Annotated in this window: 102 protein-coding genes and 1 pseudogene (1 of these 103 running past the window's edge); 46 read left to right on the top strand and 57 right to left on the bottom strand. The window is 59.3% G+C overall.

The window, feature by feature from the left end:
• The 3 genes in view from CO664_RS25305 to CO664_RS25295 are tightly spaced (at most 23 nt apart) and all read left to right on the top strand, a layout consistent with a single transcriptional unit that may run on beyond the window.
• Positions 1 to 762 carry the 3' portion of an ABC transporter permease gene (locus tag CO664_RS25305; protein WP_004129689.1) on the top strand. 213 nt of this gene lie to the left of the window's left edge, so 762 of the gene's 975 nt are visible here — the last part of the coding sequence; its start codon lies beyond the left edge, outside the window; its stop codon occupies positions 760 to 762.
• 12 nt (positions 763 to 774) lie between these two features.
• Positions 775 to 1,794 (top strand): ABC transporter permease, encoded by a 1,020-nt coding sequence (locus CO664_RS25300; RefSeq protein WP_004129685.1) that lies wholly within the window; start codon positions 775 to 777, stop codon positions 1,792 to 1,794.
• Positions 1,795 to 1,817: 23 nt separating this feature from the next.
• Positions 1,818 to 3,305, top strand: a complete 1,488-nt coding sequence (locus tag CO664_RS25295; RefSeq protein ID WP_004129672.1) for an NAD-dependent succinate-semialdehyde dehydrogenase — start codon at positions 1,818 to 1,820, stop codon at positions 3,303 to 3,305.
• 766 nt (positions 3,306 to 4,071) lie between these two features.
• Here CO664_RS25295 and CO664_RS25285 read toward each other — a convergent pair.
• Positions 4,072 to 5,178, bottom strand: coding sequence for an NAD(P)-dependent alcohol dehydrogenase (locus CO664_RS25285; RefSeq protein ID WP_097527161.1), 1,107 nt, complete (start codon positions 5,176 to 5,178; stop codon positions 4,072 to 4,074).
• A gap of 662 nt (positions 5,179 to 5,840) precedes the next feature.
• On the opposite strand from CO664_RS25285, the gene CO664_RS25280 reads away from it, so the two are divergent.
• The 11 genes from CO664_RS25280 (at position 5,841) to CO664_RS25230 (ending at position 18,695) form a co-directional block, all read left to right on the top strand.
• Positions 5,841 to 6,929, top strand: coding sequence for an ABC transporter substrate-binding protein (locus CO664_RS25280; RefSeq protein ID WP_004129668.1), 1,089 nt, complete (start codon positions 5,841 to 5,843; stop codon positions 6,927 to 6,929).
• A 56-nt stretch (positions 6,930 to 6,985) separates the two neighbouring features.
• Positions 6,986 to 8,512, top strand: coding sequence for a sugar ABC transporter ATP-binding protein (locus tag CO664_RS25275; RefSeq protein WP_028753489.1), 1,527 nt, complete (start codon positions 6,986 to 6,988; stop codon positions 8,510 to 8,512).
• A gap of 84 nt (positions 8,513 to 8,596) precedes the next feature.
• On the top strand, positions 8,597 to 9,463 hold the full coding sequence (locus CO664_RS25270; RefSeq protein ID WP_234819557.1) for an ABC transporter permease: 867 nt from the start codon (positions 8,597 to 8,599) through the stop codon (positions 9,461 to 9,463).
• A gap of 5 nt (positions 9,464 to 9,468) precedes the next feature.
• Positions 9,469 to 10,467 carry an ABC transporter permease gene (locus tag CO664_RS25265; protein ID WP_013984704.1) on the top strand — a complete coding sequence of 333 codons (999 nt, stop codon included), beginning with the start codon at positions 9,469 to 9,471 and terminating at the stop codon, positions 10,465 to 10,467.
• A 62-nt stretch (positions 10,468 to 10,529) separates the two neighbouring features.
• On the top strand, positions 10,530 to 11,681 hold the full coding sequence (locus tag CO664_RS25260) for an NAD(P)-dependent alcohol dehydrogenase (protein WP_013984705.1): 1,152 nt from the start codon (positions 10,530 to 10,532) through the stop codon (positions 11,679 to 11,681).
• Positions 11,641 to 11,952 carry a putative quinol monooxygenase gene (locus CO664_RS25255; RefSeq protein WP_013984706.1) on the top strand — a complete coding sequence of 104 codons (312 nt, stop codon included), beginning with the start codon at positions 11,641 to 11,643 and terminating at the stop codon, positions 11,950 to 11,952. Before CO664_RS25260 ends, CO664_RS25255 begins: the two co-directional genes overlap by 41 nt.
• Before the next feature lie 77 nt (positions 11,953 to 12,029).
• Entirely contained in the window at positions 12,030 to 13,292 is a 1,263-nt protein-coding gene (locus tag CO664_RS25250; RefSeq protein ID WP_013984707.1) for an NAD(P)/FAD-dependent oxidoreductase, read from the top strand.
• Between the two features lie 95 nt (positions 13,293 to 13,387).
• The gene (locus CO664_RS25245; RefSeq protein ID WP_013984708.1) at positions 13,388 to 13,573 is read left to right on the top strand and encodes a hypothetical protein; all 186 of its coding nucleotides are present in this window, start codon (positions 13,388 to 13,390) and stop codon (positions 13,571 to 13,573) included.
• 271 nt (positions 13,574 to 13,844) lie between these two features.
• Positions 13,845 to 14,606, top strand: a complete 762-nt coding sequence (locus CO664_RS25240) for an SDR family oxidoreductase (protein WP_013984709.1) — start codon at positions 13,845 to 13,847, stop codon at positions 14,604 to 14,606.
• A 183-nt stretch (positions 14,607 to 14,789) separates the two neighbouring features.
• Positions 14,790 to 17,306 carry a HAMP domain-containing methyl-accepting chemotaxis protein gene (locus CO664_RS25235; RefSeq protein WP_088395853.1) on the top strand — a complete coding sequence of 839 codons (2,517 nt, stop codon included), beginning with the start codon at positions 14,790 to 14,792 and terminating at the stop codon, positions 17,304 to 17,306.
• 270 nt (positions 17,307 to 17,576) lie between these two features.
• Positions 17,577 to 18,695: an ABC transporter substrate-binding protein gene (locus tag CO664_RS25230; protein WP_050577728.1), complete on the top strand. Its 1,119-nt coding sequence runs from the start codon at positions 17,577 to 17,579 to the stop codon at positions 18,693 to 18,695.
• Positions 18,696 to 19,158: 463 nt separating this feature from the next.
• On the opposite strand, the pseudogene CO664_RS31360 reads toward CO664_RS25230, so the two are convergent.
• The 16 genes and pseudogenes from CO664_RS31360 to CO664_RS25150 form a co-directional block, all read right to left on the bottom strand.
• Positions 19,159 to 19,470 (bottom strand): annotated as a pseudogene (locus tag CO664_RS31360) (IS6 family transposase); the annotation flags it as partial.
• Between the two features lie 43 nt (positions 19,471 to 19,513).
• Complete coding sequence (locus tag CO664_RS25220) at positions 19,514 to 22,228, bottom strand: bifunctional diguanylate cyclase/phosphodiesterase (RefSeq protein WP_013984713.1); 2,715 nt, start codon at positions 22,226 to 22,228, stop codon at positions 19,514 to 19,516.
• A 176-nt stretch (positions 22,229 to 22,404) separates the two neighbouring features.
• Positions 22,405 to 24,672 carry a methyl-accepting chemotaxis protein gene (locus CO664_RS25215; protein ID WP_013984714.1) on the bottom strand — a complete coding sequence of 756 codons (2,268 nt, stop codon included), beginning with the start codon at positions 24,670 to 24,672 and terminating at the stop codon, positions 22,405 to 22,407.
• Between the two features lie 271 nt (positions 24,673 to 24,943).
• Complete coding sequence (locus CO664_RS25210; RefSeq protein ID WP_176536668.1) at positions 24,944 to 25,975, bottom strand: helix-turn-helix domain-containing protein; 1,032 nt, start codon at positions 25,973 to 25,975, stop codon at positions 24,944 to 24,946.
• 327 nt (positions 25,976 to 26,302) lie between these two features.
• Positions 26,303 to 26,455 (bottom strand): hypothetical protein, encoded by a 153-nt coding sequence (locus CO664_RS31750; protein WP_317853151.1) that lies wholly within the window; start codon positions 26,453 to 26,455, stop codon positions 26,303 to 26,305.
• Positions 26,456 to 26,471: 16 nt separating this feature from the next.
• Positions 26,472 to 27,275 carry a 3,4-dihydroxy-2-butanone-4-phosphate synthase gene (gene ribB, locus CO664_RS25200; protein WP_013984717.1) on the bottom strand — a complete coding sequence of 268 codons (804 nt, stop codon included), beginning with the start codon at positions 27,273 to 27,275 and terminating at the stop codon, positions 26,472 to 26,474.
• 15 nt (positions 27,276 to 27,290) lie between these two features.
• Positions 27,291 to 27,800, bottom strand: coding sequence for an NADPH-dependent FMN reductase (locus CO664_RS25195; protein ID WP_013984718.1), 510 nt, complete (start codon positions 27,798 to 27,800; stop codon positions 27,291 to 27,293).
• A 16-nt stretch (positions 27,801 to 27,816) separates the two neighbouring features.
• On the bottom strand, positions 27,817 to 28,806 hold the full coding sequence (locus CO664_RS25190) for an ABC transporter permease (RefSeq protein WP_234705217.1): 990 nt from the start codon (positions 28,804 to 28,806) through the stop codon (positions 27,817 to 27,819).
• 39 nt (positions 28,807 to 28,845) lie between these two features.
• Positions 28,846 to 29,814 (bottom strand): ABC transporter permease, encoded by a 969-nt coding sequence (locus CO664_RS25185; protein ID WP_013984720.1) that lies wholly within the window; start codon positions 29,812 to 29,814, stop codon positions 28,846 to 28,848.
• The gene (locus tag CO664_RS25180) at positions 29,814 to 31,373 is read right to left on the bottom strand and encodes a sugar ABC transporter ATP-binding protein (RefSeq protein ID WP_013984721.1); all 1,560 of its coding nucleotides are present in this window, start codon (positions 31,371 to 31,373) and stop codon (positions 29,814 to 29,816) included. Before CO664_RS25180 ends, CO664_RS25185 begins: the two co-directional genes overlap by 1 nt.
• Before the next feature lie 538 nt (positions 31,374 to 31,911).
• The gene (locus CO664_RS25175) at positions 31,912 to 32,310 is read right to left on the bottom strand and encodes a GFA family protein (RefSeq protein WP_028003115.1); all 399 of its coding nucleotides are present in this window, start codon (positions 32,308 to 32,310) and stop codon (positions 31,912 to 31,914) included.
• Positions 32,311 to 32,312: 2 nt separating this feature from the next.
• Complete coding sequence (locus CO664_RS25170) at positions 32,313 to 33,539, bottom strand: LL-diaminopimelate aminotransferase (protein WP_176536670.1); 1,227 nt, start codon at positions 33,537 to 33,539, stop codon at positions 32,313 to 32,315.
• A gap of 67 nt (positions 33,540 to 33,606) precedes the next feature.
• Positions 33,607 to 34,776: an ABC transporter substrate-binding protein gene (locus tag CO664_RS25165; protein WP_013984725.1), complete on the bottom strand. Its 1,170-nt coding sequence runs from the start codon at positions 34,774 to 34,776 to the stop codon at positions 33,607 to 33,609.
• A 128-nt stretch (positions 34,777 to 34,904) separates the two neighbouring features.
• A complete protein-coding gene (locus CO664_RS25160; protein ID WP_013984726.1) occupies positions 34,905 to 36,029 on the bottom strand; it encodes an LLM class flavin-dependent oxidoreductase in 1,125 nt (374 codons plus the stop codon).
• A gap of 52 nt (positions 36,030 to 36,081) precedes the next feature.
• The gene (locus CO664_RS25155) at positions 36,082 to 36,483 is read right to left on the bottom strand and encodes a carboxymuconolactone decarboxylase family protein (protein ID WP_013984727.1); all 402 of its coding nucleotides are present in this window, start codon (positions 36,481 to 36,483) and stop codon (positions 36,082 to 36,084) included.
• An 89-nt stretch (positions 36,484 to 36,572) separates the two neighbouring features.
• The gene (locus CO664_RS25150; protein ID WP_013984728.1) at positions 36,573 to 37,082 is read right to left on the bottom strand and encodes a flavin reductase family protein; all 510 of its coding nucleotides are present in this window, start codon (positions 37,080 to 37,082) and stop codon (positions 36,573 to 36,575) included.
• A gap of 129 nt (positions 37,083 to 37,211) precedes the next feature.
• Between CO664_RS25150 and CO664_RS25145 the strand changes: the two genes are divergently transcribed.
• Positions 37,212 to 37,979 carry an SDR family oxidoreductase gene (locus CO664_RS25145; RefSeq protein ID WP_004130089.1) on the top strand — a complete coding sequence of 256 codons (768 nt, stop codon included), beginning with the start codon at positions 37,212 to 37,214 and terminating at the stop codon, positions 37,977 to 37,979.
• Between the two features lie 365 nt (positions 37,980 to 38,344).
• Here the strand turns inward: CO664_RS25145 and CO664_RS25140 are convergent, their stop codons facing one another.
• The 6 genes from CO664_RS25140 to CO664_RS25115 all read right to left on the bottom strand — a co-directional run bounded on the left by CO664_RS25140 (position 38,345) and on the right by CO664_RS25115 (position 45,956).
• Positions 38,345 to 39,577 carry an alpha/beta hydrolase gene (locus tag CO664_RS25140; protein ID WP_097527162.1) on the bottom strand — a complete coding sequence of 411 codons (1,233 nt, stop codon included), beginning with the start codon at positions 39,575 to 39,577 and terminating at the stop codon, positions 38,345 to 38,347.
• A gap of 108 nt (positions 39,578 to 39,685) precedes the next feature.
• Positions 39,686 to 40,375: a GntR family transcriptional regulator gene (locus CO664_RS25135; protein WP_088692725.1), complete on the bottom strand. Its 690-nt coding sequence runs from the start codon at positions 40,373 to 40,375 to the stop codon at positions 39,686 to 39,688.
• A 151-nt stretch (positions 40,376 to 40,526) separates the two neighbouring features.
• Entirely contained in the window at positions 40,527 to 41,303 is a 777-nt protein-coding gene (locus tag CO664_RS25130; protein ID WP_097527163.1) for an N-acyl homoserine lactonase family protein, read from the bottom strand.
• Between the two features lie 21 nt (positions 41,304 to 41,324).
• Positions 41,325 to 42,449, bottom strand: coding sequence for a zinc-dependent alcohol dehydrogenase family protein (locus CO664_RS25125; protein ID WP_013984731.1), 1,125 nt, complete (start codon positions 42,447 to 42,449; stop codon positions 41,325 to 41,327).
• Positions 42,450 to 42,461: 12 nt separating this feature from the next.
• Positions 42,462 to 43,355, bottom strand: coding sequence for an MBL fold metallo-hydrolase (locus tag CO664_RS25120; RefSeq protein WP_015341914.1), 894 nt, complete (start codon positions 43,353 to 43,355; stop codon positions 42,462 to 42,464).
• A gap of 84 nt (positions 43,356 to 43,439) precedes the next feature.
• The gene (locus tag CO664_RS25115; RefSeq protein WP_015341915.1) at positions 43,440 to 45,956 is read right to left on the bottom strand and encodes a HAMP domain-containing methyl-accepting chemotaxis protein; all 2,517 of its coding nucleotides are present in this window, start codon (positions 45,954 to 45,956) and stop codon (positions 43,440 to 43,442) included.
• A 460-nt stretch (positions 45,957 to 46,416) separates the two neighbouring features.
• Here CO664_RS25115 and CO664_RS25110 point away from each other — a divergent pair, with 460 nt between their 5' ends.
• Both CO664_RS25110 and CO664_RS25100 read left to right on the top strand, forming a co-directional pair.
• Positions 46,417 to 48,861 (top strand): glycoside hydrolase family 3 C-terminal domain-containing protein, encoded by a 2,445-nt coding sequence (locus CO664_RS25110; RefSeq protein ID WP_097527233.1) that lies wholly within the window; start codon positions 46,417 to 46,419, stop codon positions 48,859 to 48,861.
• 579 nt (positions 48,862 to 49,440) lie between these two features.
• A complete protein-coding gene (locus tag CO664_RS25100; RefSeq protein ID WP_041678048.1) occupies positions 49,441 to 49,698 on the top strand; it encodes a hypothetical protein in 258 nt (85 codons plus the stop codon).
• A gap of 177 nt (positions 49,699 to 49,875) precedes the next feature.
• On the opposite strand, the gene CO664_RS25095 is transcribed toward CO664_RS25100, so the two are convergent.
• The 3 genes from CO664_RS25095 to CO664_RS25080 all read right to left on the bottom strand — a co-directional run bounded on the left by CO664_RS25095 (position 49,876) and on the right by CO664_RS25080 (position 54,381).
• Complete coding sequence (locus CO664_RS25095) at positions 49,876 to 50,874, bottom strand: MBL fold metallo-hydrolase (protein ID WP_097527165.1); 999 nt, start codon at positions 50,872 to 50,874, stop codon at positions 49,876 to 49,878.
• Positions 50,875 to 51,489: 615 nt separating this feature from the next.
• Positions 51,490 to 53,355 carry a TRAP transporter large permease subunit gene (locus tag CO664_RS25085; RefSeq protein ID WP_097527167.1) on the bottom strand — a complete coding sequence of 622 codons (1,866 nt, stop codon included), beginning with the start codon at positions 53,353 to 53,355 and terminating at the stop codon, positions 51,490 to 51,492.
• A 9-nt stretch (positions 53,356 to 53,364) separates the two neighbouring features.
• On the bottom strand, positions 53,365 to 54,381 hold the full coding sequence (locus CO664_RS25080) for a TRAP transporter substrate-binding protein (protein WP_097527168.1): 1,017 nt from the start codon (positions 54,379 to 54,381) through the stop codon (positions 53,365 to 53,367).
• A 498-nt stretch (positions 54,382 to 54,879) separates the two neighbouring features.
• Here CO664_RS25080 and CO664_RS25075 point away from each other — a divergent pair, with 498 nt between their 5' ends.
• On the top strand, positions 54,880 to 55,740 hold the full coding sequence (locus CO664_RS25075) for an NAD(P)-dependent oxidoreductase (RefSeq protein ID WP_234819561.1): 861 nt from the start codon (positions 54,880 to 54,882) through the stop codon (positions 55,738 to 55,740).
• Entirely contained in the window at positions 55,737 to 56,585 is an 849-nt protein-coding gene (locus CO664_RS25070; protein ID WP_004130049.1) for an alpha/beta fold hydrolase, read from the top strand. Before CO664_RS25075 ends, CO664_RS25070 begins: the two co-directional genes overlap by 4 nt.
• Positions 56,586 to 56,656: 71 nt before the next feature.
• Here the strand turns inward: CO664_RS25070 and CO664_RS25065 are convergent, their stop codons facing one another.
• The gene (locus CO664_RS25065) at positions 56,657 to 57,586 is read right to left on the bottom strand and encodes a LysR substrate-binding domain-containing protein (RefSeq protein ID WP_004130046.1); all 930 of its coding nucleotides are present in this window, start codon (positions 57,584 to 57,586) and stop codon (positions 56,657 to 56,659) included.
• A gap of 229 nt (positions 57,587 to 57,815) precedes the next feature.
• Between CO664_RS25065 and CO664_RS25060 the strand changes: the two genes are divergently transcribed.
• The 14 genes from CO664_RS25060 to CO664_RS24990 all read left to right on the top strand — a co-directional run bounded on the left by CO664_RS25060 (position 57,816) and on the right by CO664_RS24990 (position 75,006).
• Positions 57,816 to 58,667, top strand: a complete 852-nt coding sequence (locus CO664_RS25060) for a sugar phosphate isomerase/epimerase family protein (RefSeq protein ID WP_097527169.1) — start codon at positions 57,816 to 57,818, stop codon at positions 58,665 to 58,667.
• Between the two features lie 21 nt (positions 58,668 to 58,688).
• Positions 58,689 to 59,681 carry a dihydroxyacetone kinase subunit DhaK gene (locus tag CO664_RS25055; protein WP_097527170.1) on the top strand — a complete coding sequence of 331 codons (993 nt, stop codon included), beginning with the start codon at positions 58,689 to 58,691 and terminating at the stop codon, positions 59,679 to 59,681.
• Between the two features lie 10 nt (positions 59,682 to 59,691).
• Positions 59,692 to 60,333 carry a dihydroxyacetone kinase subunit DhaL gene (gene dhaL, locus CO664_RS25050; RefSeq protein ID WP_097527171.1) on the top strand — a complete coding sequence of 214 codons (642 nt, stop codon included), beginning with the start codon at positions 59,692 to 59,694 and terminating at the stop codon, positions 60,331 to 60,333.
• Between the two features lie 640 nt (positions 60,334 to 60,973).
• Complete coding sequence (locus CO664_RS30860; protein ID WP_176536667.1) at positions 60,974 to 61,150, top strand: hypothetical protein; 177 nt, start codon at positions 60,974 to 60,976, stop codon at positions 61,148 to 61,150.
• A 199-nt stretch (positions 61,151 to 61,349) separates the two neighbouring features.
• On the top strand, positions 61,350 to 62,381 hold the full coding sequence (locus CO664_RS25045) for a DUF3991 and toprim domain-containing protein (protein WP_176536666.1): 1,032 nt from the start codon (positions 61,350 to 61,352) through the stop codon (positions 62,379 to 62,381).
• Positions 62,382 to 62,445: 64 nt separating this feature from the next.
• The gene (locus tag CO664_RS25040) at positions 62,446 to 63,051 is read left to right on the top strand and encodes a DUF1419 domain-containing protein (RefSeq protein ID WP_097527235.1); all 606 of its coding nucleotides are present in this window, start codon (positions 62,446 to 62,448) and stop codon (positions 63,049 to 63,051) included.
• Positions 63,052 to 63,190: 139 nt separating this feature from the next.
• Positions 63,191 to 68,290, top strand: a complete 5,100-nt coding sequence (locus CO664_RS25035; protein ID WP_097527236.1) for a DEAD/DEAH box helicase family protein — start codon at positions 63,191 to 63,193, stop codon at positions 68,288 to 68,290.
• A gap of 578 nt (positions 68,291 to 68,868) precedes the next feature.
• Positions 68,869 to 70,611: a ParB/RepB/Spo0J family partition protein gene (locus CO664_RS25025; protein WP_097527172.1), complete on the top strand. Its 1,743-nt coding sequence runs from the start codon at positions 68,869 to 68,871 to the stop codon at positions 70,609 to 70,611.
• A 95-nt stretch (positions 70,612 to 70,706) separates the two neighbouring features.
• Entirely contained in the window at positions 70,707 to 71,183 is a 477-nt protein-coding gene (locus CO664_RS25020) for a hypothetical protein (RefSeq protein ID WP_097527173.1), read from the top strand.
• Complete coding sequence (locus tag CO664_RS25015) at positions 71,180 to 72,064, top strand: hypothetical protein (protein ID WP_097527174.1); 885 nt, start codon at positions 71,180 to 71,182, stop codon at positions 72,062 to 72,064. The genes CO664_RS25020 and CO664_RS25015 overlap by 4 nt, the downstream gene beginning before the upstream one ends.
• Entirely contained in the window at positions 72,064 to 72,420 is a 357-nt protein-coding gene (locus tag CO664_RS25010; RefSeq protein WP_097527175.1) for a hypothetical protein, read from the top strand. The genes CO664_RS25015 and CO664_RS25010 overlap by 1 nt, the downstream gene beginning before the upstream one ends.
• Positions 72,417 to 72,824, top strand: a complete 408-nt coding sequence (locus tag CO664_RS25005) for a hypothetical protein (protein ID WP_097527176.1) — start codon at positions 72,417 to 72,419, stop codon at positions 72,822 to 72,824. Before CO664_RS25010 ends, CO664_RS25005 begins: the two co-directional genes overlap by 4 nt.
• A 366-nt stretch (positions 72,825 to 73,190) precedes the next feature.
• Positions 73,191 to 73,778: a hypothetical protein gene (locus CO664_RS24995; protein ID WP_097527178.1), complete on the top strand. Its 588-nt coding sequence runs from the start codon at positions 73,191 to 73,193 to the stop codon at positions 73,776 to 73,778.
• Positions 73,779 to 74,082: 304 nt separating this feature from the next.
• Positions 74,083 to 75,006: a zincin-like metallopeptidase domain-containing protein gene (locus CO664_RS24990; RefSeq protein ID WP_097527179.1), complete on the top strand. Its 924-nt coding sequence runs from the start codon at positions 74,083 to 74,085 to the stop codon at positions 75,004 to 75,006.
• Between the two features lie 6 nt (positions 75,007 to 75,012).
• Here the strand turns inward: CO664_RS24990 and CO664_RS30855 are convergent, their stop codons facing one another.
• Entirely contained in the window at positions 75,013 to 75,189 is a 177-nt protein-coding gene (locus CO664_RS30855; RefSeq protein ID WP_176536665.1) for a hypothetical protein, read from the bottom strand.
• 477 nt (positions 75,190 to 75,666) lie between these two features.
• On the opposite strand from CO664_RS30855, the gene CO664_RS24980 reads away from it, so the two are divergent.
• The 4 genes from CO664_RS24980 to CO664_RS30845 all read left to right on the top strand — a co-directional run bounded on the left by CO664_RS24980 (position 75,667) and on the right by CO664_RS30845 (position 77,783).
• Entirely contained in the window at positions 75,667 to 75,975 is a 309-nt protein-coding gene (locus CO664_RS24980) for a DUF736 domain-containing protein (RefSeq protein ID WP_011427400.1), read from the top strand.
• A gap of 322 nt (positions 75,976 to 76,297) precedes the next feature.
• Positions 76,298 to 76,462 carry a hypothetical protein gene (locus CO664_RS30850; protein ID WP_176536664.1) on the top strand — a complete coding sequence of 55 codons (165 nt, stop codon included), beginning with the start codon at positions 76,298 to 76,300 and terminating at the stop codon, positions 76,460 to 76,462.
• 328 nt (positions 76,463 to 76,790) lie between these two features.
• Complete coding sequence (locus tag CO664_RS24965; RefSeq protein ID WP_097527181.1) at positions 76,791 to 77,282, top strand: hypothetical protein; 492 nt, start codon at positions 76,791 to 76,793, stop codon at positions 77,280 to 77,282.
• A gap of 327 nt (positions 77,283 to 77,609) precedes the next feature.
• Positions 77,610 to 77,783: a hypothetical protein gene (locus CO664_RS30845; protein WP_176536663.1), complete on the top strand. Its 174-nt coding sequence runs from the start codon at positions 77,610 to 77,612 to the stop codon at positions 77,781 to 77,783.
• Positions 77,784 to 77,816: 33 nt separating this feature from the next.
• Here CO664_RS30845 and CO664_RS24955 read toward each other — a convergent pair whose 3' ends face one another.
• From CO664_RS24955 to traC, 5 genes are all read right to left on the bottom strand, one after another.
• Complete coding sequence (locus CO664_RS24955; protein ID WP_097527183.1) at positions 77,817 to 78,074, bottom strand: WGR domain-containing protein; 258 nt, start codon at positions 78,072 to 78,074, stop codon at positions 77,817 to 77,819.
• Between the two features lie 196 nt (positions 78,075 to 78,270).
• A complete protein-coding gene (locus tag CO664_RS24950) occupies positions 78,271 to 78,732 on the bottom strand; it encodes a thermonuclease family protein (RefSeq protein ID WP_234819559.1) in 462 nt (153 codons plus the stop codon).
• 348 nt (positions 78,733 to 79,080) lie between these two features.
• Positions 79,081 to 81,057, bottom strand: coding sequence for a Ti-type conjugative transfer system protein TraG (gene traG, locus CO664_RS24945; RefSeq protein ID WP_097527185.1), 1,977 nt, complete (start codon positions 81,055 to 81,057; stop codon positions 79,081 to 79,083).
• On the bottom strand, positions 81,050 to 81,265 hold the full coding sequence (locus CO664_RS24940; protein WP_097527186.1) for a type IV conjugative transfer system coupling protein TraD: 216 nt from the start codon (positions 81,263 to 81,265) through the stop codon (positions 81,050 to 81,052). Before CO664_RS24940 ends, traG begins: the two co-directional genes overlap by 8 nt.
• A 4-nt stretch (positions 81,266 to 81,269) precedes the next feature.
• Positions 81,270 to 81,566, bottom strand: coding sequence for a conjugal transfer protein TraC (gene traC, locus CO664_RS24935; protein WP_097527187.1), 297 nt, complete (start codon positions 81,564 to 81,566; stop codon positions 81,270 to 81,272).
• Between the two features lie 256 nt (positions 81,567 to 81,822).
• Here traC and traA point away from each other — a divergent pair, with 256 nt between their 5' ends.
• From traA to CO664_RS24915, 4 genes are read left to right on the top strand one after another with little or no spacing between them, the layout of a single operon-like run.
• Complete coding sequence (gene traA / locus CO664_RS24930) at positions 81,823 to 85,134, top strand: Ti-type conjugative transfer relaxase TraA (RefSeq protein WP_097527188.1); 3,312 nt, start codon at positions 81,823 to 81,825, stop codon at positions 85,132 to 85,134.
• The gene (gene traF, locus CO664_RS24925; protein WP_097527189.1) at positions 85,131 to 85,697 is read left to right on the top strand and encodes a conjugative transfer signal peptidase TraF; all 567 of its coding nucleotides are present in this window, start codon (positions 85,131 to 85,133) and stop codon (positions 85,695 to 85,697) included. Before traA ends, traF begins: the two co-directional genes overlap by 4 nt.
• Positions 85,687 to 86,850 (top strand): conjugal transfer protein TraB, encoded by a 1,164-nt coding sequence (locus CO664_RS24920; RefSeq protein WP_097527190.1) that lies wholly within the window; start codon positions 85,687 to 85,689, stop codon positions 86,848 to 86,850. The genes traF and CO664_RS24920 overlap by 11 nt, the downstream gene beginning before the upstream one ends.
• Before the next feature lie 16 nt (positions 86,851 to 86,866).
• Positions 86,867 to 87,481: a TraH family protein gene (locus CO664_RS24915; protein WP_097527191.1), complete on the top strand. Its 615-nt coding sequence runs from the start codon at positions 86,867 to 86,869 to the stop codon at positions 87,479 to 87,481.
• A 16-nt stretch (positions 87,482 to 87,497) separates the two neighbouring features.
• Here CO664_RS24915 and CO664_RS24910 read toward each other — a convergent pair whose 3' ends face one another.
• From CO664_RS24910 to CO664_RS24900, 3 genes are all read right to left on the bottom strand, one after another.
• A complete protein-coding gene (locus CO664_RS24910; RefSeq protein WP_097527192.1) occupies positions 87,498 to 87,875 on the bottom strand; it encodes a DUF5615 family PIN-like protein in 378 nt (125 codons plus the stop codon).
• Positions 87,872 to 88,504, bottom strand: coding sequence for a DUF433 domain-containing protein (locus CO664_RS24905; RefSeq protein WP_097527193.1), 633 nt, complete (start codon positions 88,502 to 88,504; stop codon positions 87,872 to 87,874). The genes CO664_RS24910 and CO664_RS24905 overlap by 4 nt, the downstream gene beginning before the upstream one ends.
• 161 nt (positions 88,505 to 88,665) lie before the next feature.
• Positions 88,666 to 88,878, bottom strand: a complete 213-nt coding sequence (locus tag CO664_RS24900; protein WP_097527194.1) for a helix-turn-helix transcriptional regulator — start codon at positions 88,876 to 88,878, stop codon at positions 88,666 to 88,668.
• 175 nt (positions 88,879 to 89,053) lie between these two features.
• On the opposite strand from CO664_RS24900, the gene CO664_RS24895 reads away from it, so the two are divergent.
• Entirely contained in the window at positions 89,054 to 89,392 is a 339-nt protein-coding gene (locus CO664_RS24895) for a transcriptional repressor TraM (RefSeq protein ID WP_097527195.1), read from the top strand.
• Here the strand turns inward: CO664_RS24895 and CO664_RS24890 are convergent.
• From CO664_RS24890 to CO664_RS24825, 14 genes are all read right to left on the bottom strand, one after another.
• Complete coding sequence (locus CO664_RS24890) at positions 89,385 to 90,098, bottom strand: autoinducer binding domain-containing protein (protein WP_176536662.1); 714 nt, start codon at positions 90,096 to 90,098, stop codon at positions 89,385 to 89,387. The two genes, CO664_RS24895 and CO664_RS24890, sit on opposite strands and share 8 nt — an antisense overlap.
• A gap of 386 nt (positions 90,099 to 90,484) precedes the next feature.
• Positions 90,485 to 90,706 (bottom strand): hypothetical protein, encoded by a 222-nt coding sequence (locus tag CO664_RS24885; protein WP_103452579.1) that lies wholly within the window; start codon positions 90,704 to 90,706, stop codon positions 90,485 to 90,487.
• Between the two features lie 98 nt (positions 90,707 to 90,804).
• The gene (trbI, locus tag CO664_RS24880; protein WP_097527197.1) at positions 90,805 to 92,106 is read right to left on the bottom strand and encodes an IncP-type conjugal transfer protein TrbI; all 1,302 of its coding nucleotides are present in this window, start codon (positions 92,104 to 92,106) and stop codon (positions 90,805 to 90,807) included.
• Between the two features lie 12 nt (positions 92,107 to 92,118).
• Positions 92,119 to 92,556 (bottom strand): conjugal transfer protein TrbH, encoded by a 438-nt coding sequence (gene trbH, locus CO664_RS24875; RefSeq protein ID WP_097527198.1) that lies wholly within the window; start codon positions 92,554 to 92,556, stop codon positions 92,119 to 92,121.
• A 4-nt stretch (positions 92,557 to 92,560) separates the two neighbouring features.
• Entirely contained in the window at positions 92,561 to 93,373 is an 813-nt protein-coding gene (gene trbG, locus CO664_RS24870; RefSeq protein ID WP_097527199.1) for a P-type conjugative transfer protein TrbG, read from the bottom strand.
• 16 nt (positions 93,374 to 93,389) lie between these two features.
• Positions 93,390 to 94,052 carry a conjugal transfer protein TrbF gene (locus tag CO664_RS24865; RefSeq protein ID WP_097527200.1) on the bottom strand — a complete coding sequence of 221 codons (663 nt, stop codon included), beginning with the start codon at positions 94,050 to 94,052 and terminating at the stop codon, positions 93,390 to 93,392.
• Positions 94,053 to 94,076: 24 nt separating this feature from the next.
• Entirely contained in the window at positions 94,077 to 95,252 is a 1,176-nt protein-coding gene (trbL, locus tag CO664_RS24860; protein ID WP_097527201.1) for a P-type conjugative transfer protein TrbL, read from the bottom strand.
• On the bottom strand, positions 95,246 to 95,446 hold the full coding sequence (gene trbK, locus CO664_RS24855; RefSeq protein WP_097527202.1) for an entry exclusion protein TrbK: 201 nt from the start codon (positions 95,444 to 95,446) through the stop codon (positions 95,246 to 95,248). The genes trbL and trbK overlap by 7 nt, the downstream gene beginning before the upstream one ends.
• Positions 95,443 to 96,246 carry a P-type conjugative transfer protein TrbJ gene (gene trbJ, locus CO664_RS24850; RefSeq protein ID WP_097527203.1) on the bottom strand — a complete coding sequence of 268 codons (804 nt, stop codon included), beginning with the start codon at positions 96,244 to 96,246 and terminating at the stop codon, positions 95,443 to 95,445. The genes trbK and trbJ overlap by 4 nt, the downstream gene beginning before the upstream one ends.
• Positions 96,218 to 98,674: a conjugal transfer protein TrbE gene (locus tag CO664_RS24845; protein WP_097527204.1), complete on the bottom strand. Its 2,457-nt coding sequence runs from the start codon at positions 98,672 to 98,674 to the stop codon at positions 96,218 to 96,220. The genes trbJ and CO664_RS24845 overlap by 29 nt, the downstream gene beginning before the upstream one ends.
• A 9-nt stretch (positions 98,675 to 98,683) precedes the next feature.
• Positions 98,684 to 98,983, bottom strand: coding sequence for a conjugal transfer protein TrbD (locus CO664_RS24840; RefSeq protein ID WP_097527205.1), 300 nt, complete (start codon positions 98,981 to 98,983; stop codon positions 98,684 to 98,686).
• Positions 98,976 to 99,359, bottom strand: a complete 384-nt coding sequence (locus tag CO664_RS24835; protein ID WP_097527206.1) for a TrbC/VirB2 family protein — start codon at positions 99,357 to 99,359, stop codon at positions 98,976 to 98,978. The genes CO664_RS24840 and CO664_RS24835 overlap by 8 nt, the downstream gene beginning before the upstream one ends.
• Entirely contained in the window at positions 99,349 to 100,326 is a 978-nt protein-coding gene (gene trbB / locus CO664_RS24830; RefSeq protein ID WP_097527207.1) for a P-type conjugative transfer ATPase TrbB, read from the bottom strand. The genes CO664_RS24835 and trbB overlap by 11 nt, the downstream gene beginning before the upstream one ends.
• A gap of 12 nt (positions 100,327 to 100,338) precedes the next feature.
• Entirely contained in the window at positions 100,339 to 100,962 is a 624-nt protein-coding gene (locus tag CO664_RS24825; protein ID WP_097527208.1) for an acyl-homoserine-lactone synthase, read from the bottom strand.
• A gap of 391 nt (positions 100,963 to 101,353) precedes the next feature.
• Here CO664_RS24825 and repA point away from each other — a divergent pair, with 391 nt between their 5' ends.
• From repA to repC, 3 genes are all read left to right on the top strand, one after another.
• On the top strand, positions 101,354 to 102,565 hold the full coding sequence (gene repA, locus CO664_RS24820; protein ID WP_097527209.1) for a plasmid partitioning protein RepA: 1,212 nt from the start codon (positions 101,354 to 101,356) through the stop codon (positions 102,563 to 102,565).
• A gap of 100 nt (positions 102,566 to 102,665) precedes the next feature.
• Entirely contained in the window at positions 102,666 to 103,673 is a 1,008-nt protein-coding gene (repB, locus tag CO664_RS24815) for a plasmid partitioning protein RepB (protein ID WP_097527210.1), read from the top strand.
• Positions 103,674 to 103,842: 169 nt separating this feature from the next.
• Positions 103,843 to 105,054, top strand: coding sequence for a plasmid replication protein RepC (gene repC, locus CO664_RS24810; protein WP_097527211.1), 1,212 nt, complete (start codon positions 103,843 to 103,845; stop codon positions 105,052 to 105,054).
• A gap of 450 nt (positions 105,055 to 105,504) precedes the next feature.
• On the opposite strand, the gene CO664_RS24800 is transcribed toward repC, so the two are convergent.
• The 4 genes from CO664_RS24800 to CO664_RS24785 are packed head-to-tail and all read right to left on the bottom strand — an operon-like array spanning position 105,505 to position 107,569.
• Complete coding sequence (locus CO664_RS24800; protein ID WP_097527213.1) at positions 105,505 to 106,647, bottom strand: site-specific integrase; 1,143 nt, start codon at positions 106,645 to 106,647, stop codon at positions 105,505 to 105,507.
• On the bottom strand, positions 106,644 to 106,844 hold the full coding sequence (locus tag CO664_RS24795; RefSeq protein WP_337441763.1) for a prevent-host-death family protein: 201 nt from the start codon (positions 106,842 to 106,844) through the stop codon (positions 106,644 to 106,646). Before CO664_RS24795 ends, CO664_RS24800 begins: the two co-directional genes overlap by 4 nt.
• A 60-nt stretch (positions 106,845 to 106,904) precedes the next feature.
• Positions 106,905 to 107,282, bottom strand: a complete 378-nt coding sequence (locus CO664_RS24790; protein WP_097527215.1) for a type II toxin-antitoxin system VapC family toxin — start codon at positions 107,280 to 107,282, stop codon at positions 106,905 to 106,907.
• On the bottom strand, positions 107,279 to 107,569 hold the full coding sequence (locus tag CO664_RS24785; protein ID WP_097527216.1) for a type II toxin-antitoxin system prevent-host-death family antitoxin: 291 nt from the start codon (positions 107,567 to 107,569) through the stop codon (positions 107,279 to 107,281). The genes CO664_RS24790 and CO664_RS24785 overlap by 4 nt, the downstream gene beginning before the upstream one ends.
• Positions 107,570 to 107,748: 179 nt before the next feature.
• Between CO664_RS24785 and CO664_RS24780 the strand changes: the two genes are divergently transcribed.
• Entirely contained in the window at positions 107,749 to 108,906 is a 1,158-nt protein-coding gene (locus CO664_RS24780) for an RHE_PE00001 family protein (protein ID WP_097527217.1), read from the top strand.
• 46 nt (positions 108,907 to 108,952) lie between these two features.
• Here CO664_RS24780 and CO664_RS24775 read toward each other — a convergent pair whose 3' ends face one another.
• From CO664_RS24775 to CO664_RS24765, 3 genes are read right to left on the bottom strand one after another with little or no spacing between them, the layout of a single operon-like run.
• Complete coding sequence (locus CO664_RS24775; RefSeq protein WP_097527218.1) at positions 108,953 to 112,096, bottom strand: helicase-related protein; 3,144 nt, start codon at positions 112,094 to 112,096, stop codon at positions 108,953 to 108,955.
• Positions 112,093 to 113,955 carry a phospholipase D family protein gene (locus CO664_RS24770; protein WP_097527219.1) on the bottom strand — a complete coding sequence of 621 codons (1,863 nt, stop codon included), beginning with the start codon at positions 113,953 to 113,955 and terminating at the stop codon, positions 112,093 to 112,095. The genes CO664_RS24775 and CO664_RS24770 overlap by 4 nt, the downstream gene beginning before the upstream one ends.
• Positions 113,945 to 115,111, bottom strand: coding sequence for a DUF6361 family protein (locus CO664_RS24765; protein WP_097527220.1), 1,167 nt, complete (start codon positions 115,109 to 115,111; stop codon positions 113,945 to 113,947). The genes CO664_RS24770 and CO664_RS24765 overlap by 11 nt, the downstream gene beginning before the upstream one ends.
• Positions 115,112 to 115,343: the final 232 nt, after the last annotated feature.

Genomic DNA, 115,343 nt, shown 5'->3' with positions numbered 1-115,343 from the left:
GACCTTTCCGTCGGACCGCTGATGGGCTTCATCAACGTCACGCTCATTACGTGGCTGGTCGGCAACGGCATCACGCACCCTGTCGCCATCATTGCCTGGGCGGTGGGATTGGGAGCGGCGTTCCAGTTGGTGCAAGCGCTCGTGATCATCTACGTGCGCGTCGCGCCCATCATCGTCACGCTCTCCGGTTTCCTCGTTCTGTCGGGCGTCAACCTGATGGTCATGTCGCGTCCCGGCGGTGTCGCTCCAGACTGGATGCTAAGCTGGGGCGCGGGAACGAGCGTATTTTCGCCTGTCCTGTTGCTTCTGCTCGGCGCTTTCGCAATCTGGGGCGTCCTGAGGGGCACGATGTTTTACCGCAACCTGCGGATGACAGGCGCTGACGAGCGGATGGCCTATACCAGCGGTGTGCAGGTCGACGTCGTGCGCATCATCGCCCATATGGTCGGCGGCGTTTTTGCCGGGCTCGCCGCATTGAGCTACACCGCGCTGATCTCATCCGGCGACCCGACCCAGGGCAGCACCTACACGCTGCAAGCAGTCACGGCGCTGGTCCTTGGTGGCGCCAGTCTCTCCGGGGGGCGCGGCGGTGCGCTCGGCTCGACGCTCGGCGCGATCAACATGTTCCTCATCTCGTATCTTCTGTCCACTTTCAACTTCGGTACGGTTTCGGGCTTCGTTACGCAAATGGCCTTTGGCCTGATCCTCGTTGGATCACTTCTCGTGAACGTCTTCGTCATCAGCCGCCGCACTGTCGCGTGAGGGAGTAAGGAAATGATCTCCACTGTCTTGAACACAGAAATCGGCGCGGCCCGTGGCGCCAGCCCTTTGCGCAAGCACAAGAGTATTTCGATCGGCTTTTGTCTCCTTGCATGTCTGCTCATTCTTGGAGCGCTGCTCGTGCCGGGCTTCGTGTCGCCGCAGAACGCGCGATCGATCCTCCTGCTCGCCGCCTTCCTGGGGCTGGCGTCTGTCGGGCAGACGCTCTGCGCGCTCGTTGGAGCGCTGGATCTTTCCATCCCATACATCATCGGTGGCGCCAATATCCTGCTTCCAAGCCTCATGGTGGCGGGTCTTCCGGCGCCCGTCGCCATGATCGTCGTGCTCGTCCTTGGCACTTTGGTCGGGGCTTGCAACGGCGCCCTCAGCTTCCGGCTGCAGGGTCAGGCGCTGATCATGTCGCTCGGCCTGGGTTTCGCGGCCGTCGGGGCGGTCCAGATCTACACCTCGCTCGGATCGCAGTTCGGCGGTACCGTCTTTGCGCCCGTCCCCGGATGGCTTCGCAACCTTTCGGCGTTCAACGGCAAGTTCTTCGGTCTGCCGTTTCCACCGGTTATCGTCATATGGGCTTTCATCGCCGTCGCCCTGGGCTGGATAATGCACAACACCTGGTTTGGCCGGAGCCTCTATGCTGTTGGCGGGAGCCGCACGGCCGCCGCCCGCCTCGGAATCTCGGAATTCAAGATCTGGACAGTGATCCACAGCGTCAGCGGGGCGATGTCGGCACTCACCGGAATGCTGCTCCTCGGTTTCTCCGGCGGCGGTTTCGTCGGGGTCGGTGATCCCTATCTGTTCACCACCGTGGCGGCGGTCGTTATCGGCGGAACATCTCTTCTAGGTGGTGCCGGCGGGTATGGAGCGACGGTCCTCGGCGTCCTCGTGCTTACTGTCCTGACCTCGCTTCTCGTCGGCCTGGGGCTCAGTTTCCCGGCACAACAGGCCGTCGTAGGGCTGCTGATCGTCCCCATGGTCGCGATCTACGCCCGCTCACCACACATCCGTAATCAGATTTGAACGTTGCATCGAAAGGAATATCAATGGCTATCTCCACCGCTCTACTGGATCGCCTGAAAGACCCCTCCCTGGTACGCGAGGAAATGCTGGTAGGAGGCGACTGGCGAAAAGAGGGCGCGAGCGGCAAGACGATCCAGGTCCACAATCCCTCGACTGGGGACGTGATTGCGAGCCTCCCGAGCGCAGGACTCCAGGACGTCCGCGAAGCCATCGACGTCGCCAAACTCGCCCAGAAAAAGTGGGCCGCACGATCGGGCAAGGAACGTGCCGGCGTCATGCGGAAGTTCTTCGACCTCGTCACGGCCAACACCGAGGACCTCGCGATCATCCTGACGTCCGAGATGGGCAAGCCTCTGGCCGAGGCACGCGGCGAGATCGCCTACGGCGCTTCCTACATTGAATGGTTCGGGGAAGAAGCCAAGCGTGTTTACGGGGACACCATTCCGGGGCATCAGGCCGACAAGCGCCTAGTAGTCATCAAACAGCCCGTCGGCGTGGTGGCGGCCATCGCGCCTTGGAACTTTCCTTCCGCCATGGTCTGCCGCAAGATCGCCCCGGCGCTGGCATCCGGCTGCGCCATCATCTTCAAGCCGGCCGCCGAAACCCCATTGTCGGCCCTTGCTCTTGCCATCCTCGCTGAGCGTGCGGGAATACCCGGCGGCCTGTTCAGCGTCCTGCCGACAGACAACGCCCGGATGTTCGGTGAAGAAGTCTGCTCGAACCCCGTCGTCAAGAAGCTGACCTTCACAGGGTCTACCGAGGTCGGGCGCATCCTGATGGCGCAGGGCGCACAAAAGATCATGAAGCTCAGCCTCGAACTCGGCGGCAACGCTCCCTTCATCGTCTTCGACGATGCCGACCTCGACGAGGCCGTGGAAGGAGCGATGCTGTCCAAGTTCCGCAATGCCGGCCAGACCTGCGTTTGCGCCAACCGTCTCTACGTCCAGAGCGGGGTTTACGACCGCTTCATAGAAAAACTGGCGGCGCGGGTTTCTGCGCTCAAGGTCCTTGACGGGTTCGAGGATGGAGCCACCATCGGTCCGCTGATCAACGAGGATGCAGTAGCGAAGCTCTACAGCCACATCGATGACGCTGTCGGTAAGGGTGCGAAGGTCGTTGTCGGCGGTGCAAGGGACGAGCGTGGTGGCACCTTCGTCCAGCCGACGCTTCTCTCGGAAGCCACAAAGGAAATGAAGGTCGCACGAGAGGAGACCTTTGCGCCGCTCGCCCCGGTCTTCAGGTTCGAAACGACAGACGAGGTCATTGAACTGGCCAACGACACCGAGTTCGGTCTCGCTGCCTACTTCTACGCCAACGACCTTCGAAATGTCTGGAAGGTTACGGAGGCCCTGGAGTACGGGATGGTCGGCGTCAACACCGGCCTGATCTCGACGGAGGTGGCACCGTTCGGCGGCGTCAAGCAGTCGGGGTTCGGCCGCGAGGGCTCAAAATACGGCATGGATGACTTCCTTTCGATGAAATACGTCTGCATGGGCGGCATACAGTCGTAGTCCAACGGTTGGTGGCGCGTCTTAAGGCTCGCCACCCGCAATGTTTTAGCTGGTCACGGAGGCCCGATGACACATTCTGCAGTAGGCGGGGAAACTCTTGGTCAAGACCGCGCCGACAGCCTTCAAAAAGAGGCGGTCGACCGCGAGCAGGACCCGGCCGATCACGCTGCCCAGGCGAACGTCGAGGGCAGAACGGCAATGGAACGTCGGAACGTGCGGAGAGAGGCAGGCGCTAGACTCACCTTTGTGCTGGGTCTGTCTGCTTAAGGCTCGCGTTGACGCAACGTCTGATGACCCATCTCGATAGTTTCGTAGGTATTTTTCGACGGGACGAGGACAGCGCGCCACCGGCCGCTCGCTGGCAAGATCATCACCGGTTGTCTGGCATTTTCCTGGTGGCACGTTGACGCAAGGCGCACGTGTCGGGACGCTCGTGCCTGCCCGCCCCAGTGCTCTTATGACTAAAGGGCAGCATCAGTTGAACCTCACTTCACATTTGCAGATTCTGCAATGGCTTGCGGCCGTCAACTGCCGCAAGGCCCTGATGCGGCGGTCACAGATCGCCGAGAAACTGCGCCGTCGCAGACTAATATTTTGACCTGGAAGAGCTCACTCTCGTTACCGCGACTTGGTCGCGTTGCAATGATGAAACGGTGTTGCGCCTCACACCTGCGTTCCAGAGTGTCCGGGCGAGACCGTGACGACCACGGCCCCGCCGGACGTTGCCTTGGGAGGCTGACTTCTGGACAATGTTCGTGACGAGAGCTTAGTGCTTCATGCGCAGGATCGGCTTGATGACCTTGCCGCTCTCGGAATCGGCCATTGCCTCGTTGATCTGGTTGAGATCGTAGAACTGGACGAGCTTGTCGAACGGGAACCGTCCCTGCTGCCAGTATTCGATGAGCTCGGGTATGAATTTGGAGGGAATGCTCTGGCCTTCGACCACACCGACGAGCGTACGGCCGAACAGAAAGTTGCCGATATCGACGATCCCTTCCGTTCCGAGTGCGGACGATCCGACCAGTCCACAGGTTCCTGGGGTGCCGAGGCAATCGACCGCTTGGCGAAACACCTTCGGCGAGCTCGTGCATTCGAGACTGAAGTCTGCGCCTTCGGGAATGATTTCCCTGATTGCCTTGACGCTATCCCCATTTCGGGCGTTTATGATGTGGGTTGCACCCAGTTCAATCGCCAGTTCGAGACGTTCATCGTTAAGGTCGATCACGATGATGGTCGAGCATCCGGCGATCTTCGCCGCCATTACGGCTGCCATGCCGACCGCACCCGCGCCGAACACTGCAATGGAAGATCCCGGTTGGGGCTTGAGGCAGTTGAGAACCGCTCCGGCGCCCGTTTGCAGCCCGCAGCCCAGCGGTCCCATGAGTTCGAGCGGAACATCTTTGGAAACCTTGACCGCATTGCGCTCGCTGGCGATGGCGTAGGTGGCGAAAGAAGACTGCTCGAAGAAGCACCCGCTGATCTGGGTACCGTGTGAATCATGTAGCGGGCAACTGCCATCCGGCCGGGTGCCACGGAAATTTCTGCCGAAAAAGTCTGCACAATAATAAGGCGTGCCCCCCCGGCACTTCTCGCATTTCCCGCAATATGCGTAGCTTAGAGCCACGTGGTCACCGGGCGAAAGCCCTTTTACATCGGCCCCGACCACTTCCACGACGCCGGAGCCTTCATGGCCGAGAACCACGGGCTGCGGTACGTCATATCCTTGGTCGCGAACAACCATGTCGGTGTGGCAGACACCGCTCGCCACGATCCGGACGAGGATTTCGTCGGGGCGAGGTTGATCGATCCCGATGCACTCCAGAACAAGAGGCTTTGCCTTTTCGCGCGAAATTGCAGCGTATGCTTCTTTCATAAAATGACTCCTTCAGTGTGCGCTCGGCCGGTGGGTGACACTTGTAGGAGTTAGCAGACAATCAGTCAATTATCTTTAGGGAACGAAATGCTCGCTGGGGCCATGCCAGCGCGCTACACGACACATAAAGAAACAAAGCAATGTAATATCAATTGCTTCCTCAGGGCAATGCGGCCGACTAGATCTTGGTCCGAATTGAGGGCTGTCTGAAAACTGGAATTCACCTGACAGATTGACTGAGTCTGACGTGACGTTCATCGAACGCTCCGGCTGACGGTGGTGCCCATATTTCCTGCCTCGCAGCCTCGTTTTCCGGGCAATGGTAGCGATCATGGCGCCAAACTTCCTTTTCATGAACCTCGCCGGCGAGGCGCGGTCTCCTCTGTTTCCTGTTGCGTGCTCTTGGGGTGAGGTGACGGACGGTTGCTTTGTCTTATTGCTATATCGAACCGAGCCGCAATAAAAGAATAACTAAATCAGCGTGATAACACAGACGACACGTCGAAAAGCCGAAATTCAAGATAGTTTATTGACAGATTGTCTGCTTATTCATAATGATGCGATCTGCCGTTTGGGGAGAATTCGGCGATGGCTGGAAGATAACGGCGCTCCAGGTCGCAGACAAAATGGCCGCGTTGGGTGGCAAGAGGAGGAGACTTCTGATGAAAAGACGTACATTCCTGCAGACGGGCAGTGCCTTGATTGCAGCGGGCGCGTTCGGAATACCGGGCATCCTGCGGGCAGACGATACGATCGCCCTGCTGCCCGACACTTGGCCGTCCGAAGGGGAAAACCCCGTCGTCGAAGCTGGTAAGTTCGCCAAGGCAGGTCCCTGGAAGATCGGTCACAGCCACTATGGCCTGGCCGGTTCAACGCACACCTATCAGACCGCGTTCGAAGCCGAATACGAGATTAGCAGGAACAAGGCCCGTGTCGCCGACTATCAATTCCGAAGCGCCGACCTCAACGCCTCAAAACAGGTCGCCGACATCGAAGATCTGATCGCACAAAAAGTCGATGCAATCATCATTGCGCCGCTTACAACAGGCTCGGCCGTGGAAGGCATCAGGAAGGCAAAGGCCGCCGGCATTCCGACGGTCGTCTATCTCGGTCGCGTCGACACCGAGGATTTCACGGTGCAGGTCCAAGGCGACGACTTCTATTTCGGTCGGGTGATGGCTCAGTTCCTGGTCGACAAACTAGGCAACAAGGGAAAAGTGTGGGTGCTGCGCGGCGTCGCCGGGCATCCGATCGATGCTGATCGTTACGCCGGGGCGATGGAAGTCTTCAGCAAGTCCGGTCTCCAAATCACCTCAACCCAGCACGGCAGCTGGTCCTACGAGGACTCAAAGAAGATCGCCGAAAGCCTCTATCTCTCTGATCCCGATGTCGCCGGGGTCTGGACTGACGGCGCAAATATGTCGCTCGGGGTCCTGGACGCGCTGCAGGAAGCCGGGGCTTCCACCATTCCACCGATCACGGGAGAAGCCCTGAACGGATGGATGCGTCGTTGGAATGATGAAAAGCTCTCTTCGATTGGGCCCATTTGCCCTCCGGCCCTTTCGACGGCAGCCCTGCGGGCGTCCTTCGCGCTTCTCGAAGGCAAGCCGATCCAGCGCAACTGGACCAACCGGCCCAAGCCGATCGTCGACGAAAATCTTGCACAGTTTTACCGCTCCGATCTCACGGACGCTTACTGGGCCCCGACAGAAATGCCGAATGAGAAGCTCCTCGAGTACTTCAAGGCCTGACGCATGGAGGGCGCGGACAAAGCGCGCCCTCTTCACCCTCGCAGATGGAAGTGTTCATGAGTATGCTTGTCGAGATGGTCAGCATCAACAAGTCCTTTGGTGCGACCAAAGTCCTGTCGAATGTTCAATTTTCGCTTGAACGCGGCTCCGTCCACGCGTTGATGGGCGAGAACGGGGCGGGAAAATCCACGCTGATGCGAATTCTGGCCGGCGTCTATCAACAGACCGCTGGACGCATCCGTCTGCGAGGAGAAGAGGTGACCTTCCGGTCCCCCAAGGAAGCGCGTCTCGCCGGGGTGTCGACAGTGTTTCAGGAGTTCACCCTGATCCCCAATCTCACGGTCGCCGAAAACATGTTTCTTGGACACGAACCGCGGCGTGCCGATGGGTCGATAGACACCGCCGAGGTCGTCGAGCGATCCCGCAAGCTGCTTGCCGACGTTTTCCCTCAACTGGACGCGACGGCGATTGTGGAAACGCTGACGGTTGCCCAGCAGCAGGCAGTGGAAATCGCCAAAGGCCTGACATCCAATGCCGATGTCTTCATTTTCGATGAACCGACCGCGGCACTAAACTCAACGGACGTCGCTCATCTCTTCAAGGTCATCCGCGATCTGAAGGCGCAAAACAAGGCTGTCGTCTACATCTCGCATCGGATGAACGAGGTGTTCGAACTGTGCGACACCATCACCGTCATGAAGGACGGGGCTTGGGTAAAGACAGCCAGGGCAGAAGACTTTAATCTCCAAACGCTCGTGGCAACCATGGTTGGACGCGAACTTCAGAGTTTCTTTCCGCCGAGGGCACAGGCCATTGGATCGCCGATGCTCGTCGTGGCAGGGCTTCGTCTCAATGACCATGGCCCGCCAGTCGGTTTTTCCGTACGCACGGGCGAGATCATCGGGCTCGCCGGGCTGGAGGGCCAGGGGCAGCGTGAAATCATGCGTGCGGTCGTCGGGGTCGAACCCGCCGCAGCTGCGAGCGTCCAGCGTCGCCGCGACGACAGCATGATCGATGTGAACGTATCCTCAGGCTTTTCGAGTGCCATCTCAGCGGGCATTGGTTTCATTCCTGAAGACCGCAAGCAGGAAGGCCTGTTTCTTCGGCTTCCGATCTACGACAACATCGCACTTGGCAAGCAGTTGAACCGGAACATGGCGAGCGTTGCATGGCGTTCCATCTCCAGGGTTCACGATGTCATAAAGTCGCTCCGTGTTGCGGCTGCCGACCCCGCCTCGCCCGTCGGCAAACTTTCGGGTGGAAACCAGCAAAAGGTGCTTCTGTGCCGCTGGCTGCTTTCGGGGGTCGATATCCTTGTCATCGAGGAGCCGACACGGGGCGTCGATGTCGGCGCGAAAGCGGAAATCTACAAGCTGCTTCGCGATTTTGCCGATCGTGGCGGTGCAGTGATCGTCTCGTCGCGCGAGCACGCCGAACTGATCGGGCTGTGTGACAACATCCTGGTCGTTCACGACAAAAAGATCGTCGGGCAGATGCCCGCGCTCGATGCCACAGAGGAAACCATCCTGGGAACCGCACTAGGTTCGAACTTCGCGCACGATCCGCGCGCCGCTGTTCATTGAGGAGGATACATGAATACCGTCGCAAAGTTCCTGAAGGCACCCTATAGGGCGGGTGCGATCCGGCTGTCGATCGGGACGCTATTCGTGCTGGTGGTCGCCTCGGTTATCCTGCTTCCACAATTTCTGGCGCCGGAGAATCTGTCGAACCTGCTGGCCCAATCCACTGTTCTTGTCATTTCTGCGCTAGGCCAGACCTTTGTGATCCTGACGGGCGGCCTAGACGTTTCCGTTGGTTCGATCATCAGCGTGACGACTACGATCATGACACTCGACATGCCCGAGGTTGTCCGTGTCATGCTTTGCATTGCGGTTGCGATCGCATTCGGATTGTCGAATGGCTACGGCGTAGCCAGGCTCAACGTCCATCCGATCATCATGACCCTGGCAACCATGGGTATCGGCCAGGGATTGGCGCTTATCATTCTTCCTATCCCCGGCGGGAAGGTGCCCGAATGGCTTTCGGCGTCAGTCGCGGGTTCCGTTGGGCCCGTGCCAAACTCGCTGCTCTGGCTGATCGTCGCCACGTTCGTTGCTGCCTGGTTGCTTTATCGCAGACCGTTTGGCCTTTACCTGTTCGCTTCGGGTGGTAACGACTTCAATGCCCGCATGAATGGCGTCCCGGTCGAGCGCACAGTCATCAAGGCCTACATCCTGTCGGCGCTATTTGCTTGCGCTGCCGGGATGTTCCTCGCAGGTCGCCTTGCCTCGGGCGATCCCAAGGGGGGCGCCACATTCGGAATTGAATCCGTTACCGCAGCAGCGCTCGGGGGTGTTCACCTGGCTGGCGGTATCGGCAGCATCCTCGGCACTGTAGCCGGCGCGGCTATCCTCGGCATCGTCAACAACGTGATGAACCTCGCTAACGTCTCGGCATTCCTCCAGTCGGTCGTGAAGGGCCTTCTGCTGCTAGCACTCGTCGTCTCACAGCGTCGCAAAACGATCGGACTTTGAAAGAGATGGACCTCTCGATGACCACAACGGATGCGAAAATTGAGACGCCATCGCGCACTCTCACCGCCAGGCGCATACTTTCCTGGGTGCTCGGTTTGCCCCCGGCATATTACGTGCTCGCAATCCTGATCGCTGTGGCCCCCGCTGTAAGCGCGACGCTGATCAATCCAAACTATTGGTTCGTGATCCTGAAACAGTCAGCGCCGCTTGGGATCGCGGTGCTGGCGCAATCTCTTGTCATGCGGGTGCGTTCTATTGATCTCTCGGTCAGTGGCGTGTTTGCTTTTTCGATCTATCTCGCCAGCTCCGGGCTCCTCAACAGTTACCCGCCCTTCGTCACGGTCCTGATGCCGATCGTCATCGGCCTTGCCGTCGGTCTGATCAACGGCGCCCTCGTGGCCTATGTCCGCGCCTCCGCGGTCATCGCGACGCTGAGCGTATCGGCGATCCTCATCGGGATCATCCAATTCATGAGTTCGGGCCGTGCACCGGGTTCGACACCAAGCTGGCTTCGCGTCCTGACGAGCGGGAACATCTACGGCCTGTCTTACTCCGTGATCGTCTGGATCGGGATTTCCGTTCTCGTCGCATTAGCGTTCCGCTTCTTGATCCTCGGGCGCTACTTCCGCGCTGTCGGCGACAATCCGAGGGCGGCGGAGATAACAGGCATACCTCTGGCCCGCACGATTTTTGTCTCCCATACACTTGCGGGCACGCTGACAGGCATCGCCGCCCTGGTTCAGGTGTCGGCTCTGGCCGTTGGCACGATCAAGCCCGGCTTCGACACCTTCATGAACGCTCTCGCCGCGACGATCCTCGGTGGGGTGACGTTCGGCGTCGACCGCGGTGGCGTCGCGGGGCCTTTCGTGGCGGTCGTCGCCTTCAGTTTCCTCTTCGCGATGTTGACGGTGTTCGGCATCCAGGAGCCCGGCAAGCTGATCGTCCAGGGCGGGATCATCGCGCTTGCTGCGATCATTTACGGAGCACGCGTCGGTCGCGTCTAGCCGCAAGGATCTGCCAAACAGGTCATTCCCGGTGTCAACGCGGGAGAATGCAGGAGATAAGAATGGTGAAGATAACGGCGGCCGTGGCCGCAAAACCGAAAGCTCCGCTTGAGTTTCGTGAACTTGAGCTGGCGGATCCAGAAGGCAATGAAATTCTCGTGCGGACGGTCGCCACGGGGATCTGCCATACCGACCTGTTGCTCCGTGATGGGATATTTGGACCTCCCGCCCCGGTCATACCAGGACATGAAGGTGTTGGTATCGTCGAGGCCATCGGGGCGGACGTCCAAGGTTTAAGGGTGGGCGACCACGTTGCGCTCAGCCAGAGTTCATGTGGCTTCTGCGGCGATTGCCGGCGCTCTCACCCGATGAACTGCCAGAACTACACCCAGTACAATCTGACGGGGCTTCGTCCGAACGGCAAGAAGGCCTTGCTGTGTGATGAAGTCGGCATCGGCAGCAACTTTGTCGGCCAGTCATCCTTCGCGACCCACATCCTGGCGACTGAAAACAACGCCGCGCAGCTTCCCAAGGATTTCGACCTGACGAATGCGGCCCCGCTCGGTTGCGGCATGGCAACGGGAGCAGGTACCGTCATCAACGCCATGAAGCCGGAGATCGGTCAAACCATTGCCGTGTTCGGCGCGGGAGCGGTCGGCATGGCTGCGGTGATGGCCGCCAAGGTCCGGCGGTGCAGCAAGATCATCATCATCGACCTGAACGAGCAGCGTTTGGCCATGGCTGAGACGTTGGGCGCGACCCACGCTATCAACGGCAGGGACCCAGACGTCGTGGAGCAGATCCACGCCTTGACGGGCGGCGGTGCCGATTTTGCGATCGACGCCGTGGGTATCGTTCCCGTCATCCTGAACACGATCAAATGCACGCGGGCAGGGGGTCATGTCGTCCTCCTCGGGCTCGACGCGCTCGGTAAGGATATTCCAATCCCGCTGGACCTCATGGTCTTCAACCGGAAAATTCAGGGTGCCATCCTCGGGGATCAGATCCCGCAGCTCTTCATCCCCCAACTGGTCGAACTAAACCAGGCCGGCCTGTTTCCGTTCCAGAAGCTGATCACAAAGTACCCGTTCGAGAAAATCAACGAGGCCATCGCCGATGCTGAAGCTGGCCGCGTGATCAAGCCCGTCATCGTCTTCAATAGGAGCTTCCCACATGCCATCGAGCAAGTCCGACGAACAGCATCTCATCGTTGAGTTTAAAACATCGACGCGTAACCGGGACCGTGTCAACACACTGCTCCAGGAGTTTGTCGGCCCTGCCCGCGAGGAAGAGGGCTGCCTTTACTACAATCTCTACCAGCGCTCCGACGAGCCGAATACGTTCTTCATTCTCGATGGTTGGGCAAACGAGGAGGCAGCCGCGCGTCACGGAGAATCTGCGAACGTCAAGCGTGTTCTCGAACCGCTGCTTCCGTTGCTGGTAAGCCCCCCTTCCATCATTGTGAGCAGTCGCATCAGCGACTGAGCTTGCGATCGTGCAACACCGAAGGACGCGCTTCGATCCGAGGCGGGTTTTTTTCCAAAGGCTCGCGGGAGGACTAAATGGAGCATCGAGTTGTCATCGTGGGAGGCGGTTTCGCCGGCCTCCAATTGGCCAAGGATCTCAAATGTCCAAACCTTTCGATCACGATCGTCGACAGACGCAATCATCACCTGTTCCAGCCGCTGCTCTATCAGGTCGCAACGACCGTCCTGGCAACCTCCGAGATTGCCTGGCCCATTCGCGCGGTCTTCCGTGGAAGGAAAGATGTCACAACGCTTCTTGGCGAGGTCGTGGGCGTCGATGTCGAGAAGCGGCTTGTCTCGCTCAAGGGCGGTCATGCCATTCCCTACGATACCCTTGTTCTCGCAACAGGGGCCCGTCACGCGTATTTCGGCCGGGATGAATGGGAGCCTTTCGCGCCCGGACTGAAGGCGTTGGAAGACGCCACCACCATCCGCCGTCGTCTTCTCCTGGCGTTCGAAAAGGCGGAGCTGGAAACCGATCCCCAAGCGCGGGCCGCAATGCTGACCTTCTCGATAATCGGCGCCGGACCGACAGGCGTCGAGATGGCCGGGATCATCGCCGAACTGGCTCAAAGGACGCTTGTCGAGGAATTCAGAAACATCGATACGACTTTGGCGCGTATTCTTCTTGTAGAGGCAGGACCGCGTGTTCTGCCTGTTTTCCACGAGGCGTTATCGCAATACGCCGAGCGATCCCTTGCGTCGATGGGCGTCGAGGTTCGCACGGGACGGCCGGTAACCGACTGCACCGAGGAAGGTATATCGATCGGGGACGAGTTCGTCCCGAGCCGTACGGTCATATGGGCGGCGGGCGTGCAGGCATCCAAGGCCGCCGTATGGGTCGGGGCGGAGACAGATCGAGCAGGGCGGGCTATCGTGCAGCCCGACCTCACGATCTCAGAACACCCGGAGATCTTCGTTGTCGGCGATACCGCGAGCGTTAAGACCGGCGAGGGAATGCCGGTTCCTGGTATCGCTCCTGCCGCAAAGCAGCAGGGAAAATACGTCGCCCAGGTGATCAAGGCCCGCCTTAAGCAGCGCTCAGCGCCGCCTCCCTTCAAGTACAGGCATCTTGGTAATCTTGCCACCATAGGGCCAAGCTCCGCGGTGATCGATTTCGGCAGGCTTCGGCTCAAGGGCTCCATCGCCTGGTGGATCTGGGGCTTTGCCCACATCTACTTTTTGATCGGAACACGGAGCCGCATGGCGGTCGCGCTGAGCTGGCTTTGGGCATTTACCTCCGGACACCACTCTGCCCGCCTTATTACCCAGAAGGAGACGCTGAAGGACGAGGTCTAGCAGGGATTTATCAGTGACGTGGCGGAAGCACGCCACGCTTTCGTGGGCATTGCGCGGAACGACCTTGTCACCTGCAGCTATTGAAGGAACGAAACATGAGCGAGTTTTTGAAAGACAGCATTATCATTCCACCGACCTCGACCGTGGAACGCGAGAATGGCGAGTGCCTATCTGAAGGCCAGTCTGCAATAGACGTTGACGCGCTCGACGATGCTGCGCGTGCAAGCGTTGAGGGCCAAACGAATGCCATACGCGTCAGAGAGCCGCGTGTGAAAGCGTAGGACTTTCCGGAAAGATGCCGTTCCCCAGAGACATCCATGGGCTGTTCCATGGAAGGTCCAACTGTGGCACGGCGAGACCAAACCGGCGCGCGCCAAAGACCTCGTGAAACCGGATCGATGGATTGTCCGTCGATCATCTTCCATGTCCTCTTGGCTTGGGGTCGGAGAGGCGGGAGACAACGTAATTTGGAGATAAGTGTGTGGTGGTCTCCCTGTTGAGATACGAACGAGTTGCTAGATCTCACGGTTTCACACATGGACCGTTTTCCGCGTGAAACCAGGATCTAAGACTCACAACGCTTGCCGGACACCGCCGACGGAAGGGTTTATCGAAGGAGGACAAACCGATGCCGGCTCTCATGCAGGCAAAGTATGCGTGTTGGTGGGCGCGTCAAACCCGGTCGGTTTCTGTCTTGCGCAGTCTTTCCTCGAAACTGGCTACCGTGTCGCCGTAGGTGACCTCGACCCTTCAGACTTCAGTTCATTAACCGCAGTCTCGGGGACGAATTTGTTTCCGGTTAAGGTCAATTTGAATAGGGACGTGTATGTCAATTCAATGGTCGATCAGGTCTACCTACGCTGGAGCCGGGTCGATATTCTGGTGAACATAGCCTTCCGTCGCCGTGAATGCGCCGAACCGCTTTCCGCTACGGATCTTGGGCTTGATGCCGTCTCCAACCTGATAAGGGTGACAAGTGCTTTCGGCTCCCGCCTCCAGGGAGAGGAACTCGCTGTTGTGAATATCGCCTGGTTCGACGAGAAGTCGCTGCTAGAGGCCGACCGCGAAGCTGTGCTCCAAGCGGCCTTACGAACTACGACGAGTGCGATGGCGAAGAAGTATTTCGACTCGGGGCTTCGGATAAACGCTGTTCATACCAGAAATGCGCGTTCTACATCTTACGTTCAAAGTGAGACGCTTAGGACACTTGTTCAAGCTGTCCAATTCCTCGCAAATCCAGAACTGTCTGGAAAGCTCACGGGGAACGTCCTGCACATCGACCTGAAACCTGACGATAGTCCTTTCCGACGATAATTCGAGAAGACATTAACCTGTCGTTAAGGTTGATAGTTTGAGCGTCAATTCGACGTGGAAATCCTAACAAGATGTAAAGCACTTTGCATTTCCGCAGTCGAACTTTCTTCCTCTTCGTTTAGGTCGAATAACTAAAACTCCAGAAATGGGTGGCAGTGCCCGCTTTAGTCATCTGGAGGTTTTATGTTCGTCGATCGCTTGCTATCCGCTTTCAGCATCAGAGCGAAAGTCTTATTAGTACTGGTGCCGCTGGTCATGATCCTGGCGGCCGTCGGTGTCGTGAGCCTACAGGCGACCGGATTGCTGCAATCTCGCCTTCGGCTATCGAGCGAAGTTCTCGAGACTTTGAGCGGATTTCGGGACGTCTCTGAGAGCATGAACCGGTTTTTGGCGCAGAGTTCTACGGAGAACCGTGATGAGGCCCTGGCAAGTCTAAGGGGGCAGGGCGCCACGATGCTGTCGCTTCAGGAAGTCGCCACTGACGTTGGTAGTGACACTCGTGCTCTTGAAAGCAGTGAGTCCGCGATGTCCGCGATTTCTGACAGCATGGACCGCATGTGGTCCCTGCACAACGATGAGCTGTCCATTCGTCGTGACGTTGCCGCAAGCTTGACCGAGATCAAGCAGGTCGCGGCCGACCTGAAGCTGGCCGCGGTTAAAGTCCGTGCGCAGGTCCGCAACCAGGAAAACTCTGGCAAAACGATGCTCAGAGAGGCTACCCGCTCAATCGACACGGCGGCAATTATGCAGCGGTTGTCGGAAAATTTGGTGAATCTGCCGGCCAGCGCGATGCAAACCCCCGAGGCACAGCAACAGGCGCTCATGATCAAAAAGGCGATGAAAACCGTCAAGCGCGTCGTTGCAACGGGCGATGGTGGACAAGCAGTCGCAAACTTGGAACAGGCAATCTCCAGCGTCGTCGCCAATTCCGGGCTGGATAGCGCTTTCCTTCACAGCCTAGGGATCGACCTTAGTGCGTTTGCCCCGCGACTGCGAGATGACGCCATACAGCATATGATCGAGGGAACCCACGCAGTTCGAGCCTTGGATAAGCCATTGGCGGAATCGGAGACGCTCATTGCGGCAGTGGCATCGGTAGGCCAGGATGCCGATTCGATAGAAATTGAGATAAACAACCTGTTGCGGGCGGCCAGCACTGAAAACCAGGAGCGACTCATTGAGCAGCTTACGAAACTGACTCGTGACACCGTAGCGGTTGGAGGCGTAGCCGGTTCATTGCCAGACTTCCCCAAAATGGAGGAGGTCCTCTACTTACAGGGGGATGCCATCGAACAGAATACCGAGAAGTTGGTCAAGATCGCGGAAGGGCGGCAGGCGCAATACGCAGAGGCGGATAAAACCGTCCAGTCGATATGGAAAAATCTCGTGTCGTTCGCGTCGACTCAGGAACATGACGCTCACCGGGAAAGTGATTTCGCCCGACTATTGTCCGCAGCTGCTACCGTCTCCGGTGTTTTGGTCGCCCTCTTGGCCGGAGCCGGCCTGATGGTGACATTGCGCGCTCCAATCGAACGGATCGCAAGGCGCATGCAGGGGCTAGCGACCGGTGATCTTCAATCAGACATCGTTGGCTGCCAGCGGAAAGACGAAATTGGCGATATGGCTCGCGCGCTTGAAGTTTTTCGCGGAAATGCGGTCTCGAAGCTCGAGGTTGAAGCCCGCGCGCAAGACGACCGTAAAACGGCTGATCAGGAGCGAACGGATCGTGAGTTTGAACGTGCTCAGCTTGAGAAAGAAGTGTCCAGCGCTGTACAAACACTCGGGGAGGCACTCTCTAGATTGGCGCGAGGAGACATCTCGCAGACCATCGACCGCCACTTCCATCCCAATCTCGAGCAACTGCGGCGTGACTTCAACCACTCACTGTGCGTCCTCAGGGAAACCGTGTCCCATATCGACGAAAACACCCAACAAATCAAATGGGGAACCGACGAACTTTTCAAAGCCTCTGATGATTTGTCACGACGGACTGAACGACAAGCTGCTTCTCTCGAAGAAACCGCAGCAGCCGTTGAGCAGGTGACTGCGACGGTGAGGAACTCCTCGGAGAATGCCTGCGAGACACAAGCGTTTGTTTCTGCAGTCAAGGAACATGCAGAGGGCGCGGCCATCATTGTAACTGATGCTATAAGCGCCATGGCACGAATTCAGGATGCATCCTACAAGATCGGTCAGATCATAGGATTGATCGATACGATTGCATTCCAGACGAACTTGCTTGCGCTGAATGCCGGCGTTGAAGCAGCTCGTGCCGGCGATGCTGGAAAAGGCTTCGCGGTCGTTGCACAAGAAGTACGCGAGCTTGCCCAAAGATCGTCAGCCGCAGCGCTCGAGATCCGGCAGTTGATTTCAGAATCTTCGTCAGAGGTGGCCGTCGGTTCGGATTACGTCGGCAGGACCGGGGAGGCTCTGCACAGTATAGCGGCATCAATCGTGCAGATTTCTGATCGCATCGACCAGATTGTGAGTTCCAGCCGCGAACAAGCGAGTTCGCTGGCTGAGATCAATAACAACGTCAATGTTCTTGATCAGGGGACGCAACAGAATGCAGCCATGGCTGAGCAGACAAACGCTGCAACGAAGACGCTTTCTGATCAGACTATCGAACTCAGCGAACGGCTTGCTGGGTTCAAGTTGACAGATGATAGGCCGGCTCATCGGGTAAGTCTCGCTGCATAAGGCAGCCGTAGTTAGATTCGAAGCATTCCGATGGCGCGCCATGCGGCCATCCAATCGAATGAAGGTCACATAACCGAGCGCACGATTTTGGTTCGATGCGCCGGTCTCTCTCCTGGTAGCTCTTTGTCGCTCTCCGTCGCGCAGGATTCAGTACGGCCGGGTCAACCTAAAGACAAAGAAGCTATCTTCCAGTGCTCAGACTTTGAAAGGTGTCTATCCGTGTGCGTACGTGAGTTGATTATTGGATTTTTTCTCGCCGCAACGCTGGCCATGCCGCTGACGGTGAAGGCTGGTGGGCTTAGTGAACTGCCACGGGAAGAGCGGAAGACCTACGAGTTATTGGACCCGCGGTTGCCCACGGGAGAATCTGTATTTCGGAATTTCAGAGCAAAGCGAGCGCCACCGTGGAAAATTGGTTACGCCTCGAGCTACGCTGACAACACATGGCGTGCGAACGTCCTTGATGAGTTTACAAATGAGCTTCTGCCGACTTTTAAGAAGGCTGGGCTGGTATCCGAGCTCGTCGTTACACAGTCCAATCTCGATGATAACGCCCAGATCAGCCAAATGCGGCAGATGGTAGATGATGGTGTCGACGCCATAATCATATGCTGCTCCAACCTTACAGCGCTCAACCCGACAATAGAGTACGCCTATTCGAAAGGCGTGCCTGTTATCTCATACTCCGGTTATGTGACGTCGCCGTTCGCAATCAATGCGACAGAGAATAACATGCAAGGCGGTTTTGAGGCGTCAAAGTGGTTGGCGGAAGAGATCGAAGGCAGCGGCAATGTGTTGCTTGTGTCCGGAATCACTGGCTTCGCCTCCTCAGACAGCTTCCAGGTCGGCGCCACAAAAGCCTTGGAGTACTATCCCGAGATCAACGTAGTCGGACAGGTTGACGGGAAATGGACAGACAGCGTCGCACAATCAGAATTGCAGAAATTTCTCGCCGCTAACCCTGGCCGAATTGACGGTATTATTGTTCAGTCGGGAGCTGAGTCTGGTGTGATCAACGCCGTCCGCCAGTCCGGGCGCGAGATAGTGCCGATCGTGCTTGGCGGAGAGGCTTCGGCATCATGCTTCTGGAGTAAGAATCCTGAATTTGTAAGCAGGAGCTTTCACTTCTGGCCGCCGCGCTCCGAGGCTCGTTTCGTATGGGACGTGATGATGCGCACTCTGGAGGGCCAAGGTCCGAAAATACAGACCATTCTGCGACCGGCAATTCCTTACACGATCGATGATGTAAAAGCGGATTTGCCAGCCGATTGCGATCTCAATAGTGAAGACTGGCTCGAACCGAAGGATGCAGCTTGGTGGACTGATGACGCTGCCGCTAAATATTTCGACAATCCAGCAGATCCGCTTTCTTGGAGGCCAACAAACTGATCTTGCACGCTGTATAGGCTGCGAAACGCTACCCCGCCCGGCCTGGGGCGGGGTTGACGACATGGGGGATGCCGCTGGTCGCGTCAGCAGGAATTCTAGAAACAATCCGGTTCCGAAGGAACGACGATGTGCCCGGCCTGGGCACTCTCGCCCCGGATGCTGGGCATATTCTACTGGGCTATCACTGATCCTGTTCCATAATGTTGATTACCTGATTTTCGCTAAGCCTCTAGAATCATTGTATAAAGGGCACTTTCATGCGCCCCCATTGGCGTGAAAATGACGGTCCGCCCTAGTCCCTCACATCGGAACATCAAATTCCGTGACGTTTATGCTTCGGCCTCGAGCGCATGCTTCACGCGCACAATCAGCAGCGCCACGGCAACAATCACGATTGGAATGGAAACAAGCATCAGCAGCAGGCTGATGTGCGGCCCCCATGGCCGACGGTATAGCGGTGGCTTTGTATGAGCACATCCAGAACAAATCCGTCCTGATCTAGGGTTCGCCAGAGCCAGTGCTTCTTGTCACGGAAACGGCCTCATCCAGATGCCACTTGTGGCCGAGCCGACCGGAACTGCGGCGGCGAATGTCGTTGGCGAAGGTACGACCAAATTTACCTGCCCGCAGGCGGATCGTCTGGTGCGAGACAATGATTCCACGAGCGGCCGGCATGTCCTCGACCATCCCAAGGCTCAAAAAGGGAAACGGAGATAAAGCCACACTGCGTGGGCAACAATTCAGCAGGAAAGCTGTGGCGGCGATAAGTGGTCACGGTCTGTCATGCTCAATCATCGCACAGCGAATCCCAAGGTCCGTTAACGTTTCAATGCCTCGGGGCGTGCGTTTGCGACGAGAAGTTCGGACTTCGGGACGGGCTTACTATAGTAGAACCCTTGTGCCACAGCGCAGCCGCTTTCAACCAAGAATTTTTCTTGATCGACCGTCTCCACGCCCTCAGCGACCACATTTTGCCCTAGGCAGCGCGCGATCGAGAGAATTGCCTTCACCAGTTCTCTACTTCGCTTGTCTGATCGATTGATGAATGACCGATCAATCTTGAGGGTATCAATGGGAAAGTTAGCCAAATAGCTCAGAGATGAGTAGCCGGTGCCGAAATCATCGATCGCTATGGAAATTCCGCTCGCATGCAATTGAGAGAGTGTCGTCGAAACGCCCTCGCAGTTGTGGAGCAGGAGACTCTCAGTTATTTCGACCTCGATCCACTCCGCACGACAACCGGTTTCCTGCAATACGTCCGCCACCGTTTGCGACAGATGCGGGCATTGAAACTGCTTAGGAGACAAATTTATCGCGATCTTGTGCGGGGGCAGTCCATCTGCATTCATGATGGCAGCCGTGCGACACGCCTCATGCAGCACCCATCGTCCGAGATCGATGATCAGTCCGGTTTCCTCGGCGACACCTATAAATTCTCCCGGAGGGATCATTCCCATCTTCGGATGATGCCATCGAAGCAGTGCTTCTGAACCGATCACCTTTCCGTTGTCTAATAGGACCTTTGGCTGATAATGGAGTTCAAGTTGCCCACGTTTCACAGCCAGGCGTAGGTCTGATTCTAGCGCCAGGCGCTTTTCAGCCCCAATCGTGAGATCCCTTGAGTAGAAGCGGAACTTGCTACGCCCCGAGCGCTTCGCTAAATACATCGCAGAATCTGCATATTTCACCAAATCGTCGGGAGCGTCACCGTCATTTGGGAATACCGATATCCCGATGCTGCAGGATACAAAGATCTCCCTGTCGGAAAGCATGAAGCGTTCGCCAAATGCGGCGAGCATTCTGCTGGCAATTTGAGCCAAATCGTCATTGTCCTGAACATTCGGCAGCAAGACTGCAAATTCATCGCCACCGAGTCTCGCCACGGTGTCGCTGGCGCGGACGCCTTCTTTCATGCGTGTCGCCACCTGCCGCAGCAACTCGTCACCGACGGGATGTCCCATAGTGTCATTGATCGCTTTGAAATGGTCCATGTCGATCAGCATCACCCCGGCTCGCTGGCCCGCCGAAGCCGCGTCCCTGATCATCTCGCGTAGCCGTTCATTGAAAAGTGTCCGGTTAGGCAGGCCGGTCAGAGAATCGTAGAATGCCATCTGATGGATTTTCTTACGGGACGTGTCCAGTTCGGTGATATCGCGGGCGACGCCGAGAATCCCCATCAGCTTTCCCCCCGTGAATACCGGAACCTTACGTGTTTCCAAAAGCGTTGATCGACCATCCTCGTGCGCGGTGAACCGTTCCTCATTGATGAGAATACGGCCGGCTTGCATGGCCTCCTCATCCTTGTCACGAAAAAACTGGGCGAGTTCGGGCGTAAACAGATCATAGTCCGTTTTCCCAACGATTTCCGCTTCTGCCTTGCCGACCAACCCTTCGAAGGCATGATTGCACAACAGATATTTGCCTGTTACGTCTTTCAGCCATACCATATCCGGAATGGTCTGCAGGACACTTAGGAGGCGAGCCCGAGCTTCAATAGTTGTGCCCTCGGCGTGCTTCCGTTCGGTAATATCGCGAGATAGCACCAGAAAAGTGATGGTTGAGTGGTCACTGCTTGGTCGCTTTGCCACCGACAGTTCAAACCAACGGGATTCGCCGTTTGGTAGGGCAATACGGACACAACGACCGTAGGAGGCGCCGGTTTCATCGGCTTCTTCAAGAGCCAGCATAGCGATGTCGGCCTGATCTGGAGGGAGCACATCGCGGACAAGCTTACCGAGCAGCACTTCTTCTCGCTGCGCCAGGAGCTCCTGATTCCTTGCCCAGACCTGCAGGTAGCGACCGTCGGCATCTACCTCGAACAGAACGTCAGGAATGGCGGCAATAATTCCCTCTGCGAATTCAAGAGCCTCTTTGAGATCATGCTCCGCACGTTTTCGCTCTGTGATGTCCAACATCGCGCCAACCAAGCCGATCCTGTTACCGGCGATATCAGTGATCGCTGTTTTGCTGAGTAAAAGATCAACGATACCACCATCTTCGGCGGTGGCCTTTGCTTCATATTGCTGAACACCGCCATTTGCAAAAAGCGCCTCGTCCAAGGCTGCATACGTCTCGGCTATGGGTGCGGGTACCAAATCGAAGACGGTTTTTCCGATGATATCTTCCTTTGAACGGCCGGAGAAGCTTTCGAAGGCCCTGTTGCAACCAAGGTGTATCCCATCTCTGTTTTTGAAGAAGACGGGTAACGGGATCGCGTCGAGTACGACGGCACTGGACATCTCTTCGGCGTTGAATGGCAAGTCGACGTTTGTCGTAGGATGCCGGGGATTCGCCCGAAAAGCCTTCTCAAACGGTTGCTTTAGACTTGCGACATCTGCGTTGTGACCGTGCGAGCGCCGGACGACGGAGGCTTCCGAAAATGGCGGTGCCGTGCCCGTGGCAAGCGGAGGGCTGGCATTGACCGCGTTGCGGAAGGGGCCACGCCCCTGGTTGATTTGAGCATCAGTCGCCATCTCGGCTTCCACAGGCTGTTCGGGGCGGGATGTGCGTTCCGATTGACGTACGTGTTTCATGTGCCTGTCCTGCTTTGTCACGTGGCTGAGCAATCATGCGTCAAGCCAGCTTTTTGTTAGGACCGCACAAGTCATTTGGCGGGAGTACCATACCGCTACCCCACCGGGATATCGCTCTCATTTAGAATCATCAAAGATGCGTATTTGACTGTCGTCGGCGACGCCGCCCATGCGATTTAGAACGCTTGCCAATCATCGTTCGAAGGCGCGAGTGCCAGGTTACCGCGGCGCATCGGATAGATTCCGCGGTCAACCCTTGTCTGACCGGCCGGGGACATTTTTCCAAGTTCGCCCGTCACCGTCTGTGGCTGGAAATCCGCGCTCTTTTCTTCGAAGTGGAAATGTCTCAACAACGCGGCGAGGCTTTGGCTCTCTTGGGCGAGATGTGATCCTGCAGAATTCATCTCCGCGACCATGTTCGCATTTTCTTGAGTGGCATGGTCCATATGATTAACCGCGCCGTTGATCTCGCGCAGGCCCGACGATTGTTCCTGGGAGGCTGTTGCGATTGCGTCCATATGAAGATTTACATCCTGCACAAGCTCTTCAATCGTTCTCAGGCCCGATCCGGTTTCGCTCACGAGCCTTACGCCCTCGTCGACGGCTAGAGCTGAATTGCCGATGAGATCCTTGATTTCTTTCGCCGCTGTCGCTGAGCGCTGTGCAAGCTCCCTGACCTCCTGGGCAACAACCGCAAAGCCTTTTCCCGCGTCGCCAGCACGCGCTGCTTCGACGCCGGCGTTCAGCGCCAGGAGGTTCGTTTGGAAGGCGATCGCGTCGATGACGCTAATGATCTGCGCAATCTGTTTAGAGGAGCTTTCAATGCGGTTCATGGCTCCGATAGCATTGCGCACAACGCGACCGGACATTTCCGCATGATCTCGCATCTGTCGGACGGCTCCGCGCGCCTCAGCCGTCCTCTTTGTCGTCGATACAACGTTGGCGGTTATTTCCTCCAGCGCGGCTGCAGTTTCCTCGAGCGAAGCCGCCTGCTGCTCCGTGCGTCTTGAAAGATTTTCAGATGCGGCCGAGACGCCCGAGCTGCCATTCGTGACCGTTTCGACTGAATGACCGACGGTAACAAGCGCGTCCCGGAGCTGACGAATGGAAGCGTTGAAATCCCTGCGCAAACTTTCAAACTGTGGCGCTAACGGCTCCTCAATCTCATAAATCAAGTCTCCATCCGCCATCCGCTTCAACCCGGTTGCCAATGCCGTCGTCGCTCGGACGAGGCGCTCTTCTGCTTCTTTTTCCGCCCTTACCTGAATATCCCGCTTCTCTTGGTCAGAACGAATGCGCTCAGCTTCCGCGGATGTCTCCAGGTTATTTTTCTGTATGGCCGCGCCGCGGAAAAACTCAAGGCAACGCGCCATGTCCCCGATCTCGTCGCGTCGGATCGTCAAGGGTACCGGCGCCGACGTATCGCCTTCTGCGAGTGCCTTCATTCGGCTTGTCAGAGTCCGAATGGAATTTGAAATTCTCCGAACGACCGAAATGCACAGAACGAGTACCGTAGACATGATCAGAAGTGTGGAGCCGGTGTAGCCGATAAAGGCATTGCGAAGATCGGCGTACCGCTGAAATGCCATCTCGTCCAGTTTGTCGCCGGTGCGCATTATGAGCTCGGTCAACAAAGCAGCCCGTTGTTGAGTAAATTCATTCCATCGATCCAACGTCTCGGGGGGGAAGGAAACGCCCGGCTGGTTCGCATACATCTGATCGCGAACGCCCGCGATGAACTTGCCTGCGGCGCTGGCCTCGAAGTCGTCATAAGATTTGACGAGATCGGCAGGGAGAAATTCGTGCATCGTAGGCACATAAAGCTGCTTTAGATTTTTTGATTGTAAGAGGGACGAAAATAGATCGAAGGACATCGCTGAATTTTTGATGAAGGCTCGGCCGGGCCTGATCTCCAGCAAACTAGCCTCCGTGATCTGCATCAGCGCGTGAAAACCAGTAATTTGGCGTGCCAAATCCAAATTATTGACAGTCGCCCCAGTGCGACGGACGAGCTCCAAACCCGCAACGGCAGCTGGGCGCAAGGCAACGGCTCCCTCCGCCTCGCCCGCCGTTCCGTCATCGATGCGCCGGCGGAAGCTATCGATATTGTCCCGCCTTTCACGAATGATCTGCACTGCCCGTTCTATGGCCGGATCGTCAAATGCCTTTTTCCAAGAGTCGTAAGCGGAAAAGACCGCTGTAAAAGCCCTGTCCGATGCGGCTCGCTTTGCCCGACGGACGTCGGCGCCTGCAAACGCTTCCGCCGCTATAGCCTGGGCGAGGAATCCGCCTTCCCGCCCAAGTTGCTGCGTTGTTTGTGCGCTTCGGAACATAGAATATTCGTGGTAATATCCCAGTGATGTTGATACTCCGATGAGTACGAACGCCGTCAACGGAATAATTGCCAAAATCATTAAAAGTAGGGATAGCGGCAGTCTGGACATACGTTCCTCATGGACTATAAATTACACCGGATTCCATTAGCGACGCGGTCAAGAACATTGTGAAATCGACCGCTACATATGAGATGAGCTCGGCAGACTTACCATATGATTAACCCCTGTACTGATTTGAAACTGCGTTGCGCAGATCGGAACATCGTTGCGTTCAGGGGATCATCTGCAAGACAGATCTTGGGCCGAGCCAGTCGGTTTGCTGGAGAGTTCTGTTGCTATCAAGCCTCGAAGACGGTCGAGCGCGCTGACTGATCGTAGATCAGTCGGCGCAATCCGCCTCCGATATACGCAATGTTTCAGAGGGATATACTCCATAGCGCTTGCGATAGTCCGCAGAAAATCTGCCTCTATGAATGAAGCCCCATTTCAGAGCGACCTGCTTGACCGAGATGCCAGGCTCACCTGTCATCAGTTCCTGATGCACTGATTCCAACCGTAGGTGCTGCAGAAATGCCAGAGGGGTCGTATTTCGGAAGTTGCGAAAACCGCTCTGAAGAGTGCGTCGGCTCACGCCACAAGCAGTTGCGATTTCCTCAAGAGATAGCGGCCGAGCAATATTGGCACGCATATAGTCGACCGCCCGCTTAACGGCCTTGGGTAAGGGTGGTTCAGCAACGCGGCATAACTCAGGTGAGTAGCGATGCTGCGCAGCTTCGATCAAAAGCTCTATCGTCGTTTCGGTGAGGTGATTAAGTGCTATCGGCGATTGAAGGAGGGTTCCGTCTCGTAATCCAGCATAAAGCACTGGTACCAGTTGCACCAAAAGGGAGCCGAACCCGACCGATAGGTCGATTTCTGGCGAAAAATCGAGGCTGCCTCTTATTGGCGTATTGAGCCGACGTGCTAAACGGCGCGTCAGCTCATCATGGGAGATCCTAAGACCCAAATGTTTCCTGGGCCCAATGAATTGGGTTGTACTCGCCGACATACTGTTCACGAAAACGCCACGCCTTCCCTCTGACAGGATTTGTCTGCCGTCCACGGTAACGACCGATCGCCCATATAGTGGAAGCATGATAATGTTTGCCTCCGCCGGTCCCTGGTGCTGGACCGTTAGGTCGCCCTCGTAATGCGCGGCAATAACTGCAATCGGGCCATTGGTAATCGCATGTATATCGTAGGCGATCGTCTTGTCGCCCTGTACATGCGCTGGAGATTGCGGGGAAAGCCTGGAAAGCGCTTCCGCGAGTTCCTCGCTGCAAGTGCCTTTGAGCGAGAAATGGTCAATCTTGGAGGGGACACTCTCAACTCTCCACATCATCACTTCCTTCCCGAAACGGTTTCCAAGCATGAGGTCGGCCTTTCGCCATCGACGGGCGAACAGGGCAATTGAGGGTTTGCAGCCGGTCCTTCGCCGTCACTTCGACGGGAATCTTAGACTTAAGGGCAAAGAGTCGAGCCCATGACGCCGGTCGATTTTGTCAGTGATGCGCGAGCAATTTGGGCCCATAGGTTCATCGCTTCTACTCCCAGTTCGCGACGATGGCTCGTGGTGAGGTCATGGGGTGGGGTGTGGAACAGGGTGGAGCCGAAGCGCTACATCCGGCATGAACTCTCGTTTTACAGCGTGGTAGGATCGAAGCTTGTTGTTGGCGGAGGTATGACCAAATTACTCTGCCTACAGGCGGATCGTCTGGTGCGAGACAATGATCCCAAGACCGGCCAGCATGGCCTCGATCACCCGCAGGCGCAAAAGCAAAGCGGAAAGAAAGCCACACCGCGTGCGCAATAATTTCAGCAGGAAAGCGGCGGGGGCGATAAAGCGGGTCACGGTTTGTCATGCCCAATCATCGCACAGCGAACCCAAGGTCCGTTCCCCCCGTTGGCACCTGGGAAACGCACTTTTCTTGTGCTGTATCAGAGACTGCGAACGCAGTAGTTCCGCTCTCCCGCTGGGGGCATGTAGTACGTCTGCTTGCCAGATACGAAACATTCGACAGCGCCGCCGCCGCGCCCGCGTCCTCTAAACGAGGGCCGCGTTCATCGATCTCGCGGCAATAATCGATCAGGGCTTCGATGGTCACCATGAGAAGGTTGTGGCGCGCGGCGAATTCGCTGAGTTCGGGAAGACGCGCCATAGTGCCGTCGTCGTTGGCGATTTCGCAGATAACACCCGCTGGCTCGAGCCCGGCGAGCCGAGCGAAATCCACCGCGGCTTCCGTATGGCCGGGGCGTCCGAGAACACCGGACGGGTTTGCCCGCAGGGGGAATATGTGGCCTGGCCGGGAGAGGTCCTCCGGCATCGTCGATGCGTCGGCAAGCGCCCTGATGGTCTTGGCGCGGTCTTCTGCGGAAATACCGGTTGATACGCCTTCTATCAGGTCCACCGAGACCGTGAACGCCGTCTGCATGGAATCCGAGTTGCGCTCCACCATGAGCGGGATATCCAGTTCGTCTAACCGGTCCCCGTTCATCGGCACGCAGATCAGGCCGCGCGCATAACGCATCATGAAAGCAACATGATCATTCGTCACCTTGTCCGCGGCAACGAGGATGTCGCCTTCGTTTTCCCGGTCTTCATCGTCCACGACGATGATCATCTCTCCGGCGGCGATTGCTTTAACCGCGCTCTCGATGGAAGCAAAATTCATGTTCTTCTCCTTGAACTAAACATGGCCCAGAGTGCGTGCGAGTTGGCGGTCGACGCGCTCCCGAAGTTCCGCAGACGGTGCCGAATCCGGGAAGTCGCTGTCAATCGCATAGATGAAGTCACCGCGAATCTCGGCTTTGAAGAAGCCCATCAATGAACGCAAGTGAGCCTCGACATGCTCGCCATGGGCCTCGGCCTTACCCGTTGCGAATATCGAAACGGGTTTCCCCTGCAGAGCTGTCATTTCGAAGAGGTCGAAAAGATGCTTGAGAAGACCGGTCATCGAGGACTTGAAGACCGGTGTCCCCACAACGAGGACGTCTGAAGACTGGATTGCGTCAAGAACGTTCGCAAGTTCAGCAGGAGCCTCCGAACGCCACAGGGTGGTTCCTAACACCGGGAGCACATCGACCAGGTCAAACAGATATCGGGCGTAGCCGGGAGGGGCGCTCGAGAGTGCATATTCCCCGAGCGCCCGCGTCTTGGAGGGGCGCGAGACATTGCCGGTTATCGCGACAATCTTCATTTTGCCGGCCCTCCGATCAGATCTGGTTGCGGATATGCGGGGTACGCGCATAGACGGCCACCATCGGCACGATCAGCAGACCCACGATCGCCTGTTGCGCGGCAAAGCTGAGGCCGAGCCCAACCAGCAGAGACGTCAATATCGTCAATACGAGTACCCCGAGAACGGTTGCCCCGTATCCGCCTGCGCCACCGAGCAGCGAGGTGCCGCCGATCACAACGGCCGCAACGGTGGTGAAGAGGTATGGATCTCCGACGCCAACGAAGCCGCCGCCGGAAAACCCGAGCAGCAATACGCCCGTCAGTGCCGACATCGACCCACTGATACCGTGAATGCTGGTCCAGACCTTGGTTTCGGAAATGCCAAGCCGTGCCGCTGCAGTCCTGCTGCCGCCGACGGCGTAGATGGAGCGGCCGAACCATGTGTTATACAGAGCCCAGATGGTGACGAGCGCCACGAGGAGCCACACCAGCACCACGGGCGGCAGGGGCAGCCCGAAGGTCTTCCCGTTGAACGCTGCGATATTCCGGAGCCAGTCCGGTACGGGGGCGAAAACCGTTCCGCCGTAGTCGGAACCGATGGAGGTGTAGAGTTGTACCGCGCCGACAAATGCGAAGCCGACCCCTAGGGACATGATGAGAGCCTGGCCCTGCAGCCTGAAGCTCAAAAAGCCGTTCGCAAGCCCGATTGCTGCTCCCAGGAGAACGACCACGATCACGGCCAGCCAGGCAGGCATCCCGGTGACCAACAGGCTTGGGAAGAGAATATTCGCTCCCCCGATGACATAGGGAATGGAGAGATCAAGCGCGCCGACCATGGCACATAGCGTCTGTCCCAACGATGCAAGCCCCAGGAAAGCGGCAAGCAGCAATATCGAACGCGCGTTACGGGGCGAGATAAACCCCGGAACAAGGATCGTACCCAGCACGAGAAGTGCGACAAGCAGACCAAAGCCAATTACGATACTGCGCTGCAGCTTTACCGATCGTCCTTTGATTTGGCTCATCGTCTGTTCCGTTGCGAGTGAAGTCATTACCAGTCCTTTCTAGAAAGCCGTGCGCCGGGCCGTCATGAATACGTTGACGAGGAGCGATGCCACGAGGATCAGGCCGAAAGCCATTTGCGTCACGAACCCCGTCACGCTTCCGAAGCTGAAGGCGGATAGCAGGTACGAGATGAGAAACATGTTCAGCGCACCAAGCGTGGACCCCAAAGCTCCCCCTCTCCCGCCAGCCAGGTTTGCGCCACCGAGCACCAGGGCGGTAACCGCCTGGAGCGTGTAGCTGCTTCCCTGAGTAGGATCGCCCGAAGAGATCAATGCCGTATAGCTGAGCGCGGCAAGGCCGACGAAGACGCCGCCGAGGAGATGGGCGCAGATGCGTACGGTGTCGACTTTCACCCCGCTCGTGTAGGCCATCCGTTCGTCAGCGCCTGTCATGCGGAGGTGAGAGTAAAAGGTGGTCCGGCGCATAACGGCCCAAAGAGCCAACGCCGCCAAGACGATGATCAGCACCGGAGATAAGATCGTCGTTCCTGCTCCCCACGTCATCATCCAGTCCGGCGCAACACCGCCCGGCCTTGACATGACCATGAGGTTCAAGCCTGAAAGGACGAGGAAGCTGGAGAGCGTGACGATGATGGGGGCGACCCGGACGTAGATGATGATGAGCGCCTGCAGCAACTGGTACAGTGCGCCGACTGCCACCACCCAGCAAATCACCGCGAGCGGAGACGTGTAACCACTTGCCGAGAGCCAGCCGATCAGGGTGACGTTCACGAAACCCATCAGCGGGCCAACGGAAAGGTCGACCGAACCGCGGCCTGCCATCACGATCGGTGTCAGGGCCAGCGTCGTGAGGATCAAAGGTGCTGCGACGATGATTGCTCCGCCCATTCCGGTTGCGGTGAACAGCCGCGGCGAGAGCACGGCTGCGGCGGCGAGCAACACTCCGAAAAGAACGAGCGGTACGGTCAGCGACCTGTCGAGCGCAGGAAATCCAAAACGTTGCGACATCAGTGTGCCTTTCTCTCTTTGGAGAATTCCATGGTGTCGGCAACCGAGCGACCGAACATTGCAGCGAGAATGGTTTCTTCGTTGATGTCAGGGCCGTCGAGGGAACGATGGATGCTCCCTTTGTGAAAGACATCAACGCGATCGGCGAAACCGAGAAACTCCTCGATCTCGCTCGAAAGGTAGATTACCGAGCCGCCACCTTCGGCAAACAGCCGAAGCTCGCGATACAGGTCGCGTTTGGTGTTGAGGTCCACGCCTCGAGCAGGGTCGTTAAGAACGATCACTCTGGGATCATTGGCGAAGGCACGACCGATCAGGACCTTCTGCTGGTTACCCCCCGAAAGAGACGTAATCCGGTTGTCCGGGTGTCCGATCTTGACGCGGAGCCGCTCGACCTCCCGGGCAAACGTCTGCTTCAGCTTTTTCCGCCTGATGACACCGAACGGCCCCAGGTTCTTTTGGTAGATACCGATGGCGAGGTTCTCGAAAATGCTCTGCTGCGGGAAAATTCCTTCCCGCTTCCGGTCTCCGGATACGTACACAATGCCCTTGTTCGCGGCGTCGTCGAGCGTGCTGACTTTGACGAGACCGGTGCTCTCCCGATCCAGGATCCGGACCTCCCCTCCGAACGGCGATATAATCCTCGCGACCAGTCGCACGAAGGCGTCCTGGCCCTGGCCGTCCAGTCCCGCAACGCCCACGATAGATCCCTGCGGGAGGACGAAGTCGAACGGTTGCGATGCCTCTTGGGGGCGCGCGCCATGCACGGAAAGAACCTCCCTGCGATCACCCAACAGGCCCGCTGCAGACGTTGAAGCGGCGGCGGAAATCTGGCGGTCTTGAGGGGTCATCATGCGGAGGAGGTTCGCCTCGGTGATCTCGGATTTCTCAAGGACACCGACGGTGAAACCGTCTCTCAGTATTGTCGCCCGGTCGGCGATACGGACGAGCTCAGCGATGCGGTGCGTGACGATGATTACCGCGCACCCCTCGGACCGGAGCCGATCGATCTCTTCGTGGAGCCGGACGGTCGCATCGAGATCGAGTGCAGCCGAGGACTCGTCCAGGATCAAGACCTTGGGTTTCCTCAGAACGGCCCGGGCGATCACGATCCATTGCTTGATGCTGAGCGGAAGATCACCGACGTTCTGCCTGAGATCGATATGCTTTCCGACCAGGCGGTCCAGAAGGCTTTGCGCAACGCTTTCACGTTCCCTGGAGGATTTCCGAAGCGAGAACAGGTCCTCGCTTCCCACGAAAAGGTTGTCGAGGACACTCGCCTCATCGGCGACAAGGACTTCCTGGAAGATCGTAGCGAGCCCAACCCCTTTGGCATCGACTGGTGAGGCGATGGGCTTGCCAAGGATCAGGACAGATCCTGCATCGGCAGCGATAACTCCGGACATGATCTTCGCCATGGTGCTCTTGCCGCTGCCATTCTCGCCAACGATCGCGTGCACCTCTCCAGCCCTGGCGACAAAATCGCATTTCTTCAAAGCCTTCGTTTCGCCAAACGATTTGGCAACGGCCGTCATGCTTACGGCGACGTCATTCGTCATGCCCATCCTCCCTTTAGGCAGCAGCAAATCGCGCCAGGGCATCCGATGCCCGGCCTCTTGCTGGATTGTGACTGCCGTCCTTGAATGCTCCGAGTACTCACCCGGCGAACAGCAGAATGACAGATTGTCTGCTAATCTGTCAATAGAGACGTCATGCCCTTGTCGGGATGTCGAGTTGGCTTCGATGAAATCACGATGATATGGTCGCTAGACGCCCCGATATTTGCGAAAGCGCGTTGCCACGCACCTGACGTCTGGTCAGTGGTTCTCAACCGGAACTCGTCCGCCAGATCGGAAGCGATCTGGCGGCCTTCGCTATCAAGCCAAGACCAAAGCGCTGTTGAAGGTGTCCGGTCATGGGAATTACCATCGCACCCACTCCGATGAAGGCGACCGTTTCAATTGGGGGATACGTCACAGCCCAACCTCCACGCTTCGAACGCGGCAAGTGCCACTCGATTTAGCCCCTTCTCGGGGGTGCCCGGGCAAACCGCACTCATTGTCGATCAGCCCATAGGGGTGCGCAACCGTGAAAGGATCACGGGAATTCTTCGAAGTTTTCCTTCGCGGGGTCTTGGGCAAGCCACGGCCTGGCGTGGGACAGCCAGACGTTGGACATAGGAACTGAACCAGGATCAGTGTCAAAAGTGCCTGCCCGCAGCACCTTCATCTCCGGGTTGGCAGGCCGTTCGGCATAAACGTGCGAACCACACCGTGAGCAGAACCACCTCAGTTTTCCAGGCGTCGACTCAAAGCTGTGAAGGACGTCCTCGCCGGAAATCAGCTTGAAGTTCTCACTCTTCACCTTGGCGGCAGTGTTATGATCGGCCGCATGGGACTTTCTGCACGTCTGGCAGAAGCAGTTCCACATCGGGCCGTCCAGTTCCGACACTTCATACTGTACCGCTTTACATTGGCAAGATCCGAGGATCGGCATCTTCAAAATCCTTTCATCGCTTTATCGAGTTGTGGCTGTCGCGCGCTTGCAGAAAGCCACCGCTTCAAGTTCCGTGCGGCCTGCCGGATCCTGTCTTCATTCTCCACGAAAGCCAGCCGTACGTATTCGTCACCCATCTCACCGAAACCGATACCCGGCGAAATCGCGACCTGTGCCTTCTCGAGCACGAGTTTCGAAAACTCCAGCGAGCCAAGGTGTCGGAAATGCGGGGGTATCTTCGCCCATGCGAACATCGTCGCCGCAGGAGCTGGAAGGTCGAAGCCGGCATCGGCAAAGGTCTTCACCAGTGTATCTCTGCGCGTCCTGTAGATGTCTCTTGCCCGCGCGGCGTCCTCCCCGTCCGAGTTTAGGGCATGAGCGGCGGCGACCTGTATCGGCGTAAATGCTCCGTAGTCCAGGTACGATTTCACGCGCGTCAACGCTCGGATGAGCCGTTCGTTACCCACCGCAAACCCAACGCGCCAACCGGGCATCGAGAATGTCTTCGACATCGAGGAGAATTCGACGGCCACGTCGATCGCGCCGGGGACTTCGAGAACAGACGGCGGCGGGGGACCGTCGAAGTAGATTTCAGCGTAGGCGATATCCGACAGAACGATGAGATCGTGCTTCTTCGCGAAGGCGATGACGTCCTTATAGAAATCGAGCGTCGCGACGCGAGCGGTGGGGTTTGACGGGTAGCTTATGATGAGCGCCAGAGGCTTCGGTACCGAATGCCGCACCGCCATTTCGAGAGCTTGGAAGAAGGTCTCATCCGGCTCGACCGGTACCGACCTTATCACGCCCCCTGCCATGAGAAATCCGAACGTATGAATCGGATAGGAAGGGTTCGGACAGAGAATGACATCCCCGGGGGCGGTTATGGCCTGTGCCATGTTCGCAAACCCCTCCTTGGACCCGAGCGTCGCAACAACCTGGGTATCCGGATCAAGCTTCACATTAAACCGGCGGGCGTAATACGCAGCCTTGGCGCGGCGAAGCCCGATAATGCCCTTGGAAGCCGAATAGCGGTGCGTGCGCGGATGCTGCACCGCTTCGCATAGCTTGTCCACAACCCAGCTTGGCGTGGGAAGATCGGGATTGCCCATTCCAAGATCGATGATGTCGACTCCGGCCGCGCGCGCGCTGGACTTGAGACGGTTCACCTGCTCGAAGACGTAAGGGGGCAAACGCTGTATCTTGTGGAATTCCAACTTCTGGTTCCTTATCGTGGGTCCTCCGCGCCGACGGATGAAGCCGGCGCGGAGGTCGCGGGACAACTTGGGAGGTCGTCGATTACTTCTTCGGCCGCCAGGCCAGCGGATCTTCCGGGCGCTCGAAGTACTGTGCTGCTACGTCCGCGGGCCACCATGCATCGCCCTTGGGCTCGATCCACGCCGTGGAGTTCGGATCGCAATCTTCCGGAATTGCTTCCTTCACATCGTCGATCGTGTAGGGAAGAGCCGGTCGCAGGATCGACTGGATCTTCGGCCCCTGGCCTTGGAGCGTCCTCATCATCACGTCCCACACCAGGCGGGCGTCAGCCCGCGGCGGCCAGAAATGGAAGCTCTGGCTGATGAAGTCGGGATTATTGCGCCAGTAGCACGCCGCCGACGCCTCGCCGCCGAGGACGATTGGCATCATGTCGCGCCCGGACTGCTGGACCGCGTTGACGACACCGTTTTCCGAGGCCGACTGGACGAGGATACCAGCGATTTCGGTAGGGTTGGTCGCGAGGAATTTCTGGACTTCGACCTGGGCGACCTGATCGGTCCACTTGCCGGCGACATCGCCCACGACGGTGATGTCCTTATACTCGTCGAACGCCTTCTTGGCACCGACATTGAAGCTGTCGGATGATGCGAAGCCCGGGATGCCCGAAACCGTCAGCACGTTGCCCTTGCCGCCGATTTCCTCGGCCAGCCATTTCGCGGCCGTATAACCGCCCTGGGTGTTGTTTTCGGTCGCATTGATCGCGTAGGGCGATGTCACGTAACCCGAGAACGAGAACACCGGAACGCCCTTGGAGTGCGCGTATTCGATGGTCTGGTTGATGGCCGTTACGTTCGAGCAGCAGATGATGATAGCATCGACGCCGTCGTCGACCATCTGGCGCATCTGCTGGATTTGCGTCGCGTCCTTCAGGTCGGACTGCGTGACGACAAGCTCAGATACCAGTCCAGCCTCCTTGTATTTCGGAAGCAGAACCTCGTTCAATTCAGTGAGGATCTGGGCACGCCACGTGTTGCCTGCATAAGTGGATGCGTAGCCGATTTTCCATGGCGGCGGCCGCTTCGCCACAAAATCCTTGAGCGGCGTACCACCGAGGGGAATTGCCGGGTCCACGAGCTCGTAAAGCTGCTTCTGGTCCGGTGGTAGCGAGTCTAAGCCGTCCGCGAATGCGGCGGTGGTCATCAGGCCTAGCCCGGTGATCACGCTCAATGCGGTGTAAACCTTCTTTAGCATGTGTAGGGTCTCCTCCCCTCTGTGCATCCGCTACAGCAGTTGACGCCGTTGGCGTCGAGCCACGGAATTGGTTAAAAGTGTTTCGATTTCGGATTGGTGGCGGGCGACTTGCGCCGCCCGCGGAACGGTCAGTTCCTGAGGCCAGCCTGTTTCAGCAGAGGCATGACGCGGTCGTTGAAGAACGGCAGCTCTTCGTTGTAGTCGACCATTGTGAGAAGCGCGCCGTCGACGCCCGTGTTGCTCAATGCGACGAGCTTGTCGGCGACCTGTTCCGGCGTTCCGACGATCGGGTAGCCGCCCCAGCCAGCGATGAAGCGCTCCTTGAACTTCTGGTACATCTCTGCCGAGTGGTTCTGTGACTGAACCTGAAGAACCTCGCAGATGTTTTCGCAGGCTTCCCAATCGCCCTTCTGGTTCACGTAGTAGTCGTAGTAATCCCGGGCTTCCTTTTCGGTCTCGCGAACGACGACCGGGCACGCGGTGAAGGTTCCGAGTTCGCGCTTGTATTCCTCGCGAGCCAGCTCCTTCACCTTCTTCACCCACGCTGCGCCCGATTCCATGTCCTGCATGAAGCCGAAGTTGAAGTCGCAGAACTTGGCCGTGAAGTGCAGGCCCTTGCCCGACGAACCGGCGCAGATGAGGACCGGGCGACCCGTCTCTTTGTTATAGGGCTTCGGCTCGCTGAACGCGTCTTTCACCTTGAGGAACTGGCCGTCAAAGGTGACGCCGTTCTTCGTCCACAGAGATTCGACGATTTCCATCCATTCCGTGGCATATTCGTAGCGGGTGTCGTGTTCCATCATCGGAACGCCGAACATCTCCATTTCCGGGGTAAACCAACCCGTCACCAGGTTCAGGCCGTATCGGCCCTTCGAAATGTTGTCGATCGTCGTCGCCATCTTCGTCGCGACGATCGGGTTCAGGGTCGGGATATGCGTCGTCGAGAAAAACTGCAGCTTCGTGGTCACGGCAGCCAGGGCCGCGGCCCACGTGAACGTGTCCATGTTCACGCCGTTGAAGTTCGTCGGCCCGCCGAAACCGCGCCACCGGGCGATCGGCACCATGCATTCCCAGCCGGCCGCTTCGAGCTTTTTGGCAATTTCGACATTGTGTTCGAAGGTCGGTTCGAACGTTGATTCCGCGGTGGTGATGGCGCAAGCGCTGGAACAATTCGTTCCGAATACGCCAAGCTTCAGCTTGTTGCCGTTAAACATCGGGTTTCCGGCGGCGCGGAAATCATCGCTGGTCGTCATATTGAAGTCTCCTCCACAGAGTTAGTCTGTTCCCGGCCCGAAAGCCGGGCGATTAGATACCCATCTCCTCGAAGACTTCCTGCGCGACGCGGAAGCTGTCGATCGCCGCGGGCACGCCGCAATAGATCGCGACCTGAAGGAAAACTTCGCGAAGCTCGTCCTTGCTGAGGCCGTTATTGATCGCGCCGCGAACGTGCAGCTTCAACTCGTGGGGGCGGTTAAGGGCGGAAATCATGCCAAGATTGAGAAGGCTGCGCGAACGGCGGTCGAGGCCGGGCCTGTTCCAGATCTCGTTCCAGCAATACTCGGTGACAAGCTCCTGCATCGGCCAGTTGAACTCGGTCGCCTTGTTTACCGAAGCGTCCACATATGCACCGCCGAGAACCTCCCGACGGGTCTGCAGACCCTTTTCGAACCGTTCACTGACGGGACGCCCATTCACTTGCGATTTCATATCGGTGGCAATAGTCACGGATCAAACTCCTCATTATCGGCCGAAAGGCATTTGGTGGATGTCATAGGCCGAATGCTCGGCCAAACGTTTCAGGCGGCAGCATCGATCAGCGCTGCCGATCTAACCAATTTCCCGTCCTCGTAGAGGAGCGGGGCAATATTCTCGATAAACCGGGCCTCGATGACTTCCCCGAGAACGACGTCATGGGTGCCAACGGAGACTGCGGAGTTGAGGCTGCAAACGAATGCGGCCTGGGCGTCGCCGAGGACGGGAACTCCGCCAGCCCCGATCCACTCACCGTGAGCGAACCTCTCCTCCCCCTTCAGTTTTCCACTGAACAGCGGAACCAAAGGCGCATGGCTAAGATGCAGCATGTTCACTGCGAATTTCCCCGCCAGCTTGAGCGGGCCGCTGATCGAAGCGGATTGGTTGATGCAAACCAGGAGGGTCGGAGGGTCAGCCGTCACTGACTGGACGGCGGTTGCAGCCATGCCGTAACGGGCACCTTCCCATTCCGTCGTGATCAGGCAAATTGTTGATGTGAACCGGCGTAAAGCAGTCTTGAACGCCGCTTGCGCTGCTATTTCAGCACCAGCCATCGTTACCTCCCCCAAGTCATTCGTGACCTAAGATAAGCAGATTGGCAGACAATCTGTCAACACGTTTTGTTGGTCATTGACAGATTGTCTGCGAAAATGTTTTCTTGGGCAGTGAAAGAGGAGACGATTATGGATCTAGAATCGAAAGTCTGTGTGGTGACCGGGGCTGGCAGCGGGATCGGGCGCGCAACAGCTGAACTGTTTGCGCGCCAGGGCGCTAAGGTTGGCGTCGTCGACGTCAACATCGATGCAGCACGAGACGTCGCCCGAGAAATTGGGACGGATGCGATCGCGTTAAAAGCCGATGTGTCTTCCTCCGCCGAAGTCGAGGCGTTGGTCAGGTCAGTTAAGGAAAAATGGGGGCGTATTGACGTTCTCGTCAACAACGCGGGGTTCGGAATGACGGGAAACGTCACCACCATCGCCGAATCCGACTGGGACCGGATCATGGCGGTGAACGTGAAGGGGATCTTCCTCTGCTCGAAATACGTGGTTCCGATTATGGCGGAACAGGGCAACGGATCGATTATTAACACGACCTCATACACCGCCGTGTCAGCCATCGCCAACCGCACGGCCTACGTAGCGTCGAAAGGCGCGATCTCGGCACTCACGAGAGCCATGGCACTGGACCACGCAAAAGACGGGATCCGCGTCAACGCTGTCGCCCCCGGGACGATCGACTCGCCCTATTTCACCAAGATTTTTGCGGAAGCGGCGGACCCACAAGCCCTGCGGGAAGACTTCAACGCCCGTGCAGCCTTGCACCGGATGGGCAACCCGGAAGAGATCGCCGAGGCGATGCTCTTTCTCGCTTCGGACCGCTCGCGGTTTGCGACCGGAAGCATTCTCACGGTCGACGGAGGATCGTCGATCGGGAACCACTTGGTGCGCTGAAGCACATAGGTGCTGGCGGGTGCCTCCTTCTTGACCACGGGAGGCATTTTTACTGTGGTACTACGTGTCGGAAACACAGAGACCCGCGGTGGGGAAAGATAGAGATCACGCGCAAAGCTGCGTGATCAAGACCCTGCGATGAGACGTCGCTACGGCGCTTTATAGGCGCATCGCCGCGCCTGATCCTTCCCCCAGATAGCGGGAATTTTCCCAATTCCACACCGGAACTTCTCGGGAGCGCGTGAGGGATGCCGCCTGCGATGCCGGCCCTGAGACGCCAATTGCAAAGCCTCGGTATGCGCCCGCCCGCTTTCGCATGCGATCGCCCGGCGGCTGCACCGGGCGACCAGAGTCAATCCAACCGCTTAGCGAGCGGCTTGCCGTACGAAATCGAGCCCATTGACAAGATAGCTCCGGAAGAAGTTCGGGTGTTCACACATTGGAAAGTGACCTAGTCCGCCCATAACGAGGTGGAGGCATCCCGGAATAAGTTCGGCGAGCTTGGCACCGTCGGCCGGCGTGGCTGAGTAGTCGTAGTCGCCCGAGAGCAGCGCCACCGGGGTGCGTGACGGGTCAATGCGGGGAGCTGTCACTGCTCCGTCGAACTCGTCGCTGTAGAAGGAAAGATCGCCTGGGTAAACTCCGGGTGCTCCCTGCGAATAGATCCAGCTTGACCTCCTGCGCTCCCCCGCGGGGCTCAGTGGGCTCATGATCCCTCTGACATATGCCGAGTTATGAAGTGAGCCGTGTACGTTTACGTTGTGCTGGTAGGGGTTCCGTCGTCCCTTGGAGCGGAAAGGTGGCTCGATCGCCACGATCCCGAGGATATGCTCCGGCCGTTCCGCCGCGAGAACCAGCGACATTGCCGCGCCCATGGACCCACCCGCGACAATCGCCTTTTCGCGAACCACCTGTTCGAGAATGGCCGTGCACCATTTCAGGTAGAGCGATGCCGTGAGCTTGTAGGGTGCTCCGTCCCACGTCAGCGGCGGCATGGACCGACCGTGGAATGGTAGGTCAACCGCGATCAGCCTGTAGCTTTTCGCAAGCTCGGTGTCCGCCAGCTGAGGCATGAATTGGCGGCTATCTGCTCCGGCGGTGTGAAGAAACAGGACCGGCACCCCCTCACCTGCTTCTTCGTAATATATTTCATGGGGGACGTCATCGATATTGACCACGGCATACTGCCCCCGAATTTGACGCAGGTCGCGTTGCGCACGCTCCGCTTTCATCTCGGGGGACGTGACGACGAGCTCGAACACCCGTTCGAGAGCCGGGCGTGCTTTCGCGAGGTCGAGCGGTGAGCCGGCGATCTCGAAGAGAGGGTTTGCAAGCTGCAACGCCGTGAAGGAGTGAAAGGTAGCCGGCGGCGGCGTCATCAGAACCTGATCCCAGGCGTCCGTGGTGGCCCTCACTGTCACCTGGGGGTCACTGCTTTCCCCCGAGATCTCCGCGCCGCCTTCAGCGAAATCGAGGGCGATCACCTGATCGCCGACGTAGAAGGCGATCTTTATCGTCAGGTCCGGAGTGAGCCGGGGCAATTCCTGATCCCCAAGAGCCTCCGACATGCGGGACCGCAATTCATTAAAAATGCCCAAAGCAACCTCCCTGTTCGAACGAGCGCCAGGCCGCACGCGTCGGCAGCGCCACGACTTCGAATAAGCAGATTATCAGACAATCTGTCAATACCGGCTAATGCCGCTTCTTCAATCGCCGTCGTTTTCAGAGGTTTTACGCAGGTAGTCCAACGCGACCTTGGCCGCCATATCGATGTGGTACTTGCAGGCTGCGGCGGCTTTCGGTCCGTTTCGGTCGGTAATGGCCGCAGCGATCTCCTTTATCTCTTCCACACTGTGGTTCAAGCGCCCCGGCTGCGTCATCGACGTCATGCGCAGGAGCGTCACCCGATTGTGGAGCGATGTCAGCATTTGCTTGACGAAGACGTTTCCGCTCCCTTGCATCAGGCAGTCGTAAAACGCGGTTTTCGCCTTGATGAGCCTGCTACCGCCGCCGTTTGCCGCGGCTTCCGCAAACTCAGCAACCGCCTCATTGAGTGTATGGATATCCTGGGCGGTTCCGTTTTCAGCGAATTCCTTTCCAGCATAGCTCTCGAGCAAAGCCCTGACGCTGTAAAGCTGAGCGGCTTCTTCGTAAGTGATAGTGCTGACGACGGGGCCGCGGTGCGGATAGCTGGTAATGAGGCCCTCGGCCTCGAGTTGTCGAAGCGCCTCGCGGATTGATGTTCGTCCGACACCGATCGACTCGCAGAGTTCTCGCTCAACGAGGCGCTGACCCGGCTTGAAACGGCCGCTGGATATCGCCTGCCGCAGTTTATCTTCTACCTGAGTGCGCAAAGTGGCACTCTGCCGTGCAATCTGTAAATCCATATCACCCATGGGATCCAAAAGTCCGTTTTACCAAGGCCGGAACCGGCCGCGCAAGTCATGGTACTATATGGTGGGTTATCCCGATGAGACAACCCGATTGTCTGACGAAAGCGAAGAACACCCTAGCCTGGCCTCTTACCGGACATTCCATGCGTCCCCATTACCGCAGAACCTTTGCAAATGCGAGATCCGGTGACAGCGATGGGAAACTCGTCAGGACTGCGGGATCGTGGCCTGGAACGAGTACTCCGGACGGTCCTGAAAGCTCACGGAGAGTTCGGTATCCCTCCAGTACGTCGGCGTAATCGGCGAAAAGCGGAAAGACGTCGTCATGCTCCAGATAGCGTTGAAAATGGAGTGCGTCCGATGCGATAACGACGACGTCATTGCCATCGTCCAGCCTCACGACCTGAAGGCCCCTAGAATGACCGCCGACGAGATGGATAGTGAGCCCCTCCATAATCTCGCCGTTCCCGTCGTGGAAGCACACCCTGCCGGAAAACGTCAGGCGGACCGCATCGACTACGGCGTCCACTGCAAAGGGACGCCGAAGACGATCATGGCACATGCATCGTCCTGTACCGTAGGCCATCTCCCGATCCTGCAAGTGGAACAGGGCTTCGGGGAAGTCCGCAAGGTTTCCCGCGTGATCATAGTGAAGATGCGTGATGACGACGTCGGTAATGGACGATGCGGAAATCCCGAGCTGGCGAAGCGCCTCGACCGGATGGATCAACATGGTCCTCCTGCGCCTTTCAGCCTCCTGCGGGCTAAACCCGGTGTCAACCAGGATCAGACGTTCACCATGGCGGATCAACCAAACGAAATACTCGATCCTGCCCGGGGCGTCGTGGGGATCTCCTGCTTCCAGGCCGAGTTCGCCAACGGGCCGAACCGCAGTGCCGTAATGTATCGCCAGGACTTTCCAGTCGGTCAAATTCTCGCTCCTTCCGCAGGCTCAAGGAACCAGCAGATGCCGGATCACCTCGCCACGGTCTAACCGGTCGAAGGCCTCGTTGATTTCCTCAAGCGGGCCAGTGCTGGACAACAGTCTCTCCACGGGCAACCTACCCTTGAGGAACAGGTCGATATAGCGGGGAACATCGCGCGAAGGTACGCAGGACCCCATGTAGCTGCCTTTGATGACGCGTTCTTCCCCGACAAGAGGAAGCGGCGAGATCTCGAATTTGGTGTTCACGTTCGCCAGACCCGCTGTGGCCGTCGTGCCGCCGCGCCGCGTAATGCCATACGCGGTTTCGAACGCTTTGCTCGACCCTGCCATCTCGATGGCGTAGTCCACTCCCCCGCGGGTCGCTTCCTTGACCTCGCCGATGACATCCGGCGTGGTTGCCAGGAAGGTACGCGTCGCGCCCAGCGCCTTAGCCAACTCAAGCTTCTCCGGCATCAAATCGATGGCGACGATCTCGCTTGCCCCGCTAGCCACCGCTCCGAGGACGGCCGACAACCCCACGCCTCCCAGGCCGATGACGGCGACCGACTGCCCCGGCTTCACGCCACATGTATTTACGACGGCACCGACGCCTGTCATCACGGCGCATCCGAACAAGGCCGCCATGGTGACGTCCACGTCTTTGGTGATCTTAACGACCGAGTGCGCCGACACGACCGCGTATTCCGAAAACGCCGATACACCGCTGTGATGGTTGATATCGTAGCCCCGAAGACGGATATGCTTGCTACCGTTCAACAATGTCCCGGCGGCGTTTGCGCGATAGCCCGGCTCACAGAGGCTTGCGCGTCCTCCCGCGCAGTAATCGCAGTGTCCGCAGATGGGCAGGAACGACATCACGACGTGATCGCCAACCTTCACTGTATCCACACCGGGTCCGATTTCTTCGACAATGCCGGACGCTTCATGCCCCAACGCGACAGGCAATGGACGGGGGCGGTCGCCATTTATCGCCGACAGGTCGGAGTGGCACACACCAGCGGCCTTGATTTTCACCAGGACCTCAAGATTGCCCGGAGGCGCCAGGTCGACGGTCTCGACACTGAGAGGCCGCGAACTTGCATACGGCTTGGGAAGCCCTGACTCTCGGAGAATGACTGATTTCATCTGCATTGTCGCGTATTCCTATCTCGAGAGCATCTGCATGGCGGCGGGTACGTAGCGGAAGCCTTCCCCCTCCCGGGCGACGTTGCCGAGCCCGGGCCACGCAAAGTGATAGGACATCACTGGTATGCGGTCTGTCGCGAGCATATCCAGCACCCGTGTGCGCGACCGCGCCGAGAGCTTGGGATCGGTGTCGTACTTGAACTCCATCCACGGGCGTTCCATCAGCAGGATATGATGATGGGTCAGATCGCCGAGGAAGCAGAGCCGATCGTTGCCCGACTGCATGAGGAAGCAGAAGTGGCCCAAGGTGTGGCCTGGAGCGTGCACTGCCTGCACGCCCGGCAGAAACTCCTGACCGTCCACGAAATGCGTTATCCGATCACGGTGTGGAAGAAGGTTCCTCCGGGCATTTTCCACCTGGGCCTTGAAACCGTCATCAAGCTTTCCTCCGTCGGTCCAGTCATCGAAGTCGCTTTCGCTTATGAAGATCTCCGCGTTGGGAAAATTAAGCTTGCCGTCCTGATCGCAAAGTCCGCCGGTGTGGTCGATGTGTGCGTGGGACAACACCACGGCATCGACTTCCAAAGTGTCGATCCCTGCCTCCTGCATGCTCTTCAGCAGGCGACCGGTCGTCGGCCCGAAAATCTTCGACGTCCCCATCCCGGTGTCGAACAGGATGGTCTTTCCGTTGATTTTGACCAGCGGGATGTTCTGCTCGAGGGTCACCGACGAACTGGACAGGAAGTTCCTGTCGAGCATTTCCGTCACCGTGGCTGCGTCGACCCCGAGGAAATTCTCCCGTGGGTCGCCCAATTCCAACGGTCCGTCCGAAAGTACCGTTATTTCGCCGCTTCCGAACTTGAACGGATAGAAATAGGGCAACTTAGTCTGATGCGCTTGGTCATTGAGCACGCCGCTTATCCTCCCAGATTGGCTGCACTATTTGACAGATTGTATGAAAATCTGTCAACACAATAGTGGTGATTGTCTACGAAGTCAGGAAACGATCGAAAGCACGTGACCCCTTGGCCTGCCGATGTTGAACTGTTCGATCTGCTGCATCAGCCGCTGGGTCTCTTTTGTGAGTTCCTGGGTGGCGGCGTGGGCTTGCTCGGCGATGGCAGCGTTTCGCTGGGTGCTGTCATCGATCTCGCCAACGGCCTGGTTCACTTCGATAAGCGAAGCCGCCTGGTCCCTGCTCGCCGCAGCGATAAGCTCAACCCTTTCGGAAATTCCGGCAACATTCGACGATATCGCAATCAGCACCTTGCCCGCCTCGTTCACCAATCGCGATCCCGAGGCGACTTCCTCGCTTGATCTTGCTATGAGTTCCTTGATTTCCTGGGCGGCTAGAGCCGACCGCTGGGCAAGTTCCCTGACTTCCTGGGCCACGACAGCGAAGCCCTGCCCCGCTTCTCCAGCTCTCGCGGCCTCGACACCGGCATTGAGTGCCAGGAGATTGGTCTGGAAGGCAATCTCGTCGATGACGCCGATGATTTGCGAAATGCGCCCGGAAGCCGCTTCTATTCGTCCCATAGCGTCAACCGCGTTCGTGACCACTGAAGCAGACGCATCCGCGGCCTGCTTGGTTTCTTTTACCAGCTGGGCTGCGGCTTGTGCCTGCTCTGTCGAGGAACGCACCGTCGCGGTGAGTTGATGAACAGCGGCCGCGGTCTCCTCCAACGACGCGGCTTGACGCTCGCTGCGGCGGGAGAGATCATCGGCGCCACTGCTGAGGTTGTCTGCATTTTGCCGAATGAGCACGATGTTGCCGCGAAGTTCCGACATCGTCGCCTGCAAACGCAGCAACGAATTGTTGAAGTCCCGTCGCAATTGTTCCAGCCGCCCGGAGAACGGTTGATCGATCGTGCTAGAAACATCACCGTTGGATAACCTCTCCAGCCCAGCGGCAAGACTGTCGACGGCGTCGCCGATCTGTTTGTCGATCTCGGCTTTCTCCGCCTCGTTGTGCCGACGTTCAGCTTCGGAAGCCGATCGTTGACGATCCGCGTCGTTCTCGATCTCGATCTTCCTCGCGGCATTCTCCCTGAAGACACAGAGCGCCCGGGCCATTTCTCCGAGCTCATCAGCGCGCTCAGAACCGCCGATCTCAATGTCAAGGTCCCCTTCCGCCAAACGCCGCATGTCGTCGGTCAACTGGACGACAGGTTTTTTGAAAGTCGCAATCATCCCGAAGCCAGCGAGAAGTGCGACGAGGACGCCAGCAAATGTCGTGATGAGGCCAATGCCATTCGCGTAAGCCGTCTCTTCAATGGCTCTTGCGCGCTGGGCGTCGGCAAACGTCGTGAGGTGGCCCCATATGGTGTTCAACTGGTCTGTCGTTTGCCTATATTGCGCACGCCTCACTTCCGAGATCTCGACGAGCTTCGCACTGTCCTGCGTCATACCCTCTACCGCCGGCGGCACCGTATTCTGGACTGCCTTGAAAAGGTCGAGGTCGGAAGCGGCACTCCAGATGTCCAATATCTCCTTCTTCGTTCTGTCAAAGTTCTGGACGAGCTGCGCACGGTTTTGTTCGGTAGGGTCGGCTATGAAGCGCGCAAGGTTTATCCTGATGAGATAGCTGGAGTCCGAAAGTCTTCGGCTGCCGTCCAAGGCGCTGCTGATCTTCGCCAAATGTTGGTCGAGACCTGCGAACTCGACGATTGCTTTCTTTGTTTGCTGGTTCGCTACCGCGTTAATCGCGACGGAGATTTCCTTGAACGCGGACATTGCGGTGTCGAGGCCTACGGTGTTGTCCGATGAAGCGCCCTGCGACAGAAGTTGTGTTACGCTTTTCACCGCGCCATCGACCGAGCTCGACAGTTTTGTGGCGTCCGATGGCAAGGAAGCCCGCAGATTTCGGGCGCTCCGACGCAACTCGCCCACTTTGCCGCCCAAATATTTGAGTTTCAGCTCGGTCGTTCCGGCGGATTGGTAGCCCGCGGCAAGATCAAGGAAGAAGGTTGCATAGCCTGTCACCCTGTCGGCATCGCGCAACATCGATTTGGCGGCGCCCTCGGACTGCTCGCCGGACTTCCTTAACTCGTCTGCTAGCCTGAGCATTTCATTCTGCGACCAAACCAGCGATTCAGAATGATTGGCGATCGAGCTTATCAGTTTCTCTTCGCTTTCATGGATGCTCCAGAGAGAACCAAAATTGTTCACCACGTCCAGCATAATCGCGTTTGCCGACTGGAGGCCTTCGCTTTCCGCCGTAGCTCCGGCATTCGTCACCAAAGCCTGCAGATGCGATTGCTGCGCGAGCAGGTCAGCCTTCACGCGATCGCGCCTTTCTTCCGACGCCTCGTCGAGAAACTCTCTCATCGAGGCGGAGACGTCACGGAAACCCGAGAGCACCTGCATCACCTGGCTTGAGGTTTCCAGGCGGCTTTGTAGGAGACCCGCGGCGTAGTGCCCCAAAAACCCCACCGCGCAAATACTGATTATGAAAGGCAGTACGAAAATGATTACTTTTGTCTGTAGCCGGAAACGGGACAACAGCCTGTCCATTGTGGTCCATCCTTGTCCATAGGCGGTGAAGAAGCTTCATCAATCGGGATCCGCCTCCGATGGAAGCATCGAATCATCAATGACGACACGAGGCTGCGCGACTGAGGATTGTCTGTCAACAGATTGTCTGATAAAGCATGTTCAGGTTTATCAGATTGTCTCGCGAACTTGCGGAGGAATAACTCCAGAACCGGCACTGCCGCAGCCGGCACAACTTTCACCGCTGACATCGATCAAACCGCGATGTCCTTGTTTTCAGTGGAAAGCGGTGACGGCATCTCGGCCATGTGAAGGCTGCGAACATGTCGTCGTCGTGGTGACGGCGCCTTGGGGAACAAACGGGTCCTTCTCATGGATGGACGGCTCCACGGATGACGGCGACCTCACCAGCTTTCCCAATATGCATAGCGAGATGCCCGATCTGGGAACGGTAAGTGTTGAGATTGAGGAAGCAGAGAAGATGACTGATACGAGAGCATTGCTCGATAATATGACCTTGGCCGAGCAGGTCTCGCTACTTTCCGGCGATACGTTCTGGTCTTTACCGCCCATCGACCGCCTAGGGATAGGGAGATTGCGCTTGACGGACGGCCCCAACGGCGCCCGCGGGGCGGGGTCTTTTGTCGGGGGTGTGACTGCAGCGGCTTTCCCGGTAGGCATTGCCATCGGAGCGAGTTGGAACCCGGACCTAGCCAGGGAAATCGGCAGTGCGCTAGGTGACGAGGTTCTTTCCAAAGGGGCCCATGTCTCGCTGGCGCCGACCGTTAACATCCAGCGCAGCGTCACAAACGGCCGAAACTTTGAGTGTTTCTCTGAGGATCCGATACTGACGGCGGAACTTGCCGTCGGCTATATCGAAGGTCTGCAGTCCAAGAAAGTGGGTGCCACGATAAAACATTTCGCTGGCAACGAGTCCGAGATCGAACGTACAACCATCTCTTCAGATATCGATGAACGCACTCTGCGCGAAGTCTACCTAATACCCTTTGAGGCGGCGGTGAAGCGGGCAAAGGTCTGGGCCGTGATGTCTTCATATAACAAACTAAACGGTACTTACACGGCGGAAAGCCATTGGCTGTTGAACGAGGTACTGCGCGGTGGCTGGGGTTTTAACGGCGTGGTGATGTCGGACTGGTTCGGCTCGCGTTCGACCGCACCCACCGTGAATGCTGGGCTGGATCTGGAGATGCCGGGCCCGACCCGCGACCGCGGCTCCAAGCTTCTGGCGGCGATCGACGCGGGCGAGGTAAGTGTCGAGACCGTCCGCGCCTGTGTGCACAATATCCTGACCCTGATGGAACGCACCGGCGCAATCAACGATCATCGCGAGTTTAAGGAGTACGCCATTAATCGGCCGGAACATAGGGCACTCATCAGGCGCGCGGGAGCGGAAAGCGCAGTTCTGCTACAGAATGACGGCATCCTGCCATTGGCTCAGCAAGGTACGGTCGCCATCATTGGACCCAATGCCAAGATCGCGCAGATTATGGGAGGCGGCTCGGCGCAGTTGAACCCCCACTATGTCGTCAGTCCGTGGCAGGGGCTGGCGGACGCCCTGGGTGAGGAGAACGTGTTCTACGCTCAGGGTTGCAGCAACTATCGGTTTCAGCCGCTGATCGAAAACCCGACAACCTTCGAATTTTTCCAAGGGAGGGAGCTTGCTGGCGAGCCCGTGAAGGTTATCGAGGAACCGTCGAGCCTCGGTGTATGGTTGCCCCCCGTGGCCGGGGGCACCGTCGATCCGCATCGCTTTTCCGCCCGAATGCGCACCGTCTTCACAGCCTCAGAAGCCGGCGTCTATCGCGTCGGCATGACCTCGGCGGGGCTTGGCCGTGTCTATGTGGACGGCAGGCTTGTTGTGGACGCCTGGGCTTCCTGGACACGTGGTACCACATTCTTTGAAGAAGGCTGCGAGGAGGTCGTGGGTGAAATCACGCTCGAAGCCGGCCGTAAATACGAGGTCGTCGCCGAGTACGCCCGGCACGATCACGTCAACCTCTATATCGCCGCAATTCGGGTAGGAATAGGCAGGTTTTCGGCCGAAGCGGAGATTGCCGAGGCGGCAGCCCTCGCCGCGAAGGCTGATCATGCGGTAGTCTTCGTGGGCAGAACGGGCGACTGGGATACCGAGGGCTCCGATCTCCGCGGCATTGCGCTTCCTGGTCTGCAGGACCAGCTTGTTGAGGCGGTAATTGCGGCCAATCCTAACACGATTGTCGTCCTACAAACTGGTGGACCGGTGGAAATGCCCTGGCTTTCCAGTGCTCGTGCAGTACTGCAATGCTGGTATCCCGGCCAGGAAGCTGGCAACGCGATCGCCGATGTGCTCCTCGGCAAGGCCGAGCCCTCGGGCCGACTGGCACAGACCTTCCCCGTGCGCTGGGCTGACAATCCCACACATACCGAGGATGACGCGGTCTATCCAGGCAAGAATGGCCATGTGCGATATGACGAAGGTGTGTTCGTTGGATATCGGCACTACGATCGCCAGGACATTAAGCCACTGTTCCCCTTCGGTCATGGTCTCGGTTATTCAAGCTTTGCGATGTCAGACCTGACGGTAGGGCTGCCGGATGCTGCCGGCGCGGTGACAGTGACACTGGGATTGACCAACGTCAGCGAGCGGCCAGGTTCGGCAGTGGTGCAAATCTATGTCGGCGATGTTGAAGCATCTGTACCCAGACCGGTCAAAGAACTGAAAGCCTTCTCGAAAATCGCCCTGGAACCCGGTGAGAAACGAAGGCTCAGTTTCATTCTTGACGCCCGAACATTTGCCTTCTTCGACACGACCGAGCGGTGCTGGCGGATAGAGACGGGGGAATTTGCAGTTATGGCTGGGTTCTCGGCCACCGACATCCGTTTGAGTGGAACTGTCATGCAAAAGGGCGCTGTCTTAGCGCTCTAATCGTGCAGAGAATCGTGGTGGTTGAGTCCTAAAAAGAGCGCAGTGGCGGTGAAGCTCGGTGAATGAGTGAAAGAATGGCTCAAGACGGGCGATATTGTCATCGACAGGAAGGATACCGACCTTCATAGGCGTCGGAAGCGTTGGCGGACACGTTCGCGACAGCGTCGGTCCTACAATTTTTTTTGATGCCTTTCGCAGTCTCTCGAACTGAGCTCACGCTTGTCGCGAGATCGGAATCGTCAATCGTATCGAGGGCTGCCACATTCTCGTGCAGTTCGGCTCGACCGATCTCCTTCAGGACGTATGTATCGAGCAGAAATTTCAAGCTTAGTCATCCAGCGCGCTGAGATCGGGAGCACCGATCGACACGAGCGATATCGTATCCACCGGTGCGAAGATTGCGGGCAGCAAAGTTGGAACTCGATGGCCCAACCCTGATCATTCCTGGCAATGCGAAATCTTGTTTTCGGACGCGGAGCCACGGACAGACGCCGTCGCTCTGTGCGGAAACTTGAGCCTGCAGCCCTTTCCAGGTATCTATCGGTCGAGAGCGCAAAATTACAGGCACAGGATGCGGCGATGCTGAAAACCGACACCCGCCAAGCAAATTGGCGCCGTGCTAATCCAGCGAAATATGATGCTCATCTTGCTGTACAGCGAGCCGTAAAGGCAGGCGAGCTGGAAAAGCAAACATGTGAGGTCTGCGGGATTGAAACGGTCGACGCCCATCATGATCAATACGACGACCCTTTAAAGGTGCGCTGGTTATGCCGACGGCATCACACAAGGCTTCACCACTACGGCGAGGATATGTTTCCGATCAGGAATGGCCTTTAGGTGCGGTCCGCCGATCGCTCTTGATTTCAGTTGGCGTTCCCGCGAGACTTGATGTCTAGCAACGCGATGAAGGCGCACACTGCTTGTTGCGTAACTTCCGCCATGTGATGATTTCGTTCGACTGCCCTCCGGATAGGATTGACGCGAAGGCATTGCCCTCGCGCCCTCCTCTACCACTCAGTCTAACAGGCTAAGATGTAGTGGCTCAGGAAAATACTCGAAGCCCTCTCCCGCTATGCCAACGTGCCCGTAGCCCGGCCATGGGAAGTGGTAGGACATGAAGGGTATTCTATTGGAGGCCAGCATTTTCAGAATGCGCACACGCGATTGAGCCGACAGTTTGGGATCGGTATCGAACGCAAATTCCATCAAAGGCTTTTCGAACAGAAGCACAGGATGATGAGTGAGGTCGCCGCCATAGCACATCGTCTTTCCTGCTGACTCAATCATAAAGCAGCTATGGCCGAGTGTGTGTCCAGGAGCGCTAATGGCATGAATACCAGGAAGAAACTCTTGTTCGTCCTGGAAAAAAACCATGCGGTCCCGCACGGGTTTGAGGTTGTGGATCGCGGCTTTAACAAGACCGTTGAGATCGCCTCCAAGTTTTTTCTCGTCGGTCCAGAAATCGTAGTCGGTTTGGCTGATGTACACGTGGGCGTTTGGAAACGTTGGTTTCCCGTCGTCGCCCCAGATTCCGCCGACGTGGTCCCAATGAGCATGCGAACAGACGACAGCGTCAATATCTTCCAGCGCAATATTCGCGGCGGCCAAGCAAGACTTGAGACGGCCAGTCGTCGGGCCAAATTGCTTAAGCGATCCCATCCCCGTGTCGAACAAAATCAGCTTGCCACCGATGTTTACGACAGGTGCGTTCTGAGCGAGAACGACCTCATCCGTGGGCAGGAAGCTGTGGTTTAGCATGGATCTTATCTCGTCGGCCGGGACGCCGAGAAAGCTTTGTGTCGGGTCGCCGAGCGGAAGTGGGCCGTCTGATACGATGGTTACCTGGGCGTCCCCAATGGCAAATCGATAAAAGTCCGGAGCTTGTGCCCCGGAAACCGGGCTCGCCCCAGCGTGAGCCGCTACACTGTTCGCACCGAAAACGGCTCCACTCAAAGCAGCTCCCCCTGCCAATAGTAAGTTGCGGCGGTCGATCTCGAAACTTTCATTTCCCATTTCACTCCTCCCCGTTTGTAAAAATGCGTCTGCAGACCGCGCTTGTCTTGCGACGGATTTCGGCTTTGTCTGCATCTGAAAGGTATCAAGTGGCAGGTCTAGGACAATTGAATTGCAAGTCCATTTCAATGAGCATCGCTCAACAAATGATCTTGCTCGGCCCTGCGATTCATCAATCGAAACAACCGGTTTCGGGGTACCGCGTTGCTCCGGCCATCAGATCTCGTTGGCTTTCGGTGAGTTCGAAAGAACTCTTGGCTCCCTGACTGCGGGACGCGGCTCGCATCCGAATATCGGCAAGATTATCGTGGATCGCCTTGGCTGCCTCATTGTCATGTGAGTGGCTCTGCGTCAGGCCGCCAACGGTGTTCATTAAGCGGTCGGAGGATAGATGTTACCTCTTCCCTCGAAGAGCGCACCGCTCCTTGAGGAAGAAGCCACGGAAAACCGCGAGGACGTCACGATCTTCCGGTGGGCGCTACATTTCTTCCCGGGCATATTGCGGAGCCAGCAGCATGCTTCTGAAGCACGTTGCCAGGCCGGCATTCCGCCTTATCCGACATGGTTACGACCGTAGAATGGCCGACTTCTCTACCGGCCGCCTACGGTCGCACGTCATAGGAAGCCGATCGAGATCCAGGGCACCGCTGCGACGATCGCAAGCCCGAGAAGCAGGGCGATCATGTACCCCCACAGCGGCTTTATCCCTTCCACCGGGTTCACACGGCCGATTGCACAGGCGGCATAATAACCGACGCCGAACGGCGGGAGGAACAAGCCCACTCCCATGGCGAGAATGACCACGATCGAATAGTGCACGTCGTGGATCCCTAATCCCTTGGCGATCGGAAATACCAGGGGTGCGAACAGAACCACCGCGGGAATGCCTTCCAGCACGCTACCGAGCACAATGAACGCGACGATCGACACGATCATAAAGATCGGCGCTCCTCCGGGTAGACCCGCCATCGTCTGAACCAGCCCACGCGAAAAACCCGATTGAGTCAGGCACCAGGCCACAGCCGTTGCCGCCGCGATGATGAAAAGGATGGCTCCGGACAAGACCGCCGTTTCCACCAGCATCGGACCCACCCGCTTCCAGTCGAACCGGCGGTAAACGAGGAGGCCCGCCAGCAGCGAGTAGGCAATGCCGATTGTCGAGACTTCCGTGGCGGTAGCAACGCCTTCGACAACCGCTGTACGGATGATAAAAGGCAGGGCCAAAGCCGGAAGCGCAATCAGGAATGTGCGGAAGATCTCCCTGGCTGGCGGCTTGCGAAAACCCGACATGTCCTCGTTGCGATAGCGCCACCAGACGACAACGCAAAGCATCAATCCGCAGACGAAAGCCGGCAGAAGACCGCCTATGAACAGGGCCGAAATCGATACGCTCGTAACCGATCCGATGGTGATCAATACGAGGCTCGGCGGGATCGTCTCCGTCTGCGCACCCGTAGCCGCAAGCAGGGCCACGAGATCGCCCGGTTTTGATCCTCTCGCTTTCATCTCCGGGAACAGTGCCGGGGCGACAGCAGCCATGTCGGCGGTCTTCGAACCCGATATCCCAGATACCAAGTACATTGCCGCTACGAGGACGTAACACAGGCCGCCTCTGACATGTCCGAGCAAGGACGCCAGGAAGTTCAGCATCGCTTTTGCCATGCCCGTAACCTCCATCAGCATACCCAGCAACACGAACAGCGGGACCGCCAGCAGGAGAAGATGCGACATTCCCTCATCAAGCCGACCCGCGATCACGCTTATCGGACGGCTCGTACCCAGGGCCACATAACTGATGGCAGCGAGAGCGAACACGAACGCGATTGGTACGCCGCTCAGCACACCTAGTGCGATGAAGGCTACGAAGAAAAGCACGAGGTTCCAGTTGCCCATCGCCATGATCAACGGTTTCGCCGCAATCGCCAACCCTATCAAGCACGCGGCTACAAGGACCCCGATCAGGAAATCGCTCAGCGTGATGCGCTGAAGGGCATTGGTCACGCCAAGGATAAGCATCAGGCCAAGTCCGATCGGAAGACCAAAAGAACGCCATGCGACCGAAACTTCCATCGCGGGAGTGACGACCGGAACTTCATGAAGAGCGTAGGCCGTGGCCTTGGGCAGAAGAAGCACGCAGACCGAAAGGCAAAAGACAAGTGCAGCCACCTCCAGTCTTGCCCTTACGACGGGCGGCATCGCGTCCGCGATAACGCCCATCCTCATGTGCTGTCCGCGGTGAAAAGCGAGGACCGCGCCCACGATCGAAAGCCAGAGGAACAACATGGAGGCGAGCTCGTCCGACCAGATGAGCGGCTCGCCCCATGCATAGCGGGCGAAGACGCCCGCCGACAGCACGAGTACCTCGACGACAACAAGTGCTGCGGCGATCAATTCAATCAGGCGCACCACGCCCGCTTCAGCTTTCGCCAGGACTGGCCACGCGCCGATCACCGGGGGGCTGACATTTTCAGAAGTAGCCATGTCAACGCCTCAGATCAATTTGCCCGAGGTAGACTCCAGCAACGCCCATGCTTCCTCGCCAAAACGCCCCTTCCAATCGGAGTAGAACGACGAAGCTTGCAGCGTCGCGCGGAACTTGGAAACATCGACGTCGATAAATTCAAGACCCTTGCTCGTCAGCTCTGCCTGGAGTTCGGAATTCAGCTTTTCGACATCAGCGCGTTGCACGAGAGCCGAGCGATTGATCTCGGTGACGACAATGTCACGCAAGTCCTCAGGCAACATCTCGAAGTTGTCCCGATTGGCGAGAATCCAGAAGCCGTCCCACATATGGTTGGTCCGGGAGAGATACTTTTGAACCTCGTACATCTTGGCAAAGTAAATGCCAGCGAGCGGGTTTTCGAGACCGTCGGCGACGTGGGTCTGGAGTGCGGAATAAGTTTCGCCCCATGGAATCGACGTCGGCGCGGCGCCGAGAGACTTGAAAAGCGATGTCCAGAGCGGCGCAGGAGGGACGCGGATCTTGAAGCCCTTGAGGTCCTCGGGCGACTTGATCGGTTTCCCGATCGAGGTCGTCTGCCGAAAGCCGTTGTCCCACATCTTCTCGAAGGCGATCAGGTTGACCTTCTCAAAAGCCGTCCGGATGCTCCGGCCGAGCTCACCATCCACCGACTTCCACACCTGCGCGTAGTCGGGGTAGGCAAATCCTACACCGGTGATGGCCGCCGGCGGGACGAGTGTCGCTGCGATGAGGCCTGTCTGCGCAAGAAGGTCCAGGCCACCTGATCGAAGCTGGCTGAGCATATCAGCATCGGTGCCGAGCTGGCTCGCGGGGAACACTTGAATGCTCACGCGGCCGTCTGTCTGCTGGCTGATCTTGTCGGAAGCCTCGGTCATCCGCGTGTTGAGCGGATGATCAACCGGCATGATGTTGGCGAATTTAAACGAGAATTCAGGCGAACTCGCACGCATGATGCGCGGTGCCGCAAGCGCGGCGGTCATCGCCACGGAACTCATAATAAGGGTACGGCGATTCATTGTGATCATTGGTTCCTCCTCTAACCGTGTTGATCCATGTCGATGTTTTTAGGAGCCTCCAGCGCAGGCGCTCTCCTCGTAAGCGTCCTCAGTTTCTTGCAGGTTGCTTAGACCTTGGACTGATGTCGCTGAAGCCGGAAGCCTCCCACTGTGCGGCTGGACGTAAATTAGGCGCTTGCGCCAAACGTCCGCAAATGAATTGCCTCCGGCCAATGGTGAGTTGAACTCAGGCGAGTTCGGCGTGACCCGCGATGGAGACAAAGTTTTTCTGCACGCGCCAGGCAACATGAATCCAGGTCACATGTTTTTTGCGCAAACTCTTTTGATGTGGAGGAAGCCGCCATGCTAACCGCTTTGCATGCGAGCATGGCACTCCGGTGGGATGTGCCGGCCTATGACGTGCCAGTATCGCGGAGGAGACCGGAATTGCACCAAGCTTTAGAAACAAAGCCGAGCCCGGCACGAGGACCGGGAAAACCGACAATCGGTTTTATCGGTCTCGGCTCGATGGGATTGCCGATGGCGTCGCATCTCCTAAAAAGCGGCTTCAGGGTCAAGGGGTTTGACATCTCGGAGAATGCTCTAAGAAGCTTCGCTGACAGTGGCGGGACTGCCTATCCAGACGCTACAGAAGCGGCCAGCGAGACCGACGTCTTGATGTTGATGGTAGTCAACATCGACCAGGCGCACCAAGCCCTCTTCGAACGGGGCGCCCTGGCAAATTCAGCCAAGGCCAGCGTGGTCATCTTGATGTCAACATGCCCTCCCGGCGAGGTTGAACAGCTCGCCGAGGCCGTTATTGCTCGCGGTCACCGGTTTCTGGATGCGCCTGTTTCCGGCGGCGTCGCCGGAGCGCGCGACGCGTCGCTCTCCATCATGGTGGCTGGCGACAGGCAAACCTATGAGATGAGCCGCAATCTTTTCGACGTGCTCGGCTCCAAGATCTATTATCTCGGAGAGCGGCCTGGCCAGGCATCGGTTGCCAAAGCAGTCAACCAGTTGCTGTGCGGCGTACACTTGGCGGCAGCGGCTGAGGCGCTGTCGCTCGCCGAAAGGGCTGGCCTCGACACCTCAACGGTACTCGAGATCGTGTCCGGCTCGGCGGCCGCCAGCTGGATGCTCAACGATCGTGGCCAGCGGATGCTTCTGGAAGACCCTGAGGTAACGAGCGCGGTAGACATCTTTGTGAAAGATCTCGGTATCGTGCTTGCCGCTGGCTCCTCTGCCAGGGCCGCCCTGCCGCTCGCCTCCGTTGCGCATCAGTTCTTCCTTGCCGCGTCTGGGCAGGGGTCAGGCTCGGCAGATGACAGTCAGGTCATTCGTGCGTATCGGGGAATGACCGCGGGCCAGAAGGAGGCAAAGAAGTGAGTGCCGAGATCAAAAGCAATTACGCGCGACTGTCCGGCATCACCATGCACTACCTGACCGCAGGATCCGGTGAGCCGCTGGTTCTCCTTCACGGGGTGCCGCAGAGTTCGCACGAATGGCGGCACGTGATCCCCTTCCTCGCGGACAAGTACGCGATCATCGCGCCGGACCTGCGGGGCCTCGGCGACACTTCCCGGCCCGCCGATGGGTACGACAAGAAAACGATTGCCGAGGACGTGTGGGAGCTTCTTTCTGAACATCTGAAGATCGATCGCTTCAATCTTGTGGGACACGACTGGGGCGGCCCGGTGGCGTTTGCCCTGGCCGCGCAGCACCGGGGGGCTGTTAGCAAGCTCGCGATCCTGGACGTTACCATTCCTGGCGATGGAGCGGACATGTCGCAAGGCGGCCGCCGTTGGCACCACCCTTTCTTCAGGACGCCGGATTTGCCGGAAGCGATGTTCGGCGGTCGCGAGCATATCTATCTGGAATGGTTGTTTGACAATTACGGCAGCCGGGCAAACGTGCTATCTCAGGAAGACAAGAATGAGTATTTCCGTACCTACCTGAAACCGGGTGGCCTGCGCACACTTCTCGCCTATTATCGGGGCTTTCCAACCGACGTCAAAGACAACGAGTTATTCCTCGAGAGGGATGGCAAGCTCGAAATGCCGGTCCTCGCCCTGGGCGGAGACAGTGGTTTTGGCCGCGGCATGGAGACGATGGAATCACTGCAGCGGGTGGCAAGTGACGTTCGAGGCGGATTGATCCCGGGCTCGGGTCACTGGGTTGCGGAAGAAGCTCCCGAATTCATAGCGAACGAACTCGGGAAATTCTTCGGCTAAACCACTGCCTGACGTCGGGGATGCGCGTCTGATCCACCAGTCGCGCATCACCGACCCTGATTGCGCATAACTCACCTCCCGCCGACGTCGATCTCACTCGCAGAAACCGCGTCGCCAGCCAGGGTCTCTTCGATCCAACGTTTGAACAGAGCGATCTTTGGCGTTCTTGCCCTGGACCGTAAGTACACGAGACTATGGCAATTGATGCTGGGGCCTTCCAGGCCAAACGGCGCAACGAGCCTCCCGCTTTTCAGATCTTGCCGGACGAGTATGAGGCTTTCCAGGCAAACGCCAAGTCCATCCGCGGCCGCATTGATGGACATGAAAGATCTATCGAAACGCAGCCCCCGATCCATGTTGAGCCTCACACCGTGGTCGTCGGCCCAATCCTGCCAGCGATAGAGGTTCACTTCGGAGTGGATGAGCGGAAATCTGGCGAGATCCTGCGGTGAGCGTATTCCGTTTGCGCCCTCGACCAACGATGGGGCGCACAGGACCACTATTGGCTCGGGCGGGAAGGGCTCGACGGCGATGCCAACCTCCACGGGCTGCGTTCCGTAGCGGATGTCTATATCGACGTTGCCGGTCCTGAGCTCGGCCGGGTCACCAGAAGCGTGCAGTCGAAGATCGATCTCCGGATAGCGGGCGCTAAACCGGGCGAGGCGAGGCATGAGCCACTGCGAAGCGAGACTGACAACCGAATGGATATTCAGAATGTCACTTTTGCCCTTCTTCGTGAAATTGCGCGTGGCGCTCTCGATCCTTCGAAAGGAGGCGCTGATCTCTTCAGCGTAAGCCCTTCCCGCGTCAGTCAGCATGATTGAACGCCCGGAGCGATGAAATAAAGCAATTCCGAGCTCCGAATCCAGCGCGGCCATTTGATGGCTCACGGCCGAGGGGCTGATGCTCAGTTCCTCGGCGGCTTTTCCAAAAGATCCAAGACGTGCGACAGCTTCCAACACCTGTAGCGATCGCAGCGAAGGAAACTCCAACGCGCTCATCACCCCTCCTCCCGTTTATGCGTGCCTCGCCACTTTTCCTACTTGAGACATTCAGTACGCTGGAGGACGCCCTTCCTCTATATTCCATGAGGAAATTTAACGCAAATGATGCAGCTGTTGAGATGCATTCATGCATTGACCGATGGAATTCGCTTGTCCGGATGAAGCGTTTTTAACACTTTGCCCTTCGGAACGGCCTTTGCGCCGTTCTTTGCTAAGGGAGGAATGCATGGCTGAACGGGTGATCTCCGTGTCCGGCGCGCCGTACGACGGGCATAGCAGAGAGGCCGCACTGGAGAGCGCGGCAACCCTCGGGTTCACGCATTTCGAGCCGGCCTTTATCGTTGGATATACAGAACCCTTCGATGAGACCGCCTTCACACCTTCCGAGATGACCAGTTGGCGCAGCGCGCTTAGGTCTTCGGGGCTCTTGTGTCATGCAATGTCGTCGCACATCGACCTCGGTTTGGAAGATTCGGTCGAAGTGTTCACGGGCCGCATGGCATTCGCCGCGGCGATTGGAGCCAAGGTTATTGCGACCAACGCGGCCGCCCGACAAAGAGAGGCAACATTCCGTCGCAACGTCGAAACCATACTGAGAAGAGCGGAAGCCTTTGATATCATCGTTGGCCTGGAAAACCCAGGAGACGGCAGCGATAGCCTGATCAACACCGCGCGGGACGGTATTTCTCTTGTTGAGGAATTCGGATCGCCCTTTCTAAAGCTAAATTACGACGCTGCAAACACGGCGTCCCATCGACCGGACATGGACGATCTCGCAGGTGATGGAATCCTGGCGCTGCCGGAATCGGCGCACGCCCATATCAAGGATGTCCGTGAAACCGACGAAGGTTGGTTTTTCTGCGATATCGGCGACGGCAAGGTCGGGTGCGAGCGCCTCCTGGCTGCAATCGCAAAGCTCGACAGCCTCCCGGTCAGTATTGAACTTCCCTTGAGACTGCATCGCAATCGGCAGGCGCAGCCCGTTCGCCGCCAAGATCCCGTGCCGCTGTCAACGATCGAGGACTCGCTGGCTCGGTCGCTCAAGGTCGTCCAGCGAGCGCTCAACCACAATCAATGACCGTGTCTGGAGGAGGACGCAGTGCAACGTTTTGTAAACAACCGCGATGAGGTCGTGGAAGATACCATCAAGGGCTTTGTGAAGGCACACCGAGACATCGTGCGCCTCGCCGAAAACCAACGCGTGGTGACGGCGATTGACCGGCCCGCGCAAGGAAAAGTGGGTGTCGTAACTGGAGGTGGCTCCGGACACGAGCCTGCCTTCATTGGCTATATAGGCCGCAACATGCTCGACGCGGTCGCGGTCGGCGAGCTGTTTTCGTCGCCAACGGCAAAGAGCTTTCATGATGCCATACGCGAAGCGAATGGTGGAAACGGCGTCGTTGTCCTCTACGGAAATTATGCCGGAGACAACATGAACGTGAAAATGGCGATGAAACTCGCCGCGAAGGACGGCATCGAGGTTGCCACGGTGGTTGCGAACGATGACGTGTGCTCCGCCTCCGCCGAGGAGCGGGAGAAGCGCCGAGGCGTTGCCGGAGAGATCTTCATGTGGAAGGTCGGCGGAGCGAAAGCGTCGATGGGCGCCAGCCTATCCGAGGTTCGTGACGCAGCGCAGAAGGCCATCGACAATTGCCGCTCGGTCGGTGTCGGATTGGGGCCGTGCACTCTTCCAGCGGTCGGACATCCGAACTTCCAGATCGAGCCTGGCACCATTGAAGTCGGTATCGGCCATCACGGCGAGCCGGGCGTGCGAGTAGAAGCGCTCAAGAGCGCATCAGAGGTCGCCAAGGATATGTGCCAGATCGTGCTGGATGATCATGATCTCGGCTCGGGGACAGAAGTGGCCGTACTGGTATCTGGCCTTGGCGCGACACCGCTGAACGAACTTTACATTCTCTTCGACACAGTCGAGGAGGAAATCTCCGGCCGCGGCCTCAGGATCCACAAAGCGTATGTTGGTAACTACTTCACGTCTCTTGAGATGGTTGGAGCGACTTTGACCGTCATGGCGCTCGATGAAGAGCTAAAGTCGCTACTGGAGGTCGAGGTTCGCTGCGCGGCGACACTTTAAGGAGGGAACAATGCAAAAAATGAATAACGCGGCAGCCGGAGAAATCGTAGTCTCCATGGCAAGAGCGATCATCGATAACCGCGCCTACCTCAGCGAGATCGACGGCAAGATTGGCGACGGCGATCACGGAATAAATATGGCGAAAGGTTTCGGTTTAGTGGCCGACCGGATACGCGGCAAGGAGCTATCGCTCGCAAAAGCGCTTGAGACCCTCGGAACAGTCCTGATGACCGAGATCGGCGGATCTATGGGTCCGCTTTACGGTGTGATGTTCACCGAGTTTGCCCAGCAGATCGATCAGGTCGACCAGATCGACAACAAGACGTTCAGCCGAATGCTGCATGCTGGCTTGACGGGTATTCAACAAATTGGTTCGGCCAAAGTCGGCGACAAGACATTGCTTGACACGTTGGTGCCTGCTGTTGAAGCTTTTGACAATGCGACATCAGAAGGAAAATCCTTCGACGAGGCATTGGAACTCCTCGTTGCGGCAGCCGAAAGTGGCCGCGATTCGACGGTGAACTTGATCGCGCGGATCGGCCGAGCCAGCAGGCTGGGCGAACGATCGCTCGGCGTGCTGGATGCTGGTGCGACGTCTTGCGCGCTGATCCTCAAGGAGTTGTCTGAGGGAACCCGTGATAGGCTTCAATAGTGTCATCGCTTCTGAGCGTGATCAAGTGATGCCGAGCTTAAGGGGAAGCCAATCCAGAGTGCCGCTCGGTTATTGATGTGAAACGCGCCGCGATAGAAATCCGGCAACAGTCCTCCGTGTGCCGCCCGAGGGTGGACACCCGCTTTCGCGGCCATCCGGGAATCAAATTTAGCGGACAGATTGGGTCGGCGGCGAACTATGCATTCGGTCTCCGGGCACCATCGCTCTCGCTTGCAGGGTCGGATTCCGCAAACCGCGAAAGGCACGACTCATCGCAACTTAGGCGGTGCCACGACTGAAGCTGACGCGACATTCGGTCACGCGGCGACGCAGAGTCCTTCGCTCAGCCAACACCTGACCCGCTAAATCGAAGACACGAGTAATCGGCCTGCGGGCAGCGACGACCTGGCACGAGCTCGAAAATCGTGCGTCAAACGGTGGCCCAAACGGAAGCAAGCCAATCCCGCTTGTCTGTGATGGCGTCCTGGCCCGGTTCCGGATCTTCCACGATCAACCCATAAAGGGTCCGCTAGCAAGCTGCGGCCGCGTCGGCTTCGCCTCGCGGTGATCGCGCCGGGACCCCGTGCCTTTTGAGGAGCCATCGAGCGGGAATTGGCCCGCTCCCGTAGGAGCCTCTCAAATGTCGCACGATCTCTCTCTCGCACAGTCCCACGCCCTCCAGCTTTCCCGTGACCTGATGGTCCCGGTCACCCTCTTCGAGGTCGACGGAGAATACGGCGTCCTTCCTTCTGACGAGATCGACGCCGACGACGATCTGGCGATCGTGCACGAGTACATGCCATGGCCGGCTCATTGAGCCGGCGCCGCGTGGGTGCCCCTTGCGAGCGGCAGGCCGCAAGGGGGGCTTCGCCGCGTCCGATGTCAGCTTGCATGATCCGACAATTGCCAGCCGCGCCCTTGCGGTCTTTGCTCTTCGGGGCCTGCCGAAAGGCGTCGGTGAACCGACGGGCAAGGAAGGATTATGGAGGCCGATCGCTGGGCGATCGGAATGAAAAATGAAGAGAAGAGAGATTGAAGCGCTGCGCGATCAGGTCAGTTGTGCGGCAGTGCTTGAGCATGCCGGTTTTGCAATAGACGCGAAGGAAAGCACGCGACGGGCAGTCAAGTTCCGCCGCGGCGGCGAGATCATTATCGTCACCTATGAAGGGCGTGGGTGGTTCGATCCCCTGTCCGACGCGAAAGGCGATGTGTTCCGGCTCGTCGAGCATCTCGATCGGGTCGGTTTTCCCGAAGGTGCAGAACGGGTCGCGGCTCTGGTCGGGTTTCAGATCACGGAGCCGGAGTGGCAGCCCGCAAGGGATGGCGAGAGATGCGACCTCTCTCTTACCGCTCGTTGGCAGCCCCGCCGCCGTCCCTGGCCGGGTTCCGCGTCATGGCGATATCTCAATGGCGAGCGCTGCGTTCCAGCGAACGTGCTGCGAGCGACCGTCAAGGGCGACCTTCTGCGCGAAGGTCCGCAAGGCAGCATGTGGGCGGCGCACCGGGATAAGGTCGGGGTTTTGACCGGCTGGGAAGCGCGCGGACCGCAATACCGAGGTTTTGCATCCGGGGGAACCAAGGTTCTTTTCCGCTTTGGTTCGGACAGCGCTTCGCGCCTGGCCGTCACGGAAGCCGCGATCGATGCCATGAGCCTCGCAGCGATCGAAGGTTTGCGAGAGGGCACGCTTTATCTCAGCACTGGCGGTGGATGGTCGCCGACCACGGAGGCAGCCTTGCGGGAGTTGGCTATGAAGCCTGGCGTCCAGTTGGTTGCGGCGACGGACGCCAATCCGCAGGGCGACATGTTTGCCGAACGGCTGCGGACGCTTGCCGATGATGTCGGCTGCGACTGGACGCGACTTCGGCCGCCCGAGGAGGATTGGAACGAGTCCTTGAAGATCAGGGAAAGGGAAAAGAGGGAAAGGACGGAAGGAGGAGGCGTGCCGCATGCGCGCGGTCCGCGTCAAGGGAGGCTTCGCCCGGCGGAGCCGGCCCTTGACCCTGACGGTCGCGATGCCGGCGGCAGCCAAGGGGTCATGAAGGACTGAAGAGGAAGGCAAGGTCGATAGGACAGTGCCGCGCTTCGGTCCAAAACCTCCGAAGGAGCTGCAGATGAACCCCTCTCCCGCAATCCGAAAAGTCTTCCAGGGCGTTGCAAGCCGACCGCAGATGTTCCGCATGTTCGACCGTCATCTCCAACGGCCCAACCGCTGGGAAGAGGACGCAATGCCGCTCTATGCCGGCGAATGGTTCGAGATCGGCGAGGCCGAGCACGACTACATGTTCGAAATCCTGCCGCCGCTCTGGATCAGCGGTTCGATGTTCGCAATGCACGAGTTCCTGACCGGCTCGGTGACGTCAGTGTTCTTCGCGCTTCGGATCGACGAGGCGATCCGCTATTTCCACGGCTATTGCGACCTTGCCGATCAGTCGTCCGTCGAGACCATGCGCCTTGCGATTATCGAGCGCGAGAGCCGCCCGGTCCGGCCCATGACGCGCGAGGAACGCCTCGAGCATGTCTGGAGCATTACGGCGGACGATTATCGCGGCTATGCGGGCGAGCGCTGGCCGGAGGCCTCGCGCGGCAAACGCACCGTGATGTTATACGACGGTAAAGGCGGCACGTTTCTGAAGCTGCTGGAAGGCCTCAGCGAGGACGAGATCGCCGCCAAGCTGCCAGTACAACTGCGCCACCTCCGCTCGCCGATTGCGGCTTGAGAGCTTCCGTTTGCATCTGGGCGCGAAGCGATCGCGCTCGGCCACGATCGCCGCGCAGCCCATGCAGGCGGCCACCCATTCGCGTTCTTCGACTGTCGCTTGCGGCGGATCGATGACGCTCGCTCACAAGGAGCTTTCGATGAGCACCGATCCCTTCACCCTCGATATGTTCGGCAGCAGCGCTCTGTCATCGGGACTTGGTCTTGGCGTCACAGCGTTCGGCGGTTTTGCCGCCAACGACGACGAGCCCGACCCGACCCCGCCCTCTCCTGCGCCGGCGCGGGCTCTGCCGGTGACCAACCGGCCGGTCCCGCGAAAGCAAGGGCAGCGCGCCAACTTCTATCTCGACGATGGCGACCGCGAGCTCGCCGCGACCTGGAAGGAGCGGGCACGCATCAACGTTGCGGCGATCCTCACCGCCAACGAAATCGAGAAGATGAACCTGCCGGCGACCCCCGCCGCGCAGGCAAGGCTGATCCGCTTCACTGGTTTCGGCGCCAGCGAGCTTGCGAATGGCATGTTCCGGCGGCCGGGGGAAACCGACTTCCGCACAGGCTGGGACGATCTCGGCAACTCGCTGGAAACAGCGGTCAGCGAGGGCGAATACGCTTCGCTCGCCCGTTGCACCCAATATGCCCATTTCACCCCCGAATTGGTCATTCGAGCAATCTGGATGGGCATTCAACGTCTCGGCTGGCGCGGCGGCCGGGTGTTGGAGCCCGGTATCGGAACAGGCCTGTTTCCGGCGCTGATGCCAAAACAGTATCGCGAACTAAGCTACGTCACCGGCATCGAGCTCGATCCCGTCACGGTCCGCATCGCGCGACTACTGCAGCCGAAGGCGCGCATCATCAACGGGGATTTCGCGCGCACGGACCTCAATGCGATCTACGATCTTGCCATCGGCAATCCGCCCTTCTCCGATCGCACGGTTCGTTCCGACCGGCAATATCGTTCGCTAGGCCTTCGGCTGCACGATTACTTCATCGCCCGATCGATCGATCTCCTGAAACCGGGCGCCCTGGCCGCTTTCGTCACCAGCGCCGGCACCATGGACAAGGCCGATCGTACTGCCCGCGAACACATTGCCAAGTCCGCAGACCTGATCGCCGCGATCCGATTGCCCGAAGGCAGTTTTCGGCGCGACGCCGGTACCGACGTCGTGGTCGACATTCTTTTCTTCCGCAAGCGCAAAGCAGGCGAGCCGGAAGGCGACGTTTCGTGGCTCGACCTGGAGGACGTCCGGCCGGCTGTCGAGGACGAGGGGGTGATCCGCGTGAACCATTGGTTCGCGCAGCATCCAGAGTTCGTGCTCGGCGATCATGCCCTGACCTCCGGTCCCTTCGGGGAGACCTATACGTGCTGGCCACGCGCCGGCGAGGAGCTCGAAGCGGCGCTGACGGCAGCCGTCGCGCTTCTTCCGGAAGGCATTTATGACGGCGAGCCGACCGCCATCGACATCGATCTGGAGGACGAACTTGCCGAGATCGTCAATCTCCGCCCCGACAACGCCAAAGTGCGCGAAGGCAGCTATTTTGTCGATGTCAGGCACGGCCTCATGCAGGTCGTCGATGGCGAGCCCGTCGCGGTGCAGGTGCGCAAGGCACGCAGCACTGAGGGAATTTCGGAAAAGCATGTCCGGATCATTCGCAAACTGATCCCGATACGCGACGCCCTGCGTGAGGTCCTGAAAGCCCAGGAACTGGACGGGCCGTGGCGCGACTGCCAAGTTCGGCTGCGCATCGCCTGGTCGAACTTCGTGCGCGATTTCGGTCCGATCAACCACACCACCGTCTCGATCATCGAGGACGAGACGACGGGTGAGGTTCGTGAAACCCATCGCCAGCCGAACCTTATGCCCTTCCGCGATGACCCCGATTGCTGGCTGGTCGCCTCGATCGAGGATTATAACCTCGAAACCGACACCGCCAGGCCCGGGCCGATTTTCTCGGAACGAGTCATCGCGCCCCCTTCCCCGCCGGTCATCACCTCCGCCGCCGATGCCTTGGCCGTCGTCCTCAACGAGCGCGGGCGCATCGACCTCGATCATATCGCCGAGCTTTTACATTGCGACACCGACGCGGTTCTCGATGCGCTCGGTGACGCAATCTTTCGCGATCCGGCCGATGGTTCCTGGCTAACCTCGGACGCCTATCTCTCCGGCGCCGTGCGCACAAAACTTGCTGCCGCGGCAGCTGCGACCGAGCTCGATCGCGCGTATGAGCGCAATGTCCGCGCGCTTCAGGCGGTGCAGCCCGCCGACCTTCGCCCGTCGGATATCACCGCCCGGCTGGGTGCACCCTGGATCCCGGCTGCTGATATCGTCGACTTCGCGCACGAGACGATGGGTGCGGAGATCAGGATCCATCACATGCCGGAACTCGGCTCATGGACCGTCGAGGCGCGACAGCTTGGATGGACGGCTGCCGGCACATCCGAATGGGGCACCGACCGACGCCACGCCGGCGAGCTGCTCGCCGATGCGCTGAACAGCCGGGTGCCGCAGATCTTCGACGTCTTCAAGGATGCAGACGGCGAGCGGCGCGTGCTGAATGCCGTCGATACCGAAGCCGCTCGCGACAAGCTGCAGAAGATCAAGACGGCCTTCCAGAATTGGGTGTGGACCGACCCTGATCGTACCGACCGTCTGGCGCGGGTCTATAACGATCGCTTCAACAATATCGCGCCTCGAAAGTTCGATGGCTCGCATCTCAATCTTCCTGGCGCCTCTGGCGCCTTTGTTCTTTATGGGCACCAGAAGCGCGGCATCTGGCGTATCATCTCGTCGGGATCGACCTATCTCGCGCACGCCGTCGGTGCGGGCAAGACAATGACGATGGCGGCGGCGATCATGGAACAGCGCCGGCTCGGGCTGATTGCCAAGGCGATGCTGGTGGTTCCGGGCCATTGCCTGGCGCAGGCGGCGCGTGAGTTTCTCGCGCTCTACCCGAACGCTCGCATTCTCGTCGCCGACGAGACCAACTTCACCAAGGACAAGCGCGCTCGTTTCCTGTCGCGCGCGGCAACGGCGACTTGGGATGCAATCATCATCACCCACTCGGCATTCCGGTTCATCGCCGTGCCATCGGCGTTTGAACAGCAGATGATCCAGAACGAGTTGGAGCTCTTCGAGGAATTGCTCACCAAGGTCGACAGCGAGGACCGTGTCTCGCGCAAGCGGCTCGAGCGGCTCAAGGAAGGCCTGAAGGAACGCTTGGAGGCGCTTTCCACCCGCAAGGATGATCTGCTGACGATCTCGGAAATCGGCGTCGACCAGATTGTCGTCGATGAGGCGCAGGAATTCCGCAAGCTTTCCTTCGCCACCAACATGTCGACCCTGAAAGGCATCGATCCGAACGGTTCGCAGCGCGCCTGGGACCTCTACGTCAAGTCCCGTTTTATCGAGACGAAGAACCCTGGCCGGGCTTTGGTTCTCGCCTCCGGCACGCCGATCACCAATACGCTTGGCGAGATGTTCTCGGTCCAACGCCTGCTCGGCCACGCCGCACTGGCTGAACGCGGCCTGCATGAATTCGACGCCTGGGCCTCGACCTTTGGTGACACGACGACGGAACTGGAGATCCAGCCGTCAGGCAAATACAAGCCGGTCAGCCGCTTTGCTTCCTTCGTCAACGTGCCGGAATTGATCGCCATGTTCCGCTCCTTCGCCGACGTGGTGATGCCCGAGGACCTCCGCGGATACGTCAAGGTGCCTGCAATCTCCACCGGCCGCCGGCAGATCCTGACGGCCAAGCCGACCCAGGCCTTCAAGAATTACCAGACGGTCCTAGACGCCCGTATCAAGGCGATCGAGATGCGCGAGGGGCCGGCGCAGCCCGGCGACGATATCCTGCTTTCCGTCATCACCGACGGGCGCCATGCCGCCATCGATCTCCGCCTGGTCGACGCGGACAATGACAACGAGCCGGACAACAAGCTCAATCTGCTGGTCCAGAACGCCTTCCGCATCTGGCAAGAGACCTCGCAAGGCACCTATCTGCGCCCCGACGGCAAGCCCTTCGAGCTCCCGGGTGCGGCGCAGATGATCTTCTCCGATCTCGGCACCATCAATGTCGAGAAGAGCAGAGGTTTTTCCGCCTACCGCTGGATCAGGGACGAACTCGTGCGCATGGGTGTTCCGGCATCCGAAATCGCCTTCATGCAGGACTTCAAGAAGACCGAGGCCAAGCAGCGCCTGTTCGCCGACGTCCGCGCCGGCAAGGTTCGCTTCCTGATCGGCTCGTCCGAAACAATGGGGACCGGCGTCAACGCCCAGCTTCGCCTCAAGGCGCTGCATCACCTCGACGTCCCGTGGCTGCCCTCGCAGATCGAACAGCGCGAGGGCCGGATCGTGCGTCAGGGCAACCAGCATGACGAAGTCGATATTTTCGCCTACGCCACCCAGGGCTCGCTCGACGCCTCGATGTGGCAGAACAACGAACGCAAGGCCCGCTTCATCGCCGCGGCACTCTCTGGCGATACTTCGATCCGCCGGCTGGAAGATCTCGGCGAAGGGGCAGCCAATCAGTTCGCCATGGCCAAGGCCATAGCCAGCGGTGACGAGCGCCTGATGCAGAAGGCGGGGCTCGAGGCAGACATTGCTCGTCTCGAACGGCTGCGCGCCGCCCATGACGACGATCAATATGCCGTGCGCCGGCAGATCCGCGACGCCGAACGCGATATCGAGATCTCGGAGCGGCGGATTTCGGAAATCGGCAAGGATATCGAGCGCCTCGTTCCGACTGCGACCGACGCCTTTGCCATGACCGTCGTCGGCGAGGCTTTTAACGAACGGAAAGCCGCCGGTCGCGCCTTGATGAAGGAAATCCTCACTCTCGTTCAGCTCCAGCAGGAAGACGAGGGCGTCCTCGCCTCGATCGGGGGCTTTGATCTCGTCTATTCGGGCGAGCGGTTCGGCAGGGGCGATGGATATCGCTACACAACCCTCCTCCAGCGCACCGGTGCCGATTACGAGATCGATCTGGCGGTGACCGTGACGCCTCTCGGCGCCATCTCCCGCCTCGAGCACGCGCTCGACGGTTTTGACGAGGAGCGGGAACGCTATCGCCATCGTCTTCATGACGCTCAGCGGCGTCTCGTCTCCTACCGCTCGCGCGAGGGCGGCCTGTTTGCGTTTTCCGAAGAACTCGCCGACAAGCGCCGGCAGCTACGGGACGTCGATGAGGCATTGGCAGCCGTGGCACGCGAGAAGAGCTTATCCGCCTCGGAAGCGGCCTGAGCCCCGATGCCATGCCGGACCTCCGTCCGCTCTGGTTTTGGAAGCACTGCAGCATCCACATAGCTGCAGTGCACAAAAAGTGTTTTCCAAGTGGTCAAGAATCGAGCATAGTGCACGCAGCTGATGCACATGGCGGCTTTCCTCCCAGTTCCGCCGCAGCAGCTGTTCCCCTCTGGAGGTTTTTTGACCTTCACACTTCATGGGCCGCGGTTTCCGCTGGCCCATTTTTTTGTCTCCCATCTCATCCCGATCGACATCCAGTCGCTTGCAAGCCGATGCGTTTTGCAGGCTGGCGCGTCAGCCGCCGACATGAGAGGCAAGTAAAAGAGAAAAAAGAAGGAAGATGAACCGGTCGCAGAGCAGTCCGCCGGTCGCCGCTGACGCTCAACTGCCGCCTCCTCATCCCGACCACTCGTCCTTCGCAGGGCTGTCAGCCCCGCTCGTCCTTCGCGGCAGCGATGCTCGGCCGCAGTTGCACCCGGCCGCCCGCTCCGCGGTCCGGGAAGTGTCTTCGGAAAGATGAAGACGCGAGAAGGACCGGCAGCGGGCCGTGTCCAATCCCCGAGAAGGAGCATCCCATGCAACTGATGAAGGTCGATCCGCGTGCGCTGAAGGACAACCCCGACAACACGCGCCAGTCAAAGTCGACGCCGCAGGCCGACGCCCTGCTATTGGCGACGATCAAGGCCGTCGGCGTGATCCAGCCGCCGGTCATTTTCCCGGAAGCCGGCGGCAACGGTTACATCATCGAAGCCGGTCACCGGCGCACCCGCATGGCTATCGCCGCCGGTTTCGAGGAAATCGACGTGATCGTCGTTGAGGCGGCCAATGACAACGGCGCCATGCGCTCGATGGTCGAGAACATCGCGCGCGAGCCGCTCAATCCCATCGATCAATGGAGAGGCATCGAGCGGCTGGTCGCGCTTGGCTGGACCGAGGAGGCGATCGCCGTGGCGCTTGCCCTTCCCGTCCGCCAGATCCGCAAGCTCCGTCTGCTTGCCAACGTGCTGCCTTCCATGCTCGACCAGATGGCGAAGGGGGACATGCCGAACGAGCAGCAGCTGAGGACGATCGCGGCGGCACCGTCCGAGGAGCAGAAAGAGGTCTGGAAAGCCCACAAGCCGAAGAAGGGCGATACGGCAGCCTGGTGGCAGATCGCCAACGGCCTCTCGAAAACCCGCCTGTTTGCCCGCGACGCGAGTTTTGGCGACGATCTCCGTCAAGCCTATGGCATCGAGTGGGCCGAGGACCTGTTCGGCCCGGCCGATCAGGACAATCGCTACACCACCAATGTCGAAGCCTTTCTCGGCGCCCAGCAGGAGTGGATGGCGAGCAACCTTCCGAAGAAGGGCGCCATCGTCGAGGTCAACAATTGGGGCCAGCCGGACCTGCCGAAGAAGGCCGAACGCGTGTACGGCAAGCCGGCCAAGGGCGATTGCACCGCGATGTATCTCGATCGCGACGGCAAGGTGCAGAGCGTCCACTATCGGATGCCGGAGCCCAGGAAAACCGATGGGCGATCCGGTCCCGCCGGTGGCGCTTCGACGCAGGCCGACGACGACACTGATGCCATCGGGAAGACCAGGCCCGAGGTCACCCAAAAGGGCCAGGACATGATCGGTGATTTCCGTACCGATGCGCTGCATGAGGCGCTCGCCCGCGCGCCGATCGAGGACGACATGCTGATGGCGCTCCTGGTCATGGCCTTTGCTGGCACCAATGTTCGGGTCGATTCCGGCGCCAACGACCCCGTCTTCGGGTCGAAGCGTTTCCAGCGTCATGTCGCGCGCCTCTATTCCGCAGAGGGACGCTTGTCGTTCGACATGGACAGCGTGCGTGTCGCCGCCCGCTCCGTTCTCATCGACGTGCTCTCATGCCGGCGCGGCATGTCGAACAGTGGCGTCGTCTCGCGCATCGCCGGTGAGGCAGTCGGCGCGGACGGTTTCCTTCCAAACATGGGGACCGAGGATTTCCTCTTGTGCCTGTCGCGTCAGGCGCTGGAAGCCGCCGCCAAGTCGGTCAATCTCGTCCCGCGGGCACGGGTCCGCGAAACCCGTGCAGCACTCGTCGATCACTTCGCGGCCGATGCTGCCTTCGTCCTTCCGGCGGCGCTGTTTGCGCCTGACCCGAAGGACATCGCAGATCTCATGAAGCACGCCGACGATCTCGCCGGCGACGACAGTGACGGTGCTGAGGGCGAGAGCTTCGATGTCGACGAGCGCGATCCAACGGAGACGGGGCATGACGATCCCGCCGCCGACCCGGTGATTGATGCCGCCTCCGACGAGGAGGAAACCGCCTACGGCATCGCGGCGGAATAGCCGCCGCCCCATCCTTCTCCGCGTGATCTTCCGCCGCCGGTTCTGCCGGCGGCGGTTTCGTTTCCACCACCCGCAAAAACTTGAAGGAGGATGCGATGTCCGCGTCTCTGATTTATGACCTCGCCTCGATCGGCTCCATCGTCGCCTGGTCGGATGGTAGCCCACGACCGCCCGAGCGCCACAGGAAGAAACTGTCCGCTTGGCACACACGCAATAGCCAGGGCCGGCTGATCCGCAAGGAAGGAAAGCGCGGCGTCGGCAACACCAGCCTGTCACCGTGTTTCACGCTGCATGAAGGCGATCTCGGCGCAAATGGCATCATCACCGTCCGTATCCACCGGACCTTTTCGCTCGACAGCGGCCTGACATTCAAAGTCGTCGAGCGTCCCGCCCTTGGATCCGTTCGCGTCTTCGATCGCCCCGGCGCCAATGCAGAACTCGTCCAACTGGCGGACAATCGGCAGGCGGCCGCGGAATGGCTCACCCGGCATGGATATCCGCATGCCGTTCTCGAGGAGGTGACTGCCGACGAGGTCGCCGCCGATCATATCGAGGGGAGGACTGCGGCATGACTGTACTTCCCTCGCAATCCTCCGAAGTCTCCGCCCCTGACGCGTCAGGGGTGGAGTTCGGCAGAAGCGCCGACGGCATGGCTGTCGCGCGCGTGGGCGATCTCGTCTTCGCGTTGGTTCCCGCCCGGGATGGGCAGTATTTTCTTGCCAGCGCCTGGCGCGTGTCCCGGCCGCTTGCTGAACTGAAGCGCGATGATTTCTATTCGCACCACGGCTCTGTCGAGAGCGAAGCCGCTTTCCGCAACCGCATGATCGAACAGGCCGGGCACAGCCGCGAACTGCGGCTCCTATCCCGCGAGACCGTCCGGGTGACCTGCAGCACGCCATGGGGTCCGTCGCAGGTCGCCACCGTCTACGCAGACGGAATTGTCTGCCATACGACGGCGGGGCATGGCGGCTTCAGGCTTTCCGACGCCCGCAATGCCAAAGTCCACCCGATGCTCAGGACAGATGGCGGCTGGTATGAAGAGGATGCCGCCTGGGCAATCGTTGCGCTGACCTTTCCCGACCTGTTCACGACCTATGAGCGCAAGTGCGCCGACAAGACGATCCGCGACAGCTGGCCGGATGCCTGGGAAACGATCTTCGGTCGATCGCTCGCTCCGGCCGAGTCTTACGAGAGGGACGCCCAGGCGTTCGCACGGGAGCATGCCGGCGATTGGATCGTCACCGCGGCACTTCGTTCGGACCATCACCCTGGTATGACCGAAATGATCGCCACCATCGGCGGCAGGCGAGGCGAGTATGCGCATGAGCGCCGCTTTCTGGTGCCGAGCGACGAGTATGCGGTCGGCCGCTTCGGCTTCGTCATCGATCAGACGCGGCATGCCATATATGAGGGTCTCTCGGGTTTCGCCGCTTGGCGCGGGAGGGCGGCGTAATGTCCAATTCCGAGCAACGCGCCGCACAGTTTACCAGAATGGAATCGGCGCGACGGCAGACCCAGCACCAGCTCGATTTGATCGACCGGCAGATCACGCGGCGCATGACCGCGATCATTCCCCAGCTTGGTCGCCGTCACTCCGGATATCGTCGCGGCAAGGCGCCGGAGCCAGGCGCCTTCCTCGAACGCTACCGGGCCAATCTGGCAGCGGTCACCGCCGAGCGCCAGCCGGAAATCGATGCGCTTTCGAGAAAACTTGCCCGACAGGATGCGGCAATCGCGGCACTGCGGGCGCGAGCCGGTTCCGATGGCAAAGTCGTCGCAAACACCGGTCGTGGAGGCAGGAAGCCATGAGCACGATCGGAGACCTGGAGCGAAGAGCAGGCATCGGTGCATCACCTGAGGAGCGAACCGCTTTCTGGCGGCAGTACCATCACCTCGAAGGCGAAGCCTGCCTCAATGCCGGTGTCGCGGAACTCAGGCGGCTGATCGCTCTAAGGGAAGCACGGACGGATCCCAGACCAAAAATGCGCGCCGTTCGTCTCGCGCGCGAAGCCCTGCCGCCTTTGACGCCGGAACAGGAAGCAGCACTTCAGGCCCATGCCGCCAGGCATGGACGGCGCTGGAAATCGACCCTCAACAACGCCTGGATGGGCGGGCCGCCGCATGATGACGGCAGTCTGCTTCGCAGACTTCGCAACTCGCACGGTCCGACCTGGCTGCAATCCTACCGGTTACCCAAGCCGGCCAAGCGATAGGCGAGCGTTCGACGTCAGCGAGCCGGAAGAGCTCAGATAGGCGGCAACGCCTGTCGTTTCGTTCGAGGCCGTCATGATTCCTCCCCTGCCGGATCGCCCTTCGGTTTTGCTGCGGTCTGAACCGGCGGCCATGCGCTTCAAGGCCGCTGTCGCGCCGCGGGGCGGCCGGACCCCGCCGTCCTTCACGGAGCAGGCTCGCGTGCTCTTCGAGGGCAGTTTGCCCTCCTCGCCCGCAAACCGGCTCCGCTCGTCCAGGCAGGGCCGGACCCTGAAGCGCCCGTCTTCCGCCGGTTCGGGATGACCGCACCGAAGAGCAAGCCGGCATGGGGCCGGAGCCCGTTCGGACGACCTCGAAAGGAACTGATCATGGCCAAGCCCGCACCCTCCTCTCGCCAACCCGCCCGCGTCGTGCAACTGCGCAAGGGCGCCACCGTCGAAATGGTCCGGCTGACATGCCCGGACGCCAGCCAGGCGCTGAAGATCGCCGAGAGTTTCGGCACGGCGGTCATCGACAGCGACGGCATCCGCGACCTGCATGAACGGTTCGTCATCGAGACCGCCGATGCACTCGGCGACGGACTTGGCGACAAGGCCATGCAGATCCACCTGCAGCGCATCGTCGGCGCCTTCGTCGGCTCGGCCCACGGCGCCGGGCAGTTCTACAGCCGCGCTGTCACCGAGGCGCGCGATGCCACCGCAAAGGCCGCCAACGATGCTCGCGACGAGGACCTCGACGGCCCCGTCGGCTATGACAGCGCCGCCCAGCGCAAGCGCGAATTCGCCGCCGACATGGGCATACAGGCCCATTCGCTCAGAATGGCGGCCGAAGGCGCCGTCGCAGCCTATGCCGAGGTGATCGGTGAGACCTGGAAGCCTTTCGACCGGCCGGTCGAGCAGCCGGGTCACTCGCTGGGCCGCAAGGCTGCCGAAGCGCAGATATCGGCCTTCGACTAGGCCGTGCCGGCGGGGCTTCGGCCCCGCCCTTCCACAAACGCGAAAACGGCCGGTTCCCTGACGGAGCCGGCCAGTTTTCGTGTCGCTGACGCGGTCACCAGGGAAACGGAAATCAGGACAGATGCACGCCCGTCGCGGCCCGTTCCGTTCGTCGGGTCTGCAGGAGCTGCCGGCAGATACAACGGCTCCGCCGTCCTCCACTGAAGTTCCGGCCGTTCCGGTGCATCCGCCGGCTGATCGGCTCCTGCCTTCTGCCCTCCGCAACGGGCCGCGACGGGCGCGGCCTCAAAACGGAGGCTTGAAGATGAGCAATACGGAGAAACAACGGGTTGATCTTTATACCCGCATCACTGACAGAATTCTTGAGGATCTGGCGAAGGGCGTGCGGCCGTGGATGAAGCCATGGAACGCCGAGAACACGACCGGCCGTATTACCCGGCCGCTGCGTCATAACGGGCAGCCATATTCGGGCGTCAACGTGCTGCTTCTCTGGGCGGAGGGCAGCGCCCGGGGATATACGTCATCCACGTGGATGACGTTCAAGCAGGCCCTCGAACTGGGTGCTGCCGTCCGCAAGGGCGAGACGGGTGCCACGGTCGTCTTCGCCAGCCGTTTCACCAAGTCAGAAACCGACGGAAACGGCGGCGAGGTGGAGCGGGAAATCCCCTTCCTGAAGGCCTACAGTGTCTTCAACGTCGAACAGATCGACGGACTTCCCGACCAGTATCGTCACCAGCCGGCTCCGGTTCTCGATCCCGTCGAGCGCATCGAGCATGCCGACCGGTTCTTTCGCAACACCGGTGCTGTGATCCGCCACGGTGGGAACCAGGCCTTCTATGCGCCGGCCGCCGACATCATCCAGATGCCGCCGTTTGAGAGCTTCAAGGATGCGGCAAGCTACTATGCGATCTTGAGTCACGAGGTCACGCACTTCACGGCGCCGGCGTATCGCCTCGGCCGCGATCTCAGCCGCTATGCCAAGGACAAAACCGAGCGAGCGCGAGAGGAACTGATTGCCGAACTCGGCAGCTGCTTTCTTTGCGCCGATCTCGGCATTGCTCCCGAGCTCGAGCCCCGCCCCGATCACGCCTCGTACCTTGGCTCCTGGCTCAAGGTCCTGACCGACGACAGACGGGCGATCTTCCAGGCGGCGGCGCATGCGCAGCGGGCCGTAAGTTTCCTGCATGGCCTGCAGCCCGAAACCGCTGGCGAGCGGCTCGCTGCCTGAGGACCATCAGCGTCGGTCGTTGGTCTCGCCAGCGGCCGGCACCTGTTCAGGCTTCAACGCGGAGAGCGTGTCAGGATCAGCCGTAAGGTCCAGTTTGCCCCAGATCGAAGTTTTCCGGTCGGTCGGCTTGAGCTTCCGGGACGGCTTGATTTCGACGATAAACGGCTTTGGCTGCTGACGCATAGATCCTCCAGGCGACGATTCGCGAGACGACGATAGCCCGAAGAACGGCCAACGCAACGCCCTTGTTCGGGTGTTCCCGGCGTTTGATTTTGACATGTGGCAAGGCGACAGTCCCGCCGTTGCACGACCCGGCAGGCAGTCGGGGGCGCAGTTGCCATCGCCATATACCTTCCGCCACTGAGCCAGGCCACGTCCTTCGCGGGCTCGATGAGGCATGTCTGATCGAAAACCGGCTTCGCCTCGATCGTCCTCCCGCAACGGCCTTCCGAAACTTTCTTCCCCTGAGCGCGGTGCGCCCATTCCTCGCGGAACAACAAAGCTTCTCCTGGCCGCCCTCCATTCCATTCCGGCCCTACGAGCCACCCCATTGCGCAGGCGCAACGGGGACCCCGGGGGTGCGGTCCGATCGTCCCCGATCCTTGCGACAGCCATCGAGGCCGCGATAGGCGCGGCCCGAAACAGCAAAGGAATAGGACAATGGCAACCATCGGCACCTTCACCACCTCCGAAACCGGCTTCAACGGCTCGATCCGCACGCTCGCCCTCAACGTCAAGGCCCGCATCGCCCGCGTCGAAAACCCCTCCGACAAGGGCCCGCACTTCCGCATCTACGCGGGCAATGTCGAACTGGGTGCCGCCTGGCAGAAGCGCTCCGAGCAGGACCGCGACTACCTCTCGGTCAAGCTCGACGACCCGAGCTTCCCCGCTCCGATCTACGCAACGCTCACCGAGGTCGAGGGCGAGGACGGCTACCAGTTGATCTGGTCCCGGCCCAACCGGGACTGAGGCCCGGACAGGCCCCGCCGCCGAGGCGGGGCCAACCGGCCACAAAGACAAGCCGGCTGCAGGCATTGAGCCTGCCGCCGGCTTTTTCGGTGCGATACGGAACCGGAATATGTCTGCTCAGTGGATGCTATCGTGCCGGGAGGAAATGCCGGGCTCGAGGACGAGCGGTTTCCCCCAATTTTGCCTCCGCTACGGTTCCCTGCGCTCCAACAAAATCGGCTCCCCCACTCGCCGGCTCCGCCGGTCGCTTGCGCGCTCCTTGACCCCGTCACTTCTTCCCGCCCCGCCGTCTCGTCTTTCACGAACTCAAGGAGATGAGACGATGACCATCGAACAGCACATCGAGGAGCTGCGCCGCGAATTGAGGAACGCCTGCGACGCCGTCGAGCGGCGCCAGGTCGAAGCGGAGCTTCAGCTCGCCCAGGCTGATCTGGCCGTGGCGCTTGCCGAACAAGGCGGCATCATCGAAGCCGAGCCGCCTTTCTGAGGCGGCTCCCATTCTGCTGGAACATGAGCCTGTCGGCCGGATCCACCGGCCTCCCGGCTGTAAGGGGTTTCACCCCTCGACACTCCTGCCGGCTCGCGCCGGATACGGTCACGCCCCCTGCGCGGCCGTGGGTCTCTTCTCTCTCTGACGTCCCAGTTTACTCCAGCAAATCCGGCGTCAAGGACGGCGCGGTCTCCCCCAATTTTTCCGCCGCTGTCGCTTCCCGAAAAAATCGGTTCCCCCGCTTGCGAGCCGCGTGCCGCGGTCCTTGACCCCTCTTTGCCACGGAGTGGCCGATCTCCGTCATCAAGATGAAGGAGATCACACAATGACATCTGACCAGAACCTTGCGCTCTATACCAAGCTTTGCGGTTTCCGGCTCGTCATCCTGGCGAACCGCTTCGGCTGCGACAGCGAATTCTCGCGAACTCTCCTCGATCGCCTGCTCGAGGGACTGGAGGCGGCGGCCGGTCGCATCCGGACCATCATGGCATTGGAGCGGAGCGTTCTTGCCGGCGACGACGAATATGCCGCGTACCGGCTGGACGGTGAAACCGAGATCTTCGGACGCTTTACCATCAACTTGATGGACGATCTCGACATCGATTTCGACACGCACGAATACCGCATCAACGGCGGCGATTGGTCCAGCGCTTTGACGGCGGACTATACCGGCGTCGACATCGACTATCCAGAACTGATTGCGCTCACCGATGACGAACTCGGCTCACTCGCGCCGATCATCAAGGATATCACACGGGAAACCGGTATCGCGGTAAGTGCCTTCCGTGTCAGCTACATCAGGTGCGGAGGATCATAACCGATCCTGCGGCGGGCTCGACCATCCGGAGGGCGGCGAGCGGCCCTTCGTTGAGATGCCGATGAGACCATCGCGATGATGGCGAGTACGACCAGCTGAGCTCTTTCTTTCGACCTGCCGTCATTTGTCATCGGGGATGTTGCAGCCCGTTCGTCGGGACGCAACCTGGCGCCGCCAGAATTTTCCCCGCCGCGCTGCGGCTCCTCGCCGATCAACATTCAGCCGCCGCCAGGTCCTCCACATCCGTTTCGGCCTTGCTAGGTGCATCCCTCCTTTCCGGTCTGCGCTCTCACCCCGCGATGACCGCAATTCGAAGGGAGATCCATCATGCAACAACTCGCCCAATTCCTCGCCGCCACCGGCCGCCGGCTCCGGACTCTCGGCAAGGTGATCAGCCACTTCTTCCGCAAGGGCAAGCTCGGCCTGAAGCTTGGCCTCAAGATCCCGTTCTTCGTCGAGATTGAACTATCCTTCGAGACCGATTGGAACCGGCGCCGATGAGGCGCCCTTACGGCCCGCTTCGGTGGGCCTTTCTCAACTCGCCATGGAGGCACGGGGGCGGTAACCGCGTTTTCGCTTTTGTCGGAGCACATCGAGAAACAGTTCGACGGCTTGTTCTTCCCGTCCGAAATGATGGACCATCACCTGCCCTTTGGTTCCAATCCGGCCCCACTTTCGAAGCAGGCAGATATCCCCGAACAGGTTCGGTTCGATCGACATGGCGTAATAGCGGGCCATGTTCTTGGAGGCGTCCGAGCGTTCGACATAGAGGTGATAGGGCTGCGCGATCATGAGGTCAGAATCCCTGATCTCGGGAATCCCGTCCAACGACACTTATGAATCGGTCGGTATGGATTGATTCAGATCTGTGATGAAACGCGAGTGACAGGCTTGGGCGAGACGCCTTCGGCGCACGGCTCTACTCGCTTACGCTCCCCGAACCCGCCGGGTGGTTTCGGCCATCCGGCAACGATCCTCTCGCGGGTCCTCAGCCGCACCATCCGTGTCTTGCACCGTCCCAGCGCCTGGCAAGGCCCTCGTTGATGAGAGTGTCTCCGAGCGAGCGGCCTGATCGCGTTACGGTCCGGAGCTTGCGGCCATACTTGTCTTCGTCACGCAAGCCCGCCGAAAGCGAAAACGCGCCGGCATTGAGGAGCGCCAGCAGGCGTGCTTTCGCCGCCTCTCCTTTGACCCGTTCCGCTTCGCAGCGAGGCGGGCTGAGCTCAGGTGTATCGATATCCGCAATGCGGATTTTTTCGCCTTGGAACCAGAATGTATCACCGTCGACGACGCAATTCACATGACGGCCGTCGCTGCAGATTGAAAACGCGGCCGACGATGAGTCCGCTACCGGTGTCTTGGCCACAGCCGGCAGTCCGGGGAGGTTGCCGGCGCCGCCGAAGGCAAGCCAGCCTGCCGCAGCAACGACGATAGCTGAGATGACTGCCATCAGTGATTTGCGCGGACCGTTCTGTCCCGTTCGAGGTTTTCCCTGCGGGCTACGGCGATCGATCTTGCCGCCGGATTTCCGCGGCCTCCTGAACGGAACCACATTCGATTTCGCCACTTGCCCGCTCCTCTCCTGCCTTCCTCAACCTATCTCGGACTCGGTTTCATCTGCGTTTACGGACAAGGTGCCTCCATGCGGTGTGCGAGGCGCGGGGCGCAGTCGGTCCCGCCTCCCCTGCGGCCACTATGTTGAGGCTCCTGCGGCTGCGCAGTTTCCCGCTCTCGCACGACGAGAATTCCCGAAATCCCGCCCGTTGGGACGTCGCTATGCTGATTTCTCCGATACTCTTCATTGTCGCGGATCGGCCTTGCTCGTTGCACTTCGCGCCGGCTCGATCGGCTGGGTTTCAGCCGTGTCGTCGAGCCTGTGAAACCTGTTCGTTCCGACGCAGGCCTTCATGTCGTCGCGCCGGAACCAGATTGCGCGGCCGCATCTGAGCGGCGCGTTGCCAGCGGTGAACACGATCTGCTCGTCAGCTCGCATGCGAAGAACTTCATGAGGCTGGATCAGCGCCCGCGCTGCCAGCTGTTTCGATCGCGTGCGCGAGGATCCCTTCGCCTGAAAACTGCGGCTGACCTGGTCGATCTCGACCGTCGTCATGCCGCAGCGGCGCGAGATGTAGTCTGCGGTTTCGGGATCGTTGATGGCCGCGAAACTGATCCAACTCGCGCTCTCGAACCATTTGCTGGCGGCGTCGCGCCCGCCATAGGTTTCCCGCATCTGCCCGATGGACTGGTAGATCATGACAAGGGTGATGCCATACTTGCGGCCGGCATCTCTCGCAGTTTCCAGGATCCGCATAAAGCCGAGCCGCGCCACCTCATCGAGAAGGAAAAGAGTCCTGCCCTTCATCGAGCCGTCACGATTGTAAATGCCGTTGAGAAACGAGCCGATGATGACGCGTGCGAGCCCCGCATGCGTCTCCAGAGTTTTGAGATCGATGTTAATAAAAATGTCGGTGTTTCCGTCGGCTAGATCGTTCGTCGAAAACGTCTTGCCCGAAACCAGCGCGGCATAGTTCGGATAGGACAGCCAGTGCGTTTCCTTGATCGCATTGGCGTAGACGCCGGAGAAGGTTTCGGGCGTCATGTTCACGAAGGCTGCGACATTCTCCTTCACGAAATCCGACTCCGAATTGTCGTAGATCTCCTGCAGGCGTTGGCGCAACTGCGGTTCCGGCTCGGAGAGATTGGCGCGAACCTGGCGAAGCGTCTGGCTTTCCTTCTCCGTATGACCGGAGAGACAAACGTCGGCAATCATCGCCGTCAACAATTGCAATGCCGAAGCCCGGAAGAAATCATCGCGCACACCGCGTGTGCCGCCGCTATCGCTCATGATCCATGAGGCGACGGAGGCGATATCCTCTTCCTTGGTGCCACCGAATTGCCCGATCCAGTCAAGCGCGTTGAAGCCGGTTTCCGGGTTCTTGGGGTCGAGGACAAACAGATCCCGGTGCGCGCTCGTCCGGTGGGCCGAGACCATCGGCGCTACTTCGTTCGATGGGTCGAGAACGATCAGCGAGCCGGCCCATTTCAAGGCGGTGGGTATCGTCACCGATGTCGTCTTGAAACCGCCGGAACCGGCGAACACGATGCCATGCGACGAACCGAAGGATCCGTCGAAGCAGAGCAGCGGCGACTTGCCGCCGGCGCCCCATGTGTCCGGGTCGTCGGCCCGAAACGAGCGCGCTGCGGTGCTGTCCTTGTCGACACGATATCGCTCGCCGACCACGATGCCGCCGGCGTCAGAAAACAGGTTCGCCGCCTCCTGCATCTTCATCCAGTCGGCCTCGCCATGGAGAGCGCGCTTGCCGCGTATGCGTTTGGGCTCAGCGCTGGCGAAGGTCGCGTTGCCGACGAGCGCGACACGTAGGGCAAAGCAGGCAGACATCGTTGCCGCCCCCGCTCCGATCAGCGTCGCAGGATCGACATAGGAGAGGATCGACCTGCCGGCCGGAATCTGTTCTGGGAACGCCGACAACCTGATTGCTTCGCGAACGATGGCGACGATGATCGTCGCTATACCGCCGGCAACGACGCCCCATCCTGCCGTCTTGATCCTGATCGCGCCGGCGCTCGCGAACAGGAAGACAATGCCGATGAGCGCCGCGGCCACATAGGGCAGCGCGATACCGGCACGGCCGAGCGTCTGACGAGCAGCTTCCGTCTTTCCAAAGCCGGACAGCCAGTGTTCGATTCCGGTCAATCCGATCGTGGCCAGGACCATCAGCGCGACAGGCGCGATGAGAAGAACAAGCCTATTCATCGCTCTTGCCAAACGCCTCGGCGCCAATCGCCATCAGCCGTGAGCGTTCTGTGTCGTCACTTTTCAAGCGCTCGCTCAAATCGATCAGCGCCCCCAACAGAAGTGCCCGCTTCTCGTAGCGAAGACCCGCTTTGACGATCAGGCCGCCAAGCTCGATTTTCTCCCGCGTGTCTTTCTTGCGGGCGTCGGATGTTGTCGTGCGCGCCATCCGCTCAAGCCTCAAGAGTCCCGCCCGCAGCCGCGCCAGCCGCGTCCTGCGTGGACGATGCGCTGCTTTCGCCGGCGTTGCCTCCCTTCTTCCCTCCGGTCGTAGCTGCCTTTCCTCCGCGAAACCGTTTGGCCAGATCCTCGAAGGCCGCCTGCAGCTCCGCCTCGTCGACCTCGATCTCGCCAAGACCTGCCTTGAGGGCGATCCGGCCGATACGCTCTGCCTCACGGGTCTCGGCGGCCTTAAGCTGCTCCTGGAGCTTGGCGATTTCGTCGCGGATTTTCGAGGATGGCTTCTTCATTCCGGTTGTCTCCCTTGGGTTAGAAAGCGTGTCTTTTGAACCCAGTTTTAGGGAGGTGAGTGCGGAACGCACTACTGTGAATCCTACAATCGCCAAAGCGCGAGCTTTGGTGAATGATCCCGGCCGTTCCGAAGGAGCGGATCCGAAGGGCGCAATTATACGTCGCTAACGCGACGCCCTTGCTTGAGGCCCCTGGCGGGGCTGCCGCTCTCGACGAACCCATTGATTTCGTTCGCAACCGGGAAAGAGTTCCGCCGTGGCCGTCCCCCATTTCTCCGTCAGCGTCGTCGCCCGCGGCTCAGGCCGCAGCGCCGTCCTGTCGGCGGCCTACCGCCACTGCGCCAAGATGGACTACGAGCGTGAGGCGCGCACGATCGACTACACCCGCAAGCAAGGCCTGCTCCACGAAGAGTTCGTTGTTCCCGCCGATGCGCCGGAATGGCTGCGCGCGATGATCGCGGACCGCTCGGTCTCAGGTGCCTCCGAAGCCTTCTGGAACAAGGTCGAGGCCTTCGAGAAACGCTCGGACGCGCAGCTTGCCAAGGACGTTACGATCACCTTGCCGATCGAGCTAACCGCCGAGCAGAACATTGCCCTGATGCGGGATTTCGTCGAGCATCACATCACGGCGAAGGGCATGGTGGCCGACTGGGTCTACCATGATGCGCCCGGCAATCCGCATGTTCATCTGATGACGACCTTGCGCCCGCTGACCGCGGATGGTTTTGGCGCCAAGAAGGTCCCGGTAACAGGACCAGACGGCAATCCGATCCGCAACGATGCCGGCAAGATCGTCTATGAGCTCTGGGCCGGAAGCATCGACGATTTCAACGCGTTTCGCGACGGCTGGTTTGCCTGCCAGAACCGGCATCTGGCGCTTGCCGGGCTCGACATTCGCGTCGATGGCCGCTCCTTCGAGAAGCAAGGGATCGATCTCGAGCCGACCATCCATCTCGGCGTCGGCACCAAGGCGATCGAGCGGAAAGCCGATGGCGCTTCAAAGCCGCTGGAGCTCGAACGTCTGGAATTGCAGGAGGCGAGGCGGAGCGAAAACGCCAAGCGCATCGACCGGAATCCTGAACTCGTCCTCGCTTTGATCATGCGCGAGAAGAGCGTGTTTGACGAGCGCGACGTGGCGAAGATCCTGCACCGCTACGTCGACGACGCGGTGCTGTTCCAAAACCTCATGGTTCGGATCTTGCTCTGCCCCGAAACCTTCCGCATCGAGCGCGAGCGGATCGACCTTGCCAGCGGTATCCGGGAGCCGGCGAAGTACACGACGCGCGACATGATCCGCCTCGAGGCAGAGATGGCCAATCGCGCCATCTGGCTGTCTCAGCGCTCTTCGCATGGCGTTCGCGAGGCCGTGCTGGCGGCGACATTTGCGCGTCATGAGCGTTTGTCGGACGAGCAGAAAACGGCGATCGATCATGTGGCGGGACCTGAGCGGATCGCCGCCGTGATCGGTCGAGCCGGCGCCGGCAAGACGACGATGATGAAGGCGGCGCGAGAGGCCTGGGAAGCGGCCGGCTATCGGGTGGTCGGCGCGGCACTTGCCGGCAAGGCGGCCGAGGGCCTGGAAAAGGAAGCCGGCATCATCTCTCGCACACTTGCGTCGTGGGAGCTTCGTTGGAACCAAGGCCGAGATCAGCTCGATGGCAAGACGGTGTTCGTTCTCGACGAGGCCGGCATGGTGTCGTCGCGGCAGATGGCGCTGTTCGTCGAAGCGGTGACGAAGGCCGGCGCCAAGCTCGTTCTCGTCGGCGATCCCGAGCAGCTCCAACCGATCGAGGCAGGTGCCGCCTTCCGCGCGATTGCCGATCGCATCGGCTATGCAGAACTCGAGACCATCTATCGCCAGCGCCAGCAATGGATGCGCGATGCCTCGCTCGATCTGGCGCGCGGCAAAGTCGGCCAGGCGGTCGATGCCTACCGCGCCCACGGCAAGGTGATAGGCTCGGACCTGAAGGCAGACGCGGTCGACAACCTGATCGCTGCCTGGGACCGCGACTATGATCCGGCAAAGACGTCGCTGATCCTGGCTCATCTGCGCCGGGACGTGCGCATGCTGAACCAGATGGCGCGCATCAAACTCATCGAACGCGGGATCCTCGATCAGGGAACCATCTTCAAGACCGCCGACGGTGAACGCAACTTCGCCGTCGGCGACCAGATCGTGTTCCTGAAGAACGAGGGATCGCTCGGCGTCAAGAACGGCATGCTGGCGAAGGTCGTGGAAGTGGGACCGGGGCGCATCACCGCGCTGATCGGCGATGGGGAGAATGCCCGCCACGTGCTGGTAGAACAGCGCTTCTACAACAACCTCGACCACGGCTATGCCACGACCATCCATAAGAGCCAGGGCGCGACGGTTGACAAGGTCAAGGTGCTCGCTTCCCTTTCGCTCGATCGCCATCTCACCTATGTCGCCATGACCCGTCATCGTGAGGACCTGGCCGTCTATTACGGCCGCAGATCCTTCGCGAAGAATGGCGGGTTGATCCCGATCCTGTCGCGAAGGAACGCGAAGGAAACGACTCTCGATTACGAGAGAAGCGCCTTCTACCGCGAGGCGCTTCGCTTTGCCGAAGCCCGCGGTCTGCATCTCGTCAACGTCGCGCGCACCCTGGTTCGCGACCGGCTGGAATGGCTCGTCGGTCAGAAGCAAAAACTTGCCAACCTCGGTGTCCGCCTTGCCGCCGTTGCCGGCAGGCTCGGGCTTGTCCGCGGCGCCGCGCAGTCCCCAACCCAAAACAGCACCAAGGAGGCAAAGCCGATGGTCTCGGGCATCACAACCTTCGCCAAATCGGTCGATCAGGCGATCGAGGACAAGGTCGCCGCCGATCCAGGATTGAAGAAGCAATGGGAGGAGGTCTCGACCCGCTTCCACCTCGTTTACGCCCAGCCGGAAAGCGCGTTCAAGGCAGTCAATGTCGATGGAATGCTGAAGGACGAGAGCGTCGCGAAATCCACGTTGGCCAAGCTCGGATCGGAGCCAGAACACTTCGGCGCGCTCAAGGGCAAGACCGGGATCCTTACCAGCCGCACCGACAGGCAGGAGCGCGAAAAGGCACTGACCAATGCCCCGGCGTTGGCCCGCAACTTGGAGCGCTATCTCCGTCAGCGGGCTGAAGCGGAACGCAAATACGAGCTCGAGGAACGTGCTGTCCGCTTGAAGGTCTCGATCGACATTCCGGCGCTGTCGCCCAATGCAAAACAAACATTGGAACGCGTTCGCGATGCGATCGACCGGAACGACCTGCCGGCCGGCCTCGAATATGCGCTTGCCGACAAAATGGTGAAGGCGGAACTGGAAGGTTTCGCCAAGGCGGTATCGGAGCGTTTCGGCGAGCGGACCTTCCTGCCTCTCGCAGCAAAAGAAGCCAACGGACAGACCTTCAACACCGTCACCGCGGGGATGACGCCCGGGCAGAAGGCCGAGGTGCAGTCCGCATGGAATTTAATGCGGACCGCGCAGCAGCTGGCTGCGCATGAGCGCACGACCGAGGCGTTGAAACAGGCGGAGACCCTGCGCCAGACGAAGAGCCAGGGGCTCTCGCTCAAATGAAGATAACCGTGTTTGCGTTCGGGAGGCGACGCGCCCAAAGGGCGCATGCAGTCGTGCTGGTGGCCTTGGCGGCATCCATCGTTGGCGGCATTGCTGCTGTCGCGGCTATCGGCGGCTACCGCATCAACCTGACACCGAGTGAACCGCTCGGCCTCTGGCGCATCGTGGCGCTCGATCGCCCGGCTGCTGCCGGAGACCTTGTCTTCATTTGCGTTCCGCAAACGGTAGCAATGATGGAGGCGAGAGAGCGTGGTTATCTCCATTCCGGAACTTGCCCAGGCGGCGCCGCGCCGCTCATCAAAACGGTCATTGCCATCGCCGGCCAGAGTGTCGAAATCGGCGCCCATGTGACGGTCGACGGGCGAAAGATTCCCTTTTCCAGGCTGGCACAGTGGGATGGCAAGGGTCGGCCGATGAAGCCCTATCCCGGCGGCGTCGTACCTGACGAAAGCGTGTTTCTCCACTCACCGTTCAGGAGCTCCTATGACTCCCGCTATTTCGGCCCCCTGCCCGCGTCCGGTATCCTCGGTCTGGCGCAATCGGTGCTCACCTATGCGCCGTGAGCAGCTCCAGCCAACCGCATTGATTGCAGTCTCAACCGTCGCTGGGACGGTGGGATGGAGTGGCCACGTCCTGCTTCTTCCGTTCGCGCTCGCGTTTCCGGCGCTCTGGGCGCTTGCGCGAACGAGGCGGACGGCCGCGGTTGTCTCGGCCGGCTATTTCCTGGCTGCGTCTCGGGGGTTACCGCAGGGCGTTGCGACCTTCTATTCCTCGGACCTCTGGCCGGGATTATTGCTTTGGCTCTGTGCGTCCACTGGCTTCGTTATCGTGCATATTGTCCTCTGGACGAAAAAGGCGAGAGCTCGTCCGTTTCACTATCTCCTGGCGGCGGCTCTGATGGCCATTCCGCCATTCGGCATCACCGGTTGGGCTCATCCGATCACTGCCGCGGGCGTGCTGTTTCCAGGATGGGGATGGTGGGGGCTGATTGCCGCGACAGCCGGCCTCATGGGCCTCGTAACCCACATGTGGCCAGCTGTCGCGCTCGTCCTGGCAGGCTTTTGGATTTGGTCCGCCGCAACCTGGAACGAGCCGACGCTACCCGAAGGTTGGCAAGGGGTCGATCTCGAAATGGGCGCATCGTTGGGGCGTGACACCAGCTTGCAGCGTTACCGTGATCTGATTGCCACGGTGACGGATCGGGCATCGGGCGGCGCCCGCTCGATTGTTCTTCCCGAAAGCTCTCTGGGTTTCTGGACACCGACCGTCGAACGGCTCTGGGTAAAATCTCTGCAGGGCACTGACATTTCCGTTATCGCCGGCGCGGCAGTTGTCGATGCGGGTGGATACGACAATGTACTGATCGCGATATCCGGCGACGGAGCTTGGCTCCTTTATCGCGAGCGCATGCCGGTGCCAGGCTCGATGTGGCAACCGTGGCGTCCCTTGCTTGGTGAGAGCGGCGGCGCACGGGCGCACTTCTTCGCCAACCCCGTCGTGACCGTTGCCGACAGTCGGGCGGCACCCCTGATCTGCTACGAGCAGCTGATCGTCTGGCCCATTCTCCACTCCATGCTCCACGATCCGGACGTTGTCATTGCCGTCGGCAACGGCTGGTGGACCAAGGGGACGTCTATCGTGGCCATCCAGCACGCGAGCACACAAGCCTGGGCGCGGCTGTTCGACAAACCCGTCATTCTTTCCCTCAACATATGAGTGCAAAGGAGCCCTTATGCTCGATGCCGCCCTGATCCAACAATGCGCCGACCCCTCTTTGAAGCCCGCGATCGTCGAGCAGTTCGTGACTGCTGCGGGCGCGAATGATCCACTTGCCGTCACTGTTAAATCGGGTGGCCGGTTGATCCTCGTTCCGAAGGCGACGTCGCCGGATGAAGCAATGGCAATCATCCGGCAGTATGTCGGTCAGACCGTCGTGCGTGTCGGCCTGACGCAGTTTCCGGCTGGCGTTGGTGTGAAGGACGCGGCTGATCTGAAGCCCGATCTCGTCGACCCCTGCGAAAACCTTCGCAAGGGAACGTCCATGTTTGCCCAGGTCTTGCGGATTGTCGCCAAGTGGTACGGCAATCCGAAGAGCGACGATGTCTTCCCGCAGATCTTCGACGATGCGGTCTATGCCTGGAAGACCGGAGAGTTCGAGGGGGTGAGCGTTTTCCAGGCGGAAGATCCTGGGAAAAGCGTCACGATCGACAACGTGTTGCCTGCACACCAGGACAAGGCCACCGTCGACGTACCGCCTCCGGATACAGACGCTGAAAGCATCGAGAAAGGCGAAAGCGTCGGGTCAGCGGAAATGCGGATCGACCTGTCGAGGATTGGGGGCAAATGATGCCAAATGAAGGTTGCTAAGCCTCCGGAAGCGAATAGCGCGTGAGAACCGCTTCCTCTCCATCGAGGGTCACTTCGATGACTTCGTTGACCATATCCCGTGCCTCGGCCAAATCCTGCAGGATGAGGGCAAACAGTTCTCGCTGCAGCGCAGGAAGCACCTGCGGGACGATGATCACCAGGCCCGCATGCAATTCCTCTTTTGCGTAGAGCTTCCGAAAATCTCGGGCATTGTTCGTTACGAACGTGAAATCCTCCTCGACGATCCGAGGCATCAGATCCCAGTCGGTTTCGCCGCTCAGTCCCAACCAATTCACATGGAAACAGTCGTGGCCGTGCGCTTGCGCCACGGCCACGAGGGACGTGTGAAGGCATTCATCGATAAGAAACTTCACGAGGTCGAGCCAGAGGGTTTGGAGACGTTCTCGTTCCGAAGTCGCAGGCGCTTCACGGATTTCACCTTCAGGCCCTGCTCCGAAAGCTTCCGTGGACGTCCCCTGGCGGGATGGGCTGCAGCCCAGATCTCGGCAAGTTCCACCATGCGCTCGGTGACCGCAGGATAGCCCTCGACGATTTCCCCTGTACTTGCGCCTTGGCTCTTCATCGCGGCAATGGTTCGCACGGGAACACGGGTTCGCTTGAAAACCGGCTCGCCACCCACGACCCCTTTCACGCTTTCAATCATTCGTTCGGCTTCTCGAAGCGCCTCGGCCCGCGCGGCCAGTTGTTCTCGTGCCCGCGCAACGTCGATAATAAGATAGTCGTCTGCTCTCACGGTTTCGGCATCAGGGTTCTGGTCGATCGTATCGAATAGGCGTTTGCGGCGCTCGGCAGACAAGATCGATCCGACGCCGTACCAGAGCTTCAACCGAAGCAGATCCTCATCGGTGAGCGCTCGACCCCTGCTACCAACGAGATGAGTCTCGATGATGCGCTTGTCAATCGCATTGTGCACCGACTTCACAGCGATCTCGCTGACAGCCGCCGCCTCGGCGGGCGTGTATGCGTGTGATGTGCTGGTCATAATCATTCTCCTTGAGGAGAATATATAATGCGGCCGGACGCTCATGTAAAGCTTTGACCAGTGATCTCAGTGGTCAAGCTGCCCAACTGGTCGATACGCGTTCCTTCGAATCGGAAACCGCCTTCAAACCCTAAAATTCCAGTCGGCGCGCACTTTGCAGATCAGTTCGATTTGGTCACAAGCTCGGCAGGCTCGACACCCAGCGCGTCGGAAATCTGGCCGAGGACAGTAAGGGTTGCCGACATCTCGGCGCGCTCGATGGCACTGATATGGCGCGTACTCAGGCCCGTGCGATGCGCCAGTTCCTCCTGCGTCAGTTTCTTGCCATGACGTATTCGACGCAAGTTGACCGCCATGACCTCGTTGAGATCCATGACGTGAGCGGAACCTGAATCGGAACTATTGTTCTAGGAACTATAGTTCCGATTCGACATGACCTATGATATTGACGGCAATCGTTCTTCGACTGACTTTCAATGTTGGTCGTATGATAGTGTGTAGCGCGGGCCGCCTGATGCGGCACCAAAGCATCGTTCGAGTGGTGAAGGAATGAGTTTCGAGGAAAAACGGACGAACGATGCAGAGTCCTCTAGGACCGAAAGGAGCGAGCGGGATCCGCAGTTCTCTTCGATGCCGAAGGAAGCGTTGGAGGAATTGGCGGTGTCGGCAATACACGAACACCGCCGGCTGCTCGCCGCGGATGAGGCTGTCTACGAGGAGTGGACTCGTGCGAGCGGCGATCCCTCGGTTTCCAGCGACGTGCTGGCAACCCTGCAGGACGAATACATTGCCCGTCAGAAGAAATCCGAGGCGCAGCAGGAAGAGCTGTCCCAGATCATCGACGCCCTTGGCTACATCCCCGACGTGCCATCGGACGATGCTAATTAGAGCTTAGCAACCCGCGATCCTTCGCGATTCCCACAAGCTGCGGCACTGATTCAGCACCCAGTTTGGCACGGGCCTTATCAAGATAGTGCTGCACCGTTCTCGAATTGATGCCAGTCACAGCGGCAGTTTCGAGTGTGTTTTTTCCTTTCATCGCCCATGTCAGGCATTGCATCTCGCGTGGCGACAGCGCCTGGTTTGGATTGATGGCGGGTTTGGCAGCAATCATCTTCAATCGATAATGGACCATCATCACCAATTGGATTGCTCTCCTCGCGTCGAAGGCGGCCGGGACGTCCACTTCTCTTTCGGAGGACGCAAAGGTCAGCATCATCGACGAACCGTAACCCCCTTCCACGGGGATTGTCATTCCGCAGCGGATCCCGTGGTCGATCGCCTCGTCGCGAAACTTTCTGAGCGGTGAAAAACCGCGGGCCGGCCAATCCTCCGCGGTCCAGAAGAAAACGTCCCGTTTGCGCTTCGCTTCCGTCACCACGGGATCGATGCTGGAATAATCGGCCGAGAGGTAAACACCCTCCCATGGTTTGGGATAGGAGTTGAATGTCCTGATCTGGGCGCCTTCTTTTTCGAAGTAGGCAAATCGTTCGTATCCGCAGGAACGCGTGAACTGCCTGAGGGCTCCCTTGATCATGGCCTCGTCTTGCGCGACTTCCAGCATATCAACGAGCGAGCGAAATTCTCCGTCCACGAACGCTTCTCCTATGTTATTGACCCGTAACGCGGTCCTTTATTTGCCAGCCGAGACGCTGGATGATGGGCATCGCAGTTTGGCACCGGAAAGGCCCGGTGATTGCCAACTGCCGATAGCGACGCAACCGAGAGTGCTGGGTTGATGCAAAGCAATCCCTCGTGCCGTGTACGATAGCACTACCCATAAAGGGGAAGCTTTCAAGGCTCACTGCCTGAAAAAGATGACAAATCAAGAAAAGTTTTTGCGGGCCAAGGAACGATTGGCCATGGAAACCCTGTTCTGACGCGAGCGCTATTTACCGAAAGGAACGCGACAAAAGGCCTGGCCCGGTTGCACACGCGGAGCCCCAAATCCTAACCGCGAGCGCCTTTCAAGGTGCAAGATCACCTGGCGTCGATACGCGCCCGCTCGGATCTGACGGCTTTGATGATACGCCAGTTTATTCCCGGTTCGCGTAGCATCTGGATATCGTCCATGTCGTCGAAATCCGAAAGCCGGGTGAAAAACGCCTTTCGAAGGCGCGAGACGAACTGCTTCGGCAAGGCGGTGTTTTCGAGAAGGTCCGGGTCGTCATCCGGCAAATCGCCAAAATCCATTTCTGTCATTGTCTATCCTTATCTGGCGTTGAGCAGGACCATCAGGCCCCATTTCTTCAACCATCGCAACTCGCAGATTTGCACCTCCTGCGGACTTGGCGTTTCCTTTAGTTTTTGCGGTAAGCCGACGGAAAAATGATGTCCTGGTCGACGAGCACATTGAACTTGTAGCCGGGGCGGATCTGGATTGTCGGCTGCACATTCAGGTTCTTCGAGATCGTCTCCTCGGCGACGCGGCCGAAGCTTTCCGCGAAATTCCGTCTGGCCGCATCGGACGCCGTGTCCTGCGTCGCAAGCGTCGAACTCTCCGGCATCGACATGTCGATGCCGGTTCCGATCAGCGCGACGAGCGCCGCCGAACTCCAGGTGCGCCAGAGATGGCGATCGACCTTGTCCTTGAAACCGCCATAGCCTTCGGCATCCGTGCCGGCCATGCCGCCGATCTGCAGGGTCGATCCGTTCGGAAAGATGAGGTCGGTCCAGACGACGAGGACGCGCTCTTGGCCGAACGACACCTTGGAGTCGTAGCGGCCAAACAGCTTTGAGCCCTGCGGGATCAGCAACCGATAGCCGGTGGCGCTGTCATAGACGTTCTGGCTGACTTGCGCGGTGATCCGTCCCGGAAGGTCGGAATTGAGACCGGTGATCAACGTGGCCGGTATGACCGAGCCGCGCTTCAGCTCGTAGGGCGACATCTGCGGCACGACCTTGTTCGGTAGATAGCCGAGGTCCTTGATGTCCTGGTTGAAGAAGTCCTCCTTCGAGGTCTGGGCGTTGGGATCGACGTTCTGCCCCATGAGGCCTGATTTCATGGCGGCGGCGTAGAGGTCCGACGCATTGTTGGCTGCCGCAGTCGTCGTCTGCCGGCCCGCGTCCGTGGAGTTGTTGTCGGCTTTCTCGACATCGGAAATATCCACCTTCAACGGCGAGTCCAAAGCCGTGGCGCGCGCCTGCAGCCGGGCCATACGCTGGCGTTGGGCCTCGCGGATATATTGCTCATCCTGCTCCCGCTTCAGGCGGGCCTTCCATTCCTCTTCCGATTCGAGCCGCGGCCGCCGTTCTTCCCTTTCGGTCGGCCGGCGGTCGACAACAGGAGTTTCCTTCTCGACCTTCTGTTCGACGGCAGGCGTCGGCTGAAACGCTTCGCGCTCAACCGGCTCGCCGATAATGCCGTCGGTGACGCCGCGCTTGAGCTGGTCACCGAAATTGGTTGCCGGTGTATTCGAAGCACTATCGATGTCATTGCCGCGATTGAACGGCAGCCCGCGCCACGACAGTCCGATCACGACCACGCCGACGAACAGCGCGATGATGACGATGGCGATGATGATCGGCAACCGATTGAGACGGCGCATGCCCTTCTGATCGTCGGCCTGGTTGGAGGCGCCGAGCTGGAGAGATTGGACCATACCCGCTTCCCCTCAGTTGCGCTGCATGATCGAGAGCGGGCTTGCCGGCGTGGCGCCGGCGGAGGTCGCGGTGTAGGCCCGGCCAAGGGCGATCGACGGCGTCGAAAGCCGTGCGAGCACCTGCCCGTCGGCGGCATCGATCGAGTAAGCGAGCTCGACCGGTTTGATGTCCTTGCCAACCTTGCCGTCGGTAATGACCGTATAGCCCCAACCCCTCAGCGCCGCCTCGAGTGCGGTTCCAAATTCGGACGCATCCTTTTCCATTTTGAGCGTCGTCGTGCCTGCCGGACCGATCTGCTCGGCGAGCCGGCTCGCCATGTCGCCGGCAATGGCGCTTGCGGCGGGGCCGGTGACGGCGACCGGGGTGGAACTGGTGGTCAATCCGTCCTCGGCCGTTTGGCAGCCTGAAAGCAGCGTGGCGGTGATGATGATAACGAGAAGCTTGCTCATTGGTTCAGCCTCCCCGCCGGATGGTGATTTTCTGCTGGCGCCATCCGACACCGGAGACGAGGATCGCCTTGTCGACCGCATAGTCGACGATCATCATGTCGTTCTTCATCCGGTAATTGACGATGCGGTTCTGGCCGCCAGAGACGACGAAGAGCACCGGCGCATCCTGGCTCGAGACTGATTTCGAGAATTGAATGTATGTTTTCACACCGTCGGAATAGACACGCTTCGGCTTCCACGACGCGCTCCCGCTCACCGAGTAGGAGAAGTTCAGTTTGTCAGGTGCCGTCCCGGGAATGCCGCCGGTTTCCAGCCGGGAGTTGATATCAGCGAGTTTGGTCGAGACGTCCTCCGGATATTCGAAGCCGACGCGGGCCATATACTGGCTCGGATGTGACTTGAGCTGGATGTGATAGGTGCGGCGCGATGTCGTGACCACCATCGAGGTGACGAGCCCGGGTTCCGAGGGCTTGACGATGAGGTGGATCGCCTGCCCGCCGGTGGCGCCCGAGGTCGCCGGTTCCACCTTCCAACGTACCGTGTCACCGACAAGCACATCGCGGACAATCTCGCCGCCTTGCAATTCGATATCGCAGACCTGCAGGGGCGAGCAGACGACGGACGGCTGCGTTTCGCCAAAGAGGAAGATGACCTTGCCATCGGGGCCGGTCGTCACCAGTCCTGACGTCCCACGCCACTTCCTGGAGATGTTCGTCCCTTTCACCTCGTTGTTCGTCATGCTTTGCGCCTCAGCGCCGCCGACAAAGACGAGTCCGGCCAGGCAGCCGGCCGCTGCGATCAATCCTGTTCTGTGCATTGAAAATCCCCTGCCCTTAAAGCTGTGCCGTCCAGTCGAAATCCCGGACGTAGAGACCGATCGGATTGAGGCGGATGGTCGCCTCGTCCTGCGGCGCGGTGAGTGTCACCGTCGCGATCCCGCGGAAGCGGCGGGTGCCGGTTTCCTTGCCCTTCCGGTCCCGTTCGTATTCAGTCCAGTCGATCTGATAGGTCTGGTTCGACAGCGCCACGATGTTGTTGACCTCGATGGCGACCGTCGACGATTTCGCCTTCTCGAAGGGGGAATTGCCGCGGAACCAGGCGTTGATCTTCTCGGTCGACGGATCGGATGTTCGAAGGAGTGCGTAGGTCCGGTCGATATATTGCTTCTGCACCACGGCATCCGGTGTGATCGAACGGAAGCTGGTGACGAAGTTGCCGAGTGTGGCACGCACCACCCGGACATCCGCATATTCGATTTGTTCGGGGAAGCCCGCGGTCACCGCCGTGCCCAGCTTATCGACCTGGACGATATAGGGCACCAGCTTGACCTGAGTGCTGAGATACATCGAATAGCCAAAGCCGATGACGGCCATGGTCAGACCGAGAATGCCGACGATACGCCATGCGGCGGCTGCCTGGACATAGGAGCCATATCGCTCGCTCCATTCCTGGCGCGCGGCAAGATACGGGTTTTCGGGGGCGCGGTTCGCTGCCATCGATCGATCACTTTCTGATTGCTGTTAGTCTTTGCGTTCAGGAGGCGGCTTTGGTCCGCTGTGCCCGCTGCGCGCCTGATCGAGCTTGGAATTGGCAAGACCGAGGATTGACCCGGCATAGGCGCCGGGAGAGCCGATGGCCTTCTCCTTGGCGGCCGAGCCTGCGGCGATCCCGGCAGACCCGATCCCAACACCGAAACCTCGAAGCATGGCACCTGCAACGGATGACCCTGCGGCCCGCGCGCTTTGACCAGCCGTGAACCCTGCGCCCGCCGCACCGGCTGCAAGGAAACCCGCGCCGGTCGCGAAGGATGCCGCCTGCCCACCGTGACGGATTGCTTCCATGCCGCCTGAGACGGAAGCGCCCTGAACGACACCCTGAATGATGTTCGGCACGTACATGGCGATGATGAAGACCACGACCGAGATCCCGGCGATGGCGAGCGTCGTCACGAACTGGTCCGAGGAGGCGGTTGGCGCATTTGCCAGACCCATGAGGACCTCGGATCCGATCTTCGCGATCATGACCAACGCCATCAGCTTCATGCCGACGCCGAAAGCGTAGACGAGGTAGCGGACAGCGAAGTCCTTCGTGAAGGAGGAGCCACCGAGCCCGAGCATGATCATCCCCGCGAGCAGACCGACATACATCTCCACCATGACCGACACGAAAATTGCTGCGACGAGCGAGAAGCAGATGACGACGACACCCATCGCCAGCACGGCCGCGATCGCCAGCGCATTATCCTCGAATACGCCGAATTGCGCTTGCTGCGACATTTGCGAGGCCACCCGAATGCCGGCGTCGAACACTTCGGCAGGCGACGCCGACCCGCCGCCGGCGCCAATCTGAAAGAGGCTGTCGACGACCGCTCGGGCAAAGGTCGGCCCTTGAGTAAGAACGAAGGCGAAAAAGCCAATGAACATGATCCGCCGGACAAGCTCCGCGAACCAGCTATCAAGCGATGCGGCCTGAAGCGCCAGCCAGACGGCTGCAATGCCCACCTCAATGGTCGCCAGGATCCAGAAAAGAGATTTTGCGGCATCCATGATGGTGGTTTCCCACCCCTTCGCTGCCGTCGAGACCTGATTTTCCAGTTCGGTCAGGACTTGTCCCTGTTGAGCGAAGGCCGGAGCTGCAAAGACGAGGCAAAGGAAGCCCGCGATCAGAAATGATCGTTCAAGATTAGATTTCACCATCTTGGACGCATCTCCTGGCCATCCTTGATCGGCGGCAACTCCTTGTCGGAGCCAAAAAACTTTTCGCGAACGGCACGCTGCTCCTCAGTGAGCGTAGGTTTGCCATTTTCTCTGATGTTGATGACCAGCACCGTTGCAGCAGACGAGAGACCGGCAACAAGTACGAGCAAGGCAATGACGACTGCGCGATTCACCAGCGGGGCTCCATCTTCTGACCTTCCGGAATGCTCTTGACCTCGGCGTTGAAGAATTTCTCCCGCCGCGCCTGCGCCAGGTCCTTGTCGGTCTGCTCGGTCTGCAGCCAGGTTCCCATCATCGTCATCTGCTGCGAGACAAGGCCGCGAAGCTTCTGCATCTGCGCGACTTGTTGCGCGGCGATCTCGTGTCCGACCTGCAGAGCTTTCATCTGCCCGTCGGCGGTCTCGGACATCGACCGCAGTGAGGACATCGTGCCCTCCTCGCTATCGAACTGCTCGGAGGTCAGGCTCGCCGCCTTGAGTGTGCTGGCGATCGTGTCCCGGTTGGTGTCCGACCAGGACTGATATGTCGTCGAAAAAGAAGCATTGTCTGGCAGGTTGGTTTTGAGGCTTGAGTAGCTTTGGAAGCGCTGCTGCAGCACGTCATCGGCATTGCCCATGGAAAACGAGATGCTCTGGCCCTGGTCAACGATGCTGCGCAGCTGATTAAGGTCGCTCTCAACCTGCCCCCACATGTGCGAGGGAAGGGTAGCGGTGTTCTGCAGCAGGTTCTGGTAGATGTTCAGCTGCGTTTCGATCTGTTGCGCGAGCTGGCTGATCTGGGTGAGTTGGTTCTGGATTTGCTCGCCGGATTGGCCAACAAGCGATACGAGCTCGCCATTGTTGAGGACCTGTGTCCATTCGGTCGCAGCACCTGTGGCCGTGCCGGCGTCCGCAGGCATGACAGCGCCGATCGTCATGACGACCGCCGCCATACCAGCGACCAATCTATTCGAAGTTGAGCAGCGATGCGGCATCGTGAACTCCTCTCGTTTGAAGCCAGTGGATCGGCCAGTCGCGGCCGTGTTCGGAACTGAGCGTGCGGATACGCTTCAAATCTTCCTTGCCGGAGGCGCCGACGAAGCTGAGCGCCACGGGGCCGAGTGCCATATCGAACAGCCTCCGGCCCTCAGGCGTGACGACGTAATATTCCCGCTTGGGGATTGCATTCGAAACAATCTCGATCTGCCGCTCGTTGAAGCCGATCCGCTGGTAGAACTCCCGGGTCCCCGGCTCGCGAGCGGCGCCGTTGGGGAGGCAAATCTTGGTGGGGCAGGACTCCTTCAGGACATCGATGATGCCCGAGCGCTCCGCGTCCGATATCGACTGTGTCGCGAGAACGACCGCGCAATTCGCCTTGCGTAAGACCTTCAGCCATTCTCTGATTTTGTTTCGGAAAACCGGATGGCCCAGCATCAGCCAAGCTTCGTCGAGGACGATCAGGCTCGGTGAGCCATCAAGCCTCTTCTCGATCCGCCTGAACAGATAGGTCAGCACGGGCACGAGATTGCGCTCGCCCATGTTCATCAGGTGCTCGATCTCGAAGGTCTGGAGCGCACCGAGTGAAAGGCCGTCCTGTTCCGCGTCGAGAAGCTGACCCATCGGGCCGTCGACCGTGTAGTGATGAAGCGCGTCCTTGATCTCGCGCATTTGCACGCCACTGACGAAGTCCGACAGCGACCGTCCGGCTGCGCTGGCCATCAATCCGATCTGGCGCGAGATCGCGTTGCGATGATCGGGGGTGATGGTAACACCCTGCAGGACGACCAGCATTTCGATCCATTCGGTTGCCCATGCGCGATCTGCATCGCTCGCAAGGTCCGATAGCGGGCAGAAGGCCAGCACCTTTGCCTCGTCTTGAGCGTCGCCACCGATCTCATAGTGATCGCCGCGGGCGGCGAGCGTCAGGGGAAGGAGCGAGTTCCCCTTGTCGAAGGCGAAGATCTGGGCGCGTTCGTAGCGCCGGAATTGCGCTGCAATCAGCGCCAGCAGCGTCGACTTGCCCGAACCGGTTGGGCCGAAAATCAGCGTATGGCCAACATCGTCGACATGGAGGTTCAGTCGGAATGGCGTCGAGCCGCTCGCCACCTGCATCAGTGGTGGCGAGTTCGGCGGGTAGAACGGGCACGGCGCCACCGGGCTCCCTGACCATACGGAATTCAAAGGGACGAGATCGGCAAGATTGCTGGTGTTGATCAGCGGTTCGCGGATATTGCAGTACCAGTTACCCGGAAGGCTGCCGAGATAGGCATCGGTGGCGTTGAGCGTTTCAATCCGCGCTCCGAAACCTTCCGCCTGGATCAGCCGGCGGATGGCCTCTGCCTTCTCCTGCAGTGCCTCCCGGTCATGATCAAACAGGACGATGACCGGGGTATAGTAACCGTATGCGACAAGTTGCGAGGAGGCTTGCGCAATGGCGTCTTCGGTCTCGGCGACCATGGTCATGGCATCCTGGTCGACCGACCGACTCTGCGTCTGGAACAATTGATCGAAGAACGGGCGCACCTTTTGCTGCCACTTCTTTCGGGTGCGTTCGAGTTTCTGTCGCGCCTCTTCCGCATCGAGAAAGATGAAGCGCGAAGACCAACGATAGGTGAGTGGCATCAGGTCCAGGCTGTTGAGGATCCCCGGCCAGCTCTCTGCCGGTAATCCATCGATCGCCACAACAGCGAGAAAGCGGTTCTCGACCTTCGGCGTCAGCCCGTGCTCGAGTTCGGCCGTGGCGATCCAGTCGAGATACATCGGCGCATCCGGCATCCGGATCGGGTGGTTCTCGCCGGTGATGCAGAAGCGGACGAACTGCAGCAGCTCGTCATAGCGGGCGACCCGCTCCCCTCCCCTCTCGGCGACCTCGCGCGTCTCCATGCGCCGGATCGAAAGGGTGTTGGCAAAATACTGCTCGATCTCGCGCACAGCGTTTGTGAAGATGAAGAGGACCGTGTCGGCATAGGTCTTCTTGCGGCTCTCCTCGTCCGAGTAAATGTATTTGCTGAGAGCGGTTTTCTTGGACTCGAGCGGCCGATAGCTGAGGACGAGCGCGTGTTTGCTCTCGAAGTGTCCCTGCTCGCGCGCGAAATGCGCGCGCCGCTCGGCATCGATCGCGCGTGTGACGGGATCAGGGAAGTGGCAGCGATCATCGGTCGGGTAATCGAATGTCGGGATACGAACCGCCTCGACCTGGATCATCCAGCCGGATCCAAGCCGCGACAGGATCGTATTGATCTGCCGCGACAGGTCGTTGCGCTCCAGGTCGGTAGCGCTTTCGGAGTCCGGGCCGGCAAAATACCAGCCGGCCATCAAGCTTCCGTCTTTCAACAGGAGCACGCCATTGTCGACGAGGCCGGCATAGGGGACGAGATCCGCAAAGGATGGGCCGGTGGCCCGGAAGCGTTTGAGAGCGACCATGCCTGCCCCTCAATACCGGCGCCACGGCGAGGAGGTCGCCTTGTAGTAATGCTTGTAGGAGATATGGCGGATATAGACCTGTCGCATCAGGGGGTCCGCCTTTGCCATCATTCTCAGAAGCCCGACGATGACGATCCAGACGGCCACGCCGAAGAGCGCTGAATAGATCGTGAGAACGACGAAGATGAGGATGACGGCGGCAAGACCGGTGATCAGCACCAGTTCCCGGTCCGCGCCCATCAGAAGGTTCGGACGCGACAGCGCGCGATGGATGCGGTTGCGCTGCAGCCGGGACAGGGACTCAGCCATGAGCCCCCTCCCCTTCCTCAGCTTGCCCGATGGAGGTCGCCTGCTCGTTCGCCAGTCCGATCGAGGCGCCGGTGGCTCCAAACAGGCCGACGATGTTGGTGGCGCCAAGTAGGATGCCTGCGACGAGCACGATATAGACGAGCCGACGCGCGAAATCGTTCAGCTCGCCCCCGAAGATCAGCATGCCGCCGGCGATCGCGACCGCTGCAAGAGCAATGGCGCCGGCGACCGGTCCGGTGATCGACTCCTGGATTTGCTGCAGCGGTCCTTCCCAGGGAAGACTGCCGCCAGAGCTTGCAAGCGCCGGCGCGACCGAAGCGAGAACGATAGGCGCCGCAAGGAAAGTCGCGGCGATGACTGCGTTTCTACGCCACATGGCGCGCCTCCTGTTCTTCCGTAAGCTTGTCGGATTCGATTTCGTATTGGCCACCCGCGAAGCGCTCGACCTGAATGACGTCGCGGACGCGCCGCCCGCGCGGCGTCCGCTCGATCGAGACGATGAGATCGACTGCTTCCCCGATCACCTCGTGCATCGGCTGCTGGCTGGCTTCGGCGGTCAGTTGTTCGAGGCGGTGAAGTGCCGACATGGCGGTATTGGAATGGATGGTGGCTACGCCCCCCGGATGACCTGTGTTCCACGCCTTGAGCAGCGTCAGTGCGGCGCCGTCGCGGACCTCGCCCACGACGATCCGGTCTGGACGTAGCCGCATGGTGCTCTTCAACAGCCGCGCTATGTCTACGGTATCGCTAGTGTGAAGAAGAACGGCGTTGTCGGCGGCGCACTGGATCTCGGCGGTATCTTCCAGGATGACGAGACGGTCTTCCGGGGAAGACTTAACGATTTCGTCGATGACCGCGTTCGCAAGCGTCGTCTTTCCGGAACCGGTGCCTCCGGAAATGATGATGTTGAGCCGCGCTGAAATCGCACTGCGGATCGTCGAGGCCTGGTTTGCGGTCATCACGCCGGAGCGCACATAGTCATCGAGCGGGATCAGACGTGAGGCGCGACGCCGAATGGTGAAGGCCGGCTTGGCGACGACCGGCGGGAGCAGCCCTTCGAAGCGGTGGCCGCCGATCGGCAGCTCTCCGGAGATGATAGGCTGTTCGGTGTCGACTTCGGATTGCAGAGCATGCGCCACTGTTCCGATCACCATTTCCGCAGCCGCGGGAGACATTTCGCCAGCAGGCGCCACGCCGTGGCCGAGCCGTTCGATGAAAAGCTTTCCATCAGGATTGAGCATGATTTCGACGACCGTTGAGTCGTCCAGCGCGACGCAAAGCTGATCGCCGAGCGCCTCCTGGAGTTTGCGGACAAGTCGAGGATGAGAGCGAAGCTGGTTCACGGCTTTTCTTCCTTACGCTGCTTGGCTGACGGTGCTGAGTTCGGAACGGTAGTCGGCAGGCCGAAGCCGCAGGAATGTGTCGATATTCGCCGGCAGGATGCCGGCCACGGCCATCGTCACTCCGATCCTCTTCGGCTCCGCCAGCCGCTGTAGGGGCCAGCCGACGCGCGCGAGGATCCGCTCGAATCGCAGGTCAGTAACGGTGACGATTTCGGTGATGCCATTCACCAAGCACCACTCGATGATGCCCGCAAACATGGTCAGCGTTGCCTCGTGCATCGTGCCGTCTCCCCTGCCCTCCCCGAGGATCGTGTCGACGCAGAAGCGGGAACTCTCGATCATCGCGGAGTGCGCGTTCAGATGTCCATTCGGAAGCAGCGAGTCAAAGACGTCAGCCACCATTGTCGGGCCAATGGCCGGAAGCAGCCTTGCGCATCCCGCCACTTGGCCGCGGTCGGAGACTGCGAGGATGTAGGTCGGCTTAAGAGCGTCGAACGCGTCCGCCTCTTGACCGTCGACAACGTTGACCTCCCAGCCCAGGCGCTCGGAGAAAACGCGTGCACGTAGCTGATGGTGGCGGTGGAGAAGCTGAGCTTCGTGGACATTTCGCGGTTGGGAAATCGCGAGAATCTGCATGAATTTCTCCGTCGATGTTGGTCGGCGGGGAAATCAGCACGGATCAGAATCGAGCGGTAGTTGTAGGATCCTACAAGGTCGTTTGAGGTGAGTCGTAGGACGAAATCATCCTCAAGGGGGATGAAACGGCTTGAATTCCGAGTGGCGTAGACAGTGCCACCTTGTAGGATTCACAGTAGAACGCATCGTGATCAGAGTTTTCGTCCAACGCGCCAAAGATCTGAATTTGCAGGAGAAAGCCGGCGAGTGACCGTAATGCGTTGCGAAGGGAAGTAGTCTCGTTAAGGTTTTGTTAACCCTATTTCTCTTGCGAGACTCGCAGAATCGTGCGTTATCATGAGACGGAAATAGCGCGTCTTACGCCAAGAAACCGTCTGAAACTGGGGCCAAAGTGAACGTGATTGACAGACAAATCAATCTAGCATCGACTTCCGCGCACATCACACAGCGCGCGGAAGCACTGTCTGCCAGGTTGCGGGCTGTAGGGGAACGAGCCTTTCCTCCCATGGCTCAAAAATCCCTACGTTCCTTTACCTCCGGTGAGGTCGCCGATATCGTTGGTGTTTCGGATGGCTATTTGCGACAGCTATCCCTCGATGGCCTGGGCCCGTCGCCAGATCTTGGAAACGCCGGGCGGCGATCCTACACGTTGGAACAGATCAACGAGCTTCGCCAATATCTAGCCGGAGCAAGACCGAAAGAGGCGAGCAGATTTTGGCCGCGCCGGCGCGATGGTGAAAAGCTTCAGATTATAAGCGTCGCCAATTTTAAGGGCGGTTCTGCCAAGACAACGACCGCGGTTTATTTAGCGCAAGGGCTTGCTTTGCAAGGCTATCGCGTTCTTGCGATCGACCTTGATCCCCAGGCGTCGCTTTCTGCAATGTTCGGTTACCAGCCGGAATTCGACGTTGCCGAAAACACCACGCTCTACGGTGCGATCCGTTACGACGACCAACGAGTGACCATGAAGGAGGTCGTTCGGCCGACATATTTTACCGGGATCAGCATCGTTCCAGGAAATCTCGAGCTGATGGAGTTCGAGCACCAGACCCCGAGGCACATGCTCCAGAACCGCGGACGTCCGGAAGATCTCTTCTTTAGACGAGTCGCCGGGGCAATTGATCAGGTCGAGCGGGATTTCGACGTCGTCATCATAGACTGCCCTCCCCAGCTCGGTTTCTTGACTATGGGCGCTCTCAACGCAGCCACCGGCATGATTGTGACGGTCCATCCGCAGATGGTGGATGTCGCCTCCATGAGTCAGTTCCTTCTGATGACGTCAGATCTGGTAGCCGTCATCGAAGAAGCGGGCGGACGACTCGATTACGATTTTCTCCGGTTCCTCATCACCAGGCACGACCCGCGCGATGTCCCGGAGCAAGAGATCGTTGCGTTGCTACGCGACGTTTTCGGGACAGATGTGATGAACGCATCGGCCTGGAAGTCCACTGCAATTGCCAACGCGGGTCTCACTAAGCAGTCGCTTTTTGAGCTCTCGCGCGGCGCAGTTGGGCGTTCGACTTATGACCGGGCAATGGAATCCATTAACGCAGTGAATCTGGAGGCCATCGAACTCGTCAACGGAGTCTGGGGCAGGCAATGATGGGGTCTGTCAAGAGAAATCAACATCTTAGCTTGTTGTCTGCAGACAACAAGCGGCCGACCGCAGGTCCCGACGTTGAACCGATGGATAGGAGCAGGCTATGAGCAAGCGCACCCAATCGATCCGATCTCTCTTTGCCGCAGGGAATGATGAGGTCCAGTCGAGCGAAACCCGTGTGCCTGTTCAGCGCGTAGCATCGGGAGCAGTCCGATCGTTGAAGGATACTTTTTCGGAAGTCGAGCGCGACTACGAGGAGCTCAAGCAGCGCATCGCGGAAGGCGCCCTCCCCCTCGACCTGGATCCGCTCTCCGTCGACCCGTCGCCATTCGCCGATCGCTTCTGGGATCAGGATGTGGCGGCAATCGAGGCGCTCAAGGCATCAATTAAAGAACATGGACAAGAGATGCCGATCCTTGTCCGCCAGCACCCCACTGAACCATCTCGATATCAGGTTGCCTATGGGCATCGCCGGCTGCGTGTTGCGACAGAGCTTGGTATTTCGGTCAAGGCATATGTTCGTAACCTGGACGACGACCGACTTGTCGTAGCACAAGGGATCGAGAACTCCGCGCGCGAGGATCTTAGCTTTATCGAGCGCGCGACGTTTGCGAACAAACTTGAAGCGGCCGGATTTCAACGCCCCTTGATCCAATCTGCATTATCGGTGGATAGGGCAGAAGTTTCAAAGCTCATCGCAGTGGCTCAGGCAATACCAGAGTGGATTGTCACGGCGATCGGACGCGCACCGAAGATCGGCCGCGGGCGGTGGCAGGAGCTCGCAGACCTCCTGAAGGTCTCCCGGTCTGAATCGAAGGCGCGCAAAGCAACCGAAGAGAAGTCATTCGGCCACAAGGATTCGGATGATCGCTTTACGGCTGTGGTTCGCGCCCTGAAAAAGGCGGACAAAAGCGAGTCGGTGCCACGTGTTACTCCCGCGGTCGCAAGGTCTACCGCTGGCGCAGAAATCGCGAAGCTTTCGGTCTCGGCGAAGCATTGCAAGATTCAAATCAGCAGGGATCGTGATGAGGCATTCGCCGTCTTCGTGATGGAGCAGCTTCCTGGTCTCTATGAGAGCTTTAAGAAAGTTAATCCATCGTCTGAAGGATAATTGAGGAAGGAAGTAGCAAAAGAAAAAGGCCCCCGAACGACGCCGTCGTGGAAGCCTCTCTCATTGGTCTAAGCAGCCTGAGAATCGCATTTCCATGAATCGCAGTCAAGAGTCTTTGGCGCCGTTTCGGTGAGCGGATTTCTTTTGCCTATTGGATAGGTGAAGGAAAATGCAGAGTGGACATGTGACGGCGCCTTTCGGGCGGCGACCGATGACGCTTGCCTTGGTGAGGAGACAGATTGCTGTCACTGAAATCAAGGCTGAAAAGTCGGTCGAGAAATGGAAAGTGTTTCGAGACGTATCCGAGGCACGCGAGCCCTTGGGGCTCCAGGACAGAAGCCTTGCGGTGCTTGACGCATTGTTGAGCTTCTTTCCCGAGAATGAACTTCGGCAAGGCTCGTCGTTGATCGTCTTTCCGTCAAACGCCCAACTAACGCTTCGGGCCCATGGAATCGCTGGAGCTACTTTGCGCCGGCACATAGCGCTTCTGGTAGAGGCGGGGCTAATCATCCGCAAAGACAGCGCCAATGGAAAGCGTTACGCCCGTAAAGACCGGGCTGGGGAGATCGAAGCTGCGTTTGGCTTTGATCTTTCGCCCCTTCTAATGCGGTCAGAAGAGCTCGCCGGCCTGGCACAGCAGGTTGTGGCAGACCGTGCTGCGTTCCGCAGGGCCAAGGAGGATCTTACCATCTGCCGCCGGGATGTCCGAAAGATCATCACGGCGGCGATTGAGGAGGGCGTTTGGGGTGACTGGGAAGCCATCGAGGAAATGTATGTGGCCTGCGTCGGACGCATTCCGCGGTCTCCGACAATGGTGGATCTCGAGTCGATCCTTGAGGAACTCGTCCTGCTTCGGGAGGAAATCGTCAACCGATTGGAACTGCAGAAGAATCACCAAGATATTAGCACCAATGATGCTCACAATGAGCGTCACAAACAGAATTCAAAAACCGAATCCATCTGTGAACTTGAACCTAGCTCTGGAAAAGAGCAGGGGGCACCACCGAGCCAGAACAACGAACGACGGAGCGAGGAGCTGAAAACTTTCCCGTTGGGATTGGTACTTCGAGCGTGCCCGGAAATCGACGCATATGGGCCAGGCGGCTCAATTAGTACCTGGCGGGAGCTGATGACCGCGGCCGTCGTGGTGCGATCAATGCTTGGGGTCAGTCCCTCCGCTTACCAGGATGCTTGCGACACGATGGGACCCGAAAACGCGGCTGCGACGATGGCGTGTATCCTCGAACGGGCAGGGCATATCAATTCGGCGGGTGGCTACCTTCGCGACCTGACATCCCGTGCGAAAAGGGGGGAATTTGCCTTGGGGTCGATGTTGATGGCCTCGCTACGCAGTCGTGGGGGGCAGGCGAGGAGTGCATGACCGAGCGAACGAACCTTGCTGACATGTCACCGCGACGAAGCCTTTCAAAAAGCCTTGTTGTCTGCAGACAACAGGCTAAGTGGCTGATTTCATAAGAGTGGATCGGGCGCCAAGCGAAAGGTGCTGCGTGACGTCCACGTATAATATCAAGGTGGAACCTGATCGATCGCATTGTTTCGCGGCGGGGAGTTATCTTGCCATTATCCACGGCCAGGCCGCTTCAAGAAATACCAAGTATCGCTCGAGGAGATCGCAAAGGAGACGGGCCTGAAGTTCGACCAGTTGCTTTTGAAAGCCGACACGATGAGGGGGCTCGCAGGAACGGGACTGGCCAACGTGCGAGATATGAAAGGCCTTTAGAGGGTATGGGGACGTTCGTTCTCGCAGCCATCGTTGATGTTGACTCGGCAATGGCGTTAATCTGGGCCGATCGGCGGATTTCCGAGTAAGCTAGATAAGACGAGCAGCGCGGCCGCTTCGGCGGTCCGCGTTGTTGTAGTAGCTCGATGCCTGCTGGACCGACCGATGCCTTGACTGTTCCATGGCTTCGGGGAGGGAGACTCCGCGATTGGCGGCCTCCGTCAGATATCCGGATCGCAGTCCGTGGGCGGAAAATTCCGCCGGGTCCAGCCCAGCCAGTTCCGCCCGTTGCTTGACGATATCGTTGACCGCCTTCGGATCGAGCGCCCGCTTGGAAACATTGCCCCAGCGATCGATCGCCCGAAACACACTGCCGCCGTCGATCTTCGCGGCCGCGAGCCAGGCGGTCAACGCTTCCACGGGCCGGCCGGTGAGATAGACGACCTCATCCTGGCCTGCGCCGGAATTCTTGGTGCGCCCGAGATGGATGGACAGCGAGGGCAGGGGGACTTCATCCTCGCCCTTTACCGGCGCCTCCGTCGTCAGTTGCGCCTTGCGCAGGCCAGCGACTTCACTGCGCCGGCGACCGCCCGACGCGAAGGCGACCATCAGGATAGCCCGATCCCGAATGTCGCGCAGACTTTCCGAGCCGCAGGTCGTCAGCAGTTTGGCCAGCACATCGCCGGTCACCGCCTTGGCGCTCTTGCGGCGGCGTGGCCGCGGCACGGCGCGCACCGCGAGTCGGATGGCCGACCTGAGGGCAGGGGAGGCGAAAGCGCCATCGAGACCGCGCCACTTGGTCAGTGTCGACCAGTTGGCTAGCCGTCGCCGTACGGTGTCCGGGGCGTGCGGTCCGGTCGACCGGAGAAAGCCGCCGTCCCGCAAGGCCCGGTCGACATCATCCGGCATGCCGTGATCGGGATCACCCTCCCGCTTCGCCGGATCCCATAGATGATGGGCGACGAATTTCAGCAGCAGCGCCTCCGGCGCCGGCCAGGGGAGGGGGCTGCCGACGGCCGCCAGCGACCAGGCTTCGAGATAGGCGAGGTCGGAGGTCAGTGCCCGCAACGTATTCTCGCCCATGCCCGCATTGACCAGATGGCGGAGCGTTTCGACATCCTGGTCGGTCAGCAGTTCGGCTAGTTTATTGCGCCGTCCGATCGGCAGCACCGCGGCGATCGTGTCGAGTCCCTCGGCGCGTTTTTCGATCGAAGGTGACGACGGCTTGCTCATTTTGGCAGTCCGGTCTCGTCATAGAATTCGTCGTGGTTTGAGGTCTGGTCACAGATCGTCGGGCGACCCGCGGCTGCCAGCGCCAGAAAGTCATCGATCGTGCCGTGGCCCGCTCTTGGAATTGCCACGATGACGGCAAAGGGATTCCCGTCCCGACAGATGACAACCTCATCATCGCGCAGGGCAAGGTCGATCAATTCGTCAAGTCGCTCCGCTGCCTCGGCAATTTCGACGCAAATCTTCACCGCTGTTGCCCTTTACCAGATCCGTTCATGCAACACCGCGTCGAAGGCGCTGTCGAGCGACACAAAGGTGCAATGTTCGAGCCGCACCTGCGCAGCAAGAATACGGTCCCACGGATCGCGATGGTCCCAGTCGAAGCTGGCCGCCAGTTCGGCATGCAGATCACTGATCGCCAGCGTCTGTAAACCGCTGGCTGTGACGGCGGCCCGCAATTCCTGCGGCTTCAGGTCGAGCTTCTTGAGGCGCATCTTGTTGTCGAGTTCATAGAAGGAGACGGCGCTGACCAGGATGGTGTTGGCCTTGTCTTCGATCAGCGACCGAGCCTTCAAGGAAAGCCGGTCGCTGCCGATTGTCCACCAGTAGACGGCGTGGCTGTCGAGCAGAATTTTCACGAGCGGCTGTCTTTATCCGAAGGCTTGCCCTGCCAGACGCCGACGTCGTCATTCCAATCGCCGGCATCGATGGCGGCCTGTTCGGTATCGACCGCGCCGAACAGGTCGTCGGGCAGGCCACGCTGGCGCAGCAGGCCGAACGGGCGCTTGCCGCCGTCGGCCGGGCCAATGCGGGCATACACTTCGTTGCCGCGCATGATGACGATTTCCTCGCCGTGGTTGGCGCGTTCGAGCACCTCGGCGAAATTTTTCCGGGCTTCGCTGATCTTGTAGCTGGTCTGCGGCATCGAACCCTCCGATATTGGCTCACGACCAGCTTATATCATGGCTTCCGAGTGCGTACAACAAGCATGTACGTAACACTTCCGATAAGCATGACTTATCGAAGGTGAGACCTCCAACCGGAAATCATACCATGTGAGGAACCCTAATATTCAGATAGAGTTCCTGTAAGAAATCATTTACCATGATTTCAATGGCTTACGATCTCGCGAAAATCAGTATGAGTGCCTTGATGCGGCCGGCTTTTGACGCCGGTATCGCCCTCACGCGTCTTGACGAACGCATCGCCCGCTCGCCGGTCGGTTCGGGCTTCCTCGAACGGCAAAATTTCGCCGAGGCCTGCGCCTCGCTGTGGATCGACGGCGAACTTGTCCATCTCGAAGACCTCGTCCTTCACGACGCCACGCGCGACGTTCGCACGCCCACCCACGAATTGACAATCGCCCGCGACGTTCTGCGCACCCGCCGGCGCATTGCTGGTCATTCGCCCGAATGGGCCTTATCGCCCGACGGCGTTCGCACCCTGCGACAGACTTCGGAGATCACAGCCGCCAGCACTGACGCGGCGGAGGCGGCTATCACCACCCCGCGCGCGGTCCCGGTGGATCCGGAAGGGGAAGGGTACGATGACGACGCGGAAAATCTGCCCGGCGTCGACTATGCCGCCATTGATGCGGTGCTGGCACGATCGGAGGCAGCCATCGAGAACGCGAAACGTCCCGGCCGAGCCGACGGCAACCGCGCAGCGGATAGCCGTGCGGAAAAAGATCCGATGATCTACGATCTCGACTGGGACGAGGATGCCCGGCTCGACGAATGGCGCGGCGTGTTGCGCCAGGCCGAAAACCTGCCGGCGGTGCTGCGGGCGATCATTGCTCTCGATGCCTGGAATGAGCTTGCCGTCCTTCAGCACGCGCCATGGCTCGGCCGGCTGTTGGCCGCGTCAATCCTTCGGGACTGCGGCATCACCACAGGCGCCCATCTCGCCGCCATCAATCTCGGTCTGAAAACCATTCCTGTCGATCGGCGCCGGCACCGCGACCGCGAGACAAGACTGCTCGCCATCGCTCACGGATTGATCGCGGCGGCCGAGATCGGAATGAAGGAGCATGACCGGCTGACATTGGCGAAGACGATGTTCGAGCGAAAACTGGAGGGGCGGCGGACGTCTTCGAAATTGCCGGAGCTGGTCGAACTGGTAATGGCCAAGCCATTGGTGTCGGCCGGGACGGTGGCAAAGACGCTGGAGGTGACGCCGCAGGCGGCGCGGCGGATCGTTTTGGAGCTCGGCCTGCGCGAGATGACGGGGAGGGGGAGGTTTCGGGCGTGGGGAGTGGTCTAATGGGAGCACCCATCGGACTGCACAAATAAAGAAAATGATGTGCCTTTCAATGGTGCAATTCGACGGGTGAAATAGGTCTGCCATAAGGCGAGCGTTCGCTTTTCGGCTGTGGTTTGAGCGATATTTGCAGGTAGGACAGCTCCGCTATCACGTCGTTTCCGAACGCGGAAAACAGGTTGATCAACTCATCTTGGCGGGGCTGACCGAACGCCAATCGATAGGTCGCCAGAGACTTCTTCAAATTCTCGTAGCGCTCGACCTCTCTACTAAACGGGGGGAGGAGCACAACGCGCTCAATTTTTTCGTCGCCGGGATATACCCAGAACGGCACGATATCGCCGGCGCGACCCTGTGCGATCTCTTGCTGCCGGGCGGCCTCGAACATGTTCTCCCAAGGGGCGACACGACCATCCTCGCTCAGTGCGAACTCGCCGAACTTGAAAGCAATGTTGCGACGGACAGCATGATTCTTAAAGCGATGGACTCTGCCTTCGCGCTGTTCAATGTCGACGGGATTACGCGGCAGGTTCCAGTGAATGATCCGCGCACAATAACTATGGAAATCCAGGCCTTCTTGACCAATCGAAGTTGTCGCCAGTACGAACGGGCGGAAAGGAGATTTGAAGGCGGCTTGGACGAGCGTCGTGCGGCGGACACCTTTTTCATCCTCCGCTTTTGTCGCAAATCGCATCGCAAAACGCGCTCGCACCTCGAATGTCTTGTCGTGCAAGCGTGAGCGCCCGGCAGTCCAGTGATCGAGCGTTATCTGAGCCGGCCGCAATGCAACAACTTCGACGACCTTGGTAGCAACCAGTCCCGCGCGTCTATCCGCTTGCAGTTCGCCGCCGCGCTCAGCGTCGAGGACCAGTTGGAGATATTCATCCAAGACTGCGGACAAATCGTGCGCGGCGGCATGCGTAATGACCTGGCGCCAATAGTTCAGGGGCGATGTCTCTGCCAACAACGCCCGGCTTTCCGGCTGGTTATACAAAGTCCGGAAGCCGAGAGCGATCGCGACTGCCGCTCCGACGAGAGCAGGATCGTCTAATGGGAGCTCCGGACATAGGCGACCAAGTGCTCGAAGGGCACAAGTTGCTGGCGATCCAAGGGCAAAGTCTGCGAGTTTGTCGTAGACATCTCGGGCATCTTGATCGTCGGAATGCTCTTCGGCTTCGAGCGCGTTCGTGAGCACATCAATGGCGCGCGCCATTGCCCCATGTTCCTCGTGGCCTTCGTGCTCGATGGCGCCCACCCTACTCCAGTCCACGCGTCTACCTAGCTCATTTTCCAGGTTGAGCGGGAGGAGTCGATCGGATCTTCCGGACAGACGCAATAGTTGCTCTTTGTCGATGTGCTCGGTGAGCACTCCAACCGCCTGGCGGCGCAGCTCCTTATAGCTTGCCGCACGTCCAAACCGGCGCTCCATTGCCAAGGGGTCTATCCATGCCGCCAGTGTGGGGGAGGGGCAGAGCATTGGCATCATCTCCTCAATGCCAATTGGGCGGCTGGTGCGGCTAACCAGATCGCTCGTCATGCCCATGCGACGGCTTGCTTCATGCGAGAGAAGTGCAGCGATCGCGTCCGGCACCATCGACCAGTCTGAAAATATGAGCGACTTCGTTGCCGGGACCTGCTCTCCATATGTTGGTCGAGAAGGTGGAAGCCACAACGCGCGATCAAGTCCGTGCTGGAACGCTGTGTCGGCCACCGCGCGCATTCTCGCGTTCCTCAGCGGAATCTCAGCATAGTCCTCGACCTGCTCCTTGCTGATCAGGAACGGAGCAGCAGCCTTGATTGCGCTGCGCAGTTCGCTGGAGGGCTGCAGTTTCAGCGTCTGTAGTTTCTGGCGAAGCTTGTATTCACGCATGAAATTGAGCAGGTATGGCGACGACTTCCAATACTCGACGATGCCCGGCGCGCTGACAATGGCCGCGACCTGGGCAATAGCCTTCGCCTCCTTGAGGTCCTCCGTCTCAATCGTCAGCTCTGGCTTGCTTTCCTTGACCAGAGCGTTGCGGTCGTCGGTGGAATCCACGCGCTCGGTCCGGGCGATGACCTCGCCCAGGATGTGCTGGACCCGGTCACGCTGGACGCGGACGTGAGCTCTTGTCTCGGGCATTGCCTGCAACGCACGACGGAACCCCTTGAGCTCTATTTCGAGTTCCCTAATCCGAGCGTCACCATCTTCTTCCCCGAACAGGAAGCGCATGGTGCGCAAGAAGTCACCGTAGTGATCGCCCTCTTCCGGATCGTCGCTATTCAATGTCAGCATGCGGTATGGCGTAGCTGATAGTAGCAACAGGCGCGCTTTCGAGCCGTCGGCGCCGGAGTAGGAAAAGAGAGCACGCGCGAGTTCCGCCGCGGCTGCCTTTTCGGGCGCCGACTGCTCATCGTGCTCGTGCAGCAAGTCGGCAAATCGCTGAAATTCATCGAGGATGATCAAATCCGGGCTCAGCGCATCCACACAGATCCGTGCCAGGATACGGCGCAATTCGCCAATCATGCTAGCCGGTCGCTGGTCGACCGGATAGTTTGGATTTATTTTGCTCCTCGCCAACTCCGCGGCGGCACGAATTCGCTCTATGAATTCGTCTCCGACAGCAGCGTTGAAATTCTCGGAAATCTCTTCGGAGATTTTCTGGCCGCGCATCCAGTCGGTCCAGCCGGGCCAGTTTTCGGCATCGACACCTCCACGGAAAACCCGCTGTATGCCCCTATGTCGGATGCCGAGTCGCTTCCTCAGCATCTCGTAGATGAGAGCCCGTTCCTTTGCGGTGCCCAGCGATGACTTGAGATCGAGTGCCGTTCCCGGGGTAAGACTGATGAGATTTATAGGTCTGGAGGCAATCCCGCCATCCTGCTCGATTTCGAGCGGAAGCAAGGTGAGGCGGGTGTTCAACGGCTTTGTCGCCGAGCCGATGACGTTGAGCGACTTGATGTTCTGTTCGGCAATCGTCTGGTTTGAGCAAATGTAAACGACGTCGATACGATCAACCTTGCCATTCAGGTCTTCAATCGCCTTCGCAATGACGCCCCGTGCCACCATGGTCTTGCCAAGACCGACCTCATCGGCAACGAGGAACTGCCTCGTCGGCCGGGGGTCGGTGAAAAGACGTCGAAATACATAGTCGACCGTGGCGCGCTGAAAGGGCTTGAGCAGCTTCAGATGCTCTTCTGCTTGATAGGTCATTTTCGGGTGGCCTTGTTCGTCACGAGCGGCGCAAAGCTGGCCCACAACTTCAAAAAATCTTCGGGGACGATGCTCTTGCCCGTGTCGGGGTCCTTCAGGTGTTCAATGAGCTGATGGATCTCGGCAAGCTCGTCGCCAGCGAGCGCGAGAGCCCGTACCATTGGTTCCAGGAGCGCGTTTCCACCTTGACCAAGTCGTCGAAGCCATTGTCCTTCACCGGCCTTTTCGCTCTCCAGAAAAGTGCCTTCACCCAAACTTCCGAGAAGCATGCTCAGATAGCGGAAGAAGTTCTCGACATTGGCTATATGGGCCCGCAGGACGGCAGCGTCCCGGCCCTCGGGCAAGCCAAGGAGCCGGGCACCCAAGGTAAAGGCAATCTCTACGCCGGTTTCCGCGTCCCGGAGCCGCAACCCCAGCCAACGGGTGACATCGCTCAACGGAACAGTGCTGATAGCCATCCTCGAAGCCCTGCCAGAGAGCAGGGGTGCTGCATCGTAGCCCTGTTCATTCGCAACCGTGATCGGCCGAATGAAACATCTCACGCCCACTGGAATTTCGATCGGAGCCGTTTTGCCGGCAATAGCCAGTTCGAGGCCAATGCCTTCAGTCAATTGCGTGCAGTGGAGATCGAACGGCTGTGCTGCGATCTTGGTGCGCAATTTTTCCAGGACCTTTTCAGCAGCTGCAGCAGCATCCTGCTCGATCGGCGCCGACGGCACATAGGGCGTCAAAAGGCGCTGAAATCCATCCGAAAACAATGTGTCTGCAATTGAACCCATGCGGCTTTTGGGACCATCGAGGGTCGCCATAACTTCGACGTTCTGCGTGCGGCCGCCGCGGGCAGCCACCAGGGCGGCAGTTGTTGCGTTGGCAGAGCCAAGATGAATGTGCAGACGCGAGCCGCGCTCGACTATATACGCCTTGGCATGCAGGCCTTCAAGATCGGCGGCACCTGGGTCGTCACGATCTTCTTCCTCATAACGCGTCGCCCGGTCATCGAGGGTCTGTATCTCGAAATGCTTGCGAATGTCAGGCTTGATGCAGTCGAGTTCCTCAGCACGAGCGACGAGCTGACAGGCCGAGGGTTGGTCGTAGCCTTGGGCAAGGCGCGCAAGCGCGTCACCGCTGACGAAAGGCGACAGGATGGCAAGGCGGTCACCTTTTTGCGGGGACCATACGCTTGAATCCAGACCATTGACTGCGAAGCTGACTTTGGTCGCCCCTGCAGGGAGATCGTCCCAGCTGCAGCGCTCGAGGTCACGCAATAGCGACGGAAGAAATTTTGGCGCCGCCGGACGAGTGACCGAATTTGCAAGGCCCGGAAGGGCACGCAGAAGCTGCACAATCGGCTCGTTAGTAGGGTTGATGTGTTCTTGGACCCTACCGTCGAGGCAAAGAGCCAAATCCCAGCACCTGTCATTCGTGAGGTTTCGGGAAAGAATCGCAAGCCGCATGCGCGTAGGCTGACCCTCGCGCTCGGGTTTGAAACGGATGCACCAAAGCTTGGGATGGAAGGCACCGCCGCCAGGAGCGGCAACCTCGATGATCGTCTTTTCGTACAGTGCCATCAGACGCGCCGCATTCGGCCGCGCCTCCTTGATGCGACCTCTGTCGCAGTAGATGGCCATGCTGCCGGCCATTCGCTCGACGCTTTGCAGCAGGGCCAGCGGGCTTCGCAACATCTCGTCGCGGTTCTCGGCATCTCGAAAAACGATAGTGATCGGAATGGTGAGGGCCGTTTCGAAGTCAAGCGAGTAGGTCGTCGCCACGGCGTTGTCGAACCGGTATTGATCGGGCGCCCGCATAAGCGCCGTATAGAGCTGGCGATTTTCAGGGTGAAAAGCGGGTTCAGCCGGCATCGGCGAGTTCTCCAAGGTAGTTTCTGGAGATGCCCCATCTGAAATCGAGACGCGCGTCACCCGAGGCGCCCGACCATCTTTCCAGTGGCGCATCGTGTAGAAGCCGCGCCTTTAGCCGCTTGAGGTCACGTTCGCGATGTTTCAGAAGCTCGATAGCAGAGCTGTCCGTTTCCAGATGCTTTGCGCCGCTCCGCGCTATGGATGCCCAGCCCCGGATAAAGTCGCGGGACGCTTTCGTCAAACTGTGGCTTGTCGTCCCAATCAGGCTAAAGAGATCGTCCAGGTCCCAACTGTCCAGGTCCAGGAATTCGAGCTTCGTCCTCCAGTCGTCGAGACGCGAGCGGTAATGCTCCATCAGCGCTGAAGCATCTGCGTGTTTCTTTGCGTTTGGTCGTTCAGCGGCACGCAGCGCTAACAAGAGATTGTAAAGCAAGCTTGCGCCATACATCACGCCGGAGAACCTCTCGGCGTGTCGCAGTAGCGAGCGATTGAACTTTGAAATGGTACTCTCGCCCACCTGCCATGGCCAATCCTGGCTGAAAGGCTTTCCCGTCCGCGCCAGCTCATTCAACAGGCTCGGCTTTGCGTTACTGGCAATGCGATCGCGCAAAAAGTCCGCTTCCTTCAGCGTCAGCGCGAACGTGGCTTGCTCAAACAGATCTTCGGGCGCCTTCGGCAGGCTCGATGACCAAAGCTTCAGGTCGTGATCCTTGAGACTTTCCGGACCATAGGACAGGAAGGTCGCCTGCGAACCCATCATAGTACGGATGCCAAGGGTGTTAAGGCCTGCCCAGTACACGCTTGAGGCAAGCCGCTTGAGGTCGCGGCCCGCATCACGACCAATCACACCGGTCGTCTCATTGCCGCGAAGCAGCGCTTCGCTCAGCCGGAATTCCAGATCGCGAGCAATGTTTGTCCGTTCTGCTTGCGTCGCCTTGCGGCTTTGCGCCTCGCAATAGGTCCAAGGAATGAACAGCATGTAGCGCAGCCGAGTCTGGATCGTGCTGGTCCCGGGAAAAAGAAGATCGGCAAGGCCATCGCGCACTGTTCCCAAACCTAGCTCGTCGCGAGCTTCTGGTTGTTTGAAAAGATCGATGAGCGTTTGAGCGCGTCGTCGTTCCTCGGGGTCGAAATCAATCCAAGCAAGATAGGACATGCAGTTCCGTCCAGGTTAGCGAGTTAAACCCGCGGCTCGCTCGTGCCGCGGTGGTGGTTACCACTACGAAATGAGCCGATAGGCATTCTGCAGGAGATCTGCTCTCGTCGTCAGGATGGCGGCGAAGGCACCTTTGCGGAGTTGACGGCGACTGCCGTCGCACTCGTCATCAGGACGATCAGGCCGAGCTCTGCGCCTGTCATTTCGAGATATGCGCGAACCTGACCCCTGT

The sequence above is a fragment of the Sinorhizobium sp. NG07B genome (genome assembly GCF_002532005.1).
Classification (GTDB): Bacteria; Pseudomonadota; Alphaproteobacteria; order Rhizobiales; family Rhizobiaceae; genus Sinorhizobium; species Sinorhizobium fredii_C.
Note: the sequence above shows the minus strand (reverse complement) of the source record. Positions and strands in the feature narration are given on the sequence as shown.

Coding starts and splice junctions, on each gene's coding strand:
- CO664_RS25025 (WP_097527172.1), top strand. CDS start 68,869: ATGCAACTGATGAAGGTCGATCCGCGTGCGCTGAAGGACAACCCCGAC.
- CO664_RS24865 (WP_097527200.1), bottom strand. CDS start 94,052: ATGGCAGCGAACCGCGCCCCCGAAAACCCGTATCTTGCCGCGCGCCAG.
- CO664_RS24775 (WP_097527218.1), bottom strand. CDS start 112,096: ATGACCTATCAAGCAGAAGAGCATCTGAAGCTGCTCAAGCCCTTTCAG.
- CO664_RS25020 (WP_097527173.1), top strand. CDS start 70,707: ATGTCCGCGTCTCTGATTTATGACCTCGCCTCGATCGGCTCCATCGTC.
- CO664_RS25145 (WP_004130089.1), top strand. CDS start 37,212: ATGGATCTAGAATCGAAAGTCTGTGTGGTGACCGGGGCTGGCAGCGGG.
- CO664_RS25265 (WP_013984704.1), top strand. CDS start 9,469: ATGGACCTCTCGATGACCACAACGGATGCGAAAATTGAGACGCCATCG.
- CO664_RS25110 (WP_097527233.1), top strand. CDS start 46,417: ATGACTGATACGAGAGCATTGCTCGATAATATGACCTTGGCCGAGCAG.
- CO664_RS25190 (WP_234705217.1), bottom strand. CDS start 28,806: ATGAGCCAAATCAAAGGACGATCGGTAAAGCTGCAGCGCAGTATCGTA.
- CO664_RS25210 (WP_176536668.1), bottom strand. CDS start 25,975: ATGCTTGGAAACCGTTTCGGGAAGGAAGTGATGATGTGGAGAGTTGAG.
- CO664_RS24900 (WP_097527194.1), bottom strand. CDS start 88,878: ATGGATCTCAACGAGGTCATGGCGGTCAACTTGCGTCGAATACGTCAT.
- CO664_RS25150 (WP_013984728.1), bottom strand. CDS start 37,082: ATGGCTGGTGCTGAAATAGCAGCGCAAGCGGCGTTCAAGACTGCTTTA.
- CO664_RS25075 (WP_234819561.1), top strand. CDS start 54,880: ATGGGATTGCCGATGGCGTCGCATCTCCTAAAAAGCGGCTTCAGGGTC.
- CO664_RS25260 (WP_013984705.1), top strand. CDS start 10,530: ATGGTGAAGATAACGGCGGCCGTGGCCGCAAAACCGAAAGCTCCGCTT.
- CO664_RS24920 (WP_097527190.1), top strand. CDS start 85,687: ATGCGCCGTGAGCAGCTCCAGCCAACCGCATTGATTGCAGTCTCAACC.
- CO664_RS25220 (WP_013984713.1), bottom strand. CDS start 22,228: ATGAAACACGTACGTCAATCGGAACGCACATCCCGCCCCGAACAGCCT.
- CO664_RS24915 (WP_097527191.1), top strand. CDS start 86,867: ATGCTCGATGCCGCCCTGATCCAACAATGCGCCGACCCCTCTTTGAAG.
- CO664_RS30850 (WP_176536664.1), top strand. CDS start 76,298: ATGACCATCGAACAGCACATCGAGGAGCTGCGCCGCGAATTGAGGAAC.
- CO664_RS25125 (WP_013984731.1), bottom strand. CDS start 42,449: ATGCAGATGAAATCAGTCATTCTCCGAGAGTCAGGGCTTCCCAAGCCG.
- CO664_RS25175 (WP_028003115.1), bottom strand. CDS start 32,310: ATGCCGATCCTCGGATCTTGCCAATGTAAAGCGGTACAGTATGAAGTG.
- CO664_RS25255 (WP_013984706.1), top strand. CDS start 11,641: ATGCCATCGAGCAAGTCCGACGAACAGCATCTCATCGTTGAGTTTAAA.
- CO664_RS25065 (WP_004130046.1), bottom strand. CDS start 57,586: ATGAGCGCGTTGGAGTTTCCTTCGCTGCGATCGCTACAGGTGTTGGAA.
- CO664_RS25215 (WP_013984714.1), bottom strand. CDS start 24,672: ATGTCCAGACTGCCGCTATCCCTACTTTTAATGATTTTGGCAATTATT.
- CO664_RS25180 (WP_013984721.1), bottom strand. CDS start 31,373: ATGACGAATGACGTCGCCGTAAGCATGACGGCCGTTGCCAAATCGTTT.
- CO664_RS25015 (WP_097527174.1), top strand. CDS start 71,180: ATGACTGTACTTCCCTCGCAATCCTCCGAAGTCTCCGCCCCTGACGCG.
- dhaL (WP_097527171.1), top strand. CDS start 59,692: ATGCAAAAAATGAATAACGCGGCAGCCGGAGAAATCGTAGTCTCCATG.
- CO664_RS25100 (WP_041678048.1), top strand. CDS start 49,441: ATGCTGAAAACCGACACCCGCCAAGCAAATTGGCGCCGTGCTAATCCA.
- CO664_RS25160 (WP_013984726.1), bottom strand. CDS start 36,029: ATGACGACCAGCGATGATTTCCGCGCCGCCGGAAACCCGATGTTTAAC.
- CO664_RS25040 (WP_097527235.1), top strand. CDS start 62,446: ATGAACCCCTCTCCCGCAATCCGAAAAGTCTTCCAGGGCGTTGCAAGC.
- CO664_RS24840 (WP_097527205.1), bottom strand. CDS start 98,983: ATGGCTGAGTCCCTGTCCCGGCTGCAGCGCAACCGCATCCATCGCGCG.
- trbH (WP_097527198.1), bottom strand. CDS start 92,556: ATGAGCAAGCTTCTCGTTATCATCATCACCGCCACGCTGCTTTCAGGC.
- CO664_RS25245 (WP_013984708.1), top strand. CDS start 13,388: ATGAGCGAGTTTTTGAAAGACAGCATTATCATTCCACCGACCTCGACC.
- CO664_RS25195 (WP_013984718.1), bottom strand. CDS start 27,800: ATGAAGATTGTCGCGATAACCGGCAATGTCTCGCGCCCCTCCAAGACG.
- repB (WP_097527210.1), top strand. CDS start 102,666: ATGAGCAAGCGCACCCAATCGATCCGATCTCTCTTTGCCGCAGGGAAT.
- CO664_RS24995 (WP_097527178.1), top strand. CDS start 73,191: ATGGCCAAGCCCGCACCCTCCTCTCGCCAACCCGCCCGCGTCGTGCAA.
- CO664_RS25300 (WP_004129685.1), top strand. CDS start 775: ATGATCTCCACTGTCTTGAACACAGAAATCGGCGCGGCCCGTGGCGCC.
- CO664_RS25165 (WP_013984725.1), bottom strand. CDS start 34,776: ATGCTAAAGAAGGTTTACACCGCATTGAGCGTGATCACCGGGCTAGGC.
- CO664_RS25005 (WP_097527176.1), top strand. CDS start 72,417: ATGAGCACGATCGGAGACCTGGAGCGAAGAGCAGGCATCGGTGCATCA.
- CO664_RS25280 (WP_004129668.1), top strand. CDS start 5,841: ATGAAAAGACGTACATTCCTGCAGACGGGCAGTGCCTTGATTGCAGCG.
- CO664_RS24770 (WP_097527219.1), bottom strand. CDS start 113,955: ATGCCGGCTGAACCCGCTTTTCACCCTGAAAATCGCCAGCTCTATACG.
- CO664_RS30860 (WP_176536667.1), top strand. CDS start 60,974: ATGTCGCACGATCTCTCTCTCGCACAGTCCCACGCCCTCCAGCTTTCC.
- CO664_RS25095 (WP_097527165.1), bottom strand. CDS start 50,874: ATGGGAAATGAAAGTTTCGAGATCGACCGCCGCAACTTACTATTGGCA.
- CO664_RS24940 (WP_097527186.1), bottom strand. CDS start 81,265: ATGGCGCGCACGACAACATCCGACGCCCGCAAGAAAGACACGCGGGAG.
- repC (WP_097527211.1), top strand. CDS start 103,843: ATGCAGAGTGGACATGTGACGGCGCCTTTCGGGCGGCGACCGATGACG.
- trbI (WP_097527197.1), bottom strand. CDS start 92,106: ATGGTCCAATCTCTCCAGCTCGGCGCCTCCAACCAGGCCGACGATCAG.
- CO664_RS25155 (WP_013984727.1), bottom strand. CDS start 36,483: ATGAAATCGCAAGTGAATGGGCGTCCCGTCAGTGAACGGTTCGAAAAG.
- trbJ (WP_097527203.1), bottom strand. CDS start 96,246: ATGCCGCATCGCTGCTCAACTTCGAATAGATTGGTCGCTGGTATGGCG.
- CO664_RS25250 (WP_013984707.1), top strand. CDS start 12,030: ATGGAGCATCGAGTTGTCATCGTGGGAGGCGGTTTCGCCGGCCTCCAA.
- trbL (WP_097527201.1), bottom strand. CDS start 95,252: ATGGTGAAATCTAATCTTGAACGATCATTTCTGATCGCGGGCTTCCTT.
- ribB (WP_013984717.1), bottom strand. CDS start 27,275: ATGAATTTTGCTTCCATCGAGAGCGCGGTTAAAGCAATCGCCGCCGGA.
- CO664_RS25135 (WP_088692725.1), bottom strand. CDS start 40,375: ATGGGTGATATGGATTTACAGATTGCACGGCAGAGTGCCACTTTGCGC.
- CO664_RS25275 (WP_028753489.1), top strand. CDS start 6,986: ATGAGTATGCTTGTCGAGATGGTCAGCATCAACAAGTCCTTTGGTGCG.
- CO664_RS24965 (WP_097527181.1), top strand. CDS start 76,791: ATGACATCTGACCAGAACCTTGCGCTCTATACCAAGCTTTGCGGTTTC.
- CO664_RS25295 (WP_004129672.1), top strand. CDS start 1,818: ATGGCTATCTCCACCGCTCTACTGGATCGCCTGAAAGACCCCTCCCTG.
- CO664_RS24765 (WP_097527220.1), bottom strand. CDS start 115,111: ATGTCCTATCTTGCTTGGATTGATTTCGACCCCGAGGAACGACGACGC.
- traF (WP_097527189.1), top strand. CDS start 85,131: ATGAAGATAACCGTGTTTGCGTTCGGGAGGCGACGCGCCCAAAGGGCG.
- CO664_RS24785 (WP_097527216.1), bottom strand. CDS start 107,569: ATGCCGCAGACCAGCTACAAGATCAGCGAAGCCCGGAAAAATTTCGCC.
- CO664_RS25235 (WP_088395853.1), top strand. CDS start 14,790: ATGTTCGTCGATCGCTTGCTATCCGCTTTCAGCATCAGAGCGAAAGTC.
- traC (WP_097527187.1), bottom strand. CDS start 81,566: ATGAAGAAGCCATCCTCGAAAATCCGCGACGAAATCGCCAAGCTCCAG.
- CO664_RS25230 (WP_050577728.1), top strand. CDS start 17,577: ATGCCGCTGACGGTGAAGGCTGGTGGGCTTAGTGAACTGCCACGGGAA.
- CO664_RS24835 (WP_097527206.1), bottom strand. CDS start 99,359: ATGTGGCGTAGAAACGCAGTCATCGCCGCGACTTTCCTTGCGGCGCCT.
- CO664_RS25010 (WP_097527175.1), top strand. CDS start 72,064: ATGTCCAATTCCGAGCAACGCGCCGCACAGTTTACCAGAATGGAATCG.
- CO664_RS30845 (WP_176536663.1), top strand. CDS start 77,610: ATGCAACAACTCGCCCAATTCCTCGCCGCCACCGGCCGCCGGCTCCGG.
- CO664_RS24905 (WP_097527193.1), bottom strand. CDS start 88,504: ATGACCAGCACATCACACGCATACACGCCCGCCGAGGCGGCGGCTGTC.
- CO664_RS25080 (WP_097527168.1), bottom strand. CDS start 54,381: ATGATCACAATGAATCGCCGTACCCTTATTATGAGTTCCGTGGCGATG.
- CO664_RS24825 (WP_097527208.1), bottom strand. CDS start 100,962: ATGCAGATTCTCGCGATTTCCCAACCGCGAAATGTCCACGAAGCTCAG.
- CO664_RS25060 (WP_097527169.1), top strand. CDS start 57,816: ATGGCTGAACGGGTGATCTCCGTGTCCGGCGCGCCGTACGACGGGCAT.
- trbG (WP_097527199.1), bottom strand. CDS start 93,373: ATGCACAGAACAGGATTGATCGCAGCGGCCGGCTGCCTGGCCGGACTC.
- CO664_RS25035 (WP_097527236.1), top strand. CDS start 63,191: ATGAGCACCGATCCCTTCACCCTCGATATGTTCGGCAGCAGCGCTCTG.
- CO664_RS24980 (WP_011427400.1), top strand. CDS start 75,667: ATGGCAACCATCGGCACCTTCACCACCTCCGAAACCGGCTTCAACGGC.
- CO664_RS25085 (WP_097527167.1), bottom strand. CDS start 53,355: ATGGCTACTTCTGAAAATGTCAGCCCCCCGGTGATCGGCGCGTGGCCA.
- CO664_RS25185 (WP_013984720.1), bottom strand. CDS start 29,814: ATGTCGCAACGTTTTGGATTTCCTGCGCTCGACAGGTCGCTGACCGTA.
- CO664_RS25045 (WP_176536666.1), top strand. CDS start 61,350: ATGAAGAGAAGAGAGATTGAAGCGCTGCGCGATCAGGTCAGTTGTGCG.
- CO664_RS25285 (WP_097527161.1), bottom strand. CDS start 5,178: ATGAAAGAAGCATACGCTGCAATTTCGCGCGAAAAGGCAAAGCCTCTT.
- CO664_RS24990 (WP_097527179.1), top strand. CDS start 74,083: ATGAGCAATACGGAGAAACAACGGGTTGATCTTTATACCCGCATCACT.
- CO664_RS24950 (WP_234819559.1), bottom strand. CDS start 78,732: ATGGCAGTCATCTCAGCTATCGTCGTTGCTGCGGCAGGCTGGCTTGCC.
- CO664_RS24955 (WP_097527183.1), bottom strand. CDS start 78,074: ATGATCGCGCAGCCCTATCACCTCTATGTCGAACGCTCGGACGCCTCC.
- CO664_RS24780 (WP_097527217.1), top strand. CDS start 107,749: ATGATTTCAATGGCTTACGATCTCGCGAAAATCAGTATGAGTGCCTTG.
- CO664_RS24800 (WP_097527213.1), bottom strand. CDS start 106,647: ATGAGCAAGCCGTCGTCACCTTCGATCGAAAAACGCGCCGAGGGACTC.
- CO664_RS24885 (WP_103452579.1), bottom strand. CDS start 90,706: ATGACAGAAATGGATTTTGGCGATTTGCCGGATGACGACCCGGACCTT.
- CO664_RS25115 (WP_015341915.1), bottom strand. CDS start 45,956: ATGGACAGGCTGTTGTCCCGTTTCCGGCTACAGACAAAAGTAATCATT.
- CO664_RS24895 (WP_097527195.1), top strand. CDS start 89,054: ATGAGTTTCGAGGAAAAACGGACGAACGATGCAGAGTCCTCTAGGACC.
- traG (WP_097527185.1), bottom strand. CDS start 81,057: ATGAATAGGCTTGTTCTTCTCATCGCGCCTGTCGCGCTGATGGTCCTG.
- CO664_RS30855 (WP_176536665.1), bottom strand. CDS start 75,189: ATGCGTCAGCAGCCAAAGCCGTTTATCGTCGAAATCAAGCCGTCCCGG.
- CO664_RS24845 (WP_097527204.1), bottom strand. CDS start 98,674: ATGGTCGCTCTCAAACGCTTCCGGGCCACCGGCCCATCCTTTGCGGAT.